Genomic DNA, 115,343 nt, shown 5'->3' with positions numbered 1-115,343 from the left:
GAAAGGAAAAAGGAATACAGACCGCCACGGAGGAAAAAAAAGATACCCCCAAGGGGTTATGGTATAAATCCCCCACTGGAAAAATTGTTGAATCTGAAGACCTTGCCAAAAATTTCTATGTAAGTCCCGAGGATGATTACCATGTTAGAATAGGGAGCAAGGAGTACTTTGAAATTCTATTTGATGACAATAAGTTCAAGGAATTGGATGAAAACATGACTTCCAAGGATCCCTTGAAATTTGTGGACACCAAAAAATACTCGGAACGCTTAAAGACCGTGCAACAAAAAACGGGATTAAAGGATGCTGTCCGCACCGCCGTGGGAAAATCCATGGGCAAGGACATTGTTATTGCCTGTATGGACTTTAATTTTATTGGTGGTTCCATGGGAAGTGTTGTGGGTGAAAAGATTTCTAGGGCCATTGATGTGGCCAAAAAGAAAAAAATCCCATTCTTGATGATTTCAAAGTCAGGAGGTGCCCGAATGATGGAAGCTGCACTTTCCCTAATGCAATTGGCAAAGACATCAGCAAAATTGGCGCAATTGGCAGAGGCCAAAATTCCATACATTTCATTGTGTACCGATCCAACAACCGGGGGAACAACTGCCTCCTATGCCATGCTGGGGGACATCAACATTGCTGAACCAGGAGCACTGATCGGTTTTGCCGGACCCAGAATTGTAAAAGATACCGTTGGAAAAGACCTTCCAGAAGGTTTCCAGACCTCTGAATTTTTGAAAGAGCACGGGTTCTTGGATTTTATCGTTCACCGAAGGGATTTGAAAAAGAAAGTCAATCTCTATATCGATTTGATTACCAATCAACCCATAAGAAACTAATAAGAGCCCCAATAACTGGGGCTTTTTTGTTTTATAAAATGTGCAAATACAATATACCGGCCTCAAAAGTTTGGTTCATTGCTCTTTTCAATTCAAAAAAAGACCTATCTTTGCGCGCTGATTGAAGGTCAATCAATACATAAAAATCATTTAAATAAATATTGGAATGTATTTAACGAAAGAAGTAAAAGCCGAGATTTTCAAAAAACACGGCGGCTCTGAGAGCAACACCGGTTCTACGGAAGGTCAAATTGCATTGTTCACACACCGTATCAACCACTTAACAGAACACCTTAAAAGGAACCACAAGGATTACAACACTGAACGTTCTTTGGTGGCTTTGGTAGGTAAAAGACGTAGTCTTTTGGATTACCTAAAGAAAAAAGACATTGAAAAATATCGTTCCTTGATCAAGGAATTGAATATTAGAAAATAAAAATAAAGGGGAGGCTTTGGCTTCCCTTTTGTTTTGGTTGGACGAGCTCCAACACCACTAAGTCCCAAGCTGCAAATTGGGCAAACACAAAAAGCTTCATATAGTTTTTCATTGGTCAGTGCCGAAAGGCACACACAACAACAACACAACCCGACCGCCCGGATGGCGGTAGACCAAATGTTTAACAACCCGCATATTTTACGCGGGTAAGATTATTTGTATGATTCCAAAAACTTTTAAAGAGGTCATTGACCTCGGTGACGGTAGGGAAATCTCTATCGAAACCGGAAAATTGGCAAAACAGGCCCATGGTTCTGTGGTTGTCCAATCAGGCAAGTGTATGTTATTATGTACCGTTGTCTCCAATTATCAAGCTTCGGATGTGGACTTTTTGCCACTTACCGTGGATTATCGTGAAAAATTTGCCGCTGCTGGGCGTTATCCCGGCGGATTCTTTAAACGTGAGGCCAGACCCAGCGATGGCGAGGTCTTGACCATGCGTTTGGTGGACAGGGTATTGCGCCCATTATTCCCAAAAGATTATCATGCTGAAACTCAGGTGATGATTCAATTGATGTCGCACGACGACGAAGTAATGCCCGATGCAATGGCCGGATTGGCTGCTTCGGCTGCCATTCAATTGTCCGACCTTCCTTTTGAATGTCCCATATCTGAGGTTCGTGTAGGTCGAGTTGACGGTCAGTTGATCATCAACCCAACCCGTGCCCAACTGGAAGAATCGGATATTGATATGGTAATCGGTGCTTCTGCCGATTCAGTAATGATGGTTGAAGGTGAAATGAGTGAAATTTCCGAGGAGGAAATGGTTGAAGCCATCAAGTTCGCCCATGAGGCCATTAAAGTACAATGTGCCGCACAGGTGAAATTGGCCGAAGCCTTTGGCAAGAAAGAAACCAGAGAGTACGAGCTAGAAACTGAGGACGAAGATCTTCAGAAGAAAATCCACGATATGGCCTATGATAAGGTCTACGAAGTGGCCAAGGCCGGTTCTTCCAAAAAAGAGCGCAGCGAAGCTTTTGCTGCCATCAAGGAAGAAATCAAGGAAAGTTTTTCTGAAGAAGAGCTGGAGGAAATCGGTGGATTGGTTTCCAAGTACTATCACAAAGCCGAAAAAGAGGCCGTTCGTAACCTTACTTTAGAGGAAGGTCTTCGATTGGATGGTAGGAAAACCAATGAAATTCGCCCTATTTGGTGTGAAGTGGATTATTTGCCATCCGTACATGGATCGGCCATCTTCACCAGAGGGGAAACACAAGCATTGGCAACGGTAACTTTAGGTACTTCCCGTGAAGCCAATCAAATTGATATGCCGTCGTTTGAAGGTGAAGAAACCTTCTATTTGCACTACAACTTCCCTCCTTTTTCAACTGGGGAAGCAAGACCTATTCGTGGTACCTCCCGTAGGGAAGTGGGTCACGGAAACTTGGCCCAACGTGCACTTAAGGGCATGATTCCAGAGGATTGTCCATATACCGTTCGTGTGGTTTCCGAAGTATTGGAATCCAACGGTTCCTCTTCCATGGCCACCGTTTGTTCCGGAACCATGGCGTTGATGGATGCCGGGGTTCAATTGAAAAAACCAGTATCTGGTATTGCCATGGGATTGATCACCGATACCGAAACCGGCAAATATGCCGTTCTTTCGGATATTTTGGGTGATGAAGATCACTTGGGTGACATGGATTTTAAGGTAACGGGTACCGCAGATGGTATCACCGCTTGCCAAATGGACATTAAAGTAAAAGGTCTTTCCTATGAGATCTTGGTAAAAGCCTTGATGCAGGCCAATGAGGGTAGGATGCATATCCTAAAAGAATTGACCGACACTATCGCTGAACCAAGACCTGAGGTGAAATCCTACGCACCAAAAATTGTTACCAAAATCATTCCTGGAGAATATATTGGAGCACTTATTGGTAAAGGTGGAGAGGTTATTCAAGAGCTTCAAAAAACAACCAAAACAACCATTGTCATCAATGAAGACCCGGATACTGAAGAAGGTATTGTGGAGATTTTGGGTACAGATCAGGATGGTATCAATGCGGTATTGGCCAAAATTGATTCCTTAATGTTCAAGCCTGAAGTAGGTAGTGTTTACGAAGTAAAAGTTATCAAAATATTGGATTTTGGTGCTGTTGTGGAATACGTTGATGCTCCTGGAAACGAAGTGCTATTGCACGTTTCTGAATTGGCTTGGGAACGTACTGAAAACGTTACCGATGTGGTTAACATGGGCGATGTCATCGATGTGAAATACTTCGGTATAGACCCCAAGACCCGCAAGGAAAAGGTTTCCAGAAAAGCCTTGTTGCCAAAACCCGAAGGATACCAAGAACGATCTCGAAGCAATGACCGAGGTGGTGATCGCAGAGGCGGTGGTGACCGTAGAGGTGGAAATAGAGACAGGGATAGAAAACCCAGAAGGGATTAACTGTCTTTCAAGTTTATATGCTAAGAACCCCGGGGAATCCCGGGGTTTTCTGTTTTTAAGGAAATTATTTACAAATTAATTTTATCAAATTGTAACATTTTGGTTTTTTCAACGTATAAACTAATGAGCTTCGGTTCAAAAACTTAATTTGAAGGGAAAATTAGATGAGACAGTTAAAGATTACAAAACAGGTTACCAACAGGGAAACCGCATCGTTGGACAAGTACTTGCAGGAAATTGGTAAGGTGGATTTGATCACCGCCGATGAGGAAGTGGAATTGGCCCAGCGTATTAAAGCGGGAGACCAAGTAGCCTTGGAAAAATTAACCAAAGCCAACCTCAGATTCGTGGTTTCTGTTGCAAAGCAGTACCAAAACCAAGGATTGACCCTCCCCGATTTGATCAATGAGGGGAATTTAGGATTGATCAAAGCTGCACAGCGTTTTGATGAAACCCGTGGATTTAAGTTCATTTCCTATGCCGTTTGGTGGATTCGTCAATCCATTCTACAGGCATTGGCCGAACAATCCCGTATTGTGCGTTTGCCGTTGAACAAAATCGGTTCCATCAACAAAATCAATAAGACATTTGCTTTCTTGGAGCAAGCTCATGAGCGTGTGCCTTCTGCAGAGGAAATTGCCAAAGAATTGGACATGACCGTTGAGGATGTGAAGCAATCTTTGAAAAACTCAGGTCGACACGTATCCATGGATGCTCCGTTGATCGATGGTGAGGATTCCAACTTGTACGATGTATTGCGAAGTGGGGAATCTCCGAATCCAGATAAAGAGTTATTGCACGAATCCTTACGCACTGAAATTGAGCGTGCTTTGGAGACCTTGACCCCTAGAGAGGCTGATGTTATAAGGCTTTACTTCGGGTTGGCCGGACAACATTCCATGACCTTGGAGGAGATTGGTGAGACTTTTGACTTGACTAGGGAACGTGTTCGTCAAATCAAGGAAAAGGCCATTAGACGTTTAAAACATACGTCCAGAAGTAAGATTTTAAAGACATATTTAGGGTAAATTGTAAAATTTACACCGCAAATTACAGTTAAACTAGTCTTAAATTGTTTTTTTGGCAGGAAAGTTGTAATTTGGATACCTACAACAGTTTATCATGACTGTTCGTTTTTTGATTGATGAATAAACTCCGGCTGATTACCGGAGTTTTTTCATTTTATACAATCAAGTTTTAAGAAGATTTATCTCTTTTTCTCCCCGTTGACCAATCGCATGATCTGCAATGGATTTTCTTGTTTTAATTCATCGGGCAAAAGGGCATCTGGAAAGTTTTGGTAGCAAACTTGTCGCGCAAAACGCTCAATGGCCTTTGTTCCCACAGAGGTGGACCTTGAGTCTGTTGTAGCGGGATAAGGACCACCATGAACCATGGCATGACATACTTCAACCCCTGTTGGGAATCCATTGATCAACAAACGTCCCACTTTTTCCTCTAAAATATCGATAAGCTCCTTGTTGTTCAATAGATCTTCCTCGGTACCATGAATGGTTGCCGTTAAATGGCCATGAAGGTTCCGGGCTATTTCGAGCATTTCATTGTTATCCGAAGTATTCACCAATAAGGTTGATGGACCAAAAACCTCTTCTTCCAACAGCGTATTGGACAAGAAGTTTTTGCCCTCCGTGGCAAACAAATTGGCATTTCCATGATTTCCTCCCGCATCGGCACCTTTTGCCAAGAATTCAACTCCCTGCTGTGACGACAGTTCTTTTACGCCACCATCAAAAGCATTGTGAATTCCAGACGTAAGCATCGCTGATGAATTGGATTCTGCCACCAAACTGGTCAATGAGGTCTTAAAAGCCTTGGTTTCTTCAGATTCATGGGCAATGACCACTCCGGGGTTGGTACAAAACTGTCCAACACCCAATGTGAAGGAACCATGAAGTTGTTGACTAAGTTCTTCGCCTTTTTCGGCCATGGCTCCCGGTAAAATAAACACAGGATTGGTACTTCCCATTTCTGCATAAACGGGAATTGGATTCACACGTCTAGAAGCTGCATCAAACAATGCTCTACCTCCACCAAGGGAACCGGTAAAGCCGACCGCGTGGATACCACTATGGCCTACCAAGCCCATTCCCACTTCATGGGAGATACCATGTACCATGGAAAAAACACCATCAGGCATTCCTGTCTTTTTAGCTGCTGCAATGATAGCTTCAGCCACCAATTCGCAAGTTCCGGGGTGCGCTGGGTGCGCTTTTACCACCACTGGACAACCAGCTGCCAATGCACTGGCGGTGTCACCACCTGCCACTGAAAATGCCAATGGGAAGTTACTTGCACCAAATACAGCTACTGGGCCCAATGGGCGCAACATACTTCGGATATCCACTCGCGGTAAGGGCTGCCTGTCTGGGATGGCCTCATCAATTCTTGCATCGACCCACGATCCTTCACGTAAAACGGTAGCGAACAGTTTCATTTGCCCCATGGTCCTGCCTCTTTCTCCCGTAATTCTTCCTTCTGGGAGTCCAGTTTCTGCGCAGGCGCGTTGTACCAAGGGGTCACCAAGGGCCAATATTTCGTCAGCTATGGCATCCAAAAAGGCTGCTTTTTCTGCCCCTGATTTATTTTTATAGACCTTGAAGGCCTTCTCGGCCTTTTCAACGGCTATATTTATTTCTTCTTCAATAGCCTCTGTGAAGGCTGTTTCCAGATTTTCCCCGGTACTAGGGTTAATTCCATAAAAATTGTTGGCCCCTAAGGCCGATTTCTCATTTCCTAGGTAATTCTTGCCTTGTAATTGCATGTTTTGGGATTAATTTATCCGATTGTGTTTGTTAATGTTCCTATATTATCAATGGTAATATTGATTTCATCATTCTGTGCCAACGTAAAATCCGTTCCAGGCACGATACCAGTTCCTGTCATTAAAAAACATCCGTAAGGATAGGTAGTATGTTTGTAAAGATACTTAACAATATCCTCAAACTTGCGCACTATTTGATCTATTCCAATTTCACCTGAAAAAACCTTTTCTCCATTTCGCACGATATCCAAATAGATCTTGGCATCTTGTGGAAAAGGACCGTCGGTAACCAGAATACAGGGACCAATAGCGGCACTTCGGTCATAATTTTTCGCCTGAGGAAGATATAAAGGGTTTTCTCCTTCAATACTTCTGCTGCTCATGTCGTTGCCTATGGTATACCCCACAATCTTTCCAGACGAAGTAATGCACAGTGTAAGCTCAGGTTCTGGCACGTCCCAAGTGGAGTCGTCCCGAATAGCTACTTTCTCTAAATGACCAACGGCCCTTGCTGCTGTGGATTTGAAGAACAACTCTGGTCGTTCTGCATTGTACACACGTTCGTAGAAATCGCTACCGCCAGCTTCCTTGGCTTCCTCCTGACGCCCCATTTTGCTGTTGAAATACGTAACGCCCGTTGCCCAAATCTCCTGATTCTCGATAGGTTTCAACAAATGATCGGAAATCAATTCTGGACCATTTTCAATGGGTTGATTTTGACTAACTATGGATTTGCACTTCTGAAAAAGAGAATCATCATTGATGAATTCATCCCAACTTGCGTCACTCAAGTAGTATTTTCCTTCTGCTTGAAGTACAATCCCTTTTGATGTTCGATAAACTTTCATGGTTTTAATTTACAAATAGACTTATGATTAATATTGCAATTATCGAGGTCAGACCAACGACCAAGGTTCCTAAACTTTGAAACTTGTACCCCTGGCTGACATTCATTCCACTCATTTGGGTCATTACCCAGAAAAAACTGTCATTGGCATGGGAGACCACCATGGATCCCGCACCAATAGAGACTACCAACAAAGCTTTGTCCATTTCACTTTCCATACCCAAACTTGGCATCATGGGTAGCATAATGGACGCTGTGGTAATCAAAGCTACCGTAGAGGAGCCTTGGGCCAATTTTATAGCCGAGGCTATCAAAAAAGGCAGGAAAAAGCTAAGGTTCAGGTCACTCAAAGCTTCTCCCATTACATCGGCAATGCCTGAATTTTGGAGCATCTTCCCAAAAACACCTCCTGCACCTGTTATCAACAAAATATTGGCCGATTCTTTTAGGGCCTTGCCAACCCACCCCTCTGTAGATATTAATTCTTTTTTTAGCTTTTTGGGTAGTGAAAAAGCCAAAAACATACCAATGACCAAGGCAATTACCGGTTCTCCCAAAAATTGAAGAAAGGATTGCCAATCAGCAATTTCCTGAGCATCAATGGTTTTCATTCTTGAATTGATCATAATCAAGATGATGGGTACCACAATGGGCAAAGATGCTTTAAAAGCGGACGGTGCCGTTTTCATTTTAAGGTCTATGCTTTCCTGAGAAATATCAGGGTTCGGCTCAATATAGGTTTTAGCGGCAAACTTGGTGGCAAAAACCAATGCCATGACCAACGCCAATATACTAATTGGAATGGCCAAGGCCAAAACCAAACCTAAATCAGCATTTAAAATACCCGCTGCAGCAATGGGACCAGGTGTTGGAGGCACCAAATTATGAGTTACCGTTAACCCCATGGCCAATGCAACAGCTGAACCCGCCAAACTGATTCCTGCTTTTTTGGACAAACTCTTGTTCAATGGGGAAAGTAAAATGAAACCGCTATCTGCATAAACCGGAATGGATACAAAATATCCCAAGATTCCCATAGCAGCAGCAACCCGCTTTTTCCCTACAATTTTTATGACCGCTTCTGCGAGGGCATAAGCACCTCCTGTATTTTCCAAAAAAGCTCCAATGATCACCCCAAATATGATAACCAAACCAATCTTTCCAAGAGTTCCTCCAAAACCATCATTGATCGTATCCAAAATAAGGCTATAATCCATTCCGGCTGCAAAGCCGAAAAACACAGCTACCATAAAAAGGGCCAAAAAAGGATGAAGCCGCAAATAATTGATCATAAAAATGATAAGAGCAATACTCAACAGTAAATAAACAACTAACATATATGGATGGTTATATTTTGAGGATTATCAATGGAGATCTCCTTTTACCACACTACCTGAGCCTCCCACCAAAATATCAAGATCAGCTCCTTTTTCTGCTTGTTCCACATGGTTCAAATAAATTTTTACATAGCCCCGATCTGTGTGAGGTGCTGGTGGTGACCATGCCGCCCTTCTTTTTTCCAATTCTTCGGGGGAAACATCAAGGTGCAACCGTCTGTTCTCAACATCGAGTTCAATATAATCGCCATTTTGAACCAAGGCAAGGTTACCTCCTATGGCCGATTCAGGTGACACGTGCAAGATAACCGTTCCATAAGCGGTTCCACTCATCCTACCATCCGAAATACGAACCATGTCCTTCACCCCCTGCATGATCAATTTTTCGGGTAGGTCTACATTTCCCACTTCCGGCATGCCGGGATACCCTTTGGGTCCTACATTTTGAAGTACGATCACACTATCTGCGTCAATGTCCAAATCGGGGTCATCCACCCGGGCATGGTAATCGTCCATACTGGTAAATACCACAGCCTTTCCCCGATGCTTCATCAGTTCAGGTGTGGCCGCTGATGGTTTTATCACAGCACCATTCTCACATAAATTGCCTTTTAAAACAGCAATACCGGCATCTTTTTGGAATGGGGTTTCGTACTTGGAAATAACCTCTTCATTGTAACAAACTGCTTTTTCACAATTCTCATGATGGGATTTGCCATTCGCAGTGATGGTTGTATGGAGTTTGGATTTCAATTCTTTCAAAACAACGGATAGCCCACCTGCATAAAAATAATCTTCCATTAAATGTTTTCCAGAGGGCATTAGATTGACCAACAACGGGATTTTGCTTCCTAAATCATCAAAATCCTCCAGTTTTAAGGGAACTCCCATTCTACCCGCAATGGCTATCAAATGGATAATTAGGTTTGTTGAACCTCCAACGGCTGCATTTACCACAATGGCATTTTCAAAGGCTTCTCGGGTCAATATTTTTGACAGGGTCAAATCTTCATTGACCATCTCCACTATCCTTCTCCCAGAAAGTTGGGCCATTACCTTTTTCCGTGCATCAACCGCTGGAATGGCAGACGCTCCCGGCAAGGTCAACCCCAAAGCTTCGGCCATGGTGGCCATGGTTGAAGCCGTACCCATGGTGTTGCAGTGTCCTGCACTCCTAGCGGCACATATTTCGGCTTCTAAGAAATCCTCATCGGTGAACTTGTCTTTTTTCTGCTTTTCCTTGATCATCCAATTGAACGACCCAGAACCTATTTCACCTCCCCTAAACTTTCCATTGAGCATGGGTCCTCCGGGCACCACAATGGTAGGAAGGTCTACACTACAAGCGCCCATAATGGTAGACGGTGTAGTCTTGTCGCACCCTGTCAATAAAACAATGCCATCCAAAGGGTTGGCCCTGATGGATTCTTCCACATCCATACTGGCCAAATTCCTGAAGAGCATTGTAGTTGGGCGCATTATGGTCTCTCCGAGGGACATTACCGGAAATTCCAAAGGAAATCCCCCGGCTTCAAGAACACCTTTTTTAACGATTTCCGAAAATTCCCGTAAATGTCCATTGCAAGGGGTCAATTCAGACCACGTATTACAGATTCCAATTACAGGTTTTCCCCTGAACATATCGTCGGGATAGCCTTGATTACGAAGCCAAGAACGGTGCACAAAACCCATCTTGTCATTACTTCCAAACCACTCTTTACTACGTAGGTCTTTCTTGTTCGCTTTCATTTATTTTTATGATTGCCTAAATATACTCAATCGATTGAGATAAAAATAAGCGGGTTCGCAGTCAAACAAAATAAACGCTGATCGTGATTTCTAAAAACAACAACCCAATTAAGAATATCAGATTCCTTTACGTGTAAAAATGGATGTTTGCCGTTCAAAAACTGTTGTCTACCTTGCCTTGTCCAAAAACCTTCTACCTATTTCGTATTTTCACTTGAAAATTTGTATCTGCCGCCAAACCTCGGGGTCTTCCCTTAAAAAAATTAGGCCGATTCAAAGAGAGCCTCTTTCATGATTGAGAAGTTTTTTGGCACAAAGCACAGAATCTATTACCATATTCTTTTTTGGTTGGCCTATATCTTGTTTTACACCATTTTTTGGGGCAGTTATGAAGGCAATAATTACTTTGATGAAACCTTGCAATTGCTGTTTCTGCTGCCCTGGAAGTTGATTCCCACTTATATTACCCTGTATTACTTGATGCCAAAGTACCTATACCCCAAACGGACCACGATGTATATTGTGCTGTCCATTATTCTGGCAGTTTCAATGGGTTTGATGGATCGGTACATGAATTGGAAATATCTCTATCATTGGTTCAATCCGGAAAATGAATATTGGAAAGACCCACTTTGGTACCTTCCCAAGGTTATCAACTCCATGCTCAGTGTTTATACACCCGTTTTTGTGGCCATGGCAATAAAATTGCAACGGTTTTATTATAAAAAAGAGCAAATCAATAAAGATCTGGAAAAAGAAAAAATAGAGACCGAGCTTAAATTTTTGAAGGCACAAATACATCCCCATTTCCTCTTCAATACGTTGAACAGCATTTACTCCCTATCCTTGGAAAAGTCTTCAAAGACCCCAGATGCGGTTCTGGGACTATCCAAATTTTTGGATTATATGTTGTACGATTGCAATGACCGTTTAATATCTGTTGAAAAAGAATGGGAAGAGCTTATGAACCTAGTGGCATTGGAACAATTACGGTATGGAGATAAGCTGACCATTTCAACTAAGTTTGAAAATGACAATGTTGAAAGTTTCATTCCGCCGTTATTGCTCTTACCCTTCGTGGAAAACGCCTTTAAACACGGTGCCGATACCTTGCTCGAGGACTCGTACATAAACATACATCTAAAATCGGACAACAAGCAACTTTGGTTTACTGTTGAGAACAGTAAGGCACCCAATGAGGAAAGTGAGGAACTGGACGGGGACAAGAACATTGGCCTAAAGAATGTGAAACGTAGATTGGCCCTCTTTTTTCCAGATAAGCACCATTTGCAGATCCATGAGGAGCCCAATCGATTTTTGATTACATTGGAAATTGATTTAAGCGGTATAAATTCACAAGCAGCTTATGGACAAAACAATTAAATGCATTATTGTGGATGATGAGCCCTTGGCCAGAAAAGTATTGGTGAAATACGCCGATCAAATGTCCAATCTGGAAGTTGTAGCGGTGTGCCCTAATGCAGTTGAGGCCTTCAGCTACCTACAAAAAGGAAATATTGATCTTGTTTTTTTGGACATAAAAATGCCAAAAATCAATGGATTGGAGCTTCTTGAGTCCCTTAATCCTGCTCCATTGGTGGTCTTTACAACGGCCTACCGTGAATTTGCCATCAAAGCCTTTGAACTGGATGCGATAGATTATCTTCTAAAACCAATTTCCCTTGGTCGTTTTATGAAGACCATTACCAAAGTGAACAAGTATTTATCTGGACACCATCTGCAAACATCCCTTGATAACCCACCTCAACCAAAAGACAATACTTCCAATCCAAAGACAGAACCTGAACTTCTTTACATTAAATCCCAACGCAAAACGGTGAAACTGGACCTGTCGGAAATTCTTTATTTGGAAAGTTTGAACGACAAGGTCACCATTCATACTTCAGATGGCGAAGTCCAAACCACACAACGTATTGGTTTTCTTGAAGAAAAACTACCCAACACCAAGTTTTTGAGAATCCACAGATCTTTTATTGTCTCCTTGGAGAAAGTTACCGCCTTTAATACCATTATGACCGAGGTTAATGGCAAGGAACTTCCCATTGGGAGAAACTACAGGTCTCATGCCATGGCTGTTTTACAGGACCATCCGCACTAGTTTTACCTGAATGGCGTTAAGCATTTCTTAAATAAGGCAATAACGCTCTTTCCATAACGCCAACAACACTTAAAAAAACATTTTCGGTACTGAACAGGGATCAAACGTCATTTGCGCCAAGATCCATGACATTTCCAAAAACCATTTGAAAAAGAGGTTGGTACAATGGTTCTTTGGGTATCATCAAAAAACGAACAGTCCATGAAAAAACTATGGCCACTGACCTTTCTTCTATGGGGCACCGTTGGATTTTCACAAAATGGAAACGACACAAGAACACAATATCAGTATCAAATCAAAAGAACATCGATACCCATAACTTTGGATGGGGTCATTGGAGATAATGAATGGGCCGAACATGCGACAACCTCTTCCTTCTTTAACCACTGGCCCGTTGACGAAGGTGAAGCTCAAAACCAGACCGAGGTAAAAATGACCTATGACGATCACCATTTATATGTAGTGGCCAAATGCTACGACCAAGGAAAAAGAATAGTGCAATCCTTGGTACGCGACAACGATCCAGATTTTTGGGGCAGTGACAATTTTACGGTGGCCATGGATCCCGTGAACACCAAACAAAGCGGATTTATGTTTGGGGTAACTGCCGGAGGGGGTGAAATTGAAGGCACCTTGACCTTGGAGGGTGCACAAACATACAGTTCAGAGAATTGGGACAACAAATGGACTTCCAAAACAGTCCAATACGAGGATTATTGGGTCGTAGAGATTTCCATTCCTTTTAAGACCTTACGATACAATGCCAATCAACGCCAATGGGGCATCAACTTTATTCGAGGTGACAAAAGCAACAATGTATACACCACATGGACCCAATTTCCGGTGAATTTTAATGGAGTTGGCATGAACTACATGGGGTCATTGGTATGGGACCAGAGTCCAGAAAAAGCCAAGGGAACCTTTATTTTAAATCCTTACGTGACTTCTTCATCATTGCGTGACTATGAAAACAGTGAACAAGAAGAAGCAGAATTGAAAAGTGATTTGGGTGGAGACGTAAAGGTGGCTTTGACCAGTAATTTGAATTTGGATCTAACCTTGTTCCCTGACTTTTCCAATGCCGATGTGGACCAGCAGGTAACCAATATTACTCGGTTCGATATTTTTTTGCCTGAACAGCGGAATTTCTTCCTGGAGAATAACGACATCTTTTCCAACTTCGGAACCTATGACATCAAACCGTTTTTTTCACGAAGGATAGGCCTTAATGATGGTGAACCCATCCCCATAGACTTTGGGGGCAGACTAACCGGAAACATTACCCCCAATTTACGCATTGGTGTCATGGATGTCCAAACCCGTCGTACGGATGAATTTGCAGCCCAAAACTATAGCGTGGCAGCCTTTCAACAAAAAATACTGAAACGGTCGGTCATTAAGGGGATGTTTATGAACCGACAGGCCACCAGTAATACCACAGAAATGGAATATACCAGAAATCTGGGATTGGAGTTTACCTACGTATCCGAAAGTGGCAAACTCAATAACACGACCATGTACCACAACTCCTTGACCCCAGAAAATTTTGATGACACCCACTTTTATGGTTTTTGGGGTTCCTATAATTCAAAGCGATTTAAAACTGGGTGGCTCTTTAATGTGGTGGGAGATAATTACATCACAGAATTGGGAATCAATCCCCGGTTGGATAATTACAATGCAGAAACGGAAGAGACCATTCGAGTGGGTTACACCTTGATCAATCCATGGGTGCGTTATCTCTTTTTTCCAGAACGGGAAAACCGGAAGTTTAACTATCACGGCATTAGAACTTGGAACAATCTCTACCTGAACAATGACGGTACATTTAATGAACGTCATAACAATTTTGCCTACGATTTTGAATATCGAAACACGGCCAAGCTCAACCTTATTGCTCGCAACCAAGAAGTAGACCTTCTCTTCCCCACTTCGTTGATTGGAGATGAGTTCACCCCAATTCCCGTTGGCAACTATTCATTTTCCAGATTTGATGTGCAATACAGTTCCGATGTGCGTAAAACTTTTGTATGGAATACACTGACCGGATATGGAAGCTTCTATAATGGAACTCGGTTGGGAGCCATGGTTCAAGGTTCTTTCCGGTTTAGGCCATGGGGTACTTTTGGAATCACTTATGATTACAATGATATCCGTTTGGCGGATGGCTACGGAAAAAACAATCTTCATTTGGTCCGATTCAACGGTAATATCAGCTTCTCCAATAAGCTATTTTTCACCAATGTGCTCCAGTACACCTCCAGGAATGATAATTTCAGTGCGTTCTCTCGTTTGCAATGGCGGTATAGCCCCATGTCTGATATCTTTCTTATTTACAATGAAAATCATGATACCACGGGCTTGGGTATTAAAAATAGGTCTATTGTGCTCAAGGTCACTTATTGGTTATAAAATTAAAGCTAACACCAGTATTAAAAACTACGCGGTTTCGCAATCGATTGAGACAAATTGATTATTGATTCGTTATTTCTCTAAAATAATCAGGATGAACTTGTTATATTTCTGATTTTTAAGAGATAAAGATTATTGCGTCTTTAATTATTTGCTACCTTTCTTCTCTCATAAAACCGATTTGTTCATATCCAAAGCCTAACAAATTTTAACCAATGCACATAATGAAACAAACTCTGTCCATTTTTACAGTGGCCCTGCTCCTTTTTGCATCCTGCAAAAAACAGGAAGAAGAAAAAATCAATTATCTAGTTGATGAATCCGTAAAAACACGAATTGACTCCACCTTACAAAGCTTTGTTGATCTCGGTGATGTGGCTGGAGCCTCAGCCTTGATCTTTGAAAAAGGTGAGGAGGTCTATTACAATGCCTTTGGCTACGCCGATTTGAAGAACAAGAAGCCCATGGAGCGTAACACCTTAGTGCAGATCTATTCCATGACCAAACCCATAACCGGCACTGCCTTAATGACCCTGTATGAAGAAGGAAAGTTCCAATTGGACGACCCTTTGGAAAAATATGCCCCAGAATTTGCCAATATGCAGGTCTACGTAGGTTACGATTCCATTGCCGGTGAAATGATCTTGGAACCCGCAAAACGTCCCATTACCATTCGAGACATTACCCGGCACACCGCTGGTTTTTCAGGTAGACGAGATCTTCCCGGTTTGGGCGAAGCCATAGCAGAAGCAGATGCTTTGAACCGAGAAAACACGCTGGCGGATATGGCCAAGAAATTGAGCACCATTCCTCTGGGTTACCATCCAGGGGAGCATTGGGAATATGGCATCTCCGTTGACGTACAGGCGTACTTGGTGGAACTTCTTTCAGGACAACCGTATGCCGAGTATGTACAAGAGCATGTATTGGGCCCTTTAAAAATGAATGAAACCCGATATTTTGTTCCCGAATCGGATAGAAACCGGATGTCTTCTGCCTATAGGCATGAGGGCGACTCCCTTATTCAACTGCCCGACGAAGAAGCCCACGCCTATAACTATACAAAATGGCCTTTGACTCCTGGTGGCTGGGGATTTACTTCCACTTTGGACAATTACATGCGTTTTGCACAAATGTTGGTAAATAAAGGCACTTTGGAAGGGGTTCAGGTCTTGGATTCAAGCACGGTAAAACTTATGGCCACCAACCATTTGGATGAGCGCATTGAAGAACGTTCTTGGCTGCCCAGCAAGGGGCAGGTTGGTTTTGGGATTGACTTTGCCGTTAGATTACGTCCCCCAGCTTCTGCTGAGGAAAACACTGGGGTTGTGGGCGAATTCTTTTGGGATGGGGCAGCCAGTACACTTTTTTGGGTAGATCCTGTAAACGACCTCACCGCTGTGTTCTTTGTGCAGATTTTTCCGTATAACGGCACCTTGCACAAAAGATTCAGGGATGCCGTTTACGGACCCTTTTCTCCCGAAGAAAGCACATCCGAATAGGTTTCAATTGTAGGGTAAAGCGTAACATTTCACTACCTTTGTAAGTAACTAGTTGATTCTTACATGAGCAAAAAGATCATTGCACCTTCCCTACTGGCGTCGGATTTTGCCAATTTACAGCGCGATATTGAAATGGTGAACCAAAGTGAGGCGGATTGGTTTCACTTGGACATCATGGATGGGATATTTGTACCCAATATTTCCTTTGGAATGCCAGTGGTGAAGGCCATTGCCAAGCATGCCAAGAAAACGTTGGATATGCACCTTATGATTGTTGACCCAGACAGGTACATTAAAACGTTTGCCGAGCTTGGGGTCAATAACCTTACGGTGCATTATGAAGCCTGTCCCCATTTGCACAGAACCCTTCAGGCCATAAAGGCCGAAGGCATGAAAGCTGGAGTGGCCCTGAACCCACACACTTCTATTGACCTATTGGAAGATATCATACAAGAGGTTGATATTGTGAACTTGATGAGTGTAAACCCAGGTTTTGGCGGTCAATCCTTTATTGAGCACACCTACAAAAAAGTAAAAGACCTAAAAAATCTCATCCAACAGAAAAATTCCAGTGCTCTTGTTGAAATTGATGGTGGGGTAAATGCGACCAATGCAAAAAAGTTGGTGGATGCAGGTGTGGATGTATTGGTTGCTGGTAATTTTGTGTTTTCAAGCGAGAATCCAACCCAAACCATTAAAGATTTAAAAGAAGAGATTGCCTAATGCAAGAGTTTGATGTTGTCATCATTGGAGGGGGGCCTATTGGCATTGCTTGTGGTCTAGAGGCAAAAAAGCAAGGGGTTACCTATGTGATCATTGAAAAAGGTCCCATTGTAAATTCATTGTTCAACTACCCTATCAACATGCAGTTTTTCTCCTCCTCGGAAAAGCTGGAGATTGATGAGATTCCTTTCATCAGTAAAGAAGCAAAGCCCAAAAGAAATGAGGCTTTGGAATATTATCGCCGTATTGTAACCTCAAACGATTTAAACATCCATCTTTTTGAAAAGGTATTGGACGTGGAAAAAGAAGGGGAATCTTTCACTGTAGAAACGGACAAAGATCAGTACCAAGCCAAAAATGTCATCGTGGCCACCGGATTTTACGATTTGCCCAATAAAATTAATGTGCCTGGGGAAGATTTACCAAAGGTTTCGCACTATTACAAAGACCCCCATTTTTACGCCAGTCAAAAATTAGTGGTAATCGGTGCCAGTAATTCTGCCATCGATGCCGCCTTGGAATGCTGGCGGAAAGGTGCAGAAGTCACCTTGATCATTCGTGGGCCGGAAGTGGGCCAGCGAGTCAAATATTGGGTACGTCCCGATATTATTAACCGGATTGAGGAAGGCAGCATAAAAGCCTATTACAACTCCACCGTAAAAGAAATCAAACCCCATGAAATTATTCTTAACACTCCGGAAGGTGAGGTGACCCTTGCCAACGATTTTGTGCTGGCACTAACAGGTTATATGCCCAATTTTGAGTTTCTCGAAAAACTTGGCATTCAACTTTCAGCCGATGAAAAACGGTTGCCGTCTTATGACCCAGAAACGATGGAAACCAACGTTCCAGGGCTGTTTTTGGCCGGGGTGATCTGCGGTGGAATGGAAACCCACAAATGGTTTATTGAAAACTCGCGAATCCACGCCCCCATCATCATCAAAACCATAAAACAGAAGTTGCAATTGGTTGGGAAAGATTCTTAAAACCACTTAATTTTCGTATTTTCAGGGGACACACCGCGTCACCATGAAAATGATTCAACAATTCCATTTAGCCTCCCAATATCTGGCCATGGCCGGAAAGAGTTTCTTGGCACATAAAGAGGATGACAGCCATACCAATTTGGGATTTTCGGTTGCCAAAAAAAGTCTGTTGACCTGGCCTTTGGATGACACTGGAATCCAATTAGCGCTGAACTACACTACTTTTGCATTGGAATGGAAATCCACCACGCCCCAATTCCTTTCCCTAAAGGGAAAAACCCATATGGAAGTGTTGGAATGGTTGAAAACAATGGCTAAATCTTCCCATTTTACAAGACCCTACAAATATGACCTCCATTATAAACTCCCTTACCAGATGGATGAAAAAAACATATTTGAATTGACCAGCGATGATGAAGTACAAGAACTGATCCAAATCAGAACTTTGGCGCAAAATGTTCTGACCACTTTTTTAAAAGAGCAAAACTTGAAGTCAGACGTACGGGTGTGGCCCCACCATTTTGATACGGGTGCCTTTGCCCATTTGCATGATGGGTCTGGTAAATCTATGGGTCTGGGCTTGGCCATTCCAGATAACATGGTAGATGATTTTTATTTTTATATCAGTGGTTATCGCGGCAATACCGCTTTACGTACTTGGGCTTTTCCACCTTTATCACAGGGCAAGTGGCACAATAATGGTTTTAAGGGAGCGGTTCTGTCAGCCTCGGACATTACTGAGGAAATTGGGTTGCAGTTTTTTAGGGAGGCGTTGGGTGCATATAAAAAATAAGTCCTCAAAAAATAGTAATTTCACCTCCCTCCTATCATCATTAACAAGTCAATTTTTTGGAAAATAGATTTGCCAAATACTTAGATCCCAAAGAGAAAATTTTATGGTATGGACAACCTATAGTCAAGAAATCAAACTTCCTATATGAAAGTATACTTTATATAATAGGTTTTATATTACTCAAAGTTTTCTTGATATACACCTTTATTTTGTTTGCAACCAATGCTCCCATTTTTCTGAAAATTTTTGGAATATTATTTATAATCATTGCTGTTTTCCGATTGATGGCAATAACTTTTTTAAATAGAATTAGAAAATCTAAACTTAAATATGCCATCACCAATGAGAGAATTTTCGTTGAATACTGGTTTCTTAGGAAAAGAATAAAAAGTTATCGTATCAATTTATTGCCTAAACCTATACTTAGAGAGTACTCAAATGATGTTGGCACAATTCTCTTTTATTATGAAAAGCCTTGGTCGAACAAGATTTTTACATATGGTGTAGAATACGGATGGCGTGATCAGTTTAGAAGATTGGAACACATACCTCATGCCCCAGAAGTTTTGAATCTGATTATTGAACAAAGAAAATAATGTCATACCGAACAAAGCATGAGGAGGAATCTCATCCCCTTTTAGATTTCTCGTCGCTCGTTCCTCGCTCTGTCGAAATGACAAAGCCGCTTATTAAACCATCCGAATCTGGGCCTCCAAGGCATGGTGTTCCCTGAGCATGGCCCTGCCCCCTCTAAAACTTAAGTAGGAGTGTCCCTTTTTATGGTTGAGGATGCTCACCTCGTTCATAAGACCCCAATGCTTGGTAATTTCACGCCATGCAAAAAAGAGCGAATGTTGGGGGTCGTAAATATGGGTGGCCTCACCCCCCGCCCCATTGATTTCAATCACACTGAAATTTTTGCCCTCACACAATTCTTCAAAAGAGTTATGGAGTACATCCAAACGGCCGTAATGAAACCCTTCTATCTGGGAACAGATAGTATCAATGACACGTTCCAAACCAGGGTTGACTTTATGGGTAAAATCCACAAACTTGGCCCCTCTGGTGTGGCTTCCGTACGGTACTAAAATAAATTCTTCACCTTCGGTGAGCACTTTGTTGAGTTCCTCCCCAAACTTTTGTTGAAGTGTCTTTAATTGTAAATGGCTTCTTGGGTCCTTTTTAATCAATTCTAAAATTGTCTTTTTTCCATCACCAATCACGGAAAGAAACTCCTTGGAGACAATGCCCGTGATCTTGCCCTTATCCTCCCCGGGCTTCCGCACATAAAAAATACCCACTTCTTTAGTAAAAGGAATGAGTTCCTGTACCAAAAAATGGGAGGGTGTCCTTGACAGGTACTTTCTAAATTCATTTTTATTATGGATTTTGTCCACCCCAAACGCTTTCAGGCCAATATCCGGTTTAGCGATAAAAGGAAAACAAATATCCGAGGTCAATATGCGTTCCAAAGCCTGTTCCGGCAACTCATCTTTATCAATGTAAACCGTTCTGGGAATATATTTTTGGGGAACCATATCATATATGGACATCTTGGATTCCATGGCCATGCCCCCATTTTTCATGGATGGGTTTGCAGCATTAAAAAAGAAAAAAGAGCGGGCCTTGATGGAATAGTATAACCAAACAGGAAAAAGTGGGTAATAAATGGCCCAGAATGGCCAGTATTCCCAATGGGTGAGTTTGTGCCATTTTAATTTCCAAGCACTCATTTTACGGATACTGAAAGTGAATCATTGGGTGAAAACGGCACCTCATAGGCGGCATCTTTGAGCAAATCGATATGACGCATCAATGCTTCTTCTTGATTTAGCACAACCTGGGTCACGCTAAAAGTCTTCAGACCCGTATCCCTATCAATGACAAATCCATTTTCAAAGTCTTCATGGTTGTTGGAATGAAAATCCACAACATCTGCAGCTTCAATCCAGTTTGTTTTCTTCAAAAACGTCTCAAAAAGGGATGCCCGCTTGGCTATTACATCATCATTATACAGGGTTACAGAAGACCAAATATGGTCTTGGGTTTTATCCAAAGGGGTAAAATACTTTTGATTGCCATCCCATCGGAATTCCAACAAACTTCCATTGAGCAATATAAGGGTAAAGGGTTCAATGTTGTGCAAGTCCAGCTGTTGAAGGGTCATTTCGGGATTGAGGGAGCTGATTACATCCAGCAGCACCAATCCCCTGCTCTTGGCATAATTTCCCTTGGATTGATGGCGTACATAAGCCCCGTTCAATAAAACGGAGACCACCCCATATTCATTTAGGGCAAACCATGTACCTCCGGCCTTTGGATCCTTGGGAAACAAAACTTTTACATCATTAATGGTATCTTCCTTGGGCTTATAGGCCAATGGACGTGAAATATGCTCATCACGATTGGAGGTGATGAAATAACGATCTTTTCGCGAAATAAAACTTACTGTACACATGCCTGTCGGTGTTGCATGGTGGACGGGGCCACCCCAAATGATTCTGGAAGTTGAAGGGTCGTAAAATGTTCTATGCCCACTTTTATGAGGGCGTGATGGTGAATGGTATGCTCCAAATTGTACATCACCTCCCGAAAGTAATTTGAGTCCAAACACGTTTCAGAATCACCCAACTCATAGGTAACCTTTACAGGCTTGTTGGGGCGTTCCAATTGGGTCTGTATCAATTTCAACTGCTCAATGGCATACGGAAGCTCGTTTTCAATTTTATGGTTGCGCTCCCTACGATCATAGGAGACATCCGCAGTGTCGTACCCGCGAATCAAGCAAAGATAAAGTTCAATGATATGTCTTGTGTGCTGACCAATGCTTGAATTGGATAGTACTTTGCACGACTGTGCGTAGCAATCCTCTGGAAGTTGCAGAAGAATTTGCATAAACTGCTCAAGGGTATCTATGGTAGATTTGAACATGATGCTTAAGGTGTTTTATAATTAGGTCGTTGTTTGAAAAATATGAACATAAGATAGAAAGAAAATCCAAGGTACAGCACCCCCATTAATAGATTTGTAATCAATCCATAGTTGCCGTAGTTGGTAAAAACAGAGTTGCCCAACAGCATAAAAATGGCCAACCCCAACATGGTACCCAACCCAATTCCCACTAAGTAAAAGGTGTATGAGCTTTTTGAAGCCGTAAGAACATCCTTTTTTTCCAAGACCTTGTTCCATGTCATCCAAAACGGGATTTGCAATGGGTTCAAGGCACTTAACAAAAGTCCCAATACAAAGGTGGATTGGAGTTGCGGCAATAGATTAACCTTGGAGCTGGCTTTGGAAACACTGGCTGCATCCACAAAACTGGTTATGGACAGATATAACAACAAGAGAATCCCCAATGGCAGTAGGTATATCATCAATTTGTCACTTAACTGTAAACGTTCATTTCCGAATAAGGTCAGTCGAACCACAATCAGCTCTACCAAGACCACCGCAACAGAAAACCATAAGGCCGAAACCAAATCTTGGGAGGCAGCTATATCAAAAGCCGTCAAATTCAAAGTTCCCAAGGGCAAAGCGCCCAAAAAGCTTATCAGAAGACCCGAAAAACAAACTTTTATATAGTTCTGCATCATATAATTATGGCGTAACACAATTCCCAGCGTATTGGGAAACAGGCAACGTAACTCATTCTAAAATAGGAATATCAAATGTGCTGACACAACATCTTCCCTATATTTTAGACTAACAAACTCCAATAACGTTACTGTTTTTTTATTTTTTCCCAATTCGTATCGGCTTTTGACATTAACTCGTTGGGAGATTCGTTAAGCCAAAGTTCAAGCGTATTGGTTCTTCCCGCATTGTAAAAAAGGTACAATTTGCCGTCCCTGATTTCATAGGTTTCCGGATTGATGTTCACTTTTTTGCCCGATACGGCCACAGCATAGGCGCAGTAACCCCCATATTGTGGCATATATTTGGAGGGATTGGTTTTGAACTTCTTTAAGTTTTCCTGATTGGAAAATTTATAATTGATACCATCGTATTTCGTTGAAATTTCCTTAAGTCCTTCTGTGGGTTTGCCCTCAAAATAGGAAACCACATCATAACCGTTGGCAGCGTAACCTCTTTTGGTATTATAATCTATGGACTGTGCCTGAAGAAAAACACCTGATAGAATGAACAGGGCCAATATCACCTTTTTCATGTGCAATACTTGAATATTTTATGCTACTTATCCACAGGAAAATCTGTTGGATTTCGGTTTTAGTCCCAAGGAATGCCAGTTCCTTTCAAATGAGGTCAAAAATTTTTCACTTTTTGACTTAAATATTTAAGAATTCCCCTGCCAATGCCAAAAACATTGGATTGTTCTATCTTTAGTGTGCACATATCAACTATAACCATGAAAAACAGCTGGACACTTTCTTTTTTACTGATTGCATTACTCACCGGATGTTCCCCAAAGGAGAAAAAAAATACGGTTAATGATAACCTTATAACAGCATTGGAAAATGCCGCCAATGAGCAACTGTTGGACAAATGGTTTCCCTTGGCCATAGATACGGTTGACGGTGGCTATTACAGTAACCTTACTTATGATTTTAAAGTGGGTGAAAATCAGAATAAAATGATCGTTACCCAGGCCAGGCATGTTTGGACCAATGCTGTGGCGGCTGAAAATAATCCTGCCCGAAAAGAAGAATATCTGTCCTATGCCGAACATGGGTTTCAATTTTTAAGAGATCACATGTGGGATAAGATCAATGGAGGGTTCCATACGATGGTTACCAAAGAAGGTGAACCGATGGAAGGAAACAAAACAGCTTATGGAAACTCTTTTGCCATTTATGGATTGGCAGCCTATTATCATGCCTCTAAAAATGAAGAAGCTCTGGATTTGGCTAAAAAAACGTTCAATTGGCTGGAGGAACACAGCCATGATAGCATCCATAAAGGCTATTATCAAATCCTACAAATGGACGGTACACCTGTTGAGCGAACCGAGGATACGCCGTCCACCTCAAACGTGGGCTACAAAGACTACAATAGCTCCATACACCTTTTGGAAGCCTTGACCACCTTGTTTGAGGTTTGGCCCGATGCCATTGTGGAAGAACGCGTTAAGGAAATGTTGACCCTGATCCGCGATACCTTCACCACTGAAAAAGGGTATATGAACCTATATTTTGAAGGGGATTGGACACCTGTATCCTTCAAGGACACCCCAAAAGATACCATACTCAAGCATTTTCATTTGGATCATGTTACTTTCGGTCACGATGTGGAAACTGCATTTTTGATGTTGGAAGCCTCCCATGTGCTGGGTGGTTGGCAATTTGACAAAACCTTGGTAAAGGGTAAAAAAATGGTGGACCATTCCCTAAAAACGGGATGGGACGACGAACTTGGTGGTTTCTATGATGGTGGGTATTATTTTAAGGGTGTGGATACCATGAGTATTGTAAATCACCATAAAAATTGGTGGACCCAAGCCGAGGGATTGAACAGTCTTTTGTTGATGGATTCCCATTTCCCAAATGATTCATTGAACTATAGGGCCCATTTTGACAAACTCTGGGAATACACCAACACCTATCTTATGGACAAGGAACATGGGGGGTGGTACGCATGGGGACAAGACACCAGGCCGGAGACCAAAAAAGACAACAAAGGCCATATCTGGAAAAGCGCTTACCACAACTACAGGGCATTGGCCAATTGCAAAAAAACATTGGAGAAGCGATACCAAAGTAAATAGCATAGACTTTTTTATTCATTTTTTACCACAATCAACATATTAATCGTAATATTGCGATAAATTAATGATAATGGGGTTGGCCAAAACAGAAATATTTACCGATAACCAAAATGAGCTTGCTCTTATTGGTAAGGTATTTGCCCATCCTGCCAGAGTGGCCATATTACAACACCTCTTTAAGGTGAAATCTTGTGTTTGCGGAGATCTTGTGGGTGAAATTGGGCTTGCCCAGCCCACCGTATCCCAACACCTCAAGGAACTCAGGAATCTGGGATTGATAAAGGGTGATGTTGAAGGGACCAGCGTTTGCTACTGTATAAACGTGGAAAACTGGAACAGTATGAAACAGAAATTCAAGAATTTTCTAGATCAAGAAATTTCTCTGGACCAAGAGTGTTGTTAGTATTTTTTTCAATTTATTAATCGTTTTATTGCGATAAATCAATATATAGACTTAAACAATGACAAAAACACAAACCGGTTTGTTACCCGATATACTTGAAATCATTAAAAACCTAGATTTTGGTCTCATTTCGGATGAGCGCAAGGAAGTTTTAGATCCACTTGTCGAATTCATCCTATCCAAAGTCCATAGCAAAGAGGAAATCCGCCTTAATTTCATTTGCACCCATAACTCACGAAGGAGCCACCTCTCCCAAATATGGGCTCAGACCATGTCCCATTTTTTTAATGTGAAAAATGTGTACTGCTATTCGGGCGGCACTGAGGCCACAGCTTTATTTCCAATGATTGCTGATACATTACGGAAACAGGGGTTTCAAATACAACAACTTTCGGATAGCAATAACCCTGTTTATGCCATCAAATACGCAGAAAATGAACATCCTATTATTGGATTTTCCAAAAAAATGGAGGATGGATTTAACCCAAGTTCAGGTTTTGCAGCAATAATGACCTGTGATTCGGCCAATGAGACCTGTCCCTTTGTACCCGGCGCGGAGAAACGTATTCCCATCACCTATGAGGACCCAAAAGCATTTGACAATACACCACAGCAAGCTGAGAAATATCTTGAGCGAAGCACGCAGATCGCGACGGAACTTGGCTACGTTTTTTCTAACATAGATATATAGGTTATGGCAGCAAAAAAATTAAATTTTTTGGATAGAAACTTAACCCTATGGATTTTTATCGCCATGGCGATTGGTGTTGGGATTGGTTATGTATTCCCATCGTTTCCGAATAGCATCAATTCATTTAGTAGCGGTACCACCAATATTCCTATTGCCATAGGTTTGATTTTGATGATGTATCCGCCTTTGGCCAAAGTAAACTATGCCTTATTGCCAAAAGTGTTTAAGAACACCAAGATTCTGACCATTTCTTTGGTACTCAATTGGATTATTGGCCCCATATTGATGTTCATCTTGGCCATCATCTTTCTAAGGGACTATCCAGAATATATGGTAGGGGTGATTTTGATCGGGTTGGCACGTTGTATTGCCATGGTATTGGTATGGAACGATTTAGCCGAGGGCAGTGCGGAATACGGTGCGGGATTGGTCGCTTTGAACAGTATCTTTCAAGTTTTTGCCTACAGTTTTTATGCTTGGGTCTTCATAACTGTATTGCCTCCCTATTTTGGATTTGAAGGTGCAATTGTGGACATTTCCATCGGAACTATTGCCGAAAGTGTGGCCATCTATTTGGGGATTCCTTTTGTGATGGGTATTCTCAGTCGCTTGCTCTTGGTGAAACTCAAGGGAGAAGAATGGTATACCAAAAAGTTTATTCCCACCATTTCCCCAATGACTTTGATTGCCCTTTTGTTCACCATAATCATCATGTTTTCACTTAAAGGAGAACTTATTGTTGAAATTCCCATGGATGTTTTAATAGTGGCGGTTCCCCTATTGGTATACTTTACCCTAATGTTTATTATTGGTTTCTTCTTTAGTAAGGCAATGGGTGCGGACTATGACAAGACCGCTTCTGTGGCCTTTACGGCAGCAGGAAATAATTTTGAGCTGGCCATTGCTGTGGCCATTGCCGTATTTGGGTTGGAATCCGGTCAGGCCTTTGCCGGGGTAATAGGACCCTTGGTAGAGGTACCCGCCCTAATTCTGCTGGTGCGCGTGGCCTTTTGGTTACGTAAGAAATATTACAAACCACAGACCGCATAAAGAAAGAACCAATAAATGAAGTTACAAGAAAACAAAAAAGCATGCGATACGCATGCTTTTTTGTTGTGACCGCGGCAGGACAGAGTTCAAACTTTTTGAAGGAGGATATCGAAATCATTATCAATAAATCATTTCATATTAAAAATATTTGATTTTAATTCATTAAGAAGTTATATGATAAAATAAGTAGAAAGGATTGTTTTGAAAGTATTTTTCCTATAAAGGTTTTCTGATTATAAGTTCTATCAAACCCCTTATTTTATGCTGGGCACAGCCTATTTTGCTAAAAAACGTGAATGGTATCATGTGCGGTTATTCTGAGTTAAAAACACAGAATAAATGAGAAGATGAAAGAAGGATGAGTTATTCCATAAGCTCAAGATGAACTGTTGACTGAAATGAGGATTGTTTCGTCCCGAAATCCCTTTTCTTTTCAAAACCCATATAGGAGATGGCTCCAAAACCCCCTTGGTTTTCAAGTGCATGGACCACCTTTAATATCCTGCTGAAAGGCCCCTTCAAGAACAAAGATGTAGATCTTGATATTGGTGTTGTCATACTCAATGGTGTGGGCGCGTTGAACTGAATCATTTTTACCCCATTGAAAGAGGTGTTTTCGTTCAAAAGCTTCAATAGGTCGTTTTGAAAGTTGGAAAAGCCCAAATCGAGTTCGCTGAACTGAGCATCGAGCGACTTTTCCTTTTGGACCAGGGTCGGTGGTTCCATCGGGATATTCTGGACAAGCTCTTGCTTTTCATCCACCCTGACGGGGAGAAATAGTAAGGGTTAGGAAAGAGATACGCAGAGTGGAACGGGGCGAATGCATCGGAAATGTCAAAGAGCTTGAATAAAGAATCGCTGAGCAAATAAGATTGGCTCCTCATAAACAGATCGGACAGCCCGTAGCCGCAGAAATGCAAAAATCATAATAAGCAGAAGGGATGTAAAGAACACTTGTACGCTTTCCCCAATGGTCAAGAGAGGTTTTGACCTGGACAGTTTTTACCAATTAGCAGAAAGGACCTTCAATAGGACAACGGTTTCCAAAAGGAACTATTGAAATTCAAAAGTAGGCCCTATCGGGTTTTTGCTTCAGGCCTATCTACCGGAACCTACAAAATCCCGATAGAATCCATGCGCAAAAGTTGGGGTAAATATTTGGGACGTTATTGCAGTTTCAAATTTAAAGTGTACCATTATATAGTTCAAATGTATTTTTATTTCACACAATTAAACATTTAAAACCAACTCTCAAATCCTTATATGGTATGTCTGTTGTCTACTTTTTTAGCCACATACAGCATATAATAATTTGAATTTCTTATGGAATAGAAAAGCCAGGATATTTATCGAAAACAAGTTTCTTTTATTTATATTAGTAGGAATAAGATTACATATAGTGCTGTCGAGGTACTTTCCTTTTAATGTTGAACTATTGGAAAACCTGGGATGTGTTTTATGAGTTTGATTACCATCCTATTTGTGTAGCATTATTGATGACGAATTGAAAGTAAAAGGGCTTTTATATTTATATCCTTTTAGAATGTTAATGGTTGAGTATGGCTTAACTACATAAGTGTTATATCAAGTAGATGACAATATCAATAAATAAATCTAAAGAAATATTGTATGGACTTGTGGGAAGTAATAGTTATGGCTGGTATTTTGTCCCATTTTCCTCTCAAAAGAGGCCTGCGGTCCAAAAAATTTTACGAGGAGAGGTATTTGAACCTGATACCATTGAGTTTATAAGGGAGAATTGTGGAGAAGGTGATGTGATTCACGCTGGCACCTTTTTTGGAGACTTTCTTCCCGGGATATCAGCTTCAATCGGTAAAGACAAGAAAATATGGGCTTTTGAACCCTGTTTGGAAAATTTTCGATGCGCACAAATTACCTCTCAAATCAATAATTTAAAAAATGTTGAATTGTTCAATTACGGGCTTGGAGAAGCAAATACAAAATCAAAAATGCTTATTGAAACAAATTCAGGAATTCGTTTAGGCGGAGCAAGTAGGATATTAAAAGAAGATAATGGAAAAGGAAAAACTATTGATGTGGAAATTAGGCGGATGGATGATCTTATACCTGAAAACAGGTATGTGTCAATTATTCAACTTGATGTTGAGGGATATGAGAAAGAGGCTATAGCAGGAGGCCTTGACTTGATTAATCGATGTAAGCCAATGCTTATTCTTGAAGACAATAAAAAAATAATTTATACAGATTGGTTCAAATTAAACATTAACAGTATAGGTTATGAAGTCGTTCAAAAAATCCATGACAACACTTTATTGGCGATAAAATCGCTGCACAACGTTTTTTAGATGGAATATAACATTAGAAACCTTTTATCAAATGTTGATTGCTGAGAAATTCATTTATTTTGAATTACAAAAGACAGGTAGTTCCTATACAAAGGATATACTTATTTCACTTGCTAAGGATAATTATGTTCTTAAGGGGGTTCATAACACATATGATTCAATTCATCCAGGCCTAATTGGAAATTTTGACGACAAACTTAAGATTGGCAATATTCGAAACCCTTGGGATTGGTACGTTTCTTTATGGGCTTTTGGTTGTATGGGGAAAGGCGGATTATTTAAAACGGTCGCTAAGATTCAAAAAAGGGAGTTTAAAAGTATACCCAAAGACATTGAGAAAAAATTTATACCAAAAAAATACCCTCAATTGAACATGAAAATTTGGAATACCCTTTATTCAGATCCTAATAATATGCACAATTTTCGGTCATGGCTAGAGATTGTTATTTCAAAACCTGAAATTTCCATTGGAGAGGGTTATAAAGAATGTGAAATATCGACTGAAATAGGCCTTTTATCATATAGATATTTAAAACTTTTTACTTACAAAGCAAACAAAATCAATACAATCGGGAATTTTCAATCGGCCTTCAAACACGACAAAGAAAATAACTTCTTGAATTTCGTGATAAGAACTGAACACATTCAAAAAGACTTATTGTTGAATAGTGATATATTAGGTTATAAGCAGGCCGAAATGAAAAAAGTTCTAGATGCAAATCAAAAGCCTACTAACACTTCAATAAGGGAGCAATATAAAAAGTATTATGATAATAATACAGTATTATTGGTAAAAGAAAAGGAAAGACTGATCATAGATAAATACGGATACTTTTTCTGATTTGAGAGTGTTACAGTTAAAATGTAATAATTAGGGCCTAGTCTTCTGGTAATTTATTTACTGATTCAAATATTTGAGAAAACAGATTGTCCCATAAATTTGTTTCTCTTATTACAATGGTTCCCTCGCCAACAATATTTTCCTTAAGATCAAATTTTTCATCAAACATTAAGGCTACTACATTTGAATCAAAAGATAGCTTACAGTTTGTTTCCTCATTATGAGTATATTTTTCTATCGAAGAAATTTTAGCTCGAACCTCATCCAAATGCTTGAATGGATGTTGTTGGAATTTTAATAAGATTAATGAATTCTCTTTGACTTCTTTTAGATGGTTTGATTTTGCTCTTAGTTGTGCCTCAAGACTTTTTAATTCATTGGGGATAATGACGAAGATTGTATCATTTATCGATTGATCATTGAATACGGCTTGAGGGTAAGAATACAATACTTTACCTGAAATTGGGCTCTTGACAGTATATTTAGACTCCCATTCTTCAATTTTACTTTTAAGTTCAAATAGACTGGAGTAAAGACCCTTTTTTGGAAGAAATGTTGGTGTTGTCTCTGGTAATATGAAGTCATTCATGAAATCAATTTCCATTTCAAGTAGGCTAATCGAATCTTTAATATTGTCTGTCCTGTTCTTGCGTTCTAAATACTTGGTCAATGCTTGTTCGAATTCATGAATTCTACCGTGATTTGTAATTAGAGACTTCTTTTGCTCCAAATAGTAAGATTTGGCAACTTGAGTTTTTTCCTCCTCTATGATTAGTCTTTTATTTTTTAAAAATGCCAGCCTGGTTCGACTTCGTTTAATTCTCTCGTTAATTAAAGTTTTTTTTGGGGACATAAAACTAGCCTCTAAGTACTGCTGATATTTTGAAACAAAATCACGATAGGGGGTATTCATTCCTCCTAATCTAACGTTTAAAGGAAATTGAGTCTGGACTGAGTAATGATTTAAAAAGCCTGAATCAAGGATGCTGTTTAACTTGTTTTGAATTAGTTCTATATCTTTGTTGTTGGCGTTATTTTCCATAACGGCAAGTATTTCTCCTTCCTTGACGAATTGACCATTCTTTACCAGTATGTGTTCTATTTTCTCATTGGTTTTTTTCCTTAAATAGCTAATAGACTTACTAATATTTAATTCAACAGGGCTATTTATGGTTTCTTTGTAACTAATGAGATTGATTAAAATAATTAGAAACATTAAAACAATGAATACAATTGTAATTCCCCACTTGATTATCCAGTTCGGGGGTTTACCAAGAATTTGATTAACCTCATCTGACCGGTCAATCAAAAGGTCTTTATTCTCTAGTTCATTTTTTTCTTTTAACATTTAAGTTTAATTAGTTCGAACCAAGTTCTAATTGGTTTTTAACCAGTGAATAATAAACTGCTTTTTTACCAACTAGTTGAGTATGGTTCCCATTTTCTACTATTTTTCCTTTTTCCAGAACAACAATTTGATCAGCATTTTTAACAGTACTTAGCCTGTGAGCAATTATGATTACAGTTTTCCCCTTATAGAATTCTTGAAGATTTTTCATTATGACCCTTTCGTTGCTTGCATCAAGTGCACTGGTAGCTTCATCAAAAAAGATATAATCTGGATTTTTGTAAACTGCACGGGCAATTAAAATACGTTGTTTTTGTCCTCCGCTGATTTTCATTCCCGAAATACCTATTTTGGTATTGTATCCATGTGGCTGTTTTTCAATAAATTCTTTTATGTTTGCAGCGGCTACAGCATAATTAAGTCTTTCTTGATCGATGGCCCCCTCAGAATCAGATTCGGTAATGTTTCGTGCGATCGTATCATTGAAAATAAAACCTTCTTGCATGACCGACCCACAGGCATTTCTCCAAACATTGGTATTTATTTTCTTTAAATCATGCCCGCCTACACATATTTCTCCTTCATTAGGTACATAGAATTTTAATAACAGTTTTAACAGTGTTGTTTTCCCACTACCACTTGTGCCAACAATAGCAGTAACTTTTCCTTTTGGAATTTTTAAGTCTATATTTTCTAAAACAGCAGGTGAAGATTTTCCGCCATATCTAAAATTCACGCACTTTAGCTCTATTGTATTATCTTCTGGTATTATTTGAAGAGTACTGTTTTCGGGACTTACTTCATCCTTTTCATTATGGATTTCTGAGAGCCTTTCGAGACTTATTTTCGCATCTTGACCATTTTGTACAAAGGTTATAAAATTGTTAATGGGTAGGTTAAGTTGGCCTATTATGTATTGAACTGATAACATGATACCCAATGTTATTTCACCATCAATAACCAATTTAGCTGAGATGAATGTAATAAGAATGTTTTTAAGCTCATTTAAGAAACGACCTCCAGTAATTTGTGTCTGAGATAATTTCAATCTTTTCATTGAATTTTCAAACAATCGAACTTGTATTGCCTCCCACTCCCATCTACGACGTCTCTCAGACCCGTTCAGTTTTATTTCTTGTATGCCCGAAATTAGTTGGAATAGGCTACTTTGATTATCAGAGGACTCATCAAATCTTTTGTAGTCTAGCTCTGCCCGTTTTTTCATAAAAATAAGTGCCCAGATTATATAAAGCATTGACCCCAAAAAAAAAATTGAAAAGATTAGATGACTATAATACCATAAGACCCACCCGAAAATAACAATGTTAAAAGCTGAAAATATTGTATTGATGGTGGTTGTTGACAAAAAGTTTTGTATTCTTCTATGGTCATGTATTCTTTGTATAATGTCTCCCGTGTTTTTTGAATCAAAAAAGGCTATCGGAAGTCTCATCAATTTCACTAAAAAATCGGATATTAAATGAATATTTACCCTTGTTGTTATATGAAGAAGAATCCATCCCCTTACTACCTCCACAGTTGTTTGGGAAATAAATAGAGTTAATTGTGCAATTAGAATTAGATAAATAAAGTTTAATTCTTGATATCTTATTCCTTGATCAACAATGGCTTGGGTTAAGAAAGGTAGTATCAATTGTATAAGGCTGCCTATGATTAGGCCAAGAAATAATTGAAACACCTGTTTCCGATAGGGTCGAAAATACGACAATAAGAAAGATAGGTTATATCTGTTTTCAGAAGATTCCTTTCCTGAATAGAATTTAGGAGTTGGTTCCAATATCAAGACCGACCCCAGGCCTTTACTATTATCTGCATTGCTGCCTATCCAACCAGAAATGAATTTATCTTTGGAATATTTCATAAGCCCGTGTGATGGATCCGCTACAAATACTAAGTTTTTTTTTATTCGATAAACAACAATAAAATGTCTTTGTCTCCAATGAATTATACAAGGAAGGGCAACTTTTTTTACTAATGTATTGTAGTCAATTGTAGCTCCAATTGAATGAAAACCTACACTTTCAGCTGCTTCCGAAATTCCAGCCAGGGAAACGCCAACTTTGGTAATTCCTGTTCTCTTTCTTAGAAATTCAATGGAAAAGGATTTGCCATAATATTTGGCAATCATCCGAAGACAAGTGGGGCCACAGTCCATTGAGTCCAATTGCCTGTAAAAGTTAAATTTTTTAAAAAAACACATCAAATATTAGTAAGAAAATACAACATAAAAATAAAAAACACATTTCAAAAAGCACCTTATTTTCTTTTTTTGAGCTAAATAATTTATGGTAGCCCGGATGTAGAAAAAGATTACTGAAGTTTAAAGCATGAGTAAAGAAAACATAAATGAGCAGCCTTGATGAGAAGAATTACAGGAATATCTTTTTATTAATACTTCTGGTAGTAACTAAATCTTTTTGATAAATTCTATTGTGACCAACATTTAAAACGTTGGTAAACCCTAAATCTTCGATTATTGCACAGGCTCTGGATACTTCTTCATAGCCTTTCCAAAACTGGTTTCCAGGTAAAAAATAGGAAGCATCATCCATGACAAGGAATCCACTAGGCTTTATTAAACTTGAATAATTTTGAATGTCTTTCACCACCGCATCATAACTATGGTCACCATCAATGTAAACTATATCTAAGTGCATGTCTTTAATACATTTTAAAACAGGTTCACTATTCGAGTATCCTTTTATTTTATTGACCTCATCAAAATTCAACTCAAAGTGTTCAAATACTTCCCTGATTATTGAAAAGTAATCTTGTCGGGGATGATAGTTACCTACTTTTTGATTTTGAATAAATTTCTGTGATATATAGCCCCGAACTTTATTGACAAAAGGGTTATTTAAAAAAACGTTATTGCTTATGTTGCCTGTAAAGGGGGACACCGCAACAATATCGATAGTAGAATTCAAATATTTAGCTATTAAGGCCCATAATGAAATGACTTGTCCTTTATATACACCAATTTCAAGAACTTTTGGATGTCCATTTTTAAGTACTAAGTGAGAAATAAGTAAGTACCACATGTAGTGAAATGCCCTGTCCCCAAACCCCAAATTGTTTTTTTCAATAAAGTCTCTATGCTCTTTAAGGAATGGAAACTTATCAGTCCTTCTCGTAAAGTTGATCCAGACTAAATCATTGTTGTAGGCACTATTGCGATATTGACTCAGTATTCCTTCTAAAGTGTTGGACGTGCTCATATTTTGGCTGAATTCTAGGCTTTTAGTCTTTTTTTTAGTGAAACTTGTAAGCTATTAAACGTTAGGCATTGTGTTTAGAATCAAACTTTTCTTTCGAAATTACACAGTTTGATATCAAATAGAATAGGCTCATTTTTTCAATATTTTCTAAGCCAAAAAAGTCGCAGAGAGAATTAAGAATAAACCCAGTATCAACATTCATCTCTTTTCGTAATTCTAAAATATCAACCAAGTATTTTTGTGTACGCTTCAAATTAGTTGTTTTTCTCTCTTTATCAATTAAGGAAGCTACTGTATTTCTATTGGCCAAATAAAATTTATGTAAGTGCTTTTTGACTACACTTAAATTTCTATTTTCCAGCTTTCCAAATTCTCTAGCGAGTGTTTTCTTAAAATTATTCAAGACTTCGTCCTTATCCTTTTCGGAAAAAACATAAAGTTTTATAAGTAAGTCAAGAACTATTTCTGGAAGGTATTCAATAGTCATGTCAGCATACTCCTCAAATGAAAATGACAAAATTTTGGAAATTCTTTTATAGACCGCTATATGCTTAGCGTATATTTCCCCATTATAAAGGCCATAATGGACCGTGTTATTTTCAAAATCACAAAAGATTTTTGAACCTGTTTGGAAAACAGAATTTATGGAAGAGGGATTGCTGGAAAGAAATTTTTTGAAATGGTTGTCACAATCTTTTACGACTTCTATGGTCTTGCTTCTTTGTATTATGAGAAAAAGTGCTATATGGTCGCCTCTGTTTTTGTTTAGCAAATAGAAATAATTGTTAGGGCCTAATTGCTTATCATAAAAAGGAATCAAACCTTTTGAAATTAATTTGTGCCAACTATCTTGAGAATAAAATATTGAAATACTCAAGCAAAAGTCCTTGTCAATCTCAGTTACTTCCATACTCACCAATCTAATTCCGTCTCACCAAAAGTTTTATTAACGACAATTATTTTATTTTTTTGATTTTCATACATTTTGATACAGTTGTTGATTTGAGAGAAAAACATAATAAGTTTTTGAAACGATTGTTCATCTTGACACTTATAGTACTCGTCTTTGACAATTTTATTCAAGGAGGGTGTACCGATTTTTCCAATTCGTTTAACCCCTAAACTATTTGTTAATATAAGACCGCATCCACTCTTTTGCCAATTTCCGATTTTCCATTCTAGTTTTTCAAGATTCCAAATTGGGTTGTTCAAATCATGTAAATTATCATCTTCGAACTCTTTGAAGATTGCACGAGTGTCATTTGATTGACTCAATCTATGTATGACTACAATTCCGGTATAGTACATCCTATTAGTCAAGAGATATAATAATTCAGTACTATAATGATTTATATATTTTATGTATATGTCTTTGATAAGGTGAGCATTTGGTTCGTTTTGGAGTCTTGTGTCATCGCTATGTGAAATGGCGTTTAAGAACTTACCATCGGATATATTAATCACTTGTCTGCCTAACAATATTAGCCTGTTTTTAAGATCCAAATCTTCGAACCCATAATTTTCCATTGATTCATCATATCCGGTAATGGTTTCGAAATCCTTTTTCTTTAGGCATATCCTTCCCAAACAATCTTTTCTAACGGAAGCTCTATCTGTAGCTAAAAAAATATTTTTCCGTTTTAGAAAACAATTGTTTACATATTGTGCAAAGCCTTTCCCAATGTAATTGTCAGCATCTACATTACAAATGATTTCTCCAGTAGCTTCTTTCGAGACAACGTTTTTGGAATGGCTTCTTAAGAAATATTTGGGAGAAGATGTTTTTATATATTTTAAAACACCACTAGTTAGATAATCTGACATTTCCTTCTCTATCCAATTGTCAAGGTCATCCTTTGAGTTGTAATTGAGTACTACAAATTCTAAGTTCCCATATGATAGGTTATCCTTGATGTTTTTCGGCAACGTTTTTCGTAGGGGTTCCAATCTGTTCATGCAAACGGTACAAAAGGAAATTTTATGCTTGAATAAGTTGGATTCTTGTTTCATCATCCCAATAGAAAGGTGTTTTTCACAAATAAATTATTATTTAACATATTATCCTAAAAATATTAAAGTTTTTTCTTACATTAAATTTAATATTTTTCTATATTTATGGAGAAAACAGTATTAATCTAAATTCAGTATCATGAAAGAAACAGCATTACCGCCGTTGAAATTGAACAAAGAAGTAGTATCCAATCTTACCAATATGGAGAGTATAAAGGGAGGATTTGGATTTGACACTTACGTTGAGGACACATGCACTTGTTGCAATTATTCCTGTTCCTGTTAAATGGGTTGTTTAATGCAAGAATTTGTTAGATGATGAGGGCCAAACATGTTTGGCCTTCTTTATTTGTTGACTAACTGTATATACATTTCTACATCTGACAAATAATGCAATGATTTTTCAAATCAGCCTCGTTTAAAGTAATTATTTATTCAAGGAAAGTAATCAAATGGACAAACAACTATTGTGGGAAAAGCTAATAGAAATTAATGAAGATATAGACAATCACTATGACTTGTATAATCAAGTTGGGGGATTGGCTGGGCTTTCTGGTTTGGCGCTTTTTAAATTTTACTATTCAAAGTTAATTGACAATTCAAATGAAAAGAAAAAAGGGGAGGAAATTCTTAAAAGATGTATCGAAAACATAAATAATGGCTTTTCATATCCTACTTATTGTGCGGGCTTAGCTGGTATGGGATGGGTTCTTGATCATTTGAAGGAGAGTGGTTTTATATATAATGAATGTGATGATATGTTGTTTCAACTGGATGGGTATTTGAATCAAATAATGACAACTAATATCAAAGATGGGAAGTTTGATTTTTTGCACGAGGCTCTTGGTTATGCATTTTATTTTTTAAATCGATATAAAACCACTTCAAACACACATATGAAGTTGTTCTACCAATCTTCATTATTGGATTTTGTAAAAAATCTGAAAGAACAATCGAAGAGAAATAAACTCTCAAATTCTGTTGAATGGATTTCCGTCCTTGATTACCAAGGTAAAACAAGAGGCTATAATTTGAGCCTATCACATGGGATTTCAAGTATTATTGGATTTTTGGCTAGATTACATAGACAAGATTTCTTTACGGATGAATGTGAAGACTTGTTAAATGGCTCTGTAGAGTTTGTGCTTTCCTATATGGGTCGAAGTGCAAATGGAATTTCTGTATTTCCTGATTGGATAAGCCTAAAAGGACAACCACTGAATGTGCCCAGCCGGTTAGGTTGGTGCTATGGAGATTTGGGTATTGGTATATCATTGTGGAGTGCATATAAAAGCACGGGGCAGCAGAAGATAAAGGATGCATCCATCCATGTGTTTAAAGAATCATCAAAACGAAAATCATATGAACAAAACTTGGTTGTAGATGCTGGACTTTGTCATGGTTCCTTCGGTATTTCACAAATATATAATCGAATGTATCATGAAATGAAGTCAATTTCTGATGATGATATGGAAATAGATTTCTTCTTACAGGAAGCAAATTTTTGGGCATATGATGGTCTGACAAGAGCAAACCATAATGGAGGATTTGCTGGGTTCAAAGAGTGGAAGGGGACTGATAAAAGATGGGTTGGTTCTCACTTTGTGCTTACTGGAACTGCTGGTATTGGTTTAGCAATAATAAGTAACCTGTCAACTTCATCTGAATTTGAACCGAATTGGGATGCCTGTTTAATGATTGCGTAAGCTATTTTCAAAGAATAAGAATATGGCAAAGAACCCCTATTTACATTTCGAGAAATTTATTCTCAGAACACCACTGTACCCCTTAGATTTTTTTTTCTCCATCATGGAGAATGATGAAGTTGATGATGCACAATTAAAAAAGCATTTTATTAATCCCGAAATTTCTGAAGCTATCTACTTAGCATCTCCAGAATTACATAGGCAATTAAAGCATTGGTCAGTAGGAGACACACCTATTGAGAAAAGGGAAAGATTGAAGTACTCTTTTTTAAAATACTTAATTAGAATGTCCACACGTCCAACACCTTTTGGCCTTTTCGCTGGTTGCTCAACTGGGCAATTTGGAAATGAAACCTGTATTAAAAGTGATTTACCGACCAAAAACAAAAGAAATACAAGATTGGACATGAATTATTTGGTTGCTTTATCTCAAGATTTGGCAAATAAATCAATAATTCGCGAGCAGTTACATTTTTACCCTAATACCAGCATATATGAGGTGGGTGGCCAATTGAGATATGTTGAGTATAGCTATAACAAGGGAAAGAGAACTCATCTCATGATTTCGGTTGAAAGAGACAAATATTTGGAGAAAATATTAACAAATGCTGAAAAAGGTAAAAAGCTAAATAGCCTGACAAAGATATTAAAAGACGATGGTATCGATGAAGGAGTTGCTTCCAATTATATTAATGAATTAGTTGATAGTCAACTTCTTGTAAGTGAGCTGGAACCAACAGTGTCTGGTCCAGAGTTTTTAGACCAAATTTGTTCTGTATTGAAAAATCTGGAGAACACAAGCCACGTCATTGATTTAATCATGAAAATGAAGGAAAATCTACGTTTGGTAGATGCTTCCATTGGCAATAAAATAGAAAGATATAAAGAGTTTGAAAATCTTGCATATAAGCTAGGAACTGATTTTGAGAGAAAATTTCTTGTCCAAACAAATTTAATTCTAAATCCAAAAAAAAATCAAATAGATGCTAGTATTACAGAATCAATTAAAAAAGGAATAACTCTCTTGAATAAGATTAGCTTGCCTCCGGTAGATACAGACTTGATTAGGTTTAAAGAAGCATATATAAATCGATATGATGGCAATGAGATGCCACTTGCTACTGTGCTTGATGTTGAATTAGGTTTAGGTTATAAACAGAATAATATATCGGGAGTAGTTAACCCCTTAGTTGATGATATTTCTTTTCCGGAAAAGGAAACAGAAACCAGACCCGTAAGATGGTCCAAAATAAATGAGATTTTCCACCGTAAGATATTTAATGCTGGATTGAATAAGGAGTACTGCATTAAATTGAATGAATCAGAGTTTGGTATATATGAAGAGGATTGGGAAGACTTGCCAGATACAATTTCGGTCATGATTGAGATTCTGGAATTTAATGAAAAGAACAAGATAAGGTTTGCAGGATTTTATGGTTCTAGCGCAGCAAATTTTATGGGACGATTTTGTCATGGAGACAAGAAAATAATGGATCATGTTAAATCAATTTTAACCAAAGAGAAAGAAATTCATACAGAAGGAATACTAGCTGAAATAGTACATCTTCCCGAATCTAGAGTTGGAAATGTATTGAGTCGCCCATCCTTCAGAGATTATGAAATACCATACTTATGTAAATCCATCCAAAATGAAGAGAATCAGATCACGATTGATGAATTAGCAATTTATCTTGATGATGGTAAGCTGAAACTTAAATGCCCAAGGTTGAAACAAGAAATTGTTCCTCGACTAACAAATGCCCATAATTATTCTTCTCGTCAATTGCCGATTTATCATTTCTTGTGCGATATGCAATTTCAGCAAGGGAGAAAGGGTTTAGGGCTCGACCTTGGGCCTTTTATGGATGAATATGATTTTATACCAAGAATCGAATTTCAAAATTTGATACTATTTGAAGCTACCTGGAATATTAAAGTTGATGATATATCATATATGTATAAAATTGATAACAAACCTGATTTATTAAATTCAGTTTTACTTTTTCAAGAGAAAAAAAACATGCCAGATTTTGTTATGTTGGTGGATGGTGATAATCGATTGGCAATAAATTTAAAAAATTTCACATCTGTGAAAATGTTATTGGAAACGATAAAAAAACGAGAACGCATAACATTAAAAGAATTCTTATATGGTTGTACCAATACACAAATAAATTGCGCAAACGAAGTAATAGTTTCCTTTTATAAACAGCCAACAGTATAACAATGCAGAGTTTTTTTTTTCTTGGGGATAAATGGATTTATTACAAAATTTTCACAGGGGAGAAATTTGCGGACAGGTTTTTAACCAAAGTCATTAAACCCGTAGTAATTGATCTTAAGGCTGAACAGGTCATCAAAACATTTTTTTTCATCCGATACGGAAGCCCTGATTTTCATCTTAGACTGAGATTTGAAATCTATAAAAGAAAAGATTTATTTATAGTGATTCAAAGGCTTCATGAAGTTTTGAAAGGTTTCGTTGAGGATAAAATCATTTGGAAAGTTGAAACAGATACTTATCATAGAGAATTATGGCGTTATGGCTCTAATACAATACAAATTTGCGAGGAAATTTTCGATTGCGACAGTTCAAGTGCTATAGATTTAATCGAGATGGTTTCTAGATTAGGAGATGATAATGTTAAATGGCTTTTGGCATTAAAAGCAATTGATTCATACCTTGAATACTTTAATTATGAAACAAAGGAAAAAATAAAACTAATCGAAGGTTTGAAAACAGCTTTTGGAAAAGAATTTGGAATGTCTCGTCCATTGAAAAAACAATTAGACAAGAAATACAGAGAAAGCTATCATAAAATTGATAGTTATTTGAACTTATATAATAGTAATCATGAAAATTTTGATTCTGCAATAAAAATCTTAAAAAGAAAAGAAGATGAGATAAGCCCTTTGGTCACAAAGATTAGAGAAATGGAATCTAAAGGTTTTTTGGAAATCGAAATTAATTCACTAGTAAGTAGTATTATCCACATGTCGATAAACAGACTCTTGAATTCCAAAATTCGAATGCAGGAAATGATTTGTTATGACTTTCTTTTTAGGTATTATTCTTCTACTCTGGCACGTTCAAAGTATGGATAGTAATAAAGAGGAATAAATTATATGCTGATGCACACCACGACAAATGTTAAAAAACTAAATATTTAGTTACAACTAAATATTTAGTTGTATATTTAGTTTGTTATAAAGGAAAGGTTAATCATGAAAGAGCTAACTAGAGCAGAGGAAGAAGTTATGCAGGTTTTGTGGAAACTAAAGAAAGGGAGTGTTGCTGCAATTATTAAAGAGTTTCCGAATCCTAAACCGGCTTATAACACTGTATCAACTGTTGTTAGAATTTTGGAAAGTAAGGGTTTTGTTTCACATGAAAAAAGAGGCAAAGGTTACATATACTTTCCTTTGATGCAAAAAAACGACTATAGTAATCAAACCATAAGTAAATTGGTAGATAACTATTTTCAAGGGTCCTTCACAAGTATGGTTTCGTTTTTCATGAAGAAAAATGATATGAATGTTAATGATTTGGAATTGATGTTGAATGAAATTAAAGAGAAAAGCTAATGATTGTATATGTAATAGAAGCTTTATTTTTTCAATCAGTTTTTCTGATAATATATGACTTCCTTCTGAAAAGGGAGACATTTTTTCAGCTTAACAGATTTTATCTACTTTCATCTTTTGCAATCTCATTAATCTTCCCAATTCTTCCTTCTTTTACCAACCTCAACATTGCAATTCCCGATAGGTATGAATTATACCCCAATTTTTTAATGCAAGTGAACGAAATTGGAATGACTCAAAATGTGAGTATAGGAACACCATTGGCATGGAACGAATTAATTTTAGCTTTAGGATCACTTTCCGCACTAATTTGTTTTTTTGGGAAAATAAGAAAAATCAAGAATTACATCAAATTGGGAAAGTTAGAATTTTTAGGAGATTATATTCTTGTAGAATTACCAACAAAGAATACAGCATTTTCTTTTTTCAACTATATTTTTATTAGTAGTGATATTATTAATAATAAAGAAATCCATACAAGTATTTTGGAACATGAACTAGTCCATGTTAGGCAAAAACACACGATTGATTTACTTTTTTTTGAAATAATGAGGATTCTTTTTTGGTTCAATCCTTTTTCATATTTATACCAAAATAGAATTTCAGTATTACATGAATACATTGCGGACAATGAACTGGTGTCTACAACTAATCAAATTGAACAATATAAATTGTTGTTGGCACAAGCTTTAAGAACGCATGACATTTCTCTCATAAATCCATTTTTCAATAATTCTCTTGTTAAGAAAAGGATAGTTATGTTAAAAAGAAAAAGGTCGCATAGCTTCAATAAATTGAAGTTTTTACTATTGATTCCTGTTATTGGAGGAATGTTGGGTTTTTCATCAAGTATTGATTTAAAAAAGGAAAGTCTTAAGCTTTTAAGCGATAGGACATTAATCACGGATGGCTTATCAACCATCAATGGAATTCCTTTCGCATTGGTTGATAGACCTCCCATTTTCCCTTCATGTTTAGGTACGGATAATTTAAAATTGTGTTTTGGGGAAATGCTTCAAAATCATATAAATAAGAGAATTAAATCCTTAGAGATTAAAGAACGTGAATCTCCTGACAAAACGGTTAAAATTTTGTGTACCATTACGGCTGAGGGAAATGTTGCAAATATTAAAATTAAAGGTTTAGACAAAAATCTCGAAAACGCCGCTCTTGATATTATTTCATCTTTACCCAAGTTGATCCCTGCCGAGCACAATGGAGAAAAGGTAAATGTTTTGTTTTCAATACCGATTGATTTTAAATAGAAGATTCATTAAAGTTATAATAACAAAATTTTCTTTATGAAACAAAAAGCTTTCTCTGATTCTAAGACCTAATAGTGATTTGCGCTTACTAAGCTCCTAAAACCTTTACGGCTTTTTTTTGATTATTCTGTCTTCTTAATTGCAAGATGGGCTGGCTTTTCTTGACTTAATTTAAAGAGATTTAAGATGCATAAACGTTATATAGTTCATATTTTTTTGGTATTTGTTTGCGGTTTAGTCTATTCGCAGGATTTTTCTATCACCGGAAAGTTAAAGGATAGAGTTTCTCAGGAGCCGCTTGAGTCGTCTACCGTGTATGTAGAATCAATAAAGGATAGTACCTTAATTGCATATACAATCAGTGACTCGAACGGAATGTTTCAACTTGATTTTTCGACAAATAGGAAAAATATAAACCTATTCATTACTTATATTGGATATAAAACAATTGTTAAGGAAATTTCATTGAAAACACCCAACATAGAAATGGGGGATATCAATTTGGAAATTCAAGCAAATCAACTTGATGAGATAAAAGTTTTTGGCGATAGGATTCCTATAATAGTTAAAAAAGACACGCTGGAATTTAATGCAGACTCATTTCAAACACGTCCTGATGCCAATTTGGAGGAGTTGCTAAAGAGATTGCCAGGAATCGAAATCGATAAAAAAGGTGGGATTACCATGAATGGACAAGTGGTTAGCCAAATATTAATAAATGGAATGCCTTTTTTCGGAAATGACTTAAAAATTGCTACTAAAAACATTCCTAGGGAGATAGTGGATAAGGTAGAACTTACTTCGACTAAGACAGAAAAAGAAAGGTTTACGGGCAAAGAGGGGAGTTCCGATAAACAGACAATCAATGTAACAATTAAAAAAGACAAAAATAAGGGACACATGATGAGGGCTACAGCGGGATATGGAACAGATGATAGGTATCAATTTAATGCCATAGGAAATTACTTTAACGGTAAAGAGCGTATTAGTCTTCTGTTAGGAAAGAACAACATAAATAATCCGGGGTTTTCATTTGATGAAGTCTATGATATGATTGGAAATAAGAGAGAATTGAATAGGAACAATAATGATGGGTTTAATCTAGGTGATATTGCTTTTGGGTCAGGAGAGGGAATTGCAGAGTCTACCAATTTGGGGGCAAATTATACAAATGAATTTAATAACAATACGAAAGTTTCAACCGATTATTTTTTTGGTTCAGCCAATACTAACAATGAAACCAAAATTTTTCAGGAAAATCAGTTACAAAATGATTTGTTTTTCACCGATAAGGCATCAGGCTATTTAAGTGAGACAGATTCACATAGATTTACTGGGCTATTCTCAACGAATATTGATTCTTCTTTGAGATTAAGCTTCCAACCAAAATTCACTTATAATAAAACTATGAACAGTTCTTTTTCTAACGAATCTTCATTCTCTTTAGGAAATGAGATTACTAGTGAAAGTGTACTTGTAGATAGTTCTAGTATTTCAACAAAAAATTTTAACAACAATATAGAAATCATTAAAAGGTATGGAAATCAAGGAAGGTTTTTAAGTTTTAACCTAAGAAATTCTTACATCGAAAATGATGGGAAATCCAGATATTCATCTGAGCTCTCCACATCTTCGGACAATATCGAAATTAAGCAGTTAGAAGAGTCATATGGCAAAAATGAAAGCTACAATTTTGGAATATCATATAGGCTACCATTAGGCAAAAAGAAATTGTTTCTTGATTTTGATTTTAATTACCTAATTAGTAGACAGAAGAACAATAGGGTAGTTAATGATTTCAACGATACCACTAATGAATTTGAAGACTTAAATCAAGACCTAAGCTCCTATTTTTCTTATAACGCTGATGTAGTCCAACCTAAAGTTGGTTTAACATATGAAGGAGACAAATATAGTTTTAATATAAATGGGAGCTATATCAACGTTCAGCTAAGCAATAATGATTCAATCCAAAAATTGGAGTATTCAAAAATAAATGGTAGAACTTATTTTGGTGGTTTTTTTAGATACCAAATTAATAAAAGATCCAAGATTTTTTTAGATTATAGAGTAGATAATACCATACCTTCTCTCAATGAATTACAGCCTATTGAAGACGTTAAAAACCCTTTGAATGTTTCGGGGGGCAATAATGAGTTGAGTTCTTTTTACAATCATGTGATTAGGCTTAATTATACGGGATACAATTCAAAATCAAAAACTAATTTTTTCTTATTCGCTCAATCAGAAATATCGGATGACAAAATTGTTGAGAAGCTCGATGTAGACAATAACTTGATAAGAAATAGAGGTTTCGTAAATATGGACGGGAATATTAATACATTTGGGGGTTTTGGGATTAATAAGCGGATAAAAAAAGATAGTACTCACATTTTGAACATTTCGACTGGTGGCGGATTTGTGTTTAGAAATGATGTTACTTTAAATAATGATATTGAGTTTAAAACTAGTACGTTTCGATTTGTTCCGAGATTAGGACTTCAATATAGCTACAAAGATTTTTTTGATGTTAGTCCCTCTTATCGACTGACATATAATACTACTACTTATAACGATAGACAGAAAACCGATTTCACTCTTCATAGTTTAGAACTAAGAGTAACTTCATATTGGCCAAAAGGAGTTGTAATAGGGAATGATTTAAGTTATGTCTATAATGGGTCTATCCAAGGTAATATTGAAAAAACATCTTTGCTTTGGAATTTAAGTTTTGGAATGAATATGTTTAAGGGAAATGGAAACCTAAAATTTACTGTATATGATTTGTTAAGGCAAAACAACAATATTTCAAGAACTGTTACTCAAAATTTCATTGAAAATAGAGAAAGTTTAATACTTCAGAGATACTTTATGTTAAGCTTTACATATAAAATAAATAATTTTGACAAAAGAAGATAATACTTTATTAATTGTACGAAATTATTTACTTTTATTGAGACATTAAATTTTTTCAATGCAACATAATGCATTAATGTGTAGCATTTTAGAATAATCGGGTAGACTTTTAGCCATGTTATCACGAAAATTCCGATTTGATTTAATTCTTAATAAAAATGATGGAGAAGCATATCTTTATTTTCGGTGTAGGTGGTAGGTGTTCTTCAACAGCTATGCAACGCATTCTCAACTCAAGCAATGAAGTTTGTATTTGGGGAGAACAACAATATATCATTGATGATATATTGTGCATTATAAAAAGAGTTGATAAATTTTCACAAGATTCAACTGTAATAGAGGATAATAAAATCTTTCATCAATGCCTTAGATCTAAAAACCACTTATATCCCCATTATCCATTTATGATGTCCATGGGGAACTTATCCGAACTAAGGAAAAAATTAATTGAGGCTATAATTTATAATTTGAAAGCTCCAAATGGTATAGTACGATTCGGTTTTAAAGATATTAGAATTAGAGACATTGCTACTTTAGTGAGCCTGAGAGAGATTTTTGAAAATTCCAAGTTCATATTTTTGTTCCGCAACCCTATAAATCAATGGGTTTCGGTTAATCACTATAAATGGTGGGAGTATGGCCATAAACTAGAAGATTTTCTTGAAGAATATCAAAATATCAGTAAGATAATGCTTGAGTATTCGGAAAAATATAAGAATTATGCGTTTTTCGAAAATACCTCAATACAAAATGAACAAGAGTTAGGGAAACTATTGGACTTCCTGAATATTAAAGAAGTTGATAATCAAGTGGTTCAAAAAAAATATATAAATCCAAAAATTCTTGGGAAAAGGGAGACTCCATCTATAGAAAAAAAAATAAAGAAAAGTGATGCTTTTGAGAAGTATAGATTAATGCAGGAAAAAGTAATTACTAAGAGTACATGAGAATAGTAGAATCTCTGTGGAAAATAAAGAACGGCAATTTGTTGTCTGAATCATATTATTTCTTCAACATAGTAAGGAGAGTATAAATGTTAATTTATGGTAGAACATAAAGAAATAAGAAATAACATTTTTCCGGAACATTTCAAAATTTCAAGAAATGATAGAATGATGTTCAATGGTCACAAATCAATTATGGTGTTGTTCACAGGTCTTCCTTGTTCTGGTAAATCAACTCTTGCTAATGCGTTAGAACAGAAACTATTTTCTGAGAATATCAAAACTTTTATTCTTGATGGGGACAATTTGAGAAGTGGAATAAATAAAAACCTGTCCTTCAGCCCTGCTGACAGGGCAGAGAACTTAAGAATTGTCTCAGAAATTTCAAAATTATTCATTGAAGCTGGAGTAGTTGTGCTTGCGGCCTTTGTAGCTCCATATTTAATGGAAAGAAGGAAAATAAAAAACCTAATAGGGGATGTGGATTTTGTGGAAATATATGTAAATACTAGTTTGAAAGTCTGCGAAGAAAGAGACGCTAAAGGATTATTCAAAAAAGCGAGACAAGGTAAAATTAATGACTTTACCGGAATTTCTGCCCCTTACGAACCTCCTGTAAATCCATTTCTTGAAATAAACGAAAGCTTTACAGTAGAGAAAGCGACAGATTTAATATTTAAAAAGCTTATTTGGAAGATTAAAATGGACATATAAGTGATTTATTAGTTCCGTTTTTTAATATATATTTTTTGAAAACAGTGTCCAGAAAGATTGCATTTTTAATTCCCTATTTTGGAAGAAAATTCCCTGATTATTTTCACTATTTCTTAAAATCAGCCTCACATAATAATAATTTTTTATTTATAATCTTCACAAATATCCTTATACCAAAGACACTTCCAAATATCCCAAATATTAAATTTGTTAGGTTCAATTTGAAGGATTTTAATCAGCTGGCCAGTAAGAAGTTAAAGTTAGAGATTGATGTTTCTGAACCATATAAATTATGTGATTTCAAGCCAGCATATGGTTTGATTTTTGAAGATTTTATTTTAGACTTTGATTTTTGGGGTTATTGTGATTTAGATATAATTCTGGGAAACATTGAGAAGTTTATAGATAGCGAAAAACTTAGAAAATATGAGATAATTTCTGTACGTGAAGAATATTTATCTGGCTTCTTTGCCATTTACAAGAATTCTGACAAGATAAAATACATATTTAAAAAGAGCAAAGATTGGGAGTTTGTCTTAACAAATGAAGATAACTTTTGCTTTGATGAATGTAATTGGGAATTTTATAAATGTTTGAAGGGTATTTCTATTTTAGAAATAGATACAGAGATCGAATCGATGACACATGTTGTCTTAAAAGAAAGAATGTTTTTAGATTCTAGTTTTAATAATTGTAGCCACGAGTTTTTGGGTTATGCAGAATTTTTCGACTTGCTCAGAGTTAATTCTAATGGTCTTTATAGTCTTAATTCAGGCAAAGAATATATTTTAACTCACCTAATTCGTCTAAAGAAATTTTCTCTTTTTGACAGCCCAAAATTTAATTGGAAAAATGAGGAAATTTATATTGATAGATTCGGTTTATCTAACTTATCGGAACATATCGAAGAAAGAAAATTATCGTTCATGAGAAAAAAGGTGAAGTTCAACCAAGAGGACTTTTTTATTGAAAAAGTTTCGAACTCTTTTTATCTTCGTTCCTTTACATCTGACATGGTAATATCATTGCGCCATATATATCAATTGTTGGTTTTGTTTCATGACAATCATCCGATTACCGCCAATGATTTGCATGATTCTTTTCAAGATAATAATGATGTAAATAAAGCATTTTTAAAAGAACAATTTGCAACAATTGTTTATTGGGGTCTTTCCAATGATTATCTTAAACTAGCAATCTGAACTATATCTAATTATATTAGTCTTGTAGAGAACCTGTCCTAAAGATTGGGGTCTTTACACTGTGCACCCTAAAGGGTGCTTTTTATGGATAGGGAGAAAAGAAGATTTCCAAGAACATTATTCTCTGTCCTTTTTGGATGCAGATATCTTTAAAGCAATCCCATTGGTTTGAGATGGGCAATGATCGGCTGCTGGATACATCATTTTCCATAAATGGTATTTTGATTTTGCAGGACAAATTTTAAAAAGTCTTTCGGATAATCTCCAAACTGGTTCAAAGCAGCATTTATCCATACAAATGATTGAGTATGCAATTGTATGCATATACAATTATACATATGTACAATTATGTATTTGTACAGATAAACAGATGTTTTAATATGTAAACAAATCTGATGGGTACATAATTAATGTAATGGTACGAAGGAGTGTATTGGGGGAATTGCTCCATTCGTTGTTCTTTGAAACGAAGCATAGAATTCCTTAGACAGGTTCACCTGTCATTCTTGTGAGATCAGGGACAATGGTTTGCTGCTTTTGAAAGGAAGAAGCAATTTTTATTTTGAGCGATATCGATTTCCACGTTCACTTTCTTGGATACCGAGCTGTTTTGTCTTTTTCTCCCTTTTCACTTTTTATCACTACAAAGGTCATAGTGGGTCAGGTCAAAACATATTGGCACAAACTTCAAAAAGTCGGAACTTTCTCATTGAAGGACAGGCTTTTCACAGCCCGATCCCTTTGTTTTTCCATCTTCTCTTTCTGGAAGGAGGGGAAAAACGCAGACCTTTCAATTTTGTATATGCCTCGACCATCCCTGTCCATCTTTGGCCAAGTTCGGGCCAAGAACCGGGAATCAGGGAATTTTCCGTCAGGATAAGGCGGTTGCTTTCACTTTTTCGGTCCGTTGCCCTATTGAAATTGCCCAAGGCGGACAGGTCACCGGCCAGACCGCTGGGAAATCCCTCAACGTTGAAGATGGTGCCATACTCTTTGCCGATGAACATACTTTCCCTTTTCATAAGCTCGGTATGCAGTCTTTCAAGGGAATACAGCCCGCAGAGCAGCAAAAGATCCCCAAAATCCTTTTGCGTCCCACGATTGGCGGCCGAGACCAACTTCAAGGCCCCAATGTCGAGTTCATGGATCAACCTGATGTTGTCTAATATTTCAACGGGATGGAGCAACGGGATATTTTGGATGATGTCTATTTTGATCGGGACACCGTTCCTTTGTACGTTCACCCTGAGAAAGGCCATTTGGTCATCCCCGAAGTTTTCCTCCAAGAGGCCCAAAAGCCCGTCTTTGAAGTTTGATCTGAAATAAGCACTTATTTCCTTCAATCTTTCGACCCCGACCACACCTTGGGAAAAGAGATCGAGGTCCGTAGAAGCCCTATGATTGTGCCGGATAGCGAGGTTGGTCCTCCTCCAAGGTTGAAGTCCCTTAAACAATCCGCATGCATCAATTGGACGATGACGCTTTTTAGCTAATCCGAAACGGCTTGGTTGACGGTCATTATCCAAATGAGGGGTTGTAGTTCTTCATATGGTCCAGTCTGATGCCATAACGTTCGGCCACGGCCCTGATACTGCTGTTCCCCCGGATCTGTTCGCTCCTCTTCGCACACCGGACAATGTCACTTATCGGATACAGTCTTTCGAGAAGCTCAAAATATTGTGGGTCCCCCATGTTGCGGGACAGTACCCTTTCAATGATAAATATCTTGTCCTTTTCCACATCAAGCACGCTGGGGTCGACATCCCAAAATACAGGTCCGGGAAAATAACCCTTTAGGTTCTTTCCTTTGGATGATGCTATGTTGTGCGACTTTTTCATAGTTCTTTCTATATCAAATATACGAAATATCCCAGTGTCCGGCCCATGGCCCCGTGTTCAATATGACTTGGGACAAAAATCGGGCCATTGATCTAATATGGAAGATTCTGTCCAAAGGAACCTATCGGCCGTTTTCCCCCTTCCCATAGAAATCCTTGGTTCATGTCCAGTGCTATATTTGATTTTCCATTTGAAAAAATCTCTCAATTATTTGCCGTACAAAAGACCATGTACGGCAAAATCCTTGCAAGTAATCCATAGGCCATAGGTTTGTGATATAGTTGATCGGAGGTCACGAAGCAAGTTGTGTTTTTGTAAACAAAAACTGCGCACTTCGTTTACAAATGACCTTTAGAACAATACCAAAACCATAGAAAATGGCAAGACCTAAAAAGGACATATCAAAACAAAGGACGATTGTCATCGCCTTCAGAGTTTCACAAAGCGAATACTTGATCATTGGCAACAATGCGAAGACAATTGGATTGTCCACAGCCGAATATATCCGAAGAAAATGTACAGGAAAATCCCTGCCAAAGAAAAAGGTAGATCCGTTGGACCGGAAACTGTTTGTCGAGCTGAGTCGGATGGGAAACAACCTGAACCAACTCGCTAGGGTCTCGAACTCAGGTATCCGTGACCCTTTCAGCATTCATATACAATTGGAGGAGGTAAAAATGCTATTGAAACAGCTCAAATCAAATATCTCGAACAATGATAGGTAAGATAACCATAGGAAAGGATTTTTACGGTGTTCTTGCCTACAATGAAAAAAAGGTAAGCAAAGGTGTAGGGCATGTGATCGATTCCAATATCGGACAATCCACAGCGGTGAATATGACACAGGAATTCAATTTGATCAGGCAATTGCGTCCGGGGCTTGGGAATACGGTACTTCATGTTTCCTTGAACCTGCCGTACTCTGACCAATTGGACGATAAAGAATTTGCTTCATTGGGATGCGACTATCTGATGAAAATGGGTTTCGATAACAACCAGTTCATTATGTACCGCCATACCGACACAGAACACGAACATATCCATATAGTGGCCAATAGGGTAAGGTATTCGGGTAGGATAACAAATGATAGTAACATTAAAAGAAGAAGCCGGGAAGTGCTCAATGATCTGGAAAGGAATTATGGACTGACCCAGATTTCAAAAAAAGCCGGTGCAAAAAAATCACTTGACCATAAGGAAATAGAGAAAACCCTGAGAACAGGCGATTTACCTATCAAACTTATTTTACAGGAGCGGATTGGTTTGGCAATTTCAAGGGCAACGGATACAACTGAATTTGTCAAATTACTGCAAGAGCTAAGTATATCGCCAAGATTCAACATTAGCAAAACCACAGGAAGGGTTTCGGGCATTTCATTCAACTATCAGGGCATAGTATATAAAGGCAGTACCCTTGGTAAAAATTTTTCATGGAACAGTATCGTAAAACAAATCGATTATGAGCAAACAAGAGACCGTTCAGTTATACTGTCGGCTAATGGAAAAGAACGAGGAACTGATAAAATTGGCGAAGGAAACGATGATGGAACAGTCAAGGTTGAACCGAGAAATAATGGGACTGGAAAAAGCACTGAAAATTCTGCTCAACAATCAAAAAGTTATGTGGGAGAAATTAAAGGAAATGGAGTAGTCGAGCCTTTATTGGAAGAAGCTGAGTGGAATCCTTTCAAACTAGAACTCAAAGATGACATTAATAAGAAAAAGTCCAAAAGAACAAAGAAAAAGAAAGGGTTGAACCGGTAGAATTTAGGCATATGAAAAACATGAATAAACAAGAATCATTAGAACTGGCCCCCTCCGAGATCCAAGTGTTGGAAATGATACGGAACAAAAGGTTCATATCCATCAAACTGATTATCAAAAATGGAGAGGTAGATGTTATTGAAGGTCTTGAGAGGATGCATACAGGAGAGCGAATTATAGACCTGTTGAAGCAACATGATTTTCAGAACTTGGAAATCAAACAAAGCAATGGTAAGATTGTTTGTGTAAACAGGATATTCAGGAAAAAAGTCTCCCCTTCCGGAAAAACTAAAAGAAGTTAACCAACCATTAATATTCAATGGATAAAATTGTCATCCGATACTGGATTTAAATAGTTTAAAAAGGTAAATTAAAGCCTGCTTATACAAATACGGTAGTGACCATACAAGATAAAGGAGCTACTGCTATTTAATGGAAATGTCCAACACAATCATTGAACAAAGGCAGAAAAAAAGAACATTCAACAGCACATGGCTCAAGACATTTAAAGGGTTTGAGGATTATTCGGAGGAAGAAGCGGAAAAAATCTTGGAGCAACTCAGGGAACTCGCCAACATAGTTTGCCGCCATGTCCAAAAAGGGAACATATGAACTTAGAGGTATTTGATCAATTTGCCAGAAGGGAAAAGGGAAGGATCATAGGAAAGAACAATACGGCTGTTATCTACACCCGTGTTTCCAGTAAAGAGCAATTTGACAAAAATGCCAGTCTCAGCACCCAACTTAAATATTGCCAGGAGTATGCACTTCGAAAGGAATTGGAAGTTCTGGAATATTTCGGAGGAACCTATGAATCCGCAAAGAGCGATGAACGTAGGGAATTTCAAAGGATGTTGAAATATGTCAAAAGGAGAAAGAACATTGGCTATATCATTGTCTATTCCTACGATAGGTTTTCACGTACGGGAGCGAACGGAGCCTATATCAGCGAACAGTTAAAAAAGCAGGGAGTGGCCGTTATTTCGGCCACCCAGGAAATCGATGTAACCACGAGTGCTGGGACCTTTCAAGAAAACCTATACCATATGTTCTCCCACTTCGACAATCAAGTCCGTAGGGACAAATCCATTACGGGAATGCGGGAGAAGCTGCGAAGGGGGCATTGGACGGGAGCCTACCCATTTGGATATACCAATACAAATCCTGGGAAAGGAAAGGTCCCGAATTTCGTAATTACCGAAGAAGGAAAATTGTTGAAGCAAGCTTTTTTATGGAAGGCCAATGCAAATATGTCCCATGTCGAGATTGCAAAACGGCTCAAAGAAAAGGGCCTGGACATACATGCAAAAAAATTGACCGATCTTTTTAGAAATCCATTCTATTGTGGACTTATTGTCAATAGCCTAATTCCTGGAGAAGTGATTCAAGGAAAACACGAGGCCCTGATATCGAAAGAAATCTTTTTAAAGATCCATAATCTACTTCACGAGGGAGATACACCCAAGAAATATTCGTACGACGATGAAAATCTGCCATTAAAACAGTTTGTCAGATCTTCGGTTTGTGGGACACCTTATACTGGGTTTATCGTGAAGAAAAAGGGGCTATATTATTACAAGAACAGGCGTAAGGGAAGCAGGGAAAGCAGAAGTGCAAAAAAGCTCCATGAAGAGTTTATAAATGTTTTGAGCAGGTATACCATAGCGGATAAAAAGTATATCGAACCTTTGACCGATATCATACACGATACCTTGTTGGCTAACAATCAAGAAGCACTTAACGACCAAAAACGATTGACCAAAGAACTCACTCAAATCGGAGAGCAGATAAATACGTTGGAAAGAAGATTCGTTTTGCTTAACGAAATCACAAAGTCCCAATATGATCTTTTTATGCCTGAACTAAAAGTCAAACAAAGGGAGTTGGAGATGAAATTGGAGAATAGCGGGATAAATAGTTCAAACCTCAAAAAATCAGTAAAAATGGCACTGGATTATGCTTGTAACTTACCGAATTTATGGAAGTTAGGGGATTTGGAAACAAAAAGGGCCATACAATATATGGTGTTCCCCGACGGGATTGTGTATGACTTCAAAAACAAAGTAGTTCAAACTTTTCGGGTCAACGAAATTTTTGGCGCAATCAGTTCGTTTTCAGGTAATTTGAAGGAAATAAAAAACGGGAATTTCCACTCAATTTGTGAAAAATCCCGTTTAGTGACCCAGGGAGGATTCGAACCCCCAACCCTCAGAGCCGAAATCTGATATTCTATCCAGTTGAACTACTGGGCCGCTATGTATTACTTACGAACTTAATTTTGCCTTTACGATGCTGGAAATGGTTTTTCCGTCAGCCTGTCCCGCCAATTCCTTGGAGACAATGCCCATAACTTTTCCCATATCCTGCATTCCAGAAGCTCCGATGGAATCGATGGTCTGCACCACTACTTTTTCTATCTCTTCTTCCGTAAGCTGCTCTGGCAAAAACTTTTCAATTACCGCAACTTGGGCCAACTCTGGCTCCGCCAAATCTTCCCGTCCCTGCTGCTGATAGATGACTGCACTGTCCTTTCGTTGTTTTACCAACTTTTGAACGAGCTTAATTTCATCTTCTTCAGATAGTTCAGTGCCCACTTTTTCGGTCTTTGCCAATAAAATGGCGGATTTAATCGCCCGTAATGATTCCAAGGCAACAGTGTCCTTTGCTTTCATTGCGGCTTTCATTTCGGCCATTACTTTTTCCTGCAAATCCATTACTGAATATTTTGGGCTGCGAAGATAAAAAATAAACCCGAAAGTCTCTTAACTTTCGGGCTTATGCTTTCCATTAAAAAATGGATTTCAATTTAAACACTACTAATCAACATTATCGTGTAAAAAAGAGTTGTTGGAACGCAACTGTAAATCATCGTTACTGTCCTCACTCAATGTGGTCCTGGATACTTTTTGCTCCTTGGGAACGTCATTTAAATCCACTCCTTGGCGCTTGTATGCAGGTTGTTTCTCTATCTCGTCAATACTGTTCCTATTGTTTTGGAACTTATAATTGAAATTTTTCAATTTTTTGCGACGCTCATCCGCGCGCTCTTTCAACAATTCACTGATGGAGCTATTGAAAGGATCCATATTGTTTGAGTCTCCTTCACCCTGATTGGAAGCTTCCATTTTGATGGTCTTTTTCTCAAAAACCAATTCATTTTCCACCAATTTGGGCTCGTGGGTCTCCGCTTTTGATTTTGCCCCGGTGAGTTTGTTCTCCAGCTCCATGTACTCTTCCAAATCGTAGCGGGTCTCTCCTTCTTTCTTGTATTCCAAGACAGGCTTTACCTCCACATATTCGTTTACGTTGACATCGCCTATACCATCATCCAGATTAAAAGTAACCGTATGTTCCTTTTCGTCTGTTTCCTCTTCCACTTCACTGTTCAAAGGCATATCAAAACTCAAAGTAAACTGGTCTTCTTTGGCATTTGGCGAAACTACCTCGGGGTCTATCACCTCAATTTCGTTGATGATGTTCTTCGCCTCAATAATGATGAAATCATCCTCTACATATTCCGGAACCACTTCTTCGTAGAACACATTAAAATTTCTGATATAACTGGTTGTAGGGATCAAATCCGACTCCGGTGCTTTCTCCACCCGTGGTTGTGCCTTTGCTTTGGGCTCGATTTCCACTATTTCCTCTTCCTCAGCTTCTAAGGTGTGCTTTACAATGGTAGGCTCTTGGGGTTGAACGGGCTCCTTTTCAATTTTCACCTCTTGAACCGAAGTGGCTTCAGGAGTCAAGTCCTGCTGTGCGGTTTGCTCGTCTTCCAACGTGTAAAACACTTTTTTGGACTCCGTGTTTACAATGTCGTCCTGTTGGTCAACATTGAATCCCGTAGCGATAACGGTGACCGCTATGGCCTCACCTAAACTTTCATCTTCACCCACACCCATGATAATATTGGCCCCGTGACCAGCCTCAATCTGGATATGGTCGTTGATTTCCCCAATCTCATCAATAGTTATTTCCTGAGACCCGGAAACAATCAAAAGCAACACATTCTTCGCTCCGTTGATTTTGTTGTCGTTCAACAGTGGAGAGTCCAAAGCCTTCATAATGGCCTCGTTGGCCCTAGCAGAACCTGTGGCCGTGGCAGAACCCATAATGGCCGTTCCACTATTGGAAAGTACCGTTTTGGCATCCCTTAGGTCAATGTTTTGTGTGTAGTGATGGGTAATTACCTCTGCAATACCCCTTGCCGCAGTGGCCAAAACCTCATCTGCTTTGGAAAATCCGGCCTTAAACCCAAGATTACCGTAAACTTCCCGCAGTTTGTTATTGTTGATGACAATCAACGAATCCACATTGGCACGTAATTTTTCTATCCCCAATTGTGCCTGTTTGTTCCGCATGGCCCCTTCAAACTGAAAGGGGATGGTAACAATCCCCACGGTAAGCACATCCATCTCCTTGGCCAACTTGGCAATCACAGGAGCAGCACCTGTACCCGTTCCACCGCCCATACCGGCCGTGATAAAGGCCATTTTGGTGGTATGTTCCAACATGCCTTTGATGTCTTCCATGCTTTCCAAAGCTGCCTGCTCCCCAATCTCAGGATTTGCCCCTGCTCCCAATCCTTCTGTCAAGGAGACCCCTAACTGGATTTTATTGGGCACTGGGCTATTTTGTAGGGCTTGTGCGTCTGTGTTGCAAATAACGAAGTCCACTCCATTGATTCCTGCTTGGAACATGTGATTGATGGCATTGCTTCCTCCACCTCCAACTCCGATTACTTTTATTACGTTGCTTTTGTTCTTGGGCAAATCAAAAGCGATGTTGTCAAATTCGGCGTTCTTACTCATGACGGTTGTGTTTCTTTTATGGGGTTATTACTCTGCTTTGTATGGGGTTATTCTGCGTTATCCAAAAAGTCTTTCAACTTCTCGGACCATTTATCAAAAATTGATTTTCGTTCTTTTTCGGAAGACATTGACTGGCCCGACATATCTTCTTGGCCCACCAATACCTTTTCCTCTTCAGGGACTTGCTCTTCCTCATTTACGACTTGATTTCCAGTGGATTCCAAAGCGTTCATTAAGAGACCTACCGCTGTTGCATAGAGCGGGCTTGCCACTTCCTCATCTGAATCTCCTGCCAAATGCTCGTTGGGATAGCCAATGCGGGTATCCATTCCTGTGATGTATTCCACCAGTTGCTTTAAATGCTTTAGCTGGCTTCCACCACCAGTCAATACAATACCTGCAATCAGTTTTTTCTTCTGCTCTTCGTGTCCGTAGTTCTTGATTTCCACATACACCTGTTCCACAATCTCCACCACTCGGGCATGGATGATCTTGGAAAGGTTCTTCAAGGTAATTTCCTTGGGCTCACGGCCACGAAGTCCGGGAATGGAAACAATCTCATTGTCCTTATTTTCCCCGGGCCATGCGGAACCAAATTTTATTTTCAACAGTTCGGCCTGTTTCTCAATAATGGAACAGCCCTCTTTAATGTCTTCGGTGATGACGTTACCTCCAAATGGGATAACAGCCGTATGACGGATAATGCCATCCTTAAAAATGGCCAAATCCGTAGTACCACCTCCTATATCGATCAGGGCCACACCGGCCTCTTTTTCCTCTTGACTTAAAACAGCATCTGCTGAGGCCAAGGGTTCTAAAGTAATGTTGCCCAAATCCAATCCGGCACTTTTAATGCACCTTCCAATATTTTTGATGGACGAAACTTGCCCAACCACTACGTGGAAGTTGGCTTCCAAGCGGCCACCGTACATTCCTTTGGGTTGTTTTATTTCGGTTTGCCCGTCCACTTTGTATTCTTGGGGCAGTACATGAATGATTTCCTCACCGGGAAGCATCACCAATTTGTACACTTGGTTGCACAGTCGATCCAGATCATCATTGTTGATGACCTCTTCCGAATCCGGTCTGGTGATATAATCGCTATGCTGAAGACTTCTGATGTGTTGTCCTGCAATGCCAACCACCACGGAACCAATTTTAAGGCCTGAATTGACCTCGGCCTGCTCCACGGCTTGCTGAATAGAGGAAATGGTCTGTGTAATATTGTTGACCACTCCACGGTGCACACCCAGACTTTTGGACTTTCCAGTTCCTAAAATCTCAATTTTTCCATACTCATTTTCCCTACCAATGATCGCGACAATCTTGGTAGTTCCAATATCCAATCCAACTGAATAATTACCCTGTTCCATACGTTATATTTTGGTGCAAACCACTTGATTGTTGAACTCTAAACTCACTATTGCATAATCTGCCAACGACAAATCCTTGGATGCCTTGGCATAAAAAGCCATAAAATTTTTGAACTTCTCATTAAGATTTTCCACTCCCCCCAAATTGACCACAAAGTTTTCCATTCGGAATCTTAGTTGGTATTTACCTTCCTTCACAATGTGTATCCCGATGACATTTTTCCGTAGAAAATCGTCTCCGTTGATATAGTTCAAAATAACATAAGCGTCCTCCAAGGTTTTTCCCGTAATCTCACCTGTAATGATGGGAACCCGGGCCGAATGGTGTTTTGATAAAGGCATGCGTTCTCCCAAATCATCCAAATAAAATTTAGAGATTCCCTCTACTCTCCCAATCGGTTTACGCTGAACAATTTTGGAGACAAGTTCTCCGTTTACAGTAAGATAGACCTGGGCGTTTTTAACCATAGCATTGGATTGGATTACCTCCTCTATGGTATTCAAAACTAACTGTTCTTTGCCCCTATTTTTTACAGGCCCGTAATTTTGTATTAACAATTTATTAACCGCGTCCTCAGTGATGTACAAGTTATTGTCACCCACAAATTTAACGGTGATTCCATCCACTTTTTTCAGTTTGCTCCGATGATCGGCAAAACCATAAAGCCCCACCACAGCAATGGATAAGCAAACCAACTTTATGTAATCCCAATTAACTCGCATAGGCCAATTCCTTTTTGATTTTTGGCACCTCCATTCCAATATCGCCCGCGCCTAGAGCCACCAAAATTCCAGTTTTACATTGTTTTATTTCTTCAATTAATTTTGATTTTGAAATCAACTTTTTGTGGGGGTTTTCTATTTTTTCCAATAGCCATTCCGAGCTAATTCCTTCAATAGGTTCCTCTCTGGCTGGATATATTTCCATCAATAAAATCACATCAAATTGCGAAAGACTTTCTGCAAACTCATCGGCAAAATCCCGTGTGCGTGAAAACAGATGCGGTTGAAAAATCACGGTGATTTTTTCACCGGGATGCACCTCACGAATCGCTTGATACACCGCATCAATCTCTGCTGGATGATGGGCATAATCATCAATAAAAGCAAAGTCCTTTTCCTTGATTTGATACGAAAACCTGCGCTGTACTCCCTTAAAACTGGATAAAGCTTCTGCAAGGCGGTGTGGTGGGCAGCCTGTTTGCACCGCCATCGCGAAAGCAGCTAATCCATTGAGCAAATTGTGCCTTCCGGGTTTGTTGAAACGCACTTTTTTCAACACCTCCGAAGGCGTAACTAAATCAAATACGTAGGTTCCATGTTCAACTTCAATATGTTCAATTCGGTAGTCCGAACCATCTTCTATTCCAAAGGTTATGCCCTCCAATGGAAGTCCCTTTTTCATGAAAAGTGTTCCACCGGGTTTAATTTTTCCTGCAAAATCCCTGAAGGATTGCTGCAACTCTTCTTTGGTTCCGTAAATGTCCAAATGGTCAGCATCCATGGAGGTGATGCAGGCAACATTGGGTGAAAGTCGCAAAAAGGAGCGGTCAAATTCATCCGCTTCCACCACCGAATATTCAGTGCCCTCCAGTACAAAATTGCTGTTGAAATCCTCCGAAACCCCACCCAAAAATGCAGTGAAGGGCATGTTGCATTCTTTTAACAAATGGGCCAAAATGCAAGATGTGGTGGTCTTCCCATGTGTTCCTGCCACAGCCAAACAAAAGGTGTCTTTTGTGATGATGCCCAATACTTCGGAGCGTTTTTTAATGTCAAAACCATTGCTTTTGAAGTATTGCAATTCGGAATGGGCGGCAGGGACAGCAGGAGTATAAACCACAAGGGTTCCGGCTTTTTTGAACGTTTCAGGAATGACATCCACATTATCATCAAAATGAACCAAAATGCCCTTCTCCATCAATCCATCCGTGATGGGAGTAGGAGTTTTATCATAACCAGCCACTGGTTTTCCAATAAAATGGAAATAACTCGCCAACGCGGACATACCAATCCCTCCGATACCGATAAAATAAACGCTATGGATGTCCTTTATGTTCACTTTAACAATTTTTCAATTTCATCTACAATATGTTCCGTGGCTTTGGGCATGGCCATCTTTTTAATATTGGCTCCCAACTTGTTTTGCAGCTCTTGGGAATCCATCAGTTTGGTAAAGCTTTTTTCAAATTCAGCATCCAGCTCTGTTTCTCGCAACATGATGGCGGCATCTTTGGCCACCAAAGCTTTAGCATTTTGGGTCTGATGGTCCTCCGCCACGTTGGGTGATGGAATAAAAACCACAGGTTTTCCCACCAAGCATAATTCAGAAACGGAACCAGCTCCTGCACGAGAAATAATCACATCCCCAGCGGCATAGGCCAAATCCATTCGATTAACAAAGGCCAACACTTTTACTGAATCAGATTCATGTTTTTTGTACTCGTCATAATAGAGTTTACCGCACTGCCAAAGCACCTGCAATCCCATGGTTTCAAAAAAGTGTAGTTCCTTTTCTATCAATTGGTTGATGCGCCTTGCTCCTAAACTGCCACCTAAGACCAAAACTGTTTTCTTGTCTTCATCCAAACCGAAGAAATCACTGGCTTCTTTTTTGTCTGATTTTATATCCACCAAATCCATTCGGATGGGGTTTCCGGTTTTTACAATCTTTTCCTTCGGAAAAAACCGCTCCATACCGTCATAGGCCACACATATTTTCTCAGCTTTCCCGGCCAATAGTTTGTTGGTGATTCCCGCAAAGGAATTCTGTTCTTGAAGCACACAGGGAATCCCCGCACTAGCCGCCATTCGCAATAATGGGCCGCTGGCAAAGCCTCCCGTCCCGATGGCGACATCAGGCTGAAATTGTTTTACTATTTTTCGTGCTTCGAACAAACTACTTATCAGTTTAAAGGGAAACATGAAATTTTTCAATGTCAGTTTCCGTTGTATTCCACTTATCCACAAGCCTTTTATCTTGTAACCGGCCTGTGGTACTTTTTCCATCTCCATTTTATCCTTTGCCCCTACGAACAAAAACTCCGCATTTGGGTGCCTTCTTTTCAACTCGTTGGCTATGGCTATGGCCGGATAAATATGTCCTCCAGTACCCCCTCCAGAAAGTATAAACCTAAATTTGTCCACTCAGTACTTCTAAAGGATTGGTTTCATCTATATCATAGGATTGCTCCTCTAAATTCTCTGTTTTGTTGCTGGCACTCAATACGATTCCTATGGCCATACAGGTCATCCATATTGATGTTCCACCCATACTGATCAACGGCAAGGGCTGACCCGTTACGGGAAACAATTGCACCACAACCGCCATATTGATGAAGGCTTGAAAAACGATGGGCAATCCAACCCCTATCACCAATAATTTTGAAAATACCGTCTTGGCCGAATGGGCCACCACCACAATCCGGAAGAGCAACAACAAATAGAAAAACAGCAGCGCTCCACCGCCCAACAATCCATATTCCTCAATAATGATGGCGAAAATGAAATCTGAGGTACTCTGCGATAACAAATTTTTCATGACGCTTTTCCCTGCGCCTTTTCCAACAATTCCACCTTCAGCGATCGCAATTTGTGCCAAGGTCAGCTGATGCAAATCGTCTTTATCCGCTTGTTCGGGATGAATAAACGTCTCTATTCTTGATTTCCAGGTTCCAGCTCTATCTGGCAACACCTCAGGAGCTTTGAACAGCACAAACAAAAACATGCCTGCCAATACAATGCCCACACCAACCATAGAGAACAAATATTTTAAGGGGTATCCACCTAAAAAGCAAAGCACCAACACCAAAAAACAGATGATGGCTGCCGTTGAAAAGTTTTCAGGCAAAATCAATAAAACCACAAGTGCCGTTGGCAACCAAAGTGGCAAAATGCTTTCCTTGAACGTAATCTGGACATCTTTGATCTTGGTCAAATAGCGTGCAATCCAAATCATTAGAACCACAGAGGCCAAGGTCGAGGTCTGGAAATTAACCCCCACAAATGGAATCTTGATCCATCGATTGGCTGTAACACCCCCAATTTCCGTTTCCACGGTCAGGGTGTAGCCCAGCAATAGCAGCACAATGGGCATGGCAATGATGGAGAGCCCTTTAAAGTAATGGGTGGGGATGCGATGTACTGCATATATAATCCCGAAGCCCAAAAACAAGAGCACAGCATGTTTTACCAAATGGCCAAAGGTGGTACCGTCGTCGTTTACGTACACCAAATTGGTGCTTGCACTATAGACGGGCAAAAATGAGAAAAGGGCCAAAAGGGCCACGACGCCCCAAATGGCTTTGTCTCCTTTCAAATTTTTGAATATTGCCAACACTGGTATTGGTTTTATAGATTCTTTACTGCTGCTTTAAATTGATCTCCTCTATCCTCATAGTTTTGAAAAAGGTCGAAGCTGGCACAAGCCGGGGATAGTAAAACCGCATCACCACGCTCCGCAATCTTATAGGCCACCTTTACGGCTTCCTCCATAGAATAGGTCTCCACCATCAAATCAATGACATTTCCAAAGGCATCTACCAATTTTGAATTATCCATTCCTAGACAGATGATAGCCTTTACTTTTTCGCGAACCAAAGGCATCAGTTCTGCATAATTGTTGCCTTTATCTACACCGCCAACAATCCAAACAATGGGTTTTTTAATCCCATCCAAAGCATAAAACGTGGCATTTACATTGGTTGCTTTAGAGTCGTTGATGTACTCCACATGATTGATCTTCAACACCTTCTCCAATCTATGGGGCACCCCCTGAAACGACTGGATACTCTGGCGGATCGTCTCCTTCCTGACCTTCACCAACAACGCTGCCATACTGGCTGCCATGGTGTTCTTTACGTTGTGTTGCCCTTCCAAGGCCAAAATATCTGTACTCATTTCCAAGGTTTTATGTTCTAATTCTATTTTTATTTTATTGTCTTCCAACCAAGCTCCTTCCTTCAGTTTTTGTTTTACTGAAAATGGAATCAATTTGGATTGAAGTGGGTGCTCTTTCAACCATTCCCGAATCACTTCATCATCTGCATCATAGATTAGGTAATCAGTTGAATCCTGATTCATGGTGATGCGAAACTTGGATGCGATATAGTTTTCAAACTTGTACTCATAGCGATCCAAGTGATCGGGCGTGATATTGGTCAGGATGGCGATGTGGGGTTTAAAGTCCACAATTCCATCCAACTGAAAACTGCTGATCTCCAACACGTACTGGTCAAAATCCTGCTCCGCCACCATTTTAGCATAGCTGTCGCCAATGTTTCCGGCCATGCCCACGTTCAACCCCCCATCTTTTAAAAGATGATAGGTGAGCATTGTGGTAGTGGTCTTGCCATTGCTTCCTGTAATCCCAATCAAGGTGGCATCCGTGTATTTTGATGCAAACTCAATTTCAGAAATCACTGGAATGCCTTTTTCAACAAGCGCTTTTACCAACGGTACCTTATCCGGAATGCCAGGGCTTTTCATGACCACATCGGCATTCATAATTTTGGACTCGGTATGCTGACCGGACTCCCATTCAATCTCAAAATGTTCAAGAACTTCTTTATATTTTTCTTTGATCTCGCCTTTGTCCGAAACAAAGACTTCAAATCCTTCCTTTTTTCCTAAAATGGCGGTTCCCACACCACTCTCTCCACCGCCAAGTATCACCAAGCGCGCCATCTATCGGATTTTAAGGGTGACAATACTGATGATTGCCAATAAAATTCCAATAATCCAAAAACGGGTCACTATTTTGCTCTCGTGATATGATTTTTTCTGATAATGATGGTGCAAAGGCGCCATCAGGAATATGCGTTTTCCCTCTCCGTATTTCTTTTTGGTATGCTTGAAATATCCCACCTGTACCATTACCGATAATGATTCGGCAAAGAAGATTCCACACAAAATGGGAATCAATAATTCCTTTCGGACAATAATGGCAATCACAGCAATAACCCCACCGATTGCTAAACTACCGGTATCACCCATAAAGACTTGGGCTGGGTAGGCATTGTACCATAAAAACCCGACCAAGGCACCCGCAAAAGCTGCTATAAATACCACCAACTCTTCCACGCGGGGCAAATAGAAAATGTCCAGGTAACCTGAAAACTGAATGTTACCGGAAACCCATGCAAAAATTCCCAGCGTAAGCACAATGATGGCCGAGGAACCGGCCGCCAAGCCATCAATACCATCAGTTAAATTGGCCCCGTTGGAGACGGCGGTCACGATCAATATCACCACTGGAATAAAAATCAACCACGCATACTCCACCATACCATCTCCCATCCAAGAAATAAAATCGGCGTAGTCCAATTGGTTGTTCTTAAAAAAGGGCACGTTGGTACGAACGGTCTTGGTTTCTTCACCAAATACACGTTCCACCTCAAAATTTTGGGTTATTCGGGTGCTGTCCTTCTCTTTCACGGTCACTTCTGGATGAAAATAGAGCGTCGCCCCTACTATCAGCCCTAAAACCACTTGACCTGCCACTTTGAACCTACCTTTCAGCCCCTTTTTATCTTTTTTGAAAATCTTAATATAATCATCGATGAATCCAATGATGCCCATCCAAACGGTGGTGATGACCAAAAGAATCACATAAATGTTCTCTACATCTGCAAACAGCAAAACGGGAATCAAGGTGGACCAAATAATAATCAGACCTCCCATGGTAGGGGTTCCTGCTTTTTGTTTTTGCCCTTCCAGTCCTAAATCGCGAACGGTCTCTCCAATTTGTTTTTTCTGAAGAAAAAGAATGATTCGTTTACCGTAGACCATGGCTATCATCAGGGATAACAATACCGACATGGCCGCCCTAAAGGTTAGGAACTGAAAAAGTCCTGCTCCAGGCAGTTGATATTGTTTCTCCAAATATTCGAACAAGTAGTAAAGCATGAACTACATTATTTATTTAGGCTGTTCAAGGCCTCTTTTACTTCTTTTAAATCGTCAAAATCTACCCGGACCCCATTGGTTTCCTGATAGGTTTCATGTCCTTTTCCCGCAACCAAAATGATATCATTGGCAACAGCCAACTTGCACGCCGTTTTAATGGCTTGCCTTCGGTTTTCTATGGACAATACTTTTTTGACATTCTGGGCTTCCACTCCAGCTTCCATTTCCTCGATAATGGCCGAAGGTGATTCGGTCCGTGGGTTGTCTGAGGTAAAAATGGCTTGGTTGCTCATTTCGGAAGCGATATGACCCATAACCGGACGCTTAGACTTATCACGGTCACCACCACACCCCACTACGGTGATGACGTTTTCATTTCCAGTCCTCAATGCATTGATGGTAATCAATACATTTTTTAGTGCATCCGGCGTATGGGCATAATCAACAATAGCCGTTATTTTCTTTTTCGATATGTAATATTGAAACCGTCCATCAACGGTCTCCAATTCACTCATTAACCGTAAGATTTCAATCTTCTCCAATCCCAAGATATCCGCCGTGGCATAGATGGCCAACAGGTTATAGGCATTGAAGTCTCCAATTAATCTGGACCACAATTCGTTATCATCCAACTTCAACAATTGACCGTTAAATTGTCGTTCCAAAATCTGGGCCCTGTAATCTGCATACGATTTTAGGGCATACGTATATTTTTTGGCCTTGGTGTTCTGCAACATCACCAAGCCATTTTTATCGTCGATGTTCACCAAAGCGAAGGCCGTCTTTGGAAGGCTGTCGAACAGTTTTTTCTTGGTATCCCGATATTCTGCAAAGGTTTTGTGATAATCTAAATGGTCATGGCTCAAATTGGTGAAGATGGCCCCAGCAAAATGCAATCCTTCGGACCTTTTCTGATGGATGCCATGCGAACTCACCTCCATGAAGCAAAACTCCACACCCGCAGTATTCATTTTTACCAAATAATCATTGATGGTCAAAACATCTGGCGTGGTATGGCTGGCGGGATATTCCTTATCATCCACCATTACTTTGATGGTAGAAAGCAATCCAACCTTATAACCCGCTTTCTTAAATAGATTGTAAAGAAGCGTACTTACGGTGGTCTTCCCGTTGGTACCCGTAATCCCGACCAACTTTAGGTTTTTGGAGGGATTATCATAGAAATTGGCAGCAATAATAGCTAAAGCACTGTTGCAATCGGGTACTTTGAGGTAGGTGACCCCATCTACCATTAAGTCTGGCAATTCCTCACAGACGATAGCCCGTGCACCAGCATCCACTGCTTTTTGAATGAACTTATGTCCATCGGTAATGGTGCCACGGACCGCAACGAAAACGTCATCCATCGATATTTTTCGCGAATCGAAATGGACAAGGTTCACCATAACGTTGGTGTCCCCGCTCACCGCGGAAAGGCTTACACCATATAATATGTCCTTCAATAACTTCATGAAAGCTCCAGTACTATTTTTTTTACTTTTTTAAGATCGGTTCCTTTGTCGATGGACTGTTTCTTTACTTTTCCATTTCCATGCACTTCAACTTCCAGCCCCAAATTCTCGAGCAAGGAAACCGCATCCATGCCGGTCATTCCTTTTACATCGGGGACGGTATCGTATTTTTTCTGCACTTGCGCATAGTATCTCTGATAGTCTTCTTCCAAGGTCTTTTTGTCATAGACCTTCTCTTCCACTTCGTCCACCAAAGGTGAAATGGCATGGATTTTCTGAGCCATGGATTTAAACACGGGGCCGGAAACATCCGCACCGTAATACCCCACACTTTTGTCGGGTTCGTGGATGATGACGATACAGGAATATTTAGGGTTGTCGGCCGGAAAGTATCCCGCAAATGTGGAGATATAAGCCAACTTATCCGGGTCTTTTTCCACATAGTTTTTTTGGGCCGTCCCTGTTTTGCCCGCCATGGAAAAGTTTTTGGAGTAGAGCTTGTGTCCGGTTCCATGTTCCTTCTCCACCACATCCTTCATCAGTTGTTGTACCTTTTTTACGGTCTCTTCGGAACAGATGGAAGAATTCAACACCTGCCTGTCAAATCTTTTGACCACATTGTTTCCTTCACGAACCTCTTTGATCAATCTTGGTTTTACATATTCGCCATCATTGGCAATGGCATTGTAAAAGGCCAAAGTTTGCAAAGGTGTCATTGATACTTCGTACCCGTGTGACATCCATCCCAATGAGATTCCAGACCACCCTTTGTCGCCAGGATACCGAATCACTGGGTCACCTTCGCCGATAATGGGCAATCCCAATTTTTTATGCAGCCCCATGTTCATCAAGCGGTTGACAAACTTTTCGGGTTGTTCCTTATAGTTCTCATTGATAATTTTGGCAAAGGCAGTGTTCGAGGATACCTCAAATGCTTTTGCAACGGAAATTTTTCCATAACCACCCCATTTGGAATCCTTCACAACCCCATCGTAAATGCGATATCTTCCTTTTTCCGTGTCGATGACAGTGCTGGTGTCCACCACTTTGTCTTCCAACGCTGCTACCAAAGACATCAACTTGAAGGTGGAACCGGGCTCATGGGATTCACCTACGGCATAGTTCAACTTTTCGTAATATTTCCCTTCGGAAGTGCGTCCCAAATTGGAAATGGCCTTGATTTCGCCTGTTCTAGTCTCCATGACCACTACACAACCATGGTCAGCCTTGTATTTTTCCAACTGGGCCAAAAGTTCATGGTGGGCAATATCTTGAATGTTGATATCGATGGTGGAAACCACATCCAATCCATCTTGCGGTTCAACTATATTGTCCAATCCAACGGGCTTCCACTGCCCTTTGGCGATGCGTTGTTTTAAACGTTTGCCTTCATGCCCACGCAAATAGGATTCTCCAAAAGCACCATCCAGACCGACTCGGGTGTAATAGCCATTTTCATCCACACGCTCATAGCCAATGCTTCTTGCCGCCATTTTTCCCAAGGGATATTCACGAACCACACGGTGCGTTTCAATAAACCCACCTTTGTAAGGTCCCAAGTTGAAAAGTGGAAATTGCTTTATCTTGACATAATCCAAGTAATCCACATTTCGGGCCACCAACTTGTAGCGATTGCCGTTCGCCCTCGCTTTACGAAACAATTGACGGTAATGCGATGAGGGTTTGTCAAATAATTGACCCAACGAATCAGAAAGTGGGCCCACATATTTTTGAAAGTTTTCCTCAGTAACAGTCTTGGCGTCAAACCGAATTTCATATTTAGGTACGGAGGCTGCCAACAAACTTCCATCCTCAGAATATAGGTTACCTCGATTAGGCTCAATGGTGAACATTTTCTCTGTTTTGCTCAAGGCAAGTTCCTTGTACTCCTCCCCCTTCACCATTTGTATATCCACCAATTTCACCACCACGGCAATGGCCAAAACAAGTAGTCCCCCGGCTACGAGGTACAGTCTGTTCATGATATTTTTTTCAGATATCGCCACTACTCTGCTGATTTTACTTTGATTTTTCTTGGAGGATTCTCGGAAGGAACCAGACCTTGCTCCGCTACTTCTTTGCGCAAAGTGGATTCCAATTTTAATTGTTGTACTCGGGAACGACCTTCCACAAACTCACTGCGCAACTTTCGCACTTCTTCGTTCAAAGCAGCGATTTCCAATACTTTTTTATCGGCACGGTGGCTGCTGGAGATCATCAAAGCGGCCAAGAAAGAGGCATACAACAAAAACATCCAGTTCTTGGGAGCATCCCCGCTCACCAAAAACTTTCCTTTTAAAATGTCCAGTAATCCCTTTCTCATTTTGTTTTCTATATCTTTTCCGCTATGCGGAGTTTTGCACTTCTCGCTCGGTTGTTCCTTGCTATTTCTTCTGCTGATGGCACTATCAATCCGCCCACTTTCTTTAAAGGAACATTGATGTTCCCATAAAAATCCTTTTCTGGTTCCCCTTCAAATTTTCCAGCCCGTATAAACCGTTTCACCAATCGATCTTCCAATGAGTGGTAGCTAATCAGACTCAATCGACCACCTTTTTCCAAAATCTCAGGTACCTGGAGCAAAAACTCCTTGAGCACTTCAATTTCTTGGTTGACCTCTATACGGATCGCTTGGTAGATCTGCGCCAAAATTTTGTTCTCTTTCATCTTGGGCAGAAATCGAGCTAAAACCGTTTTGAGCTGGTCCGTGGTTTTGATTGTTACCTGTGACCTGGCTTCCACAATGACCTTGGCCATGGCGTTCGCATTTCGCAACTCGCCGTACTGGAACAAGACCGACGCTAAATCTTCTTGGGAATATGAATTGACCACTTCAAAAGCTGACAATTCATCGTTTCTGTTCATCCGCATGTCCAAATCCGCATTGAAGCGAGTGGAGAAACCGCGGCTTGCCTCATCAAACTGATGGGAAGAAACCCCAAAATCTGCCAGGATTCCATCAACTTTCCGAATGCCATAGAACTTTAAATACTGTTTGAGATATCGAAAGTTTTGGTTAATCAATTGAAATCGCTCGTCATCTAGGGCATTTTGCAATGCATCCTCGTCTTGATCAAATGCGAACAATTTTCCTTCCTCGCCCAATCGTTTCAATATTTCAGTGGAGTGCCCTCCGCCACCAAAGGTGGCATCCACATACACTCCATTAGGTTTTATATTCAATCCGTCCACCGATTCTTGCAACAGCACCGGATTGTGATACGAACTATTCATCGTCGTCAAAAATCTCTTCCGCTAGATCGGCATAATCCTTCTCACCCTCAGCCAAGACTTTCTCATACTTGTCCTTGTCCCAAATCTCTATCTTGTCAAAAACAGCATTGAGCACCACTTCTTTTTCAATTCCGGCAAAATCCACAAGGTTTTTGGGTATCTGCAACCTTCCGGAATCGCCATCGATTGTGACTTCTTTCATCCCTGCCACAAAGTTTCGAACAAAGGCATCGTACTTTCGGTTGATTTTGCTCTTCTTCATCACCTTCTGCATGAGAACATCAAATTGTTGCTTCGGGTAGAGCTCCAAACACTGCTGAAAAACAGACCGCTTGATCACGAACCCATCCTTTAAAACAGGCAATAACTGATTCTTCAAGGAAATGGGCAATAAAACCCTTCCCTTGGAATCTGCTTTGCAATCATGTTGTCCTATGATATGGGTCACTAGAAATCAATTGGTTACTTATTACAACTCAAATATATAGATTTTATTTCCACATTTCTCCACTTAAAGACACTTTTGTTAATAAATTCCCCACTTTTCGGCCAAAAATGGGAATTTTACCCTAAGAACTGCCTTTCAGAATTTCACAAGTGCCATACTTTATGTTCTGGCGTACTGAAAAAAGTTGTGATATAGATGGAAAAAACGTGAAATCCGTGTGATTTGAAATTCCTATATTTGCCCCTCTTAGCACCAACTAACTATTGATGGAAGAGCATATCATTGAGGAAGGCAAATACCGATATATAGAAATGGGCGAGGGAACCCCCATGATTATCTTGCACGGTCTCATGGGTGGATTGAGCAACTTTCAAGGGGTTTCGGAATACTTTCCTTCCAAGGGATACCAGGTATTGATTCCTGAACTTCCCATTTATGATATGCCCCTGCTCAAGACCACGGTTAAGAACTTTGCCAAGTTTCTGGAAGAGTTTATTGAGTTCAAAGGACTGAAGGATGTTATCCTTTTGGGAAATTCACTCGGAGGGCACATTGGTCTGCTACATACCAAAATGTTCCCGAAAATGGTGAAGGCCCTGGTGATTACCGGGAGTTCAGGACTTTATGAAAGTGCCATGGGCGATGGTTATCCCAAACGTGGCGACTATGAGTTCATCAAAAAAAAGGCACAAGATGTTTTCTACGATCCCGAAGTGGCCACCAAGGAAATTGTGGACGAGGTGTTTGCCACTGTGAACGACCGCATGAAGTTGGTAAAGACACTTGCCATTGCCAAAAGTGCCATCCGTCACAATATGTCCAAAGATTTACCACATATGAAAACCCCAACTTGCATAATTTGGGGTGAAAATGATACGGTGACCCCACCAAACGTGGCGAAGGAATTCCATGAACTTTTACCGGATTCTGACTTATTTTGGATTGAAAAATGTGGTCATGCCCCCATGATGGAGCATCCCAATGATTTTAACCGCATTCTTGAAGCTTGGCTGAAAAAGCGTAACTTTTGAGGTAAAAGAGACAAGACCAACAAAAGAAAGAACCAAGACTCTTTGATTTTATTTTCTTTCGTACCGATTCTTGTATCTTGCTTTCCAAATTTAGTCAAATAGCATGAAGATTACTTCCGCCGAGTTCGTAATGAGCAACTCCAACGTGGCCAAATGCCCCAATGAACCCTTACCGGAATATGCCTTTATCGGTCGATCCAATGTGGGGAAATCTTCATTGATCAATATGTTGATGGAACGCAAAGGTCTGGCCAAAACTTCCGGTCGGCCTGGGAAAACGCAGCTCATCAACCATTTTAAAATCAACAACAATTGGTTTTTGGTGGATTTACCGGGGTACGGTTACGCACGGGTTTCCAAAAAGGACAAGAAGACTTTTCAGAAATATATCACTGAGTATTTCCAAAAACGGAAGCAGTTGGTCTGCGGTTTTGTTTTGGTGGATATACGCCACGACCCCCAACCTGTGGATTTGGAATTTATGGAATGGTTGGGTCTGAATCAGATTCCTTTTGCCATCGTCTTTACCAAAGCTGACAAATTAAAACCTGCTGTGATTGAAAAACAAGCAAATGCCTATCTGAAAAAATTAACGGACAGCGTTTGGGAGGAAGCTCCTCCACATTTTACCACCTCATCCTCCAATCGGATGGGTCGAGAAGAATTGTTGGACTATATTGATGCCATCAACCAAGATTTTTTTAAGAATCAGTAGCATGGACAGTGCCATCCAAAAAAGTAAGAAATCAGAAGAAATTACGACTTAAATGCCATCTACAAGAGTACAACGCTTCGTTGACTTTTTTCAACTTTAAAACAAGGTTATTATGAAAACAGTTTTGCATAAAGCGAACACCCGAGGCCATGCCAATCATGGATGGTTGAACAGCCATCATACCTTTAGCTTTGCGGGATACCAAAACCCAGAACGGATGCATTTTGGGGTCTTGCGTGTACTGAACGATGACCAAGTGGCCCCTGGAAAGGGATTTGGCACACATCCGCACGATAATATGGAAATTATCTCCATTCCTTTAGAGGGCGATTTGGAACATAAGGACAGCATGGGCAATGTGGCTACCATAAAAGAAGGCGACGTTCAGGTGATGAGTGCCGGAACGGGCATTTCCCACAGTGAATACAATAAAAATTCAGACAAGGCCGTGAAATTTCTTCAAATTTGGGTATTCCCAAATGAACGAAATGTGGAACCCCGATACGACCAAATTTCCATAAGGGATATCGCCAAGAAAAATGCGTTTTACCAAGTGCTTTCTCCCAACCCCGAAGATGAAGGGGTGTGGATTCACCAAGATGCATGGTTCCATCTGGGCAATTTTGATGCGGATTCCACCGACTCGTACACCCTAAAAAAGGAAGGGAACGGTGTTTATGCCTTTATTTTGGAGGGTGAAGTGGAAATCAATGGCCAAAAACTGGAAAAAAGAGATGGTTTTGGACTCTGGGAAACTGATTCCTTTGATTTAAAATCACTTTCCGACAGCAGGGTTCTACTGATGGAAGTTCCCATGAGTCTTGGAAAAATAGGACGATAAAACTTCTGGATCACGCGAGGGCGTTTAAAAGTGATGAAAACAGGTCATCGTCAGGTTGAGCGCAGTCGAAACCTATCCAATAATTATCACTTATGAATTCTCGACTGCGCTCGAATTGACAAGGGGCAAGCTCTTTAAACAGCCCCTTTTATGCGTTTCTGAATCACATCAATTAAATCTTCGGACGATTGCATTGCATTCAGCTCTTCGGTGGAAATAAATAGCTCCAATTCGTCATTATCTTCAATTAACACAACCGGAAAGGTGTGCTTGTGGCCAAACTTACTGGCATATGCTTTAGTAAATTCATCTTTGTGCAAAAATGACATGGCTATGTCGCTTTGCTCCCTGAATTTCTTCCAAATCTTGTTTTCAGTCACTAGGCCGAATGTAATATCACACAAGTTACAATCGTAGGTGGATGGACTGAAGACTTTGTGCATACTATCCCAAATGACATTTCGGGTACCGGAATTGGCATTGTACACAAACAAGAGCTTTTGAATATTTTCTGTTTTCATTTTCCCGATTTGGGATTTATACCTACAGTTTGTCCAACTCCAGCTTTTCGGCAAAGTAATCGCAAAAGTCCTTCATGGTGGCGGTCATTTTCTCATCTTGGGTGGCCTTCATAAACGTATCGGCCATGGTGGTGAGGGTCTGATGAAAAAATATCTTCATTTCGTCCACGGGCATATCCTTGGTCCACAGATCTATTTTTAAAGATTCCCGGTTCTTACTGTCCCAGACCGAAAGCAACATGGCCTTGGCCTCTTCATTTTCCACACCACCATCCTGGGCAGACCAGGTCAACTCTTCAGGAACCCTGTTTTCATCCAATCCTACCGTTAGTTTAATTTCCGAAGTATGTGTTATCGCCATTATTTTCTGGGTTTGTAATTAGATTCTTTTAAAATTTCATCTGCTGGCATCTCCAATAATTGCTGCAAACTTATGGTGTTACTTTCCATAAAGGCCCGTACAATTTGCCATCCCATGTACCTGCCCAATCTTCCGGGTGATTCGTTGTCCAGTTCCAGTCCAAATTTGGAAAAGGGTGCTGGGTCTAAAAATTTTCGGTCCAATGCCGAGTCAGTGCTGTACAAAAGTTCGCTTTCTACAAAATAACGCCACATTTGCTCTTCGTTGGCCTTGGCCCACTCAAGTTCTTCATTGGAATAGCCAATTTTTTGCGCATCTGAAATGAAAGGGAGCAACCTGTCCTTTAAATAAAGTTCTTTTCCATAATACACCATTCTCGACAAAAAAGTTCGGTTTCGTGGATACGTAAGCACTTTTTTGGAAAATGCACTGGCCACATCCGAGGTCAAGAACTTTTTATCGAGACCAGCCGCTATATATCTTTGGATACCTTTATAAAAGTGGTGGTCCTCACCTAAATAGTTGTCCAGACCGATCAGCAGCAATGTATCCGTAAGGATAATGCGGTCATTATAGCGAACATCTGAAGTCAATGTCACCACTTTCGGTGCCTTAAAACTTGGAAAATAATATTTGATGTGTTTAAAAAGGGATTCCAATGCTTCTGATTCAGTTTTAAAATCACCAAAGGTCTTGTTCACTTCATCGGACAATTCAATTTGAATTGTGTCGGATAATTTGTTGACCCAAATACTGTCTGGAAACTGCTCCGGGAAGAGGTAGGGGTATTTTTTCTTTAACTGGGGAATGTCATTTGCTGATGCATTGGCAAACTCGCGATCAAACCGTGAAACTTGAAAATCCACTGAGATCCTGGCAATTTCCTCCTCGGCTTTATCGGTTTCCTTACATCCATCCAAAACAAGAATCATCAAAAAAAAGGAAGCAAAAATCCCAATTTGAACAAAGTATTTCAACGACCTCTTCATTTTTAAGACAACAGGGTTTAAATTTACAGGGCACAAAGGTAATTTAATGAATCTAAAAAGTACGATATGCAAACAGAAAAGGTAATCGCTTACATTGTAGACTGGTTAAAAGACTATGCCACCAATGCCCATTGCAAAGGTTTTGTCATTGGGGTATCAGGAGGAATAGATTCTGCAGTGACCTCTACCCTTTGTGCTAAAACCGGGCTGGACCTTTTGTGCGTGGAAATGCCCATTCACCAAGGCAAGGACCAGGTGACCCGTGCAGATAGGCATATCGATTGGTTAATGGAAAATTTTCCCAATGTTTCCCGTCAAGATGTAAACCTCACTCCAGTGTTCGATAGTTTGGTAGCTGCTTTTCCAAAGGTTGAAACGGAAGAGGAACGCTTTATGTCGTTGGCAAACACCCGTGCCAGATTGCGAATGACCACGCTATACTATTTTGCGGCCTTAAAGGGGTATTTGGTTGCTGGAACTGGAAACAAAGTCGAGGATTTTGGAATTGGCTTCTATACCAAATATGGTGATGGAGGGGTTGACCTTAGCCCTATTGCCGATTTGGTAAAGACCGAAGTGTACGAAGTGGGAAGGGTGCTCGGCGTAAACCAAGATATTATGGAAGCACCACCCACGGATGGGCTTTGGGGCGATAGCAGAACGGACGAAGATCAAATTGGGGCATCGTATCCTGAGTTAGAATGGGCCATGAAAATGGATGATGAGGGAAAGACCATTACGGATGATTTTTCCGATAGGGAAAAAGAAGTTTTCGCTATTTATAAAAGGTACAATACTGCCAACAAACACAAGATGATTCCCATACCCATTTGTGAGATTCCAAGTGTCTTAAAATGACCTTTTAACCCAAAAAACCCAGTTTAAAACGAAAAAAACCATAGAAAAGATAGGGTTTTAAGAAAAAAATTACAGTTTTACGTCACCAAATTGTTATCTTGCCTGCTATGTTACGTAAGTAATTAGCTAACCAACAAGTATAAGTAAACTCAAACCGAATGATAAAAGTATTGATTGCTGACAATCATCCCATTGTCAGGCTTGGAATAAAACAAGTGCTCGAATCCAGCCCAGATATTGAAGTCATTGCAGATGTTTCCACAACCTCAGAATTATTCGAAGCATTAAATAAGGTAGCTCCCGACGTTGTTATCTTGGAAATGGATATTCCAGAAATCAACGGAATTGCTACTTTACGTAAGATGAAACTGGAATTCCCAAATGTTAAAACCTTAATGTACAGCGGCCAATCAGAAGACGTGTATGCTTTGAGCACCATTAGAGCAGGTGCATTTGGCTACCTTTCAAAAACCGCTGATTTGGATTACATCATCTCCGCCGTAAAAAAGGTAAACGAGGGGAACATGTTCATCACCAATGAACTGGCACAACGCTTGGCATTTGATGAAGGAACACAAAAACCGAGAAGATTCTTTAGAAAACTATCTTCCAGAGAGGTTGAAGTGTTGAAATTATTGGCCAGTGGAAAACGAAACAAGGAAGTGGCCGAAGGGCTTAACCTTAACGAAAAAACCGTAAGTACCTATAAAGCGCGTTTAATGAAGAAATTGAACGTTGATAATTTGGTGGACCTATTACAGCAAGCCAAAGCTTTGGAACTTTATTAATTAACCAATCCAAACTAACTAGAGTAAATCCCGGGCAAATTGTCCGGGATTTCTTTTTTAAGACAGTACCCGATTCAATTTAGCGTTCAGCAACTTGTTCAACTGAAGGTAATTCACGATTTCCTCCAAAATCTCCGTATTGTCGCCGGTATGGTCCTGGGTCTGCTCCTGTAATTTCTGAATTCGGTTTTTAATCAAATTGCACCGTAGGGTAAGAATGGTCTCTCCTACCAGTTGGGCCACCCCATTTTTTTTCTCTTTTGGATAAATATCCTTTCGTTCCCAATCATGCAACATATATTGCTCCTCTTCCATTAAAATGGAAGAAATTTCAGGAACCATTTCTTGCTCCAACTCCGTCATAAAGGTATTGACGGCAAAGGCCTTATTCTCGTTCAGGTTTTCAATGAGTTTGTAATAAATGGACCTGAACTGTTCGTTGGTCAGTTCAATTTCATCTTCCTGAAGGTCCAAAAACACTTTTTCATACACTTTTGCCTCCACCACTTCGGGCTCCAAAACCAGCTCCCCTTCCTCATTCTCCTTCAATACCAAATCCTCAAACTCCTGCTCCTGGTTCCCATACAACAAGAGTACTTCAATAATTTTTCGCTCTAACTCATAAAGCACATCCACTTTTTCCACCACAGGGTCATTTTTGACCACTTCAAAGGTCTTCCGTTCCTGTTTTAGCTTTTTATTGGCATCGGTGACCTGCTTTTTGTCGATTTGAGCCAAGGTATTGTACAACACCTCTTCTGAAATCTGCATGATCTTGGCACATTCCTGAATGTAGATTTCTTTTTGGATACGATCTGGAATCTTGCTGATGCTGTTTACAATATCCCGCACAGTATCAGCCCTTTTTATGGGGTCATTAGCCGCTTCCTTGGCCAATAAAGAAGTTTTAAACTGAATAAAATCCTTGGCATTCTCTTCCAAATAGAGCACCAAGTCCTCATAGGTATTGTTTTTGGCAAAACTATCGGGGTCTTCTCCCTCTGGAAAGGTGCAGACCTTTACGTTCATGCCCTGTTCCAAAATCAAGTCAATTCCGCGAAGGGAAGCCCGCAATCCGGCTGCATCCCCATCAAAAAGTACAGTGATGTTTTTGGTAAGCCTGTTGATTAACCTTATCTGTTCCGGGGTCAAGGCCGTTCCACTGGAAGATACCACATTCTCCACCCCACGTTGGTACATTTGGATGACATCCGTATAGCCTTCCACCAAATAGCAGTTGTCTTCTTTGGCAATGGCCTGTTTGGCAAAATAGATGCCGTAGAGCACCTTGCTTTTGTGGTAAATCTCGCTCTCTGGGGAATTGAGGTATTTGGCCGCTTTTTTGTCATTTCCCAAAATTCGTCCACCAAACCCCAGAACCCTGCCACTCATGGAATGGATGGGAAACATGACGCGCCCCTTAAAACGGTCAAAGGTTTTCTTCTCTCCCCCAGTTTGTTCCTTTACGATGGTGAGTCCGGTTTTCTCCAGAAATTCTAACTGATAGGCTTCATCCAAAGCGGTTTTGGTAAAAGCTTCCCATTCGTCCAAGCTATAACCCAAACCAAACTTTTTTATGGTCTCATCCGTAAAACCACGCTCTTTAAAATAACTTAGTCCTATGGCTTTGCCCGGTTCGGTTTCCCAAAGGGTTTTGGTAAAATACTTTTGGGCATATTCCGATACCAAATACATGCTCTCCCGCTCATTGGCCTGCTCTTTTTGTTCATTGGTTTGCTCGGTCTCCTCTACTTCAATGTTATATTTCTTGGCCAGGTATTTAATGGCTTCTGGATAGGTAAAATGTTCGTGCTCCATTAAAAAAGCCACTACATTTCCACCCTTACCACTACTAAAATCCTTCCAAATCTGTTTAACAGGGGATACCATAAAACTTGGGGTCCTTTCATCCGAAAAAGGGCTCAGTCCCTTAAAGTTGGAGCCAGATTTCTTCAACTGCACAAAATCACCAATCACCTCCTCGACCCGGGCGGTTTCATATACGTTGTCTATGGTAGTTTTTGAAATCAAGTGACTTTGCGTTGAAAGAGCTGTTAAAGGTAAATAAAAAGAAATTTTTGGGAGTCGATATTATTCATCAGATCAAAAGGTGAATTCATGAATTCCAATGTAAATAATAAAATAAAAAAATTCTTTTTGTATTTAAAATCAAAACCATGAAAGTAATTTTCAGTCTATTCCTGTTTATAACATCATTTATGGTATTAGGGCAAGCCAGAAAATTCCACCGCTGTGAGACCGATGATATTACATCAGATATTTCCATAAAAAATTTCAACATTCATCATGCACATTTGTTTAATGGGTATAGTTATTTGATTGGAGAAGATACCGACCCTGATGGCTATTATGGACTAAGAATGATTGTACTAGATCAACAAAAAAACAAAATCTATGAAACCAAGGGAGGTGGAGATGCGTATTACATGTCCCCTTATTTTTTTGAGACCGAAAAAACCGAGGATGGGACTATAACACTAGTTGCCAGTGGTGCGGAGGAATGTTGGGGAACTGCAATATATCATATTAAAAAAGAAGAGGTTAAATACTTGGGGTATCTTGATATGTGTGCCATAGTGGATGGTGATTACCTTAGCATACCAAAGTATGTTAATATAACCACTTCAAAAAATGAAATTAATTTTTCTTTTGATGACGTAGCACTTGGACTAGATGGGTTACCACACAAGGTTGAAATAGACTATTATGATCAAAGTCGCCAAGAAAGTAGTGTGGTTGATGGAAACAAGCTTAGAGCTAGATATAACCATGCAGATGGTGAGCTAGAAATAATTACCGACTAACCCCATTTTTTGACAAGCTGTAACCCAATTGGGCCTAGAAGATTTCTTATCTTAGAAGCAAATTAAGAAACATCCGACACTTTTACTTATACTCTGGATATTCATAATTTGAAACCTAAAGATGATGAGAAATAAATCAAACATACTGTGGGCTTCGGTCTTACTTTTAATATTTTCAATCTCTGGTGCTTTTGCCCAAATGGCCGAAAAAGTCACACCTGTTTTTGAAAATGGTGAGGCGCAGGTTGTTGAGGCTTTTGCCGATTCCCAAAATTGGATTCGGCATGACCTGTGGGTAGAAACCACTTTTGATTCTGATGGGGATGGGAAATTGGACAGGATGCATGTGGATGTTACACGTCCCAAACAAACAGAAACCGAGGGATTACAACTTCCCGTGGTATATGAATCCAGTCCGTACTATGCCGGCACAGCAGGTTTAGGAGATGGTATATTTTGGGATGTAAAACACGAATTGGGCGAAATGGGAAAACCACGGCAACACCCCGAAGTGCAACGCCTTGGGGAACGCCCAGTAATTTCAAACTCCCAAATCCGAACTTGGGTGCCCAGAGGTTACATTGTAGTGCATTCGTCTTCGCCGGGAACTGGCCTTTCCGATGGAGCTCCCACCGTAGGTGGGGATAACGAGTCCCTTGCCCCAAAAGCCGTAATCGATTGGCTCTGTGGACGTGCCAAAGGGTATACTGAACGTGATGGAAACCAAGAAGTTAAAGCGTATTGGTCCACTGGAAAAGTGGGCATGACCGGCACCTCATACAATGGCACCTTGCCCCTCGCAGCCGCCACAACCGGTGTTGAAGGTTTGGAAGCCATCATCCCAATTGCTCCCAATACTTCCTATTATCATTATTACCGCTCCAATGGATTGGTTCGGTCTCCCGGTGGATATCTAGGGGAAGATATTGACGTGCTCTACGATTTTATACACAGTGGAGACGAGTCGAAAAGGGCAAGAAATAATAAAGTCATCCGTGACACTGAAATGAAAAATGGGCAAGATCGTGTTACTGGGGATTATAATGAGTTTTGGGCCGAACGTGATTATTTAAACGATATGGCCCCAATGAAGGCCGCTTTGTTGATGTCCCACGGATTCAACGATTGGAACGTAATGCCCGAACACAGCTATAGAATCTATGACAAGGCCCGGGAAATGGGCCTCCCCGTTCAAATTTATTATCACCAGAACGGGCACGGTGGACCACCACCGGTCGAGATGATGAACCGTTGGTTCACCCGCTATCTGTTTGGGGTGGAAAATGGGGTGGAAAAAGACCCAAAAGCTTGGATTGTCCGTGAGGATGATGAAAGGGGTCATCCAACTTCGTACAAGGATTATCCCAACCCAGATGCTTCAGATGTTACACTTTTTTTAACAAAGGGAGCTCCCGCACACGGAGGATTGACGAGCAACAAACCCGCAAAACAAGGAAAGGAAACCTTGGTAGACAATTATTCCTTTTCAGGATCTGCGTTGGCCCAAGCGGAATTCACAAACCACCGGTTGATTTATGTTACTCCACCCTTAAAAGAAGAAATCCACATTTCCGGTATTCCAAAAATTTCGGTAAAACTATCCAGCAGCAAACCTGCTGCCAATCTCTCCGTTTGGTTGGTTTCCCTACCCTGGACCGAGGACCGGGGAACGAAGATTACGGATAATATCATTACACGCGGATGGGCAGACCCACAAAACTACCGCTCCCTTACCGAGAGTAAACCTCTGGTTCCCAACAAATTCTACGAGGTCGCCTTTGATTTAATGCCGGATGACCAGATTATTCCGGCTGGACAGCAGATTGGATTGATGATTTTTTCCAGTGATAAGGAATTTACACTTTGGCCAAAACCTGGCACTGAGCTGACCGTTGATTTGGATGCCACCACAATTACTTTGCCCGTTGTTGGAGGAAAAAAATCTTACATTATGGCAACTTACGAAGATGAATGAAAAAATGATGTAACATGAAAAATTATAATTTCGACACGCTTTCAGAAGCAGTCAACACGCTTACCCAAGAAGAAGGCTTTACCGAAGATTTTGAGGCTGAGGACAACTTCATAAAAGCGCTGTACTCTAAAAAGCAGTACCAACCGAACGAGCTTAAAATTTTAGGTTCTTATCGATTTGAAGGTATGACCAATCCAGGGGATCAAACCACCGTTTTTGCCATTGAAGCCAATGATGGCACCAAAGGGACGATGGTGATGTCCTACAGTGCTGAACATAGCCAAAATGTAGAGCTTATTCGGCAAATACCCAGTCATAAAGATTGAGCTTAACCCAAAAATCGCCCAATAGCTGAAGGTTGGTGCAACAACCATCCTGTAACACTAAACCTACTCTTATGGGCTTGGAGCACGGCATGGGGCACCTCTGCACTTTTAAACATAACACAACGGGCAGCCAAGGGCTCCACCAAGAAGCTTGAACCGTCTTTTTCAAAAATTTCCAGCTCCCCTCCGTCCCCTGTTTGCCATCCATCATTGAGATAAATAATTACCGAAATCATTCGGTTGTTCCTATTTTCAAATTGGTCTAAATGTTTGTCGTAATGGCCTCCAGAAGGATAATGTGCCAAATGGAACTCATACCCCGAAAGACTCAGGAAGCAATACCGATTGAACATATGGATAATTTCATCCACTAAACCCCAAAAAGATTCTAATTGCACATCCCTTTTTCGGTCCAACCAATAGGTAAAATCGCCCCTTATATTTTTATTGATTTGGTTATCAGAGCTTGTTCCGATTCCCGCTTCGGTAAAATTTGAGAGTTCACCCAGAAAAAAAGACTTGATCTCAGCATACAATGTATCCCGAAAAAAATGGTCAATCACCACATAATCCTTACTGGAGAGGTCATCCATCCAAGAAAACCATTGCTCTAAACTGTGATACGTATTCAAGTGCAAAAAATGTGTGCGAATGTAGAAAATAAATAAAAGCACAAAGCAGCCCCTAGCTTTTTTTGGTAAGATTTTTGTTTGGTCTCAAATGGTGATAACACTTAATTGAACATTACATTATGATGAAAAAAATCCTAACGCTTACCATAGTGCTTTTTCTTTTTCAAAATTTACGGGCCCAACGCATATTTGAGGTAAAAGCAGAGTACAATGCTGATTTTAATATTTTTGTAGTGGATAGGGACTACAAAGCTGATCTTCTGGTCTTCAAGGTGGACAGGGACTATAAAGCAAAAGATAATGCAGGGTTATGGTATTTTACCGATTTGGAATACAATGCCGATGTAAAAGTTTTCTTTGTAGATAGGGATTACAAATCTGACCTGAAAATTTTCTTTGTGGACAGAGACTACAGGGCAGGATGGCGAAACGAGAAAATAAGAAGCAAACTTAGCATCCCGATCAAGGGATAATTGAAATACAATATCTTTGCAATTCAAATTTGTAGTATGATACTTTTCTTTGGAAATAGGCCTGGCAAGAAAGAAACCAAGGTGCTTACCAACGTAAATTGCCCACATTGCAACCAAACAGGAACCTTAACCGCAGTGGTCCAGCCCAACTATGCCCATCTGTTCTGGATTCCCATTTTTACAATAAACAATATTCGCTATGCGGAATGTTCGCATTGCAAAAAAGTGTACCACAAAGAGGAATTCACCCTAGAGATGGAACGAGCATTATCGGCCTAAAAATGGGCAGGATTGACCCACCCATTTTTCATTAAATCAAGATTAAATATCGAATCGAAAGCCAAGTGATATATTGTTCTGCTCTATGGCCGCATCTTTAAAAATGGGGTTCAAATCGTATTTTATATAAAGTAACATTCCATCAAACCCAAAATAGCTGCTTACACCATATATAAGATTGCTGGTATTGTACCCCCTCTTTAATTTATCCTTTACCTTTTCACCATCCCTAGTATACTTCAACTTTTGACGGGTGCCCAAATTAAAGCCTGCATATCCCCCAAAACCAAGTCTAAATTTATTTCTAATGGAATACCGTATGGTGTGCTCCGATTTTCGGAAACGGGAAGGGCCTACCTCAAAATGAACAGGAAACACCAGATTATCCATTCGAAGCTTGGACTTGCTCAAATCGTATTCAAACTCCTCCAAAACAGTTTGGTTCCCATCTTGGACAAATATTTGGTTCCCATCTGGCTTTAATCCATTAAATTGAAATGAAACCCCATAATTAAACCGCAACCAATTGGAATTTTTAAAAACCCTTGTCCGCCATTGCCAGCCCATTTCAAAAAATCGACTTCCACCAATTTTGTATGGAGTGTCGTCCAAGGATTGCCCCTCTATCAATGCATTGTTCAACCCTACCGCCAAAACAAAATCCGAATAGGTACGTCTATCATATTTAATATCTCTTTTCCATCTTTTTGAATTAAAAATGAAAGCAGGCTTTCCATCAATGAGCAGTCCAAAGTTCATATCCTCGTTATCAAGGGAATCCGTTTCCACCAATGTCAGCACATCACCTTCATTACGTTCTAGCCAGACTATTTTATGATCAATGATTGCAATACGGTTCTCAATATTTAATGCACGTCTTTTAGCAACTTCTTCTTTCAATATTTTTGCTTCGCTTTCCGAGATAGTACCATCTTCCAAACGACTGTTGATGTCCTTGACTTCAAACTTTAGTGCATCTTTCTCTTGCTCAATAATACGCTCTTTTTCAGCCTTTAATTTTTCGATTTTCTTTTGATAGTCCTCTTGCCCAAACACATGCTGGGTAACAAGGCAGACAAATAAAGCTGCCAAATAAAATGTAACTGTTTTCATGATTTTTTTTTGATTCGCAACCTCCTTCTTTCCCGCCCATTGTGGACGGGAAATTGTAGAAGGTCTGTCTTGATTGATGAATAATTCTATTGATTTCGGTCTGCCACCGCAGTACGCAGTTTAAAGTACCCTGATTTTAGGGCATCAAAAATTTGATCTCGGAACGATTCGTCCAACTCATCCTCCACTTCGGCCAGCAGCGACATCGCGTCCACCGAACCACTATTGGAGAAAAACTTGTTGGTTAAAATCTGTTGTTGTGCTGCTCGCAATAACGAATCCACCTCTGCATCGGTAACATCCTGCTGTATACTTTCCATGAGTTCCACCTGGGCCACCACTTCTTCCAGTTTTTGCGCAATCAACTTATCCGAATTTATTTTAACCTCATCCTGCAACGGCTGTTTCGTTTCTTGTACAGCAACTTCCGAATTGTAATTTGATCGTTGTGGGTTCAGTTCTTCCTTTTTTTCGGGAATTATCGATTCAATTTCTATTTCCGCTACTTGGGAATTTTCCTTTTGTATACGTTCTTCAATAGTTGTTTCAACTGACCGGGTTTCGCTCTCCGTTTTAATCTCTGTGTCCACAACTTGGATTTGTTCCTCTTCAAGATTGTCCTTGGCAAAAAAGAAAACCGACACCAGCACAACACCCACAACACTTGCGGCTATGGCATAGGGAAACCACGTATTCCTTTTTCTTGGCGACTGTTCCTTAATTTGTGAAGTGATTTTATCCCAGGCACCTGGTGATGGGACAATGGTTCGTTCCTCCAGTTTCTCCTTGATATGTTTTTCGAGTTTATCCATATCCTCTATTTTTTACCCGCCGAATGTGACTTGGGCGACATTCCCTTTAAACTTAAATTCTCTTGAAGCATCTTTCTGGCCTTGAACAATTGCGATTTTGAAGTCCCTTCGGATATATCCAACATCGTAGCAATCTCTTTATGCCCATACCCTTCAATGGCATTCAACAAAAACACTGCTTTGTAGCCTTCTGGCAACTCATCGATAAGGTGTTGCACATATTCCACATCCAAAAGACCATCATTTTTTGATGTAAATTCACCGTTGGCTTCCACGGTATCGTCATCATAAACCACAAATTGTCTTTTACGCAAATACGAAATACTTTCTCTAACCATAATGGTTCGGATCCACCCCTCAAAACTTCCTTTGTTCTGGAAAGAGTTCAAGTGGTTAAAAACCTTTACAAAACCATTGATCATTACGTCCTCCGCAAAATGAAGGTCCTTAATGTACTGCCTACAAACACCCAACATTTTGGGTGCATACCTGTCGTACAACAACTTTTGAGACTGCGGGTCTCCTTTAATCGATTTTCTAATCAATTGATTTTCGTTGCTATGTAGCGCGATAATCTTCAAAAGTTTGGTTTATAAAAGTGCTTCTATCTTAATAGACGGGATATAAACACAAATAGTTGCCTGAAAATAAAAAAATAAGGTATTTATTTGATGTTCAGGTTTTTAAATATTTATTTCTTTCGATCTACCACGTAGTTGACCATAAGAGTAAGCGCACTTTTGTATTCAGAATCGGGGTAGTTGTCCAAAATAGCCAAGGCTTCGTCCTTAAATTCCAACATTTTAGTGACCGCATAGTCCAATCCTCCTTTTTCCTTGACATAGGAAATCACTTCTTTCACTCGTTTCTTGTTCTTATTGTGATTTTTGATGGAGTTGATCAGCCATTTCTTTCTTTCCTTGTCGCTATGGTTCAGGGCGTAGATTAGAGGAAGCGTCATTTTCTGCTCCTTAATATCAATACCTGTGGGCTTACCAATCTTTTCAGCACCATAATCAAATAAATCATCTTTAATTTGAAATGCCATCCCACAGAGTTCCCCAAATTTCCGAAAGGTTTCCACCTCATCAGAATCAGGTTTCACGGAGCAAGCCCCCATACTGCAACAGGCCGCAATAAGTGTGGCTGTTTTTTGCCGGATGATATCGTAATACACCTCTTCGGTAATGTCCAAAAGTCGGGCTTTTTCAATTTGTAGCAGCTCGCCTTCGCTCATGTCCCTTACCGCATTGGAAATAATATGGAGTAGGTCGTAATCTTTATTCTCCAAGGAGACCAAGAGTCCTTTGGAAAATAAAAAATCCCCCACCAAAACAGCAATTTTATTCTTCCACAAGGCATTGATGGAGAAAAAGCCCCTGCGTTTGTTGCTATCGTCCACAACATCGTCATGGACCAAACTTGCAGTGTGGATCAATTCTATGATGGACGCTCCGGTATAGGTGCGATCATTCACTTTTCCATTGAGCAACTTTGCCGTTAAAAACACGAACATGGGCCGCATTTGCTTACCCTTTCGGTTAACGATGTAATAGGTAATTCGGTTGAACAACGCCACTTTGGACGACATGGATTTGAGAAACTTCTCCTCAAAAAGTTCCATTTCCTCTTCTATGGGCTCCCTAATCTGAGAAACTATCTTCAACGTGACGGGTTTGGCGAGTTTGGTTTTAAAAGCCTAAAAGTAGCGAAAATGATAGAGTTGATGGAAGTATCTTAGAAGATTTAGCCACCTGAACAAAAGTATCGGTAAGTTGCAGGGTTGGTTGGGTAATGGGTGAAGGGTAAAAGGATTTTTGGTGAAGGGTTATTGGTTATTGAAAATATATCTTTAGAAAACAAAATTCCCATCTCCTAAAAACTAACTCTTATTGGCCAATTGCCCGCAGGCAGCATCAATATCCTTTCCCCTGGACCTACGAACGGTAACAATAATCCCATTTCTCTCCAAGGTATCTTGATACATTTTTATAGCTTTCTCAGAAGCTTGCTGAAACTCACCGTCATCAATGGGGTTGTATTCAATCAGGTTGACTTTGGATGGTGCGAACTTGCAGAACTTGACCAAGGCGTCAACAGCTTCTTGGGTGTCGTTGATGCCCTGCCAAACCACATATTCGTATGTAATTCGGTTTTTGGTCTTGCTGTACCAGTATTCCAAGGCTTCCCGCAAATCCTTCAAAGGAAAAGTGGCATTAAAAGGCATAATGGAAGTCCGAACCTCATCAATAGCAGAATGCAGGGAAACCGCCAGTTTGAATTTCACCTCCTCATCGGCCATTTTCCGAATCATTTTGGGCACACCAGAAGTGGACAAGGTGATTCTCTTGGGCGACATCCCCAATCCTTCAGGCGACGTGATCTTTTCTATGGCCTGCAATACATTGTTGTAGTTCATCAAGGGCTCACCCATGCCCATGAACACGATATTGCTCAACGGACGGTCAAAATACAATCGACTTTCATTGTCAATGGCCACAACTTGGTCATAAATTTCATCGGGATTAAGGTTGCGCATGCGTTTTAGACGGGCAGTGGCACAAAACCGACAGTCCAAACTACACCCTACCTGACTGGAAACACAGGCTGTTGTTCTTGTATCCGTGGGAATCAAAACAGACTCGACTACAAGGCCATCGTGCAAACGAACCGCATTTTTAATGGTCCCATCCGAACTGCGCTGCATCTGATCTACCCGAATGTGATTGATCACAAAATTGTCCTCCAACATTTGTCGGGTTTCCTTGGAAATATTGGTCATGGCTTCAAAGGAATGGGCAGATTTTTGCCATAGCCATTCATACACCTGGTTACCCCGGAAAGCCTTATCGCCCTGCACCACAAAAAAGTCGCGGAGCTGTTCCTTGGTCAATGCACGTATGTCCTTCTTCTTGGTTTCCATTGGATAAAGATAGTCAAGAAAAAATCCCGCCGATTCTGAATCAAACGGGATTTCCGATTATAGAAATTTTCTAATTTACAGAATCAACATGGCATCTCCGTAAGAGTAAAAACGATACCCCTCCAAAATAGCTTGTTTGTATGCTTTTTTAATGAGATCATGCCCTGCAAATGCCGATACCATCATCAACAATGTAGACTTTGGCAAATGAAAGTTGGTGATCATGCAGTTGGCAATACTGAATTCGTAAGGAGGGAATATGAACTTGTTGGTCCACCCCTCAAAAGTATTCAACGTATGCTCAGAAGACACCGCACTCTCTAAACCACGCATTACCGTTGTTCCCACGGCACACACTTTTCTTTTGTTTTCCTTTGCTGAGTTTACAATCTCCGTTGCTTTTTCATCGATAACCAATTCCTCGCTGTCCATTTTATGTTTGGAAAGGTCTTCCACTTCCACGGGGTTGAAGGTACCCAAGCCCACGTGCAAGGTTACCTCTGCAAAGTCGATTCCCTTTATTTCCAAACGCTTCAACAAATGCTTGGAGAAATGCAAACCTGCCGTTGGTGCAGCAACAGCTCCCTCGTACTTGGCATAAATGGTTTGGTATCTTTCCTCATCTTCTGGTTCAACATCCCTTTTAATGTATTTTGGCAATGGGGTTTGTCCCAATTCCCGTAATTTTCTTCGGAAATCCGTATAAGAACCGTCATAAAGAAAACGCAAGGTCCTTCCTCTGGATGTGGTGTTATCAATAACTTCGGCCACCAAACTTTCATCTTCACCAAAATACAGTTTGTTACCAATCCTGATTTTTCTGGCAGGGTCTACCAACACATCCCAAAGACGTTGCTCTTGATTCAACTCACGCAATAAAAACACCTCAATGCGGGCTCCTGTTTTTTCTTTATTCCCATAAAGTCTTGCAGGAAATACCTTGGTATTGTTCAACACCATTACATCTCCCTCATCAAAATAATCAATTAGGTCTTTGAACATTTTATGTTCAATTTTTCCTGAATCCCGATGAACTACCATCAATTTTGACTCGTCCCGGTTCTCTGAAGGGTATTCGGCCAATAATTCTTTAGGAAGCTCAAAGTTGAAGTTTGATAATTTCATGTAGACTTATTTTGATTTTTTTAAAAGATGGCAAATATACAACCTCAGCATAGGGGATGTCAAGTAATTTGGTGATTAAATGTCATTTACACTTCTTGGATACCGATACCCAGCGTGGTGAGGTCTTTCCAAAAATCAGGGTAGGATTTTGAAACCACTCCGGCATCATTGACAAACAACGCTGTTCGCAAAGCCAATGGAGCGAAGGCCATGGCCATTCTGTGATCGTTATAGGTGTCTATGGCCACATCGGGTGTAATGTTTTCCGTTGGGTGAAGGGTCAAACTTTCCGAATCAATGTCCACTTGGGCCCCTAATTTTGAGAGCTCGGTCTGCAAGGCGGCCAAACGATCGGTCTCTTTAATGGGCAAGGTGTGCAATCCGGTAAGATGACATCCTATGCCCAATCCCAAACAAGTCACCGCAATGGTCTGGGCCGTATCTGGAGCATTGGAAAGATCGTATTGCACCTTTGATGGAATATTATTTGAGATTTTGGTCAAGGTGATGGTATTTTTGGAAAACGAGGTTTCAACTCCAAAATCGGAATAAATCTTAGCCAAAACGCTGTCGCCCTGCAAGGAATCCTTTTTATAGGAGGACAACCGAATTTCTGTTCCCACATCGCATAGCGCCACAATACTGTAAAAATAACTGGCGGAGCTCCAATCCGATTCTACCACCAACGTGGCATCTTCAACCGTATCTTTTGAATCAACTTTTATATGATTGCCTTCAAAAGAGGTGTTCACGCCAATTTGCTCCAAAAGGGCCAAGGTCATTTTAATGTAAGGGACTGAAGTGATTTTCCCCACCAATTCCAATTCCAGGCCATTTTCCAGACTGGGCGCGATCAAAAGTAAGGATGAAATATACTGGCTGCTGATATTGGCCGGAAGCGAGACTTTGTTTTTGACCAATTTCTTTCCTGTTATCTTGATAGGCGGATAACCTTCATTCTTTACATATCGGATGTCGGCGCCCAGTTCGCGAAGGGCATCCACCAAAACTTTGATAGGCCGCTCCTGCATACGCTTCGACCCTGTAAGGACCACTTCTTTACCCTCTTGCGAAGCAAAATAGCCCGTTAAAAATCGCATGGCGGTACCCGCATGGTGGATGTCCACCTCTCCCGTAGTTTTTTTGAGTCCTTGTTGCATGACCTCACCATCATCCGAATTGGAAAGGTTCTCTATTTTCAGATTTGGAAAAAGGGCCTGAAGCAATAAAGAGCGGTTGGTCTCACTTTTGGAGCCCGTGATTTGAATGCTTTTTTTAATGATTTTTTCCTGAGGTATGGTAAGCTGAAGTCTCAATGCTCTCTTGGTTTGAAATAAAGGTCCAAAACTAGAAAAAACCCAACTAATGTCCCCTTAAGCAGCCAACTTTATTTGAGCTTTTTGTTATTTTGATGTCGGTCATGGTCCCGTTTGGCCTTAAGGTCCAGTTTTTTGTCAAAGGCTTCTTGAAGATCAATTCCCGTTTGGTTGGCCAAACAGAGTACCACAAAGAGCACATCAGCCAATTCCTCGCCCAAATCTTTGGACTTATCGGATTCTTTTTCACTTTGTTCACCATACCGGCGGGCAATGATTCTGGCCACTTCCCCTACTTCCTCTGTGAGTTGCGCCATATTGGTCAATTCATTGAAATAGCGAACTCCATGGTTCTTAATCCATTCATCTACGGCTTTTTGGGCATTCTTAATATTCATTATTCTCGGTTTTTTGTATCCATAATAATGGTCACCGGACCATCGTTCAGTAACTCCACTTTCATGTCGGCCCCAAAGACTCCCGTACCCGCTTTTTTTCCCAAATCTTCTTCTAGCTTTTTTACAAATGTTTCATACATGGGAATGGCCACATCTGGTTTCGCAGCCTTGATATAGGAAGGCCGATTGCCCTTTTTGGTCTGGGCGTGCAGTGTAAATTGGCTTACCACAATGATGTCTCCATCAACATCCAGTACGGAACGGTTCATTATTCCCTCATCGTCATTAAAAATTCGTAGGTTGACTACTTTTTTGGAGAGCCACTCTATGTCCTCCGTTCCATCGGCATCTTCTATGCCCAACAACACCAAAAGTCCATCATCAATGGAAGAAATAATTTTTTCCTCTACAGTAACACTTGCTCTTGATACTCTCTGAATGACTGCTCTCATGACCGCTCTCGATATGGATTTTCCTCTTCCCCAGTCACCATTTGCACATAGCTCCTATATCGGCTCCAAGCTATCTCGTTATTTTCCAAAGCTTCTTTCACCGCACATTTAGGCTCATCCAAATGCAAACAATTATTGAACTTGCATTCTGATTTCAACTTAAAGAATTCAGGAAAATAATCCCCAATCTCATCTTCATCCATATCCACAATTCCGAATCCTTTTATACCAGGGGTATCAATGATACGTGCACCAAAGGAAAGGTCGTACATTTCGGCAAAAGTAGTGGTGTGCAGACCCTGTAGATGCTGTTCCGAAATTTCTGCAGTCTTTAGTCTAAGGCCTGGTTCCAAGGCATTGACCAAGGTGGATTTTCCCACTCCGGAATGTCCGGCAAACATGCTTGTTTTATCTAGCATCAATTCCTTCACCTTATCCACATTCTTTCCCTCTTTGGCGGCAATTTCGATGCAATGGTAACCAATATTGGAGTACAACTGGACCAAATAGCTTACTTCTACCATTTCCTCATTATCATACACGTCCATCTTATTGAACAGTAATACCACGGGAATATCATAGGCTTCGGCCGTTACTAAAAATCGGTCTATAAAACTGGTAAAGGTGGTAGGGTTATTTAAAGTGATCAACAAAAAAACCTGATCTAGATTGGCGGCAATAATATGGGTCTGTTTGGAGAGTTTAACCGACTTACGGATGATATAATTCTTCCGCTCCTTGATTTCCGAAATCACCCCAACAGTCTCATCTCCAATAGTTTCCAGTTTAAACACCACATGGTCTCCCACAGCTATCGGATTGGTGCTCTTAATTCCATGGGTACGGAACTTCCCCTTAATACGGCATTCGTAAAATTTCCCGTCTTTGGACTTTACGGTATACCAACTTCCCGTTGACTTATAAACAGTTCCGTTCACTATTTGTTCATATTTTCATTGCAAAGAAACAATAATCCTTCTTTTTGTGCGTATATCTTTGTCTATAGTTTTAACAATCAACAACTTATTTATCATGAAAAAAATCATTTTTACCGCAGTGATAACCCTAGCTGCCGCATTCAGTATGAATGCCCAACAGTACAAGGTCATCACCAGTGTGGAATCTATTGTGCCCAATGGCCTTGGTAGATCTAGAATCATCAACGCCCTTGAGGACAAAGATTACAAAGAATTTACAAGTGTACAGACGGAAGACGACAATACAAGGAACAAATCTGACCGAAGTGAAATCCGAGTAAAGAATTTTGAAGAAACCAAATTATTGAACTTCTATAATTTGGGTGGTATCCGCTTCCAAAACATCGCGGCCAATGATGCTGTGATCACCTCTATGATCAATGACATGATAACCAACGGATGGGAATTGGCGTTTGTTGTGAGTGGCGTTGAAAGTGAAGGTGGTAAAGGCGACGGACAAGGTATTTTCATTACCAGATATATTTTCAGGAAATAATTAGTCAGTTACAGCTTGACATGAAAAAGCCCTTTATTGAATAAAGGGCTTTTTTTATTTTTTAAATCAGTCACGCATATAAACCCTACCCCCGGCAAAGGTTTTTTTATGGACTCTTTTGGGATTTCCATAGACCGTTACATCGCCACCAGCCTTAAGGTTAATGTCCACCAACTCCGATGCAAACACATCAGCCTCTCCTCCTGCTGATATTTTTACGTCCGTGCTGGAAGTTCTCAGATTTCTTCCATCAAAAATTCCACCGGTATTAATGACAATCGATTGGTTTTTGGCCAAACCCGATGCTTCAACAATACCTCCAGTGACCGCTCGAACATCAGCATGGTCAACATCCATTCCAATTCGAATTTTTGCTCCTTCTTGAGCTTTCAACTCAATTCTACTTTTCGTCACCAATTCATTACAGGTAATTTTGGCGCCTTCATTGCCATCGATTACCTCTAAGTCGGTATAATAAACTTCAATAAAAGTATCCTCACCTTGAAACTTTTTGTCCAATTGCATCCGAAGTTTCAAGACTCCATTTTTATTGGTGTATATAATGTCATCCACATTCCATCCTTTTATGGTTATTCGGTTTTCATCAGATTGAATAAGATTCACTTCGATCAAATCAAAAACTTTGATCTTGTTAAATTCGCCCACTTCGGTATCAATCATACGTTGGGCAAAGAAGGTCATGGGGAGCAACAACAAACAAAGGGTATAGAATTTTCTCATGATAGTGTTATTTACGTCTGTAAAGAGTTCATCCTTTCTCCATTGTTACAGTTTGAAGATAAAAAAACTGTTTGGAATCGGAGTTTTCTATTCTCTTCTTCCAAACAGTCTTAAAATATGACTTAGTGATTTACTAAGCGTTGATGATTTTCTCCTGGTGGTTAATGGATTCTTGGTGAATGGCCTTGAACATTCGCAACACAAATTCTTCGCTTAATCCGCGCTGTTCGCCTTCCAAGATCATATTGCCCAAAATGGCATTCCATCGATTGCTTTGCAACACAGCAACGTTCTTTTGCTTCTTCAACTCACCGATGCCATCGGAAACTTTCATGCGTTTTCCCAAAAGGTCGATCAACTGATTGTCCAATACATCTATTTGAGCCCTTAAGTTGCTCAATTTGTTGTTGTATTCAGCTTCCTCATCGGTTTCTTTTCTAATACGAAGGTCTTTCATGATCTGTACCAATCTTTCTGGGGTTACCTGCTGGGCAGCATCACTCCATGCGTTGTCTGGGTCGCAGTGGGTCTCAATCATCAAACCATCAAAATTTAAATCCAAAGCGGTCTGCGATACATCAAAGATCAAATCACGTTTCCCAGAAATATGGCTTGGGTCATTGATGATGGGCAGATCAGGAAATTTGGTCTGCAACTCAATGGCCAATTGCCATTCTGGAATGTTTCGGTATTTGGTTTTTTCATAGGTTGAAAATCCTCTGTGGATCACCCCCAATTTTTCAATGTTGGCAGAGTACAGTCGTTCCACAGCACCCAACCACAAAGATAAATCTGGATTCACCGGATTCTTGATCAACACAATTTTCTCCGTACCTTCCAAGGCATCCGCGATTTCCTGAACAATGAATGGGCTCACTGTAGATCGGGCACCAATCCATAACAGGTCAACGTCGTGTTCCAAAGCCAAATCAACGTGCGCTCTATTGGCCACTTCAGTGGCCGTTTTAAGTCCGGTTTCTTCCTTTACCTTTTGCAACCACTTCAATCCAATGGCTCCAACTCCTTCAAAATTGCCTGGGCGGGTCCTGGGTTTCCAGATTCCGGCACGGTAGTAGCTCACGTCGGTATCCTTTAATTCATGGGCTACTTTCAGCACCTGCTCTTCGGTTTCCGCACTGCAGGGGCCTGCTATAACCAGTGGATGACCCAAGTTCATATCATCCAGCCATTTTCTCATTTCCTTCCTGTTTTCCATAATACGCTCTATTTTTTTGTAAGTGGTATTCCTTTTAATATTTGTTTTATTCTATTGGTATTGTTCATTTCTTGATGTACGCTCTCAAAATCATTCTCCTCAATCAGCTTTTTGAATTTTATCAGGTTTTGAATGTACTCTTCCAACGTCTCCACCACATTGTCCTTGTTCTGTTCAAAGATGGGGGTCCACATGTCTGGTGAACTCTTTGCCAAACGAACGGTACTTTCAAAACCACTCCCCGCCATGTCAAAAATATCACGCTCATTTTTTTCTTTCTCAATTACGGTTTTTCCCAACATAAATGAGCTGATGTGTGATAAATGGGATACATAGGCGATGTGTTTATCATGCGCTTCAGGATTCATATAACGAATGCGCATATTCAACTCCTGAAAAATGGCCAAAGCCCGTTCCTGAAGCTTAAAAGCGGTCTTCTCTACCTCACAGATAATGTTGGTCTTTCCATCGTACAAGCCTTCAATGGCTGCAGATGGCCCAGAGAACTCCGTACCCGCAATTGGGTGGCAGGCCATAAAATTCCGGCGTTTGGGGTGATTATCAACAGATTCGCAAATCAAACTTTTGGTGGAACCTGCATCAACCACAACAGTTTCATCACCAGCGGCATCCAAGATTTTGGGCAGCTCCTGTACCAGCGCATTTACCGGAATACTAACAAAAACCAAATCGGCCGAGGCCAAAGAACCGTAGTCTCCTTTCCCATCAATGAGTCCCAATTCCAAGGCCTCATCCAAGTGGGCTTCACTTTTGTCAACCCCGGTAATTTGTACTTCGGGATATAATTTCTTTACATCCTTGGCAAAAGAACCTCCAATCAATCCAATACCTATAACAACTATGTTCATAACACCCCTAAGGTCCCTTCAAAGGGACAGTTTAATTAAATCTTTCTATGGCCTCTTTTATTTTTTCCTCTTTCACACAGAGTGAAAAACGAATATATCCTTCTCCATTACTTCCGAAAATGGTTCCCGGTGCAATAAAAATGTCTTTGTCGTACAACACCTGATCGATAAATTCCTCAGAAGATGGAGCTCCTTCGGGAAGTTTGCACCACACAAACATGCCAACGGCCTTTTTATCATAGGTACAGCCTAGCTTCTCCACTAATTGGAACATCAATCCCCTTCTTTTGGTGTATACCTTATCCAACTCTTCAAACCATTCCGGTCCACTTTGCAAGGCTGCCACAGCCCCTTTTTGAATACCGTAGAACATGCCAGAATCCATATTGCTCTTCACCTTGAGAACAGCATTAATATGTTCCTCATTCCCCAAAACCATTCCCACGCGCCATCCGGCCATGTTAAAGGTCTTGCTCAAGCTATTCAGTTCCAAGGTGCAATCTTTGGCCCCTTCAATGGACAAAATACTTGTAGGGTTATTGGACAACACAAAACTATACGGATTGTCATTGACCAATAAAATTTTATGCTTTTGGGCGAAATCCACCAAGTCGCTCAACTGCTCTTTGGTCGCCGTAGCTCCAGTGGGCATGTGCGGGTAACTGACCCACATCAACTTAACTTTCGATAAATCTTTCTTGGAAAGTTCCTCCAAATCGGGGAACCATCCATTTTCCAATGTAAGATCATAGGTCACGGGCACCCCACCCACCAAGTTTGTCACTGAGCCATAGGTTGGATAGCCGGGATTGGGCAGCAACACCTCATCGCCTACGTTCAAGAAAGCCATGCTAATGTGCATGATACCCTCCTTGGACCCCATCAACGGTAATATTTCCGTATTGGGGTCGACCGACACATTAAATTTCTGAAGATAGAAATCGGCAATAGCTTCCCGCAACTGGGGCAACCCTTGGTAACTTTGATATTGGTGCGCCCCATTATCCATAATGGAATCCCGTAAGGTTTCCAAAACTTGGGGCGATGGTGCCAAATCTGGACTTCCTATCCCCATATTGATGATGGGCTTCCCTTGGTTCATCAATCCTCTAACCTCCCTCAATTTTTTGGAGAAGTAGTATTCCTGTACGCTATGTAACCTATCTGCTGTGATCATAACAACAATGCATTTTTATATTCGCCCAAAACCGTAAAATCCTCCGACATGATTTCCAACAATGCCTTGGCTTTTGAAAAATATTCATACTCCTCAAAGGTGACATCCACAAAAAAGGCATATTTCCAAGGTGTTTCAATCACGGGAAGCGACTGAATTTTGGTCAGGTTAAGGTTGCAATCACTCATCACGTTTAAAACCGTGGCCAAACTTCCGCGTTTATGATCTGTGATAAATCGCAATGAAGCCTTATTAATCTCCTCTTTGGGTAAAACCTTATTCTGTTTCTTTAGAATGATAAAACGGGTAGCGTTATTTTTTATCGTTTGGATTTCTGGGGCAATAATATCCAAATCGTACAATTCTGCGGCCATCTTTGGTGCAATGGCTGCAATATGCCCTAATTTTTCATCCCTGATGCGTTTTGCCGTTTCTGCCGTATCCACACTTTCCACCAACTTAATATGTGGATATTCTTTGAAGAATTCCTTGCACTGTAACAAGGCCATAGGATGCGAATGGACCTCTTTGATGTCCTCAAAAGAGGTTCCTTTCAACACCATAAGGTTATGATGGATACTCAAATAGTGCTCTCCTATTACATGTATTTTATTGTGATACACCAAATTGTAGTTTGGAATAATGGAACCTGCAATTGAATTCTCTATCGCCATGATGCCCTTGTCCGCTGTTCCATCCAATAAATGATCAATGATTGCATCAAAGGAGAGGCATTCGAGCAATTCAATTTCTTCTCCAAAAAAATCCTTGGCCACTTGATGGTGGTTGGATCCTTTAATTCCCTGTATGGCTATTTTTAAACCCATGGCAAAAAAAAAGCCCCGATTTTTACCGGGACTTTACATGTTTATATACTTTAATCGTATTCAAAACAGTCCCGTACCTCTTTGAAAAAAGAAGTAAAAATAAAAACCGTTCCAGAAATACGTTCTTGTCATTATTATAAAAATCTGCGGCTAAGATAGCCAATCAATCCAAAACTAACAGCGCTTGCAAAAATTTTTTTGATTTTTTTCAAAAAATCCGAGTTCACTGCATATTATTTTGAGGAAGCATGCTTTTTTTAAGAATTCCATTCATCCTATGATCCAATTACACCATGTGAATCAAAACTTCTAAAACCGTATTTTTGAATTCAAAATAAATGCAATGTCCATCACCGTAACCAATATCACCAAGACCTTTGGCCAACAAAAAGCACTGGACAACGTCTCCTTTTCCATCAACAAAGGAGAAATTGTTGGTTTTTTGGGACCCAATGGTGCAGGAAAATCCACCATGATGCGGATTTTGACTACCTATTACAAAGCCGATACGGGTGATGCCGAAGTGAATGGGTTTGATGTGTTGACAGCCGAAAAACTTGTACAAAAGAGCATTGGCTACCTGCCCGAGCACAATCCATTGTATTTGGAGATGTATGTAAAGGAATATCTGGCCTTCAATGCCGATGTGTACCAAGTGCCAAAATCTAAAATCGGTGAAGTGATTGCCCAAACTGGACTTACCCCTGAAGCCCACAAAAAAATTGGACAGCTATCCAAAGGATATCGTCAACGTGTAGGATTGGCCGCGGCCTTGTTACATGACCCCGAAGTATTAATTTTGGATGAACCCACCACAGGTTTGGACCCCAATCAGCTGGTGGAAATCCGAAAACTCATTCGGGAAATTGGGAAAGAAAAGACCATATTGCTCTCCACACACATCATGAAGGAAGTAGAAGCGGTCTGCGATCGGGTCATCATTATCAATAAAGGAAAACTGGTGGCGGACAAAAGATTGGAGGAACTCCGAGAAACGGAAGAGCAAATCATTGAAGTGGAGTTCGATTATCGGGTGGAAGAACAACTGCTCAACCAATTGCCCAACGTTTCCAACGTAAAAAATATTGGGGGCTTTGTTTATGAAATTACGTTTGCCACCTCCAAAGATATGCGTCCAGCGGTATTTGACTTTGCCCATGACAACAAATTGAAAACCCTTCAACTGAGTCGGAAAAATAAGAATCTGGAGAGCTTGTTTTCGGAACTTACCGCATAGAATCCAAAATCAGTTTTCAACCATTTCAAATGTGGTATTTTTGCGTTGAAGATGTAAAACGACTCCATGAAGAAGAACAGCGCCAGATTAGAATTGTCCAAGGAAGCCATGAAATCCTACGGGTATCAGATTGTTGATGCCATTGTGGAGCACCATGACACACAAAGAGAAAAGTTGCCCGTTGCCTTGGGTTCCCGCGAAGAAATGGACTCCCTATTTTTGGAAGAAGCCCCAGAACAAGGCTCTGACCCAACCCAAGTCCTGAACTTTGTCCTGGAAAAGGTGATGACCACCAGTACGTTGATGTCGCACCCAAAATCGTATTCCTTTGTTCCAGGTCCAAGTAATTACATCAGTGCCATGGCAGATGCATTGGCTACCGGTTACAACATATTTTCTGGCGGATGGGCCGCTTCCCCTGCTGCCGCCGAGTTGGAGATTGTGACCATTCAGTGGTTGCTGAAGATTTTTGGGTTCCCGAAGAAAAAAGGGGGCGGTATCTTCACCAGTGGCGGTTCTATGGCCAATTTAACAGCCATAACAACAGCGCGACGTATTAAATGCGGTACTGATTTTTCCAAAGCGGTGATCTATCTATCAGACCAAGCACACTCCTCCAATATTAAGGCCATAAGGGTATTGGGCTTTAAAAAGGAACAGATTCGAATCATTCCTACGGATATTGAATTCAAATTTTCGGTCAACAAACTCAAAAACTGTATTGCCAAGGATAGATTGGAGGGACTTCACCCCTTTTGCTTGATTGCCACATCGGGTACCACAAATACCGGAACCGTGGATCCTTTGGTGGAATTGGGCAAAATATGCAAAAAGGAAGATATTTGGTTCCATATTGATGGCGCTTATGGTGCGGCAGCCATCCTTTCTCAAAAAGGAAAGCAACTGCTAAAAGGCATTGAAAAAGCCGACTCACTAACGGTTGACCCCCATAAATGGTTTTACCAACCCTATGAAATGGGCTGTTTGCTGGTGCGAAACCACAAAAACCTGAGCCATACGTTTACTGAAAAACCCGAATATCTTCGGGATATTGAAGGAAACACTTCGGAAATCAATTTTTACGACCACGGTATACAGTTGACACGAAGATTTCGCGCATTGAAATTCTACATATCCCTTAAAACCTTTGGTTTAAAGGAGTTCAGGGATGCCATCACTTACAATATTGACCTAGCCGAGGAAGTGGAATCCAACTTGCGGAAAAGCAAATATTGGGAGGTTGTTTTTCCGGCGACTTTAGCGGTCATCAATTTCAGGTACCATCCCATCGAAAAAAATTACACCGAAAAGGAATTGGATGCCATCAACCAGTACATTTCGCAAAAAGTGGTGGCTTCACGGAAAGCACTTTTGGTAACAACCTTGCTGCATGGACAGGTGGTGCTACGGATGTGTCTCATCAATCCAAGGACCACTCTGGACGACATCAAGGAAACCTTTGATCTCTGTGAAAATTTTGCCATGGAAAGAGAACTGCAGCGCTATACTTGATATTGTCCGGATTATCATTTGTAATTTCTTTTTCTTAAGTTTAATGGTCTCTAAAACAACAAGATGAAGACCAAACTTTCTGTCGTACTGCTTGCCATTTTTACTATTCTTTTGGGTTCCTGCAGACAGGAACAAAAACAAACTGACAAAGTTGTGGATGAAAGTTCCAATGAAGAAACCAACTTTTTCGTCACAAATCCCCAAGAAATTCCAGAACAGGAAGTCATAACCCTTCAAATTGGGGAAAAAGCTCCGGATTTTAACCTTCCGGGGGTTGATGGCAAGTTCCATTCCCTTTCAGAGTATGGTGATGCCAAGGTATTGGCAGTCATCTTTACCTGTAACCATTGCCCAACCGCCCAAGCTTACGAAGACCGGATCATCCAATTGACTTCGGATTATAAGGACAAAGGGATACAAGTAGTGGCCATTTCACCCAATTCCATCAATGGACTTTTGTTGAATGAATTGGGTTACAGTGATCTAGGGGATTCCTTTGAAGATATGGTGGTACGTGCAAAAGATAAAAACTTCAATTTCCCCTATCTCTATGATGGCGACACACATGGGGTTTCGATAAAATACGGTCCAGTAGCGACTCCTCATGCCTTTATCTTTGATTCTGAAAGAAAGCTTGCCTATGTGGGGAGATTGGATGCTTCCGAAAAACCCGGGACCGCCAATGCCGAAGACGTGAGGAATGCCATTGATGCTTTATTGAATGACACTCCGATTGAGGAAAATATGACCAAAACCTTTGGCTGTTCCGTTAAGTGGGCCTGGAAGGATGCCTATGCCAAAAAGGTGAACAAGGAATGGAGTGAAATGAAGGTGACTTTGGAGGATATCGATGCTGAAGGACTTAAAAAATTGATGCAAAATGATTCGGACAAACTGCGCTTGGTCAACCTTTGGGCCACTTGGTGCGGACCTTGTGTCTTGGAATATCCCGAGTTTGTGGATATACACAGAATGTACCGTGGCAGGGATTTTGAGTTTATCTCCATAAGTGCCGACAACATGGGTTCGAAAGATAGAGCATTGCAGTTTTTACAGAAAAAATCATCCGCATTGACCAATTATATCTATTCCGGGGATGACAAATATGCCATGATAGAGGCCATTGATCCCGAATGGGATGGAGCATTGCCCTACACAGCCCTAATTGAGCCCGGCGGCAAGATCGTGTACCGGAAAATGGGACCCATTGAACCTTTTCAACTCAAAAAGACGATTGTGGAACATCCCATGATCGGGAGGTATTACTGAGTGTCAATTGATTCGATCTAAATTTTCATCACATTCTTGTTTTTTGATTTTGTATGGGCATTGTCCCCAAACTTATATTTCATTGGAAAAGCGATTTCCCCATTGAAATTATTGGTATCGAACATACCTTGGTGGCTTTACTCCGTTTATTCGCATATAAACAAGCATTTGTCCTCTATGATGAGTTATGTGGTCAGCAAGCAATAATAAAACTTGTCTTTTTGTTCTATCTAGGCCAAAATAGTCCACTCTTTCCTTAAGTTTGGTTACATCAAAATTTGAGATGAGCTCCATGGTATCATCAAAGGTTTTATAAACAGTGGCAATCATTTCCTCTTTGGATTTGCTGCCAACTTTAAGCTCTGTGTCAGTATTCCAATCCCTAGCTTCACGATTTCCCATCAAGGACTGGCTATGCCAATCCATTGCCCATGCAATATGCATTAAATGTTCAGCAAAGCTCATGGATTCAGGTGTTGCCTTGAAGGCATATTTATCTTCAGGCATAATTTCTGCGACAAGGATTAAATATTTCCTCGAATTTTCTAAACGCTCCAAATATTCCTTGATAAAATTGTTTGATTGGGCGAGTAGAGGTAATCCGATGGCACTTACCAGCATAAGGGTTGTTAGAACAAATTTCTTTTTCATACTATCAATATTTTACTTGCAACCTTTGCTGAATTTTTCCCAATCAATTTTAGGTGCTTCGGGATATTTTTCAACAAGCGTTTCTTCTAAATCATTTTTCATTTTTTGATAAGAAACCCCATAAATTTCTTCAAACCTCTCAAATCCATCCGTCCAAAGTCGTTCGAATTTTTTCAAGCTATAATTCTCCAAAAGGTATTGGACAATATATCCTGATTGATGGTAACCGACCATCTCTGATTGGCCATAAAAATCTGCACTTAAATCCTCCATTGAAATCAACTTATCTTCTGCTAGGAGATACCTATATATTTCTGCCACATTATATCCATTACAATTGTTGGCAGCATAGGTTGCAATACCTTCATTGACCCAAACAATGTTGCTCCTCGCATAGTCCCAATCCAACATTGCCATCAAGTGCATTAATTCGTGTTTTATGGGTGGGTCTGTTTCATCCTCGTTTAAAACAATATTGACCGTACTCCAATATGGATATGCATTTCCACCGGCCCTTGTCCCAGTATAGATAAACATTTCATCCCGCGAAGACATAACCCGAACATAAATGGTATCATTGAACTCATTTTTTTGGAGAATGTTTTTATTATGCTCGATGGCTTCAAGGGCCTTTTTTATGAAGTCCTCTTTATAATCAAATGCATATCCGCTTTCAGGAAAAACAAAATTGACATTCTTTATCAGTTTTGAGACTTTGGTTTCTTTTATCCAACCATCTGTATCGGTTTTTTCAGACACTTCATTGTTTTCAAGACAGCCAACTAAAATCAATTGGAAAATGAAAACAAAAATTAGCTTTGGATACTTTTTCATGATTAAGAATCACTTGGTTTTGAAGCAAAGAAAATTCTGGAAAGTGTTATGAAAAAGTCTTAGGGGTCTGAATTAGGTACTAGTACCTGTACTATTTTGAAGAAGTTCTTGGCGATTGCCCACATTGAGCTTGCCATAAATATTGGTGATATGACTTTTCACAGTACTTAGACTGATGAAAAGCTCATTAGCAATTTCCTTGTTGCTCTTTCCCTCTAAAATGAGGTTGCGCACCAAAGTTTCTTGTTTACTCAACTCGGGAAGAATGGGTTTTCGCTGTTTTCGAACTTGATAGAAGACCAATACCAACATCAAGACGAGGGCAATAAGTCCAAAATTCAGCCATCGGCTTTGTCGCAATTGTTGACCTAGGGCTTCTTGGTTCAGATAGGCCAATTTTTCTTCCAGAAAAAGGTATTCAGCGGGAGGAATGTTACTCTCCTTGAACTTTCTCAACAAATCAATGTAGTATTCGGCGTTTTCAGCAATGTCTTTATTCAACAGATTTTTTTCATTCAGAACTTTAATGGCCACCAACTTTACCCGTAAAATCTGAAGAGAATCACGGGTATATCCGGTCAATTGATGTTGCTTCTCCTTTTTCGATAAGGCAGATGATTGCAGTTTCTCCTCAAAATATTTGAATTTCTTCCATTCCTTAGCACTCAGTTCAGCATGAATACTATCCTGCAAAATGGCTGAGTCTTCCAAAGCGTAATTTTTCCCTCCCGCGTACATATCGCTCGCAAAAAAAAGTATAAACAGCGCCCAAAAAATAGAAAGAGACCTCAAGAAACTCATTTTGACTAAATTTCCACAAAAAACATGAGGTTCACAAGTCAAAATAGAGGATCAATTGCCCTATCCAATTTTTCTTGAACTTTTGGGTCTGTACAATTGATCAAGATCGAGATGACCAATTTCTCATTGGGATATACAAAAAAATTGGTATATGCCCCCACACTGCTTCCCACATGACCCACAAATGGTCTACCTTGATTATCTTGGCTCACTTGAAAACCCAATCCGTAAAAAGTTGGCTTTCCATTGACAACCTGTGAAGTCAACAATTGGTGATAGGTTTCCTTTTTTAGCAATTTTTGCTCCAAAATAGCTTGTCCCAATTTCGCAACATCTTCGCTAGTGGATAAAAACCCGCCGCCAGCCAATTTGTAGAAATTATTGACTGGCGTGGCTTTTTTAAAACACAAGGCTGTTTTGGTGTAGTATTGTGTTTTATTCTCGACGTTGCTTGGACGGACACGGTCAATTGATGGTGCAAAGGTGTTTTTCATCCCCAAAGGGTTGAGCACTTTTTCCATTACATAATCTTCAAAAGGTATTCCACTGGCCTCCTGCATGGCCAAGGAGAGGAGGACAAAATCAAAACTGTTGTACAGATATCCCTTACCTGGTTCAAAAAGTAGTGGGTCATTTTTAAAAACCGAGATACTATCCTTTATGGAAAAATCTTGATTTAGTGCGTATTCTTTTCCTCGGTAGGCGCGAATACCCGCTGTGTGACCTGCCAATTGCCGTAGGGTAAAATCATAACGCTTTTTGGGGTAATAAGGCACGTATTGATAGAAGGAGGTATCCAAGTCAACAATGCCATCTTCCGTCATTTTACCCAAGGCCAATCCCGTTATGCATTTGGAAATACTGGCTATCCGAAAGACGGTTTTTTGGGGATCTACTGGAGTTTTCCGTTCCACATTGGCATAACCGTATCCTTTTTGAAGGATGGTTTTTCCCTTTTTAAAAACAGTTACCGAAATCCCTGGCGCCTGCCTCTCGGCTACAAGATTATGGAAAAGAACATTGGCCTTTTCCAAACCTTGAAGACCTTCCTCCGATTTCACTTTTGGGGAACCTGAAAATAATTGCTTGATATGGGCAAACAGTGAGTTCAACAGTGTTGGGTTTGTTCTTCCGAACATAGTGAGAAATCCAAAGAAAGGAAAGGGAAACCTATTTTAATTGAATAGTGGAGCGGTTTACTCTTGAAAAATCAATCGGCCATTAAAAAGTTCATCAACATCAATTTCTGGGGGCCGGTTAACACTGATGACATCCCCGGTACCACGAATTATACCACCTATCCGATCTTGAGGATTAACATAAACGTCATTGGAACCTCTGTGATTAAGACTAACCCGATTGGCGACTAAACCTGCTGCTTCCACTCTGGAATCACCGGCAGCAACATTTACATTAAAGTTATCGGTTGTACCTTTCAATTTAAAGTAAGCTATACCATTCACTGTGATTCTCACAGTTGTGGAATTCACTTCCAAATCAAAAGAACCGTCAGTAGTTTCGGTCTCGGGGTTGCTGAAACTTTCTGAAATCAAGGTCAAATTGGGGTAATTGAGAACACCATCACTGGAGATTAACAATCCGGTACTGCTACGTACTTCAGAAATATTTGGAGAGGTGACATAAATGGTGGTCAAACCATACTCGCGCACATAATTACAATTATTTTCATTTCTGAGGATAAGTCGATTGCCTTCCACTTTTGCAGAAACATCATTCCGAAGGAACTCCCCAGTCTCAACTTCCACTTTTTGCTCGTCGCCTTGTTTGAGCACTACATTTAGATTTTCAAACACGGTTATGGTATTGAATTCGGGAACATCCACAGTTTCCCGAACCGTATCTCCCGCATTTTGGAAACAGTCGGGGACATTATCGCCGTTGCAGGAGATTATGAGAAGGAGAAAAAGGAAATACAAAGACCACTCGACTGCGCTCAGGATGACATTTCCCGAGGTCACATTCTCATTTTTATATAATCTTTTCAATACTAACATCTCAAATCTCAATACTATAATCTAATCCCAATTCCAAATTCCACTGCCTCTGCTTTGGCTCCGTGTGATTTTAGGGTAATAGCCCCAAAGATTTTATGCCCAAAGTATCTTTTCATTCCAATTCGGTTGTACATCCTTCCCTCAAAATCAAAAGGGTAATACACATAGTATCCCAACTGGGCCACAACACTCATCTTGTTCACAAAGAGTTCATGTCCCACAAACAATCCTACCCGTTTATAATCGGTGTCTGCCGCTACGTCCATTTCTGGAAAGGAGATAGACTGAAATCGAATCAACTCTTTTAGAAAATTGGAAAAGAAAACATCGGTTCCCAGTTGAATGGCACTTTTTCGACCTAAACGTTTATCGGCATAGGCTGATAAAATCCAAAATCCATATCGGCCTGAATCGATTACATCACTCTCATTCACCCCGCTGCGAAGCGCAAAGTTATATCGAATAGGTTCCGTAATTTTTTCCTTGGGGCCGGGTTCAATATATTCATAAACTTTTCCACCATCTAAATCATAGGTGAGCCCAAAATTCACGGCCATGGTATTGGTTGACGTATTGGGGGCCTTAAAATTGGCATTGGAATAGTGAACGAAGGAAAGTCCCGCTCTCAAACCCAAACCTGCCACAAGATTTTCTTTATGATAATTCAACATCAATACCGTACTACTTAAAATATGACTTCCGTAGGCATTGTTCCTAAAATTTTCATTTTTATCGTAGGGATTGGTGTTGTACGCCAGTCCTTGTGCTACACGCAATTGAATATTTCTTTTAAGGAAATAGAAATTATAGTGCCCGTACAACCCAAAATGTTTCCCAAGGGTTGGGTTATTGGTGTTCTGAAATACAAAAGTATAGCCTGTATCAGGGTATCCAAAATCGGATTCCCATTCTTTATGACCATACGTTTTCCGGCTAACACCCAAAATAATTCCTCCCGGATGATCGGTTATCAAGTGTGAAATATCTGGGTTATGCAGGAGTATGGAACCATAGAACTGGTTGGCATCCAGTACGTATTTCTTTGGGATATACTCGTTTTGGGCATTTCCAAAGCAAAAGCATAAGAAGGTAATAAAACAGAAAAGGGGCCTCATGGGGCACTAAAGTAGGAAATAAAGTACTTCTTGGAATCAATTATACAATATTCTCATTGGTAAGAATACAATATTGAAAAGTATTCCTTTGGCTATATGGGAATAAGGCGTATTAACAATCTGTAGGCTCAAAAAGTCATTTATCAATTGAAAACTAGGATTGGTCAATTGAAACTATTGAAAGTAAATTCTTATAGTTTCCTTGCTCCATAGCAACCACTTATTTTAGGAAATGCTTTCCCAATAGGGTAGAACGAGAATCCCAAATCTATATAAAATGAAAAAAGCGAACTTAAAACGTGTTTTTATGCCATTGCTCTGCATGACTTTATTTTTTCTTGTCAGAAAGAAGAACCCCTACCCACCAAACAAAGTGTGGAACCACAAATTGAAGAAACGGATGGGAAGTCCGTTGTCTTGGGCGAGGAACTTGAAGTCCCATACACTGTGGAGAACATGCAAAGGGCTTTTGATAATCTCTTGTTCAACCTGAAAAGTAAATCCAAGCACAGTAAACTGGCGAAGACCTTTAAAGATGAGGAGGGTATTGAAGTACTTCCCTCCCACTATTACTATCGCTTTTTGCCCAAGGACAGTCTGGAACACGATCTGCTGGTAAAAGACACCATCCTACAAGTATCCAACATACCCTTACATTATGAAATTGAGGAGGAAGGTGATTTTTATGACGACCCAGAACTGGAGGGAGACGAAACCCCTGATGGGCTTTCATACCTCTATGCCGTTGTGCCCTATGATTACCCCTTGCCGGAAACCATTGAAAAAGAACGCTTGGACGATATGTATTTTGCCCCTGAACTGGACAAGGAAGAACCCGAAGAGGGGGAAATTGTGGTAAAACAGCCCCTGAACAAAACCACCAAAGACATATTGACCGTGGATGAAAACGGGGAAGTCTTTGAATATCTGGAACTGGAAGCCCTAAAACTGACCAACAACCTGGAGGAGGACGAGCTTGTGGTACTACAATTTTACCTACCCAACGACCCTACTGGTACGCTTTATTCTTATGAAGAAGCTTCCCAATTGGGTTACCAACAAAAAGAACTGATTATAGACTTGGCCTCTGTTGAAGCTCTATTGGAGCAAGAAGCATTGGCCAACCGCCGCAAATGGCACCCTAGTGGAAAAATAACTGTACGGGAAGATGTAGTGAACAGAACCGTAGGGGTTATGGGGGCCGAGGTTAAAGTACGCAAGTGGGGCTTTTTGGTGATCCGTAGGGCACGTACCGACAGAAATGGAAACTTTAGAACCCGCAGAACCCGTACCAAACGGGTAAAATATGCGGTACACTTTAACAGTAACAGCAGAAAATTCCGCATTATGGCAGGCTCCATTTTTGTGCGGGCCAAGCACCGGGGCACCCGGAAATACAAAAGGGCATCCTGGAACCAGCATTTCTCCTATGGTAGGAGTAAATTCTATGCCCTTGTACATAATGCTGCTTATGATTTTTATGATAGGGCTGTGGGTAAGTTTGGAATGCACCACCCTAATCAAAGCTGGTTACGTATCAGCGCACGGTATAATGGGAATATATCAGATTCTAGACATAGTGATCTTAATGTAAATGGAAGTCTTCCATGGATACCTTTGCTCCGATGGAAGTCGGAAATACAAGTAGGACGATTAAATAAAGGTCAATATAAAGCAAGTGATTTGGTATATGGTGCAGTCATCCATGAAATGACCCATGCCAGCCATTACAGAATGGATAGAAGTTTTTTTATTAATCCAAGGGCGGCTGGTTGTACACTACAAACTATGGCAGAAAGTTGGGCGGTAGGAGTGGAAACGGTGGTAACCAATGATAGATATTTTAAGTTAAATCCAAATTACAAAGCTTCCAATAGAATTGGAAATTCTAGACCACTAGATTTGTATAATTCATTCAAACAAAATGAAATAATCAAATCAGGTAGTAAAGAAGAATATACACCTATTGTTATCGATCTAATTGATAATTATAATCAAAAAGTAGAACTCAACGATTCATCCTTACCCATTGATTGTGTCAACGGATATTCATTAAAACAAATACAAACTTCTTTAAATAATGTTCGTGGCCCTCACAGTTGGAAGGAAAATTTAATTAAACAACACCAAAACCCTACTGAAGGCTTTGTGGAAGAACTTTTTAATGTATACATGTATGACAACTGTGATTAGAATTGGCAAGAAGATATTTATTATGTTAAATATATTCTATTTGGCCAGCTGTGGTAGTGGATTGGATGGAGAACAGGAAATGTTTACCTACACATTCATTTTAAGAAACAAAACTGGAACAAGTCTACTAATCACAGGAGACTTGAATAAACGAACCGAATTAGTATCAGATGGTGATGCATTCATATGCTCTTACACTGCCTCAAAAAATAATTCCGGAGGACTTTGTTCAGAATCAGTCGAAATAAGGATTCCAGACATTAATAAAGGTTATCGTTGTTACAAATCCATATCACAAGTTCAAGGGCTTTGCTTTGTTGAGGATTTCATGGTTTATACAATATCAGAAGGTACTATTTTCACTAAAATAGATACTAAAACCTATCAATATATACTTACACCTAGTCTTATTGAAAACGCCTTTGATCTCCCAGAGTGAATTGTTTGGGACAGTGTTGGATAACTTTTGTGGCAGCTCAGAGCACAGGCCGGATATATTGACCCTATTGCCCACTTCTGACATTAGGGTGACAAGAAGGGAAAAGGATGAGAACAAGAATTGTATCTATCGTGGCACCGATGGCATCTATGCCACCACGGTACATGAGCTTACCCATGCCGGGCACAGAGAGTTGGACCCCGAGATGTTCAGTGTATTGCATTTGGGCAACTGCGAGCGGTTGATGCTACAGGAAAGCTGGGCCGAAGGGGTGGAAACTGTTGTAACGAATGATAGGAATAAACGTTTAAGCTCAACCTATATCAATCCCACTAACGACAATATAGGCTGGAACTATCAAAGACAAAGAAATGCGGTGGATGAAATGACAGAATACACTCCAATTGTAGCAGATTTGATAGATAACCTAGACCAAAATGAAGTTTTTTCGAATATCTACTCCACAGATCGAGTCAAAAACTATAATCTACAACAAATACAAAGAGCAGTTGATAACTGCAGAACCATTGATTGTTGGGAAAGAAATCTTAGAAACTATTACAATAATTCTAGCGAACAGTATTCAAAGGAACTTTTTGATTATATGAGAGTGTAGCCTTACCCCTTTTAGGACATCGCTAAATTCATAAAATTATCATTAATGTTGTCTGTTTCGGGGAAGAATTCTTCCCCGAAACGTTTCTTGTATTCCCTGGGCGGCATATCCCCGATGGATGAATGGGGATGCCTTGTATTGTAATCCTCCATCCATTTTTGGGTCAGTGCCCTTACTTGGTGGAGGTCGTTGAACCAATAGGCATCGAGCACATCCTCCCTGTAAAACCTGTTCAGGCGTTCCATATATCCGTTCTGCATGGGCTTGCCGGGCTGGATGAACTGCAGCTCGACACGTTTGGCCTTGCACCATTGTGATAGGGCCTTGGATATGAACTCCGGACCGTTGTCGCAGCGTATGGTCTTTGGCAGGCCTATTTCCTCCTCCAGTTGTGATAAGGTCTCCACTACCCTTATCGCCGGATAGTTCAGCCCCACGTCCATGGCCAGTGCCTCCCGGTTGCAGTCGTCCATCACATTGAACACCCTTATCTTCCTTCCATCGGACAGCACATCGGCCATAAAGTCCATGCTCCAGACCTCGTTGAGCTCCATCGGGGCCCCCAGTGGGTTCTTTGTCCTTGCAGGAAGCCTCTTCTTGTGCTTCCTCCTGAGTTTTAGGTTCATGGACCTGTAGACCCTCAACACCCGTTTCCTGTTCCAGTTGCGGCCTTCGCGACGCAAACGCTTGTAATACACCTCGAATCCCCTTGTCGGCAGCTCTTCGGCCAGCCTGGAAAGGGCATCGACGACCTCGGTGTCGTCCCTCCTGCTATGGTAGTACCACATCGACCGGGCAAGGTCCAGTACCCCACAGGAACGCGATACACATACAGAATAGGCCTCCTGGAGATATTTGGCGCGCTGCTTCTTGTCGGAAGGCCCTAGAACTTTTTTGACAGTACGTCCTTGAGCATACGGATGTCAAGACTGGCATCGGCGTACATCTGCTTGAGTTTGCGGTTCTCCTCCTCGAGTTCCTTCAAGCGCTTCATATGCGCAACTTCCATGCCCCCGTACTTCTTCCTCCAATAATAAAAAGTGCTGGTGTCAATCCCCATCTCACGGGATATGTCACCCACCTTGCGGCCCTGTTCGTTCTCTTTCAGTGCCTTGATGATCTGGCTCTCGGTAAACTTGCTTTTTTTCATGTGACAGTTAAAATTTAAAGTTAGAAAATCTGAATTTTAAACTGTCCTATTTTTAGGGAAGGCTACAAGAGGAGTTCTTAACAATAACAATCCCGAAAAATGCAAATGAGACTATTATTATCATTGACACTTCTTGTAATGCTAAATGCATGTACAGACGAACCTGATTTAATTCAATTTTCAGTAAACATCAAAAATAATACCGATAAAATATTTGAAATAAGATGTTTTAGCCAAGGTAAACTAAAGGTTCAAAAAAGTCTAAGTCAAAGTGAAACTAAAAACATTTGCACCTACACTTCAGAATCGTTTATTGGGCTGGCCGGATGCCAAAAAGATTCTGTAGTGGTGGAATTCAATAATTCAAAAGGGTACATTGATATACGTTTGGGCAACAATCTAAACGAGTATCGATTTTTAGGGAATAAATCCATATTTATTCAAGGAAATGGCTTCCAAAATGTAGGTGGCGAGTATGAATTCTCAATCACTCAACAGGACTTCGAAAACGCCTATGTACTGCCAGAGTAAACTCCCAAAAAACAATGAAGAGTGTATTTTACTTTATAGGATGTGCATTTATGGTTTGCGCCTCTGCATTAGCGCAAGATCAGAATCTGCCAATTGTAGAACAGCCCATAAACTCAATTACTTTTGATTTGTTATCTCCTTTTTATCCGAGACGACTATTAAGCTCCGGCCCCAATTCTTCTCACCTAACCCGGTGGAGGCTTGGTTATCGCCATCAGTTGAACCAACGATGGGCCATAGGTGCAGATTTTGGTTATGGAAATGAAAGTCTGGCCGTTTTTATGGAAAGAAAGGATTATAGGCTGTATGAGTTTAGGCCGGAACTTCTCTATCTAGTTTTACAAAAAAGCAAGACCAGAGTGTACTTTTCATTTCAGCCCTTTTATATTCTGCATACAGAGACGCTACTGAACAATTCAGTGTTGGCGGAAGATATTGGGAGTGTCAGTTTCGATCAAGCAGATTACAAAAGAATCAAATACGGTTTTACACTCAACTATGGCTTTCTTTTTCCAATATCTTCCATAATGGGGCTTAATGTTTATACTGGAGGTGGTTTAAAAAGAAGGGAAAATCAATATAAATCATTCGTAAACCCTACTCCAATACCCTACCATGAAGACCATTTTCCACCTTACTATGATTCATATTTTCCATTGACCGAATTTGAATTTTCCTTCGGAATTAAAGTTTACTTTTTAATTCAAAAACGAAATCAGACATAAATGGTTCTCCCCACAATCCTATCATAAAAAATTAAAACACCTCCTTGGCAACCGCCTTAATATTATCTGATTTTCCCATGGAATAATAATGCAATACGGGCACTCCGGCTTCCTTGAGCTCCTTGGACTGCGCTATGCACCACTCCACCCCTACTTGGCGCACCTCCTTGTTGGTCTTGCACGCTTCCACAGCATCCACCAAGTCTTGCGGAATATCAACTCGGAATACCTGGGGGAGCAATTGCAAATGCCGTTTTACAGCGATGGGCTTAATTCCCGGAATGATGGGTACATCAATACCCATTTCACGAGCCGCCTCTACAAAGGCAAAGAACTTTTTATTATCGAAAAACATCTGGGTCACCACATAATCCGCGCCCAATTCCACTTTTTCCTTCAACCGTCTTAAATCTGATTTTAAGGATGGGGCCTCCATGTGTTTTTCTGGATAACCCGCCACACCAATGCAAAAATCGGAGCAATCATCCGTCTCAATTACTTCATGCAGGTAATTGCCACAATTAATGTCTTGGATTTGTTTCACCAATTGGGATGCGTATTGGTGTCCACCTTTGGTTGGGGAAAAATATTTTTCCTCTTTCATGGCGTCGCCACGTAGGGCCATTACATTTTCAATACCCAAATAATGGCAATCCACCAATAAGTACTCTGTTTCTTCTTTGGTGAATCCACCACAAAGCACATGGGGTACGGTATCCACATCATATTTGTGTTTAATGGAAGCACAAATCCCCAAAGTTCCGGGACGCATCCGGGTCAGTTTCTTGTCCAACAAACCATCCCTATCAATGTACACATACTCTTCCCTAGAGGTGGTGACATCAATGAATGGGGGGTTAAACTCCATCAAAGGGTCAATATTATTATAGAGTTCTTGGATACTCTTCCCCTTTACAGGAGGTATGATCTCAAAGCTAAAAAGCGTTTTTCCTTTTGCTTTTTTTAAATGGTCGGTTACTTTCATTAAAATCAGTTGATTGTTTTTGGTTGTTTGTTGACAGACATTTACAGTTTTGAATAATAATTGATAAAACCGTTTAAAAGTCTTTTACACGTTTTGACTTCTTCAAGAAGTTGTTCCAAGAGAGACTTATTCATGTATTTTTGGTCAAAAGTTAAATAAAGTTGGGTTTCGAGTTCATACAAAGAACCACGTGATATGTGTAAGAATCTAATGGTGTCTGCTGAGGTTTGTCTTCCACAACCTTCAGCAATGTTTGATGCAACAGATACACTGCTTCTTCTCATCTGGTTGATTAATCCATATTTTTCTTCCTCGGGAAAAGACTTGGTCAACTCATAAATAGAATTGACAAGCTTTCTGGCTGCCATCCAAACATCTAAATCAATATATTCCATAGTACAATTATCAAAAAACCATCAACTACTAACTTTTAACTATCAACCAAGTTAGGCGCGAGCCATTTTTGGGCTTTCTCCAGTTTTATGTTTTTTCTTTTGGCAAAATCGGCTACTTGATCTTGCTTTATTTTTCCCAGTCCGAAATATTTGGCTTGGGGATGCGCAAAATAATAGCCACTAACACTGGCAGCGGGCCACATGGCCAAACTATCGGTCAGTTTAACCCCTATTTTTTCCTCAACTCCCATCAATTCCCAAATGGTCAATTTCTCTAAGTGATCGGGGCAGGCTGGGTAACCGGGAGCGGGACGGATTCCGCGATATTTTTCCTTGATTAGCGCATCGTTGTCCAAGGTCTCATCAACGGCATAGCCCCAATAGTTGGTCCGAACTTCTTTATGAAGGTATTCCGCAAAAGCTTCTGCCAATCTATCGGCCAAGGCCTTGATCATGATGGAATTGTAATCGTCATGATTCTTTTCGAATTCTGCCGCCAATTCTTGGGTTCCAAATCCTGTACTGACACAAAAACAGCCGATATAATCTTGGATACCAGAATCTTTTGGCGCAATAAAATCCGCCAAAGCGATATTGGGAACTCCTTCACGTTTTTTGAGCTGTTGACGAAGTGTTCGGAAGATAAAGGTTTCACCAGTGTCGTTCTCGACTCCGCTCGCACTGAAAACTTCAATATCATCTTCGTTAACCTGATTGGCTGGGAACAGCCCAAAAACAGCCTTGGCCTTCAATAGTTTCTCGTCCAAAATACGTTTCAGAAGCTCCTTGGCATCCTTAAAAAGTTCCCTGGCTTGTTCGCCAACCACCCCATCGGTCAAAATATCCGGGTATTTCCCGTGCAAATCCCAACTTCTAAAAAATGGGGACCAATCGATAAATTCCTCCAATTTGGTCAGGTCAAAATCATCCCAAACCTCAATACCCAAATGGTTTGGTTTTTTTATGTCTGATTGATCCCAGTCGATTTGAAGTTTATTTTGCCTTGTCTGCTCCAAGGTCAAGTATTCC

General features: G+C 40.0%; 114 protein-coding genes and 1 tRNA gene (2 of these 115 running past the window's edge). 53 read left to right on the top strand and 62 right to left on the bottom strand.

What is annotated here, in order from left to right:
* The 4 genes from accD to FG28_RS11380 form a co-directional block, all read left to right on the top strand.
* On the top strand, nt 1–842 hold the 3' portion of the coding sequence (gene accD / locus FG28_RS11395; RefSeq protein ID WP_036382926.1) for an acetyl-CoA carboxylase, carboxyltransferase subunit beta. It extends 19 nt beyond the left edge of the window; the window shows 842 of its 861 coding nt (coding positions 20–861); its start codon lies beyond the left edge, outside the window; the stop codon is at nt 840–842.
* 166 nt (nt 843–1,008) lie between these two features.
* On the top strand, nt 1,009–1,278 hold the full coding sequence (rpsO, locus tag FG28_RS11390) for a 30S ribosomal protein S15 (RefSeq protein ID WP_036382924.1): 270 nt from the start codon (nt 1,009–1,011) through the stop codon (nt 1,276–1,278).
* 220 nt (nt 1,279–1,498) lie between these two features.
* Nucleotides 1,499–3,730, top strand: a complete 2,232-nt coding sequence (locus FG28_RS11385; RefSeq protein WP_036382922.1) for a polyribonucleotide nucleotidyltransferase — start codon at nt 1,499–1,501, stop codon at nt 3,728–3,730.
* A gap of 164 nt (nt 3,731–3,894) precedes the next feature.
* On the top strand, nt 3,895–4,758 hold the full coding sequence (locus tag FG28_RS11380; protein WP_036382919.1) for an RNA polymerase sigma factor RpoD/SigA: 864 nt from the start codon (nt 3,895–3,897) through the stop codon (nt 4,756–4,758).
* A 179-nt stretch (nt 4,759–4,937) separates the two neighbouring features.
* Here FG28_RS11380 and FG28_RS11375 read toward each other — a convergent pair whose 3' ends face one another.
* The 4 genes from FG28_RS11375 to FG28_RS11360 are packed head-to-tail and all read right to left on the bottom strand — an operon-like array spanning nt 4,938 to nt 10,445.
* The gene (locus FG28_RS11375) at nt 4,938–6,512 is read right to left on the bottom strand and encodes an aldehyde dehydrogenase (NADP(+)) (protein WP_036382917.1); all 1,575 of its coding nucleotides are present in this window, start codon (nt 6,510–6,512) and stop codon (nt 4,938–4,940) included.
* Nucleotides 6,513–6,526: 14 nt separating this feature from the next.
* A complete protein-coding gene (locus tag FG28_RS11370; protein ID WP_036382915.1) occupies nt 6,527–7,360 on the bottom strand; it encodes a fumarylacetoacetate hydrolase family protein in 834 nt (277 codons plus the stop codon).
* A 4-nt stretch (nt 7,361–7,364) separates the two neighbouring features.
* The gene (locus tag FG28_RS11365) at nt 7,365–8,696 is read right to left on the bottom strand and encodes a GntP family permease (protein WP_036382913.1); all 1,332 of its coding nucleotides are present in this window, start codon (nt 8,694–8,696) and stop codon (nt 7,365–7,367) included.
* A gap of 27 nt (nt 8,697–8,723) precedes the next feature.
* Complete coding sequence (locus FG28_RS11360) at nt 8,724–10,445, bottom strand: IlvD/Edd family dehydratase (RefSeq protein WP_036382911.1); 1,722 nt, start codon at nt 10,443–10,445, stop codon at nt 8,724–8,726.
* Between the two features lie 291 nt (nt 10,446–10,736).
* Here FG28_RS11360 and FG28_RS11355 point away from each other — a divergent pair, with 291 nt between their 5' ends.
* The 8 genes from FG28_RS11355 to FG28_RS11320 all read left to right on the top strand — a co-directional run bounded on the left by FG28_RS11355 (nt 10,737) and on the right by FG28_RS11320 (nt 19,576).
* Nucleotides 10,737–11,828 (top strand): sensor histidine kinase, encoded by a 1,092-nt coding sequence (locus FG28_RS11355; protein ID WP_051947287.1) that lies wholly within the window; start codon nt 10,737–10,739, stop codon nt 11,826–11,828.
* Nucleotides 11,812–12,564, top strand: a complete 753-nt coding sequence (locus FG28_RS11350) for a LytTR family DNA-binding domain-containing protein (RefSeq protein ID WP_036382909.1) — start codon at nt 11,812–11,814, stop codon at nt 12,562–12,564. The genes FG28_RS11355 and FG28_RS11350 overlap by 17 nt, the downstream gene beginning before the upstream one ends.
* Nucleotides 12,565–12,765: 201 nt before the next feature.
* Nucleotides 12,766–14,976 carry a DUF5916 domain-containing protein gene (locus FG28_RS11345; RefSeq protein WP_036382907.1) on the top strand — a complete coding sequence of 737 codons (2,211 nt, stop codon included), beginning with the start codon at nt 12,766–12,768 and terminating at the stop codon, nt 14,974–14,976.
* Nucleotides 14,977–15,200: 224 nt separating this feature from the next.
* Nucleotides 15,201–16,478, top strand: coding sequence for a serine hydrolase (locus FG28_RS11340; RefSeq protein ID WP_036382905.1), 1,278 nt, complete (start codon nt 15,201–15,203; stop codon nt 16,476–16,478).
* 63 nt (nt 16,479–16,541) lie between these two features.
* Entirely contained in the window at nt 16,542–17,201 is a 660-nt protein-coding gene (rpe, locus tag FG28_RS11335) for a ribulose-phosphate 3-epimerase (RefSeq protein WP_036382903.1), read from the top strand.
* Entirely contained in the window at nt 17,201–18,187 is a 987-nt protein-coding gene (locus tag FG28_RS11330) for a YpdA family putative bacillithiol disulfide reductase (protein WP_036382901.1), read from the top strand. The genes rpe and FG28_RS11330 overlap by 1 nt, the downstream gene beginning before the upstream one ends.
* A gap of 43 nt (nt 18,188–18,230) precedes the next feature.
* Nucleotides 18,231–18,980, top strand: coding sequence for a replication initiation protein (locus FG28_RS20155; protein WP_051947286.1), 750 nt, complete (start codon nt 18,231–18,233; stop codon nt 18,978–18,980).
* A gap of 56 nt (nt 18,981–19,036) precedes the next feature.
* A complete protein-coding gene (locus FG28_RS11320; RefSeq protein ID WP_036382898.1) occupies nt 19,037–19,576 on the top strand; it encodes a hypothetical protein in 540 nt (179 codons plus the stop codon).
* Between the two features lie 93 nt (nt 19,577–19,669).
* Here the strand turns inward: FG28_RS11320 and FG28_RS11315 are convergent, their stop codons facing one another.
* The 5 genes from FG28_RS11315 to FG28_RS11295 form a co-directional block, all read right to left on the bottom strand.
* Nucleotides 19,670–20,713 (bottom strand): D-alanine--D-alanine ligase, encoded by a 1,044-nt coding sequence (locus FG28_RS11315; protein ID WP_036382894.1) that lies wholly within the window; start codon nt 20,711–20,713, stop codon nt 19,670–19,672.
* On the bottom strand, nt 20,710–21,438 hold the full coding sequence (locus FG28_RS11310) for an NRDE family protein (RefSeq protein WP_051947285.1): 729 nt from the start codon (nt 21,436–21,438) through the stop codon (nt 20,710–20,712). The genes FG28_RS11315 and FG28_RS11310 overlap by 4 nt, the downstream gene beginning before the upstream one ends.
* Nucleotides 21,426–21,911: a hypothetical protein gene (locus FG28_RS11305; protein WP_051947284.1), complete on the bottom strand. Its 486-nt coding sequence runs from the start codon at nt 21,909–21,911 to the stop codon at nt 21,426–21,428. Before FG28_RS11305 ends, FG28_RS11310 begins: the two co-directional genes overlap by 13 nt.
* Before the next feature lie 5 nt (nt 21,912–21,916).
* Nucleotides 21,917–22,570: a LysE family transporter gene (locus FG28_RS11300; RefSeq protein WP_197062591.1), complete on the bottom strand. Its 654-nt coding sequence runs from the start codon at nt 22,568–22,570 to the stop codon at nt 21,917–21,919.
* A gap of 131 nt (nt 22,571–22,701) precedes the next feature.
* Nucleotides 22,702–23,148, bottom strand: a complete 447-nt coding sequence (locus FG28_RS11295; protein WP_036382888.1) for a YHS domain-containing (seleno)protein — start codon at nt 23,146–23,148, stop codon at nt 22,702–22,704.
* A 198-nt stretch (nt 23,149–23,346) separates the two neighbouring features.
* Here FG28_RS11295 and FG28_RS11290 point away from each other — a divergent pair, with 198 nt between their 5' ends.
* From FG28_RS11290 to arsB, 4 genes are all read left to right on the top strand, one after another.
* A complete protein-coding gene (locus tag FG28_RS11290) occupies nt 23,347–24,702 on the top strand; it encodes an AGE family epimerase/isomerase (protein WP_036386503.1) in 1,356 nt (451 codons plus the stop codon).
* Nucleotides 24,703–24,772: 70 nt separating this feature from the next.
* Nucleotides 24,773–25,105 (top strand): helix-turn-helix transcriptional regulator, encoded by a 333-nt coding sequence (locus FG28_RS11285; RefSeq protein WP_036382886.1) that lies wholly within the window; start codon nt 24,773–24,775, stop codon nt 25,103–25,105.
* A 58-nt stretch (nt 25,106–25,163) separates the two neighbouring features.
* Complete coding sequence (locus tag FG28_RS11280) at nt 25,164–25,796, top strand: low molecular weight phosphatase family protein (protein WP_036382883.1); 633 nt, start codon at nt 25,164–25,166, stop codon at nt 25,794–25,796.
* A 3-nt stretch (nt 25,797–25,799) separates the two neighbouring features.
* Entirely contained in the window at nt 25,800–26,846 is a 1,047-nt protein-coding gene (arsB, locus tag FG28_RS11275; RefSeq protein WP_036382881.1) for an ACR3 family arsenite efflux transporter, read from the top strand.
* A gap of 363 nt (nt 26,847–27,209) precedes the next feature.
* Here arsB and FG28_RS11270 read toward each other — a convergent pair whose 3' ends face one another.
* Nucleotides 27,210–27,572, bottom strand: coding sequence for a hypothetical protein (locus tag FG28_RS11270; RefSeq protein ID WP_141673383.1), 363 nt, complete (start codon nt 27,570–27,572; stop codon nt 27,210–27,212).
* Nucleotides 27,573–27,816: 244 nt separating this feature from the next.
* Here FG28_RS11270 and FG28_RS21125 point away from each other — a divergent pair, with 244 nt between their 5' ends.
* The 3 genes from FG28_RS21125 (at nt 27,817) to FG28_RS11260 (ending at nt 30,014) form a co-directional block, all read left to right on the top strand.
* A complete protein-coding gene (locus FG28_RS21125) occupies nt 27,817–27,906 on the top strand; it encodes a hypothetical protein (RefSeq protein WP_394297355.1) in 90 nt (29 codons plus the stop codon).
* A gap of 532 nt (nt 27,907–28,438) precedes the next feature.
* The gene (locus tag FG28_RS11265; protein WP_067037613.1) at nt 28,439–29,173 is read left to right on the top strand and encodes an FkbM family methyltransferase; all 735 of its coding nucleotides are present in this window, start codon (nt 28,439–28,441) and stop codon (nt 29,171–29,173) included.
* A gap of 31 nt (nt 29,174–29,204) precedes the next feature.
* Nucleotides 29,205–30,014, top strand: a complete 810-nt coding sequence (locus FG28_RS11260; RefSeq protein ID WP_036382873.1) for a hypothetical protein — start codon at nt 29,205–29,207, stop codon at nt 30,012–30,014.
* A 37-nt stretch (nt 30,015–30,051) separates the two neighbouring features.
* On the opposite strand, the gene FG28_RS11255 is transcribed toward FG28_RS11260, so the two are convergent.
* The 5 genes from FG28_RS11255 to FG28_RS11235 form a co-directional block, all read right to left on the bottom strand.
* Nucleotides 30,052–31,362 carry a hypothetical protein gene (locus tag FG28_RS11255; protein WP_036382871.1) on the bottom strand — a complete coding sequence of 437 codons (1,311 nt, stop codon included), beginning with the start codon at nt 31,360–31,362 and terminating at the stop codon, nt 30,052–30,054.
* Between the two features lie 10 nt (nt 31,363–31,372).
* Nucleotides 31,373–33,583: a peptidase domain-containing ABC transporter gene (locus tag FG28_RS11250; RefSeq protein ID WP_036382869.1), complete on the bottom strand. Its 2,211-nt coding sequence runs from the start codon at nt 33,581–33,583 to the stop codon at nt 31,373–31,375.
* Between the two features lie 169 nt (nt 33,584–33,752).
* On the bottom strand, nt 33,753–34,601 hold the full coding sequence (locus FG28_RS11245) for a class I SAM-dependent methyltransferase (RefSeq protein WP_067032080.1): 849 nt from the start codon (nt 34,599–34,601) through the stop codon (nt 33,753–33,755).
* 61 nt (nt 34,602–34,662) lie between these two features.
* Complete coding sequence (locus FG28_RS11240) at nt 34,663–35,511, bottom strand: hypothetical protein (RefSeq protein ID WP_036382865.1); 849 nt, start codon at nt 35,509–35,511, stop codon at nt 34,663–34,665.
* Nucleotides 35,512–35,513: 2 nt separating this feature from the next.
* The gene (locus tag FG28_RS11235; protein WP_197062590.1) at nt 35,514–36,557 is read right to left on the bottom strand and encodes a glycosyltransferase family A protein; all 1,044 of its coding nucleotides are present in this window, start codon (nt 36,555–36,557) and stop codon (nt 35,514–35,516) included.
* A gap of 193 nt (nt 36,558–36,750) precedes the next feature.
* On the opposite strand from FG28_RS11235, the gene FG28_RS20620 reads away from it, so the two are divergent.
* The 10 genes from FG28_RS20620 to FG28_RS20150 all read left to right on the top strand — a co-directional run bounded on the left by FG28_RS20620 (nt 36,751) and on the right by FG28_RS20150 (nt 48,943).
* A complete protein-coding gene (locus FG28_RS20620; RefSeq protein ID WP_156102267.1) occupies nt 36,751–36,897 on the top strand; it encodes a hypothetical protein in 147 nt (48 codons plus the stop codon).
* Between the two features lie 166 nt (nt 36,898–37,063).
* Nucleotides 37,064–38,317, top strand: coding sequence for a lanthionine synthetase LanC family protein (locus tag FG28_RS11230; protein WP_036382864.1), 1,254 nt, complete (start codon nt 37,064–37,066; stop codon nt 38,315–38,317).
* 22 nt (nt 38,318–38,339) lie between these two features.
* Entirely contained in the window at nt 38,340–40,541 is a 2,202-nt protein-coding gene (locus FG28_RS11225) for a lantibiotic dehydratase family protein (RefSeq protein ID WP_141673185.1), read from the top strand.
* A gap of 2 nt (nt 40,542–40,543) precedes the next feature.
* The gene (locus tag FG28_RS11220) at nt 40,544–41,422 is read left to right on the top strand and encodes a thiopeptide-type bacteriocin biosynthesis protein (protein ID WP_036382861.1); all 879 of its coding nucleotides are present in this window, start codon (nt 40,544–40,546) and stop codon (nt 41,420–41,422) included.
* Nucleotides 41,423–41,542: 120 nt separating this feature from the next.
* Nucleotides 41,543–41,902 (top strand): BlaI/MecI/CopY family transcriptional regulator, encoded by a 360-nt coding sequence (locus FG28_RS11215; RefSeq protein ID WP_036382859.1) that lies wholly within the window; start codon nt 41,543–41,545, stop codon nt 41,900–41,902.
* Between the two features lie 209 nt (nt 41,903–42,111).
* Nucleotides 42,112–43,167 (top strand): M56 family metallopeptidase, encoded by a 1,056-nt coding sequence (locus FG28_RS11210; protein WP_197062589.1) that lies wholly within the window; start codon nt 42,112–42,114, stop codon nt 43,165–43,167.
* A gap of 186 nt (nt 43,168–43,353) precedes the next feature.
* Nucleotides 43,354–46,086 carry an outer membrane beta-barrel protein gene (locus FG28_RS11205; protein ID WP_081894332.1) on the top strand — a complete coding sequence of 911 codons (2,733 nt, stop codon included), beginning with the start codon at nt 43,354–43,356 and terminating at the stop codon, nt 46,084–46,086.
* Between the two features lie 155 nt (nt 46,087–46,241).
* Nucleotides 46,242–47,030: a sulfotransferase gene (locus tag FG28_RS11200; RefSeq protein WP_036382855.1), complete on the top strand. Its 789-nt coding sequence runs from the start codon at nt 46,242–46,244 to the stop codon at nt 47,028–47,030.
* Nucleotides 47,031–47,126: 96 nt separating this feature from the next.
* Nucleotides 47,127–47,741 (top strand): adenylyl-sulfate kinase, encoded by a 615-nt coding sequence (gene cysC, locus FG28_RS11195; RefSeq protein WP_036382853.1) that lies wholly within the window; start codon nt 47,127–47,129, stop codon nt 47,739–47,741.
* 44 nt (nt 47,742–47,785) lie between these two features.
* Complete coding sequence (locus FG28_RS20150) at nt 47,786–48,943, top strand: DUF6625 family protein (protein ID WP_051947281.1); 1,158 nt, start codon at nt 47,786–47,788, stop codon at nt 48,941–48,943.
* Between the two features lie 725 nt (nt 48,944–49,668).
* Here FG28_RS20150 and FG28_RS11185 read toward each other — a convergent pair.
* Entirely contained in the window at nt 49,669–50,397 is a 729-nt protein-coding gene (locus tag FG28_RS11185; protein WP_176712394.1) for a nucleotidyl transferase AbiEii/AbiGii toxin family protein, read from the bottom strand.
* Nucleotides 50,398–50,461: 64 nt separating this feature from the next.
* A complete protein-coding gene (locus FG28_RS11180; RefSeq protein WP_036382851.1) occupies nt 50,462–50,782 on the bottom strand; it encodes a DUF6922 domain-containing protein in 321 nt (106 codons plus the stop codon).
* A gap of 377 nt (nt 50,783–51,159) precedes the next feature.
* On the opposite strand from FG28_RS11180, the gene FG28_RS11175 reads away from it, so the two are divergent.
* The 5 genes from FG28_RS11175 (at nt 51,160) to FG28_RS20465 (ending at nt 54,771) form a co-directional block, all read left to right on the top strand.
* Complete coding sequence (locus FG28_RS11175) at nt 51,160–51,507, top strand: plasmid mobilization protein (protein ID WP_051947280.1); 348 nt, start codon at nt 51,160–51,162, stop codon at nt 51,505–51,507.
* Nucleotides 51,497–52,546, top strand: coding sequence for a relaxase/mobilization nuclease domain-containing protein (locus tag FG28_RS11170; protein ID WP_036382849.1), 1,050 nt, complete (start codon nt 51,497–51,499; stop codon nt 52,544–52,546). Before FG28_RS11175 ends, FG28_RS11170 begins: the two co-directional genes overlap by 11 nt.
* Nucleotides 52,547–52,566: 20 nt before the next feature.
* Nucleotides 52,567–52,848, top strand: coding sequence for a hypothetical protein (locus tag FG28_RS11165; protein ID WP_081894502.1), 282 nt, complete (start codon nt 52,567–52,569; stop codon nt 52,846–52,848).
* A 136-nt stretch (nt 52,849–52,984) separates the two neighbouring features.
* Nucleotides 52,985–53,158, top strand: a complete 174-nt coding sequence (locus FG28_RS11160) for a hypothetical protein (RefSeq protein ID WP_156102265.1) — start codon at nt 52,985–52,987, stop codon at nt 53,156–53,158.
* Nucleotides 53,155–54,771 carry a recombinase family protein gene (locus FG28_RS20465; protein WP_081894500.1) on the top strand — a complete coding sequence of 539 codons (1,617 nt, stop codon included), beginning with the start codon at nt 53,155–53,157 and terminating at the stop codon, nt 54,769–54,771. Before FG28_RS11160 ends, FG28_RS20465 begins: the two co-directional genes overlap by 4 nt.
* Here the strand turns inward: FG28_RS20465 and FG28_RS11150 are convergent.
* The 15 genes from FG28_RS11150 to mraZ all read right to left on the bottom strand — a co-directional run bounded on the left by FG28_RS11150 (nt 54,725) and on the right by mraZ (nt 70,790).
* A tRNA-Arg gene (locus tag FG28_RS11150) sits at nt 54,725–54,798 on the bottom strand. The two genes, FG28_RS20465 and FG28_RS11150, sit on opposite strands and share 47 nt — an antisense overlap.
* A 12-nt stretch (nt 54,799–54,810) precedes the next feature.
* Nucleotides 54,811–55,260 (bottom strand): GatB/YqeY domain-containing protein, encoded by a 450-nt coding sequence (locus tag FG28_RS11145; protein ID WP_036382840.1) that lies wholly within the window; start codon nt 55,258–55,260, stop codon nt 54,811–54,813.
* Nucleotides 55,261–55,362: 102 nt separating this feature from the next.
* Nucleotides 55,363–57,357 carry a cell division protein FtsZ gene (gene ftsZ, locus FG28_RS11140; RefSeq protein WP_036382838.1) on the bottom strand — a complete coding sequence of 665 codons (1,995 nt, stop codon included), beginning with the start codon at nt 57,355–57,357 and terminating at the stop codon, nt 55,363–55,365.
* Nucleotides 57,358–57,404: 47 nt separating this feature from the next.
* A complete protein-coding gene (ftsA, locus tag FG28_RS11135; RefSeq protein ID WP_036382826.1) occupies nt 57,405–58,730 on the bottom strand; it encodes a cell division protein FtsA in 1,326 nt (441 codons plus the stop codon).
* A 3-nt stretch (nt 58,731–58,733) separates the two neighbouring features.
* Nucleotides 58,734–59,453 carry a cell division protein FtsQ/DivIB gene (locus FG28_RS11130; protein WP_036382822.1) on the bottom strand — a complete coding sequence of 240 codons (720 nt, stop codon included), beginning with the start codon at nt 59,451–59,453 and terminating at the stop codon, nt 58,734–58,736.
* On the bottom strand, nt 59,443–60,792 hold the full coding sequence (gene murC, locus FG28_RS11125) for a UDP-N-acetylmuramate--L-alanine ligase (protein ID WP_036382820.1): 1,350 nt from the start codon (nt 60,790–60,792) through the stop codon (nt 59,443–59,445). The genes FG28_RS11130 and murC overlap by 11 nt, the downstream gene beginning before the upstream one ends.
* Nucleotides 60,789–61,877, bottom strand: coding sequence for an undecaprenyldiphospho-muramoylpentapeptide beta-N-acetylglucosaminyltransferase (murG, locus tag FG28_RS11120; RefSeq protein ID WP_036382819.1), 1,089 nt, complete (start codon nt 61,875–61,877; stop codon nt 60,789–60,791). The genes murC and murG overlap by 4 nt, the downstream gene beginning before the upstream one ends.
* Nucleotides 61,864–63,069, bottom strand: a complete 1,206-nt coding sequence (locus FG28_RS11115) for an FtsW/RodA/SpoVE family cell cycle protein (RefSeq protein WP_036382818.1) — start codon at nt 63,067–63,069, stop codon at nt 61,864–61,866. The genes murG and FG28_RS11115 overlap by 14 nt, the downstream gene beginning before the upstream one ends.
* A gap of 11 nt (nt 63,070–63,080) precedes the next feature.
* Nucleotides 63,081–64,415, bottom strand: coding sequence for a UDP-N-acetylmuramoyl-L-alanine--D-glutamate ligase (murD, locus tag FG28_RS11110; RefSeq protein ID WP_036382812.1), 1,335 nt, complete (start codon nt 64,413–64,415; stop codon nt 63,081–63,083).
* Entirely contained in the window at nt 64,416–65,636 is a 1,221-nt protein-coding gene (gene mraY / locus FG28_RS11105; protein WP_036382810.1) for a phospho-N-acetylmuramoyl-pentapeptide-transferase, read from the bottom strand.
* Nucleotides 65,637–65,644: 8 nt separating this feature from the next.
* Complete coding sequence (locus tag FG28_RS11100) at nt 65,645–67,108, bottom strand: UDP-N-acetylmuramoyl-L-alanyl-D-glutamate--2,6-diaminopimelate ligase (RefSeq protein ID WP_036382807.1); 1,464 nt, start codon at nt 67,106–67,108, stop codon at nt 65,645–65,647.
* A complete protein-coding gene (locus tag FG28_RS11095) occupies nt 67,105–69,114 on the bottom strand; it encodes a penicillin-binding protein (RefSeq protein WP_036382805.1) in 2,010 nt (669 codons plus the stop codon). The genes FG28_RS11100 and FG28_RS11095 overlap by 4 nt, the downstream gene beginning before the upstream one ends.
* A complete protein-coding gene (locus FG28_RS11090; RefSeq protein WP_036382803.1) occupies nt 69,114–69,431 on the bottom strand; it encodes an FtsL-like putative cell division protein in 318 nt (105 codons plus the stop codon). Before FG28_RS11090 ends, FG28_RS11095 begins: the two co-directional genes overlap by 1 nt.
* A gap of 8 nt (nt 69,432–69,439) precedes the next feature.
* Entirely contained in the window at nt 69,440–70,342 is a 903-nt protein-coding gene (gene rsmH / locus FG28_RS11085; RefSeq protein WP_036382801.1) for a 16S rRNA (cytosine(1402)-N(4))-methyltransferase RsmH, read from the bottom strand.
* Complete coding sequence (mraZ, locus tag FG28_RS11080; protein ID WP_036382798.1) at nt 70,335–70,790, bottom strand: division/cell wall cluster transcriptional repressor MraZ; 456 nt, start codon at nt 70,788–70,790, stop codon at nt 70,335–70,337. Before mraZ ends, rsmH begins: the two co-directional genes overlap by 8 nt.
* Nucleotides 70,791–71,056: 266 nt before the next feature.
* Here mraZ and FG28_RS11075 point away from each other — a divergent pair, with 266 nt between their 5' ends.
* The 3 genes from FG28_RS11075 (at nt 71,057) to FG28_RS11065 (ending at nt 73,377) form a co-directional block, all read left to right on the top strand.
* On the top strand, nt 71,057–71,821 hold the full coding sequence (locus tag FG28_RS11075; RefSeq protein WP_036382796.1) for an alpha/beta fold hydrolase: 765 nt from the start codon (nt 71,057–71,059) through the stop codon (nt 71,819–71,821).
* Nucleotides 71,822–71,924: 103 nt separating this feature from the next.
* Nucleotides 71,925–72,536, top strand: a complete 612-nt coding sequence (yihA, locus tag FG28_RS11070; RefSeq protein ID WP_036382794.1) for a ribosome biogenesis GTP-binding protein YihA/YsxC — start codon at nt 71,925–71,927, stop codon at nt 72,534–72,536.
* Between the two features lie 112 nt (nt 72,537–72,648).
* Nucleotides 72,649–73,377 (top strand): pirin family protein, encoded by a 729-nt coding sequence (locus tag FG28_RS11065; protein ID WP_036382793.1) that lies wholly within the window; start codon nt 72,649–72,651, stop codon nt 73,375–73,377.
* Nucleotides 73,378–73,511: 134 nt separating this feature from the next.
* On the opposite strand, the gene FG28_RS11060 is transcribed toward FG28_RS11065, so the two are convergent.
* From FG28_RS11060 to gldB, 3 genes are read right to left on the bottom strand one after another with little or no spacing between them, the layout of a single operon-like run.
* Nucleotides 73,512–73,898 carry a hypothetical protein gene (locus tag FG28_RS11060; protein WP_036382790.1) on the bottom strand — a complete coding sequence of 129 codons (387 nt, stop codon included), beginning with the start codon at nt 73,896–73,898 and terminating at the stop codon, nt 73,512–73,514.
* 22 nt (nt 73,899–73,920) lie between these two features.
* Nucleotides 73,921–74,259, bottom strand: coding sequence for a gliding motility protein GldC (gldC, locus tag FG28_RS11055; protein WP_036382787.1), 339 nt, complete (start codon nt 74,257–74,259; stop codon nt 73,921–73,923).
* Nucleotides 74,259–75,248 carry a gliding motility lipoprotein GldB gene (gldB, locus tag FG28_RS11050; protein WP_051947279.1) on the bottom strand — a complete coding sequence of 330 codons (990 nt, stop codon included), beginning with the start codon at nt 75,246–75,248 and terminating at the stop codon, nt 74,259–74,261. The genes gldC and gldB overlap by 1 nt, the downstream gene beginning before the upstream one ends.
* Before the next feature lie 66 nt (nt 75,249–75,314).
* Here gldB and nadE point away from each other — a divergent pair, with 66 nt between their 5' ends.
* Complete coding sequence (gene nadE / locus FG28_RS11045) at nt 75,315–76,106, top strand: NAD(+) synthase (RefSeq protein WP_036382785.1); 792 nt, start codon at nt 75,315–75,317, stop codon at nt 76,104–76,106.
* A gap of 158 nt (nt 76,107–76,264) precedes the next feature.
* Complete coding sequence (locus FG28_RS11040) at nt 76,265–76,894, top strand: response regulator transcription factor (protein WP_036382783.1); 630 nt, start codon at nt 76,265–76,267, stop codon at nt 76,892–76,894.
* Nucleotides 76,895–76,951: 57 nt separating this feature from the next.
* Here the strand turns inward: FG28_RS11040 and dnaG are convergent, their stop codons facing one another.
* On the bottom strand, nt 76,952–78,925 hold the full coding sequence (dnaG, locus tag FG28_RS11035) for a DNA primase (RefSeq protein ID WP_036382781.1): 1,974 nt from the start codon (nt 78,923–78,925) through the stop codon (nt 76,952–76,954).
* 146 nt (nt 78,926–79,071) lie between these two features.
* Here dnaG and FG28_RS11030 point away from each other — a divergent pair, with 146 nt between their 5' ends.
* From FG28_RS11030 to FG28_RS11020, 3 genes are all read left to right on the top strand, one after another.
* Entirely contained in the window at nt 79,072–79,719 is a 648-nt protein-coding gene (locus FG28_RS11030) for a hypothetical protein (protein ID WP_156102264.1), read from the top strand.
* A gap of 124 nt (nt 79,720–79,843) precedes the next feature.
* Nucleotides 79,844–81,694, top strand: coding sequence for a Xaa-Pro dipeptidyl-peptidase (locus tag FG28_RS11025; RefSeq protein ID WP_036382776.1), 1,851 nt, complete (start codon nt 79,844–79,846; stop codon nt 81,692–81,694).
* A 14-nt stretch (nt 81,695–81,708) separates the two neighbouring features.
* Complete coding sequence (locus FG28_RS11020) at nt 81,709–82,020, top strand: hypothetical protein (protein ID WP_036382774.1); 312 nt, start codon at nt 81,709–81,711, stop codon at nt 82,018–82,020.
* Between the two features lie 2 nt (nt 82,021–82,022).
* On the opposite strand, the gene FG28_RS11015 is transcribed toward FG28_RS11020, so the two are convergent.
* The gene (locus tag FG28_RS11015) at nt 82,023–82,652 is read right to left on the bottom strand and encodes a 2OG-Fe(II) oxygenase (RefSeq protein WP_036382767.1); all 630 of its coding nucleotides are present in this window, start codon (nt 82,650–82,652) and stop codon (nt 82,023–82,025) included.
* 119 nt (nt 82,653–82,771) lie between these two features.
* Here FG28_RS11015 and FG28_RS11010 point away from each other — a divergent pair, with 119 nt between their 5' ends.
* Together FG28_RS11010 and FG28_RS11005 are read left to right on the top strand one after the other, a co-directional pair.
* Entirely contained in the window at nt 82,772–83,125 is a 354-nt protein-coding gene (locus FG28_RS11010) for a DUF6150 family protein (RefSeq protein WP_231562619.1), read from the top strand.
* 36 nt (nt 83,126–83,161) lie between these two features.
* Nucleotides 83,162–83,404, top strand: a complete 243-nt coding sequence (locus FG28_RS11005) for a zinc-ribbon domain-containing protein (protein WP_036382765.1) — start codon at nt 83,162–83,164, stop codon at nt 83,402–83,404.
* Between the two features lie 42 nt (nt 83,405–83,446).
* Here the strand turns inward: FG28_RS11005 and FG28_RS11000 are convergent, their stop codons facing one another.
* The 10 genes from FG28_RS11000 to rsgA form a co-directional block, all read right to left on the bottom strand.
* Nucleotides 83,447–84,517, bottom strand: a complete 1,071-nt coding sequence (locus FG28_RS11000) for a hypothetical protein (protein WP_036382763.1) — start codon at nt 84,515–84,517, stop codon at nt 83,447–83,449.
* A gap of 86 nt (nt 84,518–84,603) precedes the next feature.
* Complete coding sequence (locus FG28_RS10995; protein ID WP_036382762.1) at nt 84,604–85,329, bottom strand: hypothetical protein; 726 nt, start codon at nt 85,327–85,329, stop codon at nt 84,604–84,606.
* Between the two features lie 5 nt (nt 85,330–85,334).
* Nucleotides 85,335–85,910, bottom strand: coding sequence for an RNA polymerase sigma factor (locus FG28_RS10990; protein WP_036382755.1), 576 nt, complete (start codon nt 85,908–85,910; stop codon nt 85,335–85,337).
* A 110-nt stretch (nt 85,911–86,020) separates the two neighbouring features.
* Complete coding sequence (locus FG28_RS10985) at nt 86,021–86,995, bottom strand: polyprenyl synthetase family protein (protein ID WP_036382752.1); 975 nt, start codon at nt 86,993–86,995, stop codon at nt 86,021–86,023.
* Nucleotides 86,996–87,211: 216 nt separating this feature from the next.
* Nucleotides 87,212–88,252, bottom strand: coding sequence for a 23S rRNA (adenine(2503)-C(2))-methyltransferase RlmN (gene rlmN / locus FG28_RS10980; protein WP_036382750.1), 1,041 nt, complete (start codon nt 88,250–88,252; stop codon nt 87,212–87,214).
* Nucleotides 88,253–88,327: 75 nt separating this feature from the next.
* The gene (gene queA, locus FG28_RS10975; RefSeq protein ID WP_036382748.1) at nt 88,328–89,377 is read right to left on the bottom strand and encodes a tRNA preQ1(34) S-adenosylmethionine ribosyltransferase-isomerase QueA; all 1,050 of its coding nucleotides are present in this window, start codon (nt 89,375–89,377) and stop codon (nt 88,328–88,330) included.
* An 86-nt stretch (nt 89,378–89,463) separates the two neighbouring features.
* A complete protein-coding gene (locus FG28_RS10970; RefSeq protein WP_036382746.1) occupies nt 89,464–90,693 on the bottom strand; it encodes a 3-phosphoshikimate 1-carboxyvinyltransferase in 1,230 nt (409 codons plus the stop codon).
* 71 nt (nt 90,694–90,764) lie between these two features.
* On the bottom strand, nt 90,765–91,091 hold the full coding sequence (locus tag FG28_RS10965) for a nucleotide pyrophosphohydrolase (protein ID WP_036382745.1): 327 nt from the start codon (nt 91,089–91,091) through the stop codon (nt 90,765–90,767).
* Nucleotides 91,091–91,543: a D-aminoacyl-tRNA deacylase gene (gene dtd, locus FG28_RS10960; protein ID WP_036382742.1), complete on the bottom strand. Its 453-nt coding sequence runs from the start codon at nt 91,541–91,543 to the stop codon at nt 91,091–91,093. Before dtd ends, FG28_RS10965 begins: the two co-directional genes overlap by 1 nt.
* Nucleotides 91,540–92,481: a ribosome small subunit-dependent GTPase A gene (gene rsgA, locus FG28_RS10955; protein ID WP_036382740.1), complete on the bottom strand. Its 942-nt coding sequence runs from the start codon at nt 92,479–92,481 to the stop codon at nt 91,540–91,542. Before rsgA ends, dtd begins: the two co-directional genes overlap by 4 nt.
* Before the next feature lie 94 nt (nt 92,482–92,575).
* On the opposite strand from rsgA, the gene FG28_RS10950 reads away from it, so the two are divergent.
* Nucleotides 92,576–93,016, top strand: a complete 441-nt coding sequence (locus FG28_RS10950) for a hypothetical protein (protein WP_036382738.1) — start codon at nt 92,576–92,578, stop codon at nt 93,014–93,016.
* A gap of 66 nt (nt 93,017–93,082) precedes the next feature.
* Here the strand turns inward: FG28_RS10950 and FG28_RS10945 are convergent, their stop codons facing one another.
* The 5 genes from FG28_RS10945 to FG28_RS10925 form a co-directional block, all read right to left on the bottom strand.
* Nucleotides 93,083–93,757 carry a head GIN domain-containing protein gene (locus FG28_RS10945; RefSeq protein WP_036382736.1) on the bottom strand — a complete coding sequence of 225 codons (675 nt, stop codon included), beginning with the start codon at nt 93,755–93,757 and terminating at the stop codon, nt 93,083–93,085.
* 133 nt (nt 93,758–93,890) lie between these two features.
* Nucleotides 93,891–94,973, bottom strand: coding sequence for a bifunctional 3-deoxy-7-phosphoheptulonate synthase/chorismate mutase type II (locus FG28_RS10940; protein ID WP_036382734.1), 1,083 nt, complete (start codon nt 94,971–94,973; stop codon nt 93,891–93,893).
* Between the two features lie 8 nt (nt 94,974–94,981).
* Nucleotides 94,982–95,842 carry a prephenate dehydrogenase gene (locus FG28_RS10935; protein ID WP_036382731.1) on the bottom strand — a complete coding sequence of 287 codons (861 nt, stop codon included), beginning with the start codon at nt 95,840–95,842 and terminating at the stop codon, nt 94,982–94,984.
* A 31-nt stretch (nt 95,843–95,873) separates the two neighbouring features.
* The gene (locus tag FG28_RS10930; protein ID WP_036382729.1) at nt 95,874–97,019 is read right to left on the bottom strand and encodes a pyridoxal phosphate-dependent aminotransferase; all 1,146 of its coding nucleotides are present in this window, start codon (nt 97,017–97,019) and stop codon (nt 95,874–95,876) included.
* The gene (locus FG28_RS10925; RefSeq protein WP_036382728.1) at nt 97,016–97,846 is read right to left on the bottom strand and encodes a prephenate dehydratase; all 831 of its coding nucleotides are present in this window, start codon (nt 97,844–97,846) and stop codon (nt 97,016–97,018) included. Before FG28_RS10925 ends, FG28_RS10930 begins: the two co-directional genes overlap by 4 nt.
* A 343-nt stretch (nt 97,847–98,189) precedes the next feature.
* On the opposite strand from FG28_RS10925, the gene gldA reads away from it, so the two are divergent.
* The 3 genes from gldA to FG28_RS10910 all read left to right on the top strand — a co-directional run bounded on the left by gldA (nt 98,190) and on the right by FG28_RS10910 (nt 101,864).
* Nucleotides 98,190–99,083: a gliding motility-associated ABC transporter ATP-binding subunit GldA gene (gene gldA / locus FG28_RS10920; protein WP_036382725.1), complete on the top strand. Its 894-nt coding sequence runs from the start codon at nt 98,190–98,192 to the stop codon at nt 99,081–99,083.
* Nucleotides 99,084–99,149: 66 nt separating this feature from the next.
* On the top strand, nt 99,150–100,595 hold the full coding sequence (locus FG28_RS10915; protein WP_036382723.1) for an aminotransferase class V-fold PLP-dependent enzyme: 1,446 nt from the start codon (nt 99,150–99,152) through the stop codon (nt 100,593–100,595).
* A 63-nt stretch (nt 100,596–100,658) separates the two neighbouring features.
* Entirely contained in the window at nt 100,659–101,864 is a 1,206-nt protein-coding gene (locus tag FG28_RS10910; protein ID WP_036382721.1) for a redoxin domain-containing protein, read from the top strand.
* Nucleotides 101,865–101,972: 108 nt separating this feature from the next.
* On the opposite strand, the gene FG28_RS10905 is transcribed toward FG28_RS10910, so the two are convergent.
* From FG28_RS10905 to FG28_RS10880, 6 genes are all read right to left on the bottom strand, one after another.
* Entirely contained in the window at nt 101,973–102,515 is a 543-nt protein-coding gene (locus FG28_RS10905; protein ID WP_036382719.1) for a DinB family protein, read from the bottom strand.
* A gap of 12 nt (nt 102,516–102,527) precedes the next feature.
* Nucleotides 102,528–103,349 carry a peptidase MA family metallohydrolase gene (locus FG28_RS10900; protein ID WP_036382716.1) on the bottom strand — a complete coding sequence of 274 codons (822 nt, stop codon included), beginning with the start codon at nt 103,347–103,349 and terminating at the stop codon, nt 102,528–102,530.
* Nucleotides 103,350–103,421: 72 nt separating this feature from the next.
* A complete protein-coding gene (locus FG28_RS20145; RefSeq protein ID WP_081894330.1) occupies nt 103,422–104,150 on the bottom strand; it encodes a helix-turn-helix transcriptional regulator in 729 nt (242 codons plus the stop codon).
* 38 nt (nt 104,151–104,188) lie between these two features.
* Nucleotides 104,189–105,289 (bottom strand): serine hydrolase, encoded by a 1,101-nt coding sequence (locus tag FG28_RS10890; protein WP_051947276.1) that lies wholly within the window; start codon nt 105,287–105,289, stop codon nt 104,189–104,191.
* Between the two features lie 57 nt (nt 105,290–105,346).
* Nucleotides 105,347–106,156 (bottom strand): head GIN domain-containing protein, encoded by an 810-nt coding sequence (locus FG28_RS10885; protein WP_231562618.1) that lies wholly within the window; start codon nt 106,154–106,156, stop codon nt 105,347–105,349.
* A 23-nt stretch (nt 106,157–106,179) separates the two neighbouring features.
* Nucleotides 106,180–107,280, bottom strand: coding sequence for an acyloxyacyl hydrolase (locus FG28_RS10880; protein WP_036382714.1), 1,101 nt, complete (start codon nt 107,278–107,280; stop codon nt 106,180–106,182).
* 375 nt (nt 107,281–107,655) lie between these two features.
* Between FG28_RS10880 and FG28_RS10875 the strand changes: the two genes are divergently transcribed.
* From FG28_RS10875 to FG28_RS10865, 3 genes are read left to right on the top strand one after another with little or no spacing between them, the layout of a single operon-like run.
* Entirely contained in the window at nt 107,656–109,473 is a 1,818-nt protein-coding gene (locus tag FG28_RS10875) for a hypothetical protein (protein WP_036382712.1), read from the top strand.
* Nucleotides 109,457–109,912, top strand: a complete 456-nt coding sequence (locus FG28_RS10870; protein ID WP_036382710.1) for a hypothetical protein — start codon at nt 109,457–109,459, stop codon at nt 109,910–109,912. Before FG28_RS10875 ends, FG28_RS10870 begins: the two co-directional genes overlap by 17 nt.
* Nucleotides 109,884–110,528 carry a hypothetical protein gene (locus tag FG28_RS10865; RefSeq protein ID WP_156102262.1) on the top strand — a complete coding sequence of 215 codons (645 nt, stop codon included), beginning with the start codon at nt 109,884–109,886 and terminating at the stop codon, nt 110,526–110,528. The genes FG28_RS10870 and FG28_RS10865 overlap by 29 nt, the downstream gene beginning before the upstream one ends.
* Before the next feature lie 11 nt (nt 110,529–110,539).
* Here FG28_RS10865 and FG28_RS10860 read toward each other — a convergent pair.
* Nucleotides 110,540–111,678 (bottom strand): IS3 family transposase gene (locus tag FG28_RS10860; RefSeq protein WP_231562584.1). Its coding sequence is split into 2 segments (ribosomal slippage): nt 110,540–111,417 and nt 111,417–111,678, totalling 1,140 coding nucleotides; the frame shifts between segments, so codons are not numbered across the junction.
* Between the two features lie 105 nt (nt 111,679–111,783).
* Between FG28_RS10860 and FG28_RS10850 the strand changes: the two genes are divergently transcribed.
* Both FG28_RS10850 and FG28_RS10845 read left to right on the top strand, forming a co-directional pair.
* Nucleotides 111,784–112,209 carry a hypothetical protein gene (locus FG28_RS10850; RefSeq protein WP_156102261.1) on the top strand — a complete coding sequence of 142 codons (426 nt, stop codon included), beginning with the start codon at nt 111,784–111,786 and terminating at the stop codon, nt 112,207–112,209.
* A gap of 14 nt (nt 112,210–112,223) precedes the next feature.
* On the top strand, nt 112,224–112,934 hold the full coding sequence (locus FG28_RS10845) for a hypothetical protein (RefSeq protein ID WP_156102260.1): 711 nt from the start codon (nt 112,224–112,226) through the stop codon (nt 112,932–112,934).
* Nucleotides 112,935–112,965: 31 nt separating this feature from the next.
* Here the strand turns inward: FG28_RS10845 and metF are convergent, their stop codons facing one another.
* The 3 genes in view from metF to metH are tightly spaced (at most 41 nt apart) and all read right to left on the bottom strand, a layout consistent with a single transcriptional unit that may run on beyond the window.
* On the bottom strand, nt 112,966–113,919 hold the full coding sequence (metF, locus tag FG28_RS10840) for a methylenetetrahydrofolate reductase [NAD(P)H] (protein WP_036382704.1): 954 nt from the start codon (nt 113,917–113,919) through the stop codon (nt 112,966–112,968).
* A gap of 41 nt (nt 113,920–113,960) precedes the next feature.
* The gene (locus FG28_RS10835) at nt 113,961–114,314 is read right to left on the bottom strand and encodes a four helix bundle protein (RefSeq protein ID WP_036382702.1); all 354 of its coding nucleotides are present in this window, start codon (nt 114,312–114,314) and stop codon (nt 113,961–113,963) included.
* Nucleotides 114,315–114,349: 35 nt separating this feature from the next.
* On the bottom strand, nt 114,350–115,343 hold the end of the coding sequence (gene metH / locus FG28_RS10830; protein WP_036382700.1) for a methionine synthase. It continues 1,724 nt past the right edge of the window; the window shows 994 of its 2,718 coding nt (coding positions 1,725–2,718); the start codon falls outside the window, past its right edge; its stop codon occupies nt 114,350–114,352.

The sequence above is a fragment of the Muricauda sp. MAR_2010_75 genome (assembly GCF_000745185.1).
Lineage (GTDB): Bacteria > Bacteroidota > Bacteroidia > Flavobacteriales > Flavobacteriaceae > Flagellimonas.
The sequence above is the reverse complement of the archived record's forward strand: the minus strand, read 5'-3'. Positions and strand labels throughout refer to the sequence as shown.

Bases quoted from the DNA above. Each gene is read 5' to 3' on its own strand.
- rpsO (WP_036382924.1), top strand. From the start codon at position 1,009: ATGTATTTAACGAAAGAAGTAAAAGCCGAGATTTTCAAAAAACACGGC.
- FG28_RS11385 (WP_036382922.1), top strand. From the start codon at position 1,499: ATGATTCCAAAAACTTTTAAAGAGGTCATTGACCTCGGTGACGGTAGG.
- FG28_RS11380 (WP_036382919.1), top strand. From the start codon at position 3,895: ATGAGACAGTTAAAGATTACAAAACAGGTTACCAACAGGGAAACCGCA.
- FG28_RS11375 (WP_036382917.1), bottom strand. From the start codon at position 6,512: ATGCAATTACAAGGCAAGAATTACCTAGGAAATGAGAAATCGGCCTTA.
- FG28_RS11370 (WP_036382915.1), bottom strand. From the start codon at position 7,360: ATGAAAGTTTATCGAACATCAAAAGGGATTGTACTTCAAGCAGAAGGA.
- FG28_RS11365 (WP_036382913.1), bottom strand. From the start codon at position 8,696: ATGTTAGTTGTTTATTTACTGTTGAGTATTGCTCTTATCATTTTTATG.
- FG28_RS11360 (WP_036382911.1), bottom strand. From the start codon at position 10,445: ATGAAAGCGAACAAGAAAGACCTACGTAGTAAAGAGTGGTTTGGAAGT.
- FG28_RS11355 (WP_051947287.1), top strand. From the start codon at position 10,737: ATGATTGAGAAGTTTTTTGGCACAAAGCACAGAATCTATTACCATATT.
- FG28_RS11350 (WP_036382909.1), top strand. From the start codon at position 11,812: ATGGACAAAACAATTAAATGCATTATTGTGGATGATGAGCCCTTGGCC.
- FG28_RS11345 (WP_036382907.1), top strand. From the start codon at position 12,766: ATGAAAAAACTATGGCCACTGACCTTTCTTCTATGGGGCACCGTTGGA.
- FG28_RS11340 (WP_036382905.1), top strand. From the start codon at position 15,201: ATGAAACAAACTCTGTCCATTTTTACAGTGGCCCTGCTCCTTTTTGCA.
- rpe (WP_036382903.1), top strand. From the start codon at position 16,542: ATGAGCAAAAAGATCATTGCACCTTCCCTACTGGCGTCGGATTTTGCC.
- FG28_RS11330 (WP_036382901.1), top strand. From the start codon at position 17,201: ATGCAAGAGTTTGATGTTGTCATCATTGGAGGGGGGCCTATTGGCATT.
- FG28_RS20155 (WP_051947286.1), top strand. From the start codon at position 18,231: ATGAAAATGATTCAACAATTCCATTTAGCCTCCCAATATCTGGCCATG.
- FG28_RS11315 (WP_036382894.1), bottom strand. From the start codon at position 20,713: ATGAGTGCTTGGAAATTAAAATGGCACAAACTCACCCATTGGGAATAC.
- FG28_RS11310 (WP_051947285.1), bottom strand. From the start codon at position 21,438: ATGTGTACAGTAAGTTTTATTTCGCGAAAAGATCGTTATTTCATCACC.
- FG28_RS11305 (WP_051947284.1), bottom strand. From the start codon at position 21,911: ATGTTCAAATCTACCATAGATACCCTTGAGCAGTTTATGCAAATTCTT.
- FG28_RS11300 (WP_197062591.1), bottom strand. From the start codon at position 22,570: ATGCAGAACTATATAAAAGTTTGTTTTTCGGGTCTTCTGATAAGCTTT.
- FG28_RS11295 (WP_036382888.1), bottom strand. From the start codon at position 23,148: ATGAAAAAGGTGATATTGGCCCTGTTCATTCTATCAGGTGTTTTTCTT.
- FG28_RS11290 (WP_036386503.1), top strand. From the start codon at position 23,347: ATGAAAAACAGCTGGACACTTTCTTTTTTACTGATTGCATTACTCACC.
- FG28_RS11285 (WP_036382886.1), top strand. From the start codon at position 24,773: ATGGGGTTGGCCAAAACAGAAATATTTACCGATAACCAAAATGAGCTT.
- FG28_RS11280 (WP_036382883.1), top strand. From the start codon at position 25,164: ATGACAAAAACACAAACCGGTTTGTTACCCGATATACTTGAAATCATT.
- arsB (WP_036382881.1), top strand. From the start codon at position 25,800: ATGGCAGCAAAAAAATTAAATTTTTTGGATAGAAACTTAACCCTATGG.
- FG28_RS11270 (WP_141673383.1), bottom strand. From the start codon at position 27,572: ATGGAACCACCGACCCTGGTCCAAAAGGAAAAGTCGCTCGATGCTCAG.
- FG28_RS21125 (WP_394297355.1), top strand. From the start codon at position 27,817: ATGGTCAAGAGAGGTTTTGACCTGGACAGTTTTTACCAATTAGCAGAA.
- FG28_RS11265 (WP_067037613.1), top strand. From the start codon at position 28,439: ATGACAATATCAATAAATAAATCTAAAGAAATATTGTATGGACTTGTG.
- FG28_RS11260 (WP_036382873.1), top strand. From the start codon at position 29,205: ATGTTGATTGCTGAGAAATTCATTTATTTTGAATTACAAAAGACAGGT.
- FG28_RS11255 (WP_036382871.1), bottom strand. From the start codon at position 31,362: ATGTTAAAAGAAAAAAATGAACTAGAGAATAAAGACCTTTTGATTGAC.
- FG28_RS11250 (WP_036382869.1), bottom strand. From the start codon at position 33,583: ATGTGTTTTTTTAAAAAATTTAACTTTTACAGGCAATTGGACTCAATG.
- FG28_RS11245 (WP_067032080.1), bottom strand. From the start codon at position 34,601: ATGAGCACGTCCAACACTTTAGAAGGAATACTGAGTCAATATCGCAAT.
- FG28_RS11240 (WP_036382865.1), bottom strand. From the start codon at position 35,511: ATGGAAGTAACTGAGATTGACAAGGACTTTTGCTTGAGTATTTCAATA.
- FG28_RS11235 (WP_197062590.1), bottom strand. From the start codon at position 36,557: ATGAACAGATTGGAACCCCTACGAAAAACGTTGCCGAAAAACATCAAG.
- FG28_RS20620 (WP_156102267.1), top strand. From the start codon at position 36,751: ATGAAAGAAACAGCATTACCGCCGTTGAAATTGAACAAAGAAGTAGTA.
- FG28_RS11230 (WP_036382864.1), top strand. From the start codon at position 37,064: ATGGACAAACAACTATTGTGGGAAAAGCTAATAGAAATTAATGAAGAT.
- FG28_RS11225 (WP_141673185.1), top strand. From the start codon at position 38,340: ATGGCAAAGAACCCCTATTTACATTTCGAGAAATTTATTCTCAGAACA.
- FG28_RS11220 (WP_036382861.1), top strand. From the start codon at position 40,544: ATGCAGAGTTTTTTTTTTCTTGGGGATAAATGGATTTATTACAAAATT.
- FG28_RS11215 (WP_036382859.1), top strand. From the start codon at position 41,543: ATGAAAGAGCTAACTAGAGCAGAGGAAGAAGTTATGCAGGTTTTGTGG.
- FG28_RS11210 (WP_197062589.1), top strand. From the start codon at position 42,112: ATGCAAGTGAACGAAATTGGAATGACTCAAAATGTGAGTATAGGAACA.
- FG28_RS11205 (WP_081894332.1), top strand. From the start codon at position 43,354: ATGCATAAACGTTATATAGTTCATATTTTTTTGGTATTTGTTTGCGGT.
- FG28_RS11200 (WP_036382855.1), top strand. From the start codon at position 46,242: ATGATGGAGAAGCATATCTTTATTTTCGGTGTAGGTGGTAGGTGTTCT.
- cysC (WP_036382853.1), top strand. From the start codon at position 47,127: ATGGTAGAACATAAAGAAATAAGAAATAACATTTTTCCGGAACATTTC.
- FG28_RS11180 (WP_036382851.1), bottom strand. From the start codon at position 50,782: ATGAAAAAGTCGCACAACATAGCATCATCCAAAGGAAAGAACCTAAAG.
- FG28_RS11175 (WP_051947280.1), top strand. From the start codon at position 51,160: ATGGCAAGACCTAAAAAGGACATATCAAAACAAAGGACGATTGTCATC.
- FG28_RS11170 (WP_036382849.1), top strand. From the start codon at position 51,497: ATGATAGGTAAGATAACCATAGGAAAGGATTTTTACGGTGTTCTTGCC.
- FG28_RS11165 (WP_081894502.1), top strand. From the start codon at position 52,567: ATGAATAAACAAGAATCATTAGAACTGGCCCCCTCCGAGATCCAAGTG.
- FG28_RS11160 (WP_156102265.1), top strand. From the start codon at position 52,985: ATGTCCAACACAATCATTGAACAAAGGCAGAAAAAAAGAACATTCAAC.
- FG28_RS20465 (WP_081894500.1), top strand. From the start codon at position 53,155: ATGAACTTAGAGGTATTTGATCAATTTGCCAGAAGGGAAAAGGGAAGG.
- FG28_RS11145 (WP_036382840.1), bottom strand. From the start codon at position 55,260: ATGGATTTGCAGGAAAAAGTAATGGCCGAAATGAAAGCCGCAATGAAA.
- ftsZ (WP_036382838.1), bottom strand. From the start codon at position 57,357: ATGAGTAAGAACGCCGAATTTGACAACATCGCTTTTGATTTGCCCAAG.
- ftsA (WP_036382826.1), bottom strand. From the start codon at position 58,730: ATGGAACAGGGTAATTATTCAGTTGGATTGGATATTGGAACTACCAAG.
- FG28_RS11130 (WP_036382822.1), bottom strand. From the start codon at position 59,453: ATGCGAGTTAATTGGGATTACATAAAGTTGGTTTGCTTATCCATTGCT.
- murD (WP_036382812.1), bottom strand. From the start codon at position 64,415: ATGGCGCGCTTGGTGATACTTGGCGGTGGAGAGAGTGGTGTGGGAACC.
- mraY (WP_036382810.1), bottom strand. From the start codon at position 65,636: ATGCTTTACTACTTGTTCGAATATTTGGAGAAACAATATCAACTGCCT.
- FG28_RS11100 (WP_036382807.1), bottom strand. From the start codon at position 67,108: ATGAAGTTATTGAAGGACATATTATATGGTGTAAGCCTTTCCGCGGTG.
- FG28_RS11090 (WP_036382803.1), bottom strand. From the start codon at position 69,431: ATGAGAAAGGGATTACTGGACATTTTAAAAGGAAAGTTTTTGGTGAGC.
- rsmH (WP_036382801.1), bottom strand. From the start codon at position 70,342: ATGAATAGTTCGTATCACAATCCGGTGCTGTTGCAAGAATCGGTGGAC.
- FG28_RS11075 (WP_036382796.1), top strand. From the start codon at position 71,057: ATGGAAGAGCATATCATTGAGGAAGGCAAATACCGATATATAGAAATG.
- yihA (WP_036382794.1), top strand. From the start codon at position 71,925: ATGAAGATTACTTCCGCCGAGTTCGTAATGAGCAACTCCAACGTGGCC.
- FG28_RS11065 (WP_036382793.1), top strand. From the start codon at position 72,649: ATGAAAACAGTTTTGCATAAAGCGAACACCCGAGGCCATGCCAATCAT.
- FG28_RS11060 (WP_036382790.1), bottom strand. From the start codon at position 73,898: ATGAAAACAGAAAATATTCAAAAGCTCTTGTTTGTGTACAATGCCAAT.
- gldC (WP_036382787.1), bottom strand. From the start codon at position 74,259: ATGGCGATAACACATACTTCGGAAATTAAACTAACGGTAGGATTGGAT.
- gldB (WP_051947279.1), bottom strand. From the start codon at position 75,248: ATGAAGAGGTCGTTGAAATACTTTGTTCAAATTGGGATTTTTGCTTCC.
- nadE (WP_036382785.1), top strand. From the start codon at position 75,315: ATGCAAACAGAAAAGGTAATCGCTTACATTGTAGACTGGTTAAAAGAC.
- FG28_RS11040 (WP_036382783.1), top strand. From the start codon at position 76,265: ATGATAAAAGTATTGATTGCTGACAATCATCCCATTGTCAGGCTTGGA.
- FG28_RS11030 (WP_156102264.1), top strand. From the start codon at position 79,072: ATGAAAGTAATTTTCAGTCTATTCCTGTTTATAACATCATTTATGGTA.
- FG28_RS11025 (WP_036382776.1), top strand. From the start codon at position 79,844: ATGAGAAATAAATCAAACATACTGTGGGCTTCGGTCTTACTTTTAATA.
- FG28_RS11020 (WP_036382774.1), top strand. From the start codon at position 81,709: ATGAAAAATTATAATTTCGACACGCTTTCAGAAGCAGTCAACACGCTT.
- FG28_RS11010 (WP_231562619.1), top strand. From the start codon at position 82,772: ATGATGAAAAAAATCCTAACGCTTACCATAGTGCTTTTTCTTTTTCAA.
- FG28_RS11005 (WP_036382765.1), top strand. From the start codon at position 83,162: ATGATACTTTTCTTTGGAAATAGGCCTGGCAAGAAAGAAACCAAGGTG.
- FG28_RS11000 (WP_036382763.1), bottom strand. From the start codon at position 84,517: ATGAAAACAGTTACATTTTATTTGGCAGCTTTATTTGTCTGCCTTGTT.
- FG28_RS10995 (WP_036382762.1), bottom strand. From the start codon at position 85,329: ATGGATAAACTCGAAAAACATATCAAGGAGAAACTGGAGGAACGAACC.
- rlmN (WP_036382750.1), bottom strand. From the start codon at position 88,252: ATGGAAACCAAGAAGAAGGACATACGTGCATTGACCAAGGAACAGCTC.
- queA (WP_036382748.1), bottom strand. From the start codon at position 89,377: ATGAAATTATCAAACTTCAACTTTGAGCTTCCTAAAGAATTATTGGCC.
- FG28_RS10965 (WP_036382745.1), bottom strand. From the start codon at position 91,091: ATGAATATTAAGAATGCCCAAAAAGCCGTAGATGAATGGATTAAGAAC.
- dtd (WP_036382742.1), bottom strand. From the start codon at position 91,543: ATGAGAGCAGTCATTCAGAGAGTATCAAGAGCAAGTGTTACTGTAGAG.
- FG28_RS10950 (WP_036382738.1), top strand. From the start codon at position 92,576: ATGAAAAAAATCATTTTTACCGCAGTGATAACCCTAGCTGCCGCATTC.
- FG28_RS10945 (WP_036382736.1), bottom strand. From the start codon at position 93,757: ATGAGAAAATTCTATACCCTTTGTTTGTTGTTGCTCCCCATGACCTTC.
- FG28_RS10940 (WP_036382734.1), bottom strand. From the start codon at position 94,973: ATGGAAAACAGGAAGGAAATGAGAAAATGGCTGGATGATATGAACTTG.
- FG28_RS10935 (WP_036382731.1), bottom strand. From the start codon at position 95,842: ATGAACATAGTTGTTATAGGTATTGGATTGATTGGAGGTTCTTTTGCC.
- FG28_RS10930 (WP_036382729.1), bottom strand. From the start codon at position 97,019: ATGATCACAGCAGATAGGTTACATAGCGTACAGGAATACTACTTCTCC.
- FG28_RS10925 (WP_036382728.1), bottom strand. From the start codon at position 97,846: ATGGGTTTAAAAATAGCCATACAGGGAATTAAAGGATCCAACCACCAT.
- gldA (WP_036382725.1), top strand. From the start codon at position 98,190: ATGTCCATCACCGTAACCAATATCACCAAGACCTTTGGCCAACAAAAA.
- FG28_RS10915 (WP_036382723.1), top strand. From the start codon at position 99,150: ATGAAGAAGAACAGCGCCAGATTAGAATTGTCCAAGGAAGCCATGAAA.
- FG28_RS10910 (WP_036382721.1), top strand. From the start codon at position 100,659: ATGAAGACCAAACTTTCTGTCGTACTGCTTGCCATTTTTACTATTCTT.
- FG28_RS10905 (WP_036382719.1), bottom strand. From the start codon at position 102,515: ATGAAAAAGAAATTTGTTCTAACAACCCTTATGCTGGTAAGTGCCATC.
- FG28_RS10900 (WP_036382716.1), bottom strand. From the start codon at position 103,349: ATGAAAAAGTATCCAAAGCTAATTTTTGTTTTCATTTTCCAATTGATT.
- FG28_RS20145 (WP_081894330.1), bottom strand. From the start codon at position 104,150: ATGAGTTTCTTGAGGTCTCTTTCTATTTTTTGGGCGCTGTTTATACTT.
- FG28_RS10890 (WP_051947276.1), bottom strand. From the start codon at position 105,289: ATGTTCGGAAGAACAAACCCAACACTGTTGAACTCACTGTTTGCCCAT.
- FG28_RS10880 (WP_036382714.1), bottom strand. From the start codon at position 107,280: ATGAGGCCCCTTTTCTGTTTTATTACCTTCTTATGCTTTTGCTTTGGA.
- FG28_RS10870 (WP_036382710.1), top strand. From the start codon at position 109,457: ATGACAACTGTGATTAGAATTGGCAAGAAGATATTTATTATGTTAAAT.
- FG28_RS10850 (WP_156102261.1), top strand. From the start codon at position 111,784: ATGAGACTATTATTATCATTGACACTTCTTGTAATGCTAAATGCATGT.
- FG28_RS10845 (WP_156102260.1), top strand. From the start codon at position 112,224: ATGAAGAGTGTATTTTACTTTATAGGATGTGCATTTATGGTTTGCGCC.
- metF (WP_036382704.1), bottom strand. From the start codon at position 113,919: ATGAAAGTAACCGACCATTTAAAAAAAGCAAAAGGAAAAACGCTTTTT.
- FG28_RS10835 (WP_036382702.1), bottom strand. From the start codon at position 114,314: ATGGAATATATTGATTTAGATGTTTGGATGGCAGCCAGAAAGCTTGTC.